This is a genomic window from Methylobacterium sp. HMF5984, assembly GCF_045033435.1.
In the GTDB taxonomy this organism is placed as follows: Bacteria; Pseudomonadota; Alphaproteobacteria; order Rhizobiales; family Beijerinckiaceae; genus Methylobacterium.
Window position 1 is genome coordinate 109,231 of the sequence record NZ_JBJFLN010000001.1, and the last position, 111,463, is coordinate 220,693.

Annotated in this window: 100 protein-coding genes and 2 pseudogenes; 53 read left to right on the top strand and 49 right to left on the bottom strand. The window is 72.9% G+C overall.

Annotation, left to right across the window (positions count from 1 at the left end; all coding sequences use genetic code 11):
* The first annotated feature begins 96 nt into the window (after positions 1-96).
* Complete coding sequence (locus ACFZ8E_RS00555; RefSeq protein WP_405041692.1) at positions 97-747, top strand: TetR/AcrR family transcriptional regulator; 651 nt, start codon at positions 97-99, stop codon at positions 745-747.
* A 34-nt stretch (positions 748-781) separates the two neighbouring features.
* On the opposite strand, the gene ACFZ8E_RS00560 is transcribed toward ACFZ8E_RS00555, so the two are convergent.
* Positions 782-1,036, bottom strand: a complete 255-nt coding sequence (locus tag ACFZ8E_RS00560) for a hypothetical protein (RefSeq protein WP_405041693.1) — start codon at positions 1,034-1,036, stop codon at positions 782-784.
* Positions 1,037-1,188: 152 nt separating this feature from the next.
* Between ACFZ8E_RS00560 and ACFZ8E_RS00565 the strand changes: the two genes are divergently transcribed.
* Complete coding sequence (locus ACFZ8E_RS00565) at positions 1,189-1,380, top strand: hypothetical protein (RefSeq protein ID WP_147729394.1); 192 nt, start codon at positions 1,189-1,191, stop codon at positions 1,378-1,380.
* Positions 1,381-1,489: 109 nt separating this feature from the next.
* On the opposite strand, the gene zwf is transcribed toward ACFZ8E_RS00565, so the two are convergent.
* Both zwf and ACFZ8E_RS00575 read right to left on the bottom strand, forming a co-directional pair.
* On the bottom strand, positions 1,490-3,022 hold the full coding sequence (gene zwf, locus ACFZ8E_RS00570; protein ID WP_405044301.1) for a glucose-6-phosphate dehydrogenase: 1,533 nt from the start codon (positions 3,020-3,022) through the stop codon (positions 1,490-1,492).
* A gap of 121 nt (positions 3,023-3,143) precedes the next feature.
* Positions 3,144-3,401: a hypothetical protein gene (locus tag ACFZ8E_RS00575; protein WP_147844122.1), complete on the bottom strand. Its 258-nt coding sequence runs from the start codon at positions 3,399-3,401 to the stop codon at positions 3,144-3,146.
* Positions 3,402-3,512: 111 nt separating this feature from the next.
* On the opposite strand from ACFZ8E_RS00575, the gene ACFZ8E_RS00580 reads away from it, so the two are divergent.
* Both ACFZ8E_RS00580 and ACFZ8E_RS00585 read left to right on the top strand, forming a co-directional pair.
* Complete coding sequence (locus tag ACFZ8E_RS00580) at positions 3,513-4,289, top strand: ABC transporter ATP-binding protein (RefSeq protein ID WP_147844123.1); 777 nt, start codon at positions 3,513-3,515, stop codon at positions 4,287-4,289.
* 76 nt (positions 4,290-4,365) lie between these two features.
* Positions 4,366-4,875 (top strand): OsmC family protein, encoded by a 510-nt coding sequence (locus ACFZ8E_RS00585; RefSeq protein WP_147729800.1) that lies wholly within the window; start codon positions 4,366-4,368, stop codon positions 4,873-4,875.
* Between the two features lie 77 nt (positions 4,876-4,952).
* Here the strand turns inward: ACFZ8E_RS00585 and ACFZ8E_RS00590 are convergent, their stop codons facing one another.
* From ACFZ8E_RS00590 to ACFZ8E_RS00610, 5 genes are all read right to left on the bottom strand, one after another.
* On the bottom strand, positions 4,953-5,219 hold the full coding sequence (locus tag ACFZ8E_RS00590; RefSeq protein WP_405041694.1) for a hypothetical protein: 267 nt from the start codon (positions 5,217-5,219) through the stop codon (positions 4,953-4,955).
* Positions 5,220-5,591: 372 nt separating this feature from the next.
* Positions 5,592-6,452, bottom strand: coding sequence for a class I SAM-dependent methyltransferase (locus ACFZ8E_RS00595; protein WP_405041695.1), 861 nt, complete (start codon positions 6,450-6,452; stop codon positions 5,592-5,594).
* A gap of 94 nt (positions 6,453-6,546) precedes the next feature.
* Positions 6,547-8,484 carry a putative bifunctional diguanylate cyclase/phosphodiesterase gene (locus ACFZ8E_RS00600; protein ID WP_405044302.1) on the bottom strand — a complete coding sequence of 646 codons (1,938 nt, stop codon included), beginning with the start codon at positions 8,482-8,484 and terminating at the stop codon, positions 6,547-6,549.
* A 199-nt stretch (positions 8,485-8,683) separates the two neighbouring features.
* Positions 8,684-9,979: a DUF5666 domain-containing protein gene (locus ACFZ8E_RS00605; RefSeq protein ID WP_405041696.1), complete on the bottom strand. Its 1,296-nt coding sequence runs from the start codon at positions 9,977-9,979 to the stop codon at positions 8,684-8,686.
* A 160-nt stretch (positions 9,980-10,139) separates the two neighbouring features.
* Complete coding sequence (locus tag ACFZ8E_RS00610) at positions 10,140-11,012, bottom strand: DUF6502 family protein (protein ID WP_147729867.1); 873 nt, start codon at positions 11,010-11,012, stop codon at positions 10,140-10,142.
* A 154-nt stretch (positions 11,013-11,166) separates the two neighbouring features.
* Between ACFZ8E_RS00610 and ACFZ8E_RS00615 the strand changes: the two genes are divergently transcribed.
* From ACFZ8E_RS00615 to ACFZ8E_RS00630, 4 genes are all read left to right on the top strand, one after another.
* Entirely contained in the window at positions 11,167-11,487 is a 321-nt protein-coding gene (locus ACFZ8E_RS00615) for a hypothetical protein (protein WP_244029690.1), read from the top strand.
* Between the two features lie 391 nt (positions 11,488-11,878).
* Positions 11,879-12,574, top strand: coding sequence for an outer membrane protein (locus ACFZ8E_RS00620; protein WP_405041697.1), 696 nt, complete (start codon positions 11,879-11,881; stop codon positions 12,572-12,574).
* Positions 12,575-12,805: 231 nt separating this feature from the next.
* Complete coding sequence (locus ACFZ8E_RS00625; RefSeq protein ID WP_405041698.1) at positions 12,806-13,471, top strand: transglutaminase-like cysteine peptidase; 666 nt, start codon at positions 12,806-12,808, stop codon at positions 13,469-13,471.
* 109 nt (positions 13,472-13,580) lie between these two features.
* Positions 13,581-13,910: a hypothetical protein gene (locus tag ACFZ8E_RS00630; protein WP_405041699.1), complete on the top strand. Its 330-nt coding sequence runs from the start codon at positions 13,581-13,583 to the stop codon at positions 13,908-13,910.
* Between the two features lie 322 nt (positions 13,911-14,232).
* On the opposite strand, the gene ACFZ8E_RS00635 is transcribed toward ACFZ8E_RS00630, so the two are convergent.
* From ACFZ8E_RS00635 to ACFZ8E_RS00650, 4 genes are all read right to left on the bottom strand, one after another.
* A complete protein-coding gene (locus ACFZ8E_RS00635) occupies positions 14,233-14,775 on the bottom strand; it encodes a MucR family transcriptional regulator (RefSeq protein ID WP_147860436.1) in 543 nt (180 codons plus the stop codon).
* A gap of 705 nt (positions 14,776-15,480) precedes the next feature.
* Positions 15,481-16,692, bottom strand: a complete 1,212-nt coding sequence (locus ACFZ8E_RS00640; RefSeq protein ID WP_147729747.1) for an ABC transporter permease — start codon at positions 16,690-16,692, stop codon at positions 15,481-15,483.
* A 277-nt stretch (positions 16,693-16,969) separates the two neighbouring features.
* Positions 16,970-17,422, bottom strand: coding sequence for a DUF4112 domain-containing protein (locus ACFZ8E_RS00645; RefSeq protein ID WP_147729523.1), 453 nt, complete (start codon positions 17,420-17,422; stop codon positions 16,970-16,972).
* A gap of 441 nt (positions 17,423-17,863) precedes the next feature.
* Complete coding sequence (locus ACFZ8E_RS00650; RefSeq protein WP_405041700.1) at positions 17,864-19,018, bottom strand: aminotransferase; 1,155 nt, start codon at positions 19,016-19,018, stop codon at positions 17,864-17,866.
* Between the two features lie 304 nt (positions 19,019-19,322).
* On the opposite strand from ACFZ8E_RS00650, the gene ACFZ8E_RS00655 reads away from it, so the two are divergent.
* From ACFZ8E_RS00655 to ACFZ8E_RS00680, 6 genes are all read left to right on the top strand, one after another.
* Positions 19,323-19,463 carry a hypothetical protein gene (locus tag ACFZ8E_RS00655; RefSeq protein ID WP_243945356.1) on the top strand — a complete coding sequence of 47 codons (141 nt, stop codon included), beginning with the start codon at positions 19,323-19,325 and terminating at the stop codon, positions 19,461-19,463.
* Between the two features lie 277 nt (positions 19,464-19,740).
* Entirely contained in the window at positions 19,741-21,075 is a 1,335-nt protein-coding gene (locus ACFZ8E_RS00660) for an MdtA/MuxA family multidrug efflux RND transporter periplasmic adaptor subunit (RefSeq protein WP_147727822.1), read from the top strand.
* 241 nt (positions 21,076-21,316) lie between these two features.
* Complete coding sequence (locus tag ACFZ8E_RS00665) at positions 21,317-24,463, top strand: MdtB/MuxB family multidrug efflux RND transporter permease subunit (protein WP_405041701.1); 3,147 nt, start codon at positions 21,317-21,319, stop codon at positions 24,461-24,463.
* 253 nt (positions 24,464-24,716) lie between these two features.
* Complete coding sequence (locus ACFZ8E_RS00670) at positions 24,717-28,028, top strand: efflux RND transporter permease subunit (protein WP_405041702.1); 3,312 nt, start codon at positions 24,717-24,719, stop codon at positions 28,026-28,028.
* Complete coding sequence (locus ACFZ8E_RS00675; protein ID WP_405041703.1) at positions 28,025-29,761, top strand: efflux transporter outer membrane subunit; 1,737 nt, start codon at positions 28,025-28,027, stop codon at positions 29,759-29,761. Before ACFZ8E_RS00670 ends, ACFZ8E_RS00675 begins: the two co-directional genes overlap by 4 nt.
* 138 nt (positions 29,762-29,899) lie before the next feature.
* Positions 29,900-30,286: a RidA family protein gene (locus ACFZ8E_RS00680; RefSeq protein ID WP_405041704.1), complete on the top strand. Its 387-nt coding sequence runs from the start codon at positions 29,900-29,902 to the stop codon at positions 30,284-30,286.
* Positions 30,287-30,357: 71 nt separating this feature from the next.
* On the opposite strand, the gene ACFZ8E_RS00685 is transcribed toward ACFZ8E_RS00680, so the two are convergent.
* The 5 genes from ACFZ8E_RS00685 to ACFZ8E_RS00705 all read right to left on the bottom strand — a co-directional run bounded on the left by ACFZ8E_RS00685 (position 30,358) and on the right by ACFZ8E_RS00705 (position 38,891).
* Positions 30,358-32,028, bottom strand: a complete 1,671-nt coding sequence (locus tag ACFZ8E_RS00685) for a methyl-accepting chemotaxis protein (protein ID WP_405041705.1) — start codon at positions 32,026-32,028, stop codon at positions 30,358-30,360.
* A 216-nt stretch (positions 32,029-32,244) separates the two neighbouring features.
* A complete protein-coding gene (gene murJ / locus ACFZ8E_RS00690) occupies positions 32,245-33,774 on the bottom strand; it encodes a murein biosynthesis integral membrane protein MurJ (RefSeq protein WP_405041706.1) in 1,530 nt (509 codons plus the stop codon).
* A gap of 110 nt (positions 33,775-33,884) precedes the next feature.
* Complete coding sequence (locus ACFZ8E_RS00695; protein ID WP_405041707.1) at positions 33,885-36,173, bottom strand: xanthine dehydrogenase family protein molybdopterin-binding subunit; 2,289 nt, start codon at positions 36,171-36,173, stop codon at positions 33,885-33,887.
* Positions 36,174-36,273: 100 nt separating this feature from the next.
* Positions 36,274-37,107: an SDR family oxidoreductase gene (locus tag ACFZ8E_RS00700; protein ID WP_147860451.1), complete on the bottom strand. Its 834-nt coding sequence runs from the start codon at positions 37,105-37,107 to the stop codon at positions 36,274-36,276.
* A gap of 251 nt (positions 37,108-37,358) precedes the next feature.
* Positions 37,359-38,891 (bottom strand): flavin-containing monooxygenase, encoded by a 1,533-nt coding sequence (locus tag ACFZ8E_RS00705; protein WP_405041708.1) that lies wholly within the window; start codon positions 38,889-38,891, stop codon positions 37,359-37,361.
* Positions 38,892-39,104: 213 nt separating this feature from the next.
* On the opposite strand from ACFZ8E_RS00705, the gene ACFZ8E_RS00710 reads away from it, so the two are divergent.
* Positions 39,105-39,800, top strand: coding sequence for a TetR/AcrR family transcriptional regulator (locus ACFZ8E_RS00710; protein WP_147844384.1), 696 nt, complete (start codon positions 39,105-39,107; stop codon positions 39,798-39,800).
* A 12-nt stretch (positions 39,801-39,812) separates the two neighbouring features.
* On the opposite strand, the gene ACFZ8E_RS00715 is transcribed toward ACFZ8E_RS00710, so the two are convergent.
* The 4 genes from ACFZ8E_RS00715 to ACFZ8E_RS00730 all read right to left on the bottom strand — a co-directional run bounded on the left by ACFZ8E_RS00715 (position 39,813) and on the right by ACFZ8E_RS00730 (position 42,591).
* Positions 39,813-40,598 carry an SDR family NAD(P)-dependent oxidoreductase gene (locus ACFZ8E_RS00715; RefSeq protein ID WP_405041709.1) on the bottom strand — a complete coding sequence of 262 codons (786 nt, stop codon included), beginning with the start codon at positions 40,596-40,598 and terminating at the stop codon, positions 39,813-39,815.
* Positions 40,599-41,054: 456 nt separating this feature from the next.
* Entirely contained in the window at positions 41,055-41,198 is a 144-nt protein-coding gene (locus ACFZ8E_RS00720) for a hypothetical protein (RefSeq protein WP_187274983.1), read from the bottom strand.
* A 3-nt stretch (positions 41,199-41,201) separates the two neighbouring features.
* Entirely contained in the window at positions 41,202-41,711 is a 510-nt protein-coding gene (locus tag ACFZ8E_RS00725) for a hypothetical protein (RefSeq protein WP_405041710.1), read from the bottom strand.
* A 280-nt stretch (positions 41,712-41,991) separates the two neighbouring features.
* Complete coding sequence (locus ACFZ8E_RS00730; RefSeq protein ID WP_147729591.1) at positions 41,992-42,591, bottom strand: superoxide dismutase; 600 nt, start codon at positions 42,589-42,591, stop codon at positions 41,992-41,994.
* Between the two features lie 241 nt (positions 42,592-42,832).
* Between ACFZ8E_RS00730 and ACFZ8E_RS00735 the strand changes: the two genes are divergently transcribed.
* Complete coding sequence (locus ACFZ8E_RS00735; protein ID WP_405041711.1) at positions 42,833-43,732, top strand: hypothetical protein; 900 nt, start codon at positions 42,833-42,835, stop codon at positions 43,730-43,732.
* Positions 43,733-43,789: 57 nt separating this feature from the next.
* Here ACFZ8E_RS00735 and ACFZ8E_RS00740 read toward each other — a convergent pair whose 3' ends face one another.
* The 8 genes and pseudogenes from ACFZ8E_RS00740 to ACFZ8E_RS00775 form a co-directional block, all read right to left on the bottom strand.
* On the bottom strand, positions 43,790-45,535 hold the full coding sequence (locus ACFZ8E_RS00740) for an HWE histidine kinase domain-containing protein (RefSeq protein WP_405041712.1): 1,746 nt from the start codon (positions 45,533-45,535) through the stop codon (positions 43,790-43,792).
* Positions 45,536-45,851: 316 nt separating this feature from the next.
* Positions 45,852-46,577 carry a tRNA (guanosine(46)-N(7))-methyltransferase TrmB gene (locus ACFZ8E_RS00745; protein WP_243938424.1) on the bottom strand — a complete coding sequence of 242 codons (726 nt, stop codon included), beginning with the start codon at positions 46,575-46,577 and terminating at the stop codon, positions 45,852-45,854.
* Positions 46,578-46,680: 103 nt separating this feature from the next.
* Positions 46,681-47,859 (bottom strand): methionine adenosyltransferase, encoded by a 1,179-nt coding sequence (gene metK, locus ACFZ8E_RS00750; protein ID WP_147844288.1) that lies wholly within the window; start codon positions 47,857-47,859, stop codon positions 46,681-46,683.
* 182 nt (positions 47,860-48,041) lie between these two features.
* The gene (locus ACFZ8E_RS00755; protein ID WP_147729573.1) at positions 48,042-48,446 is read right to left on the bottom strand and encodes a helix-turn-helix domain-containing protein; all 405 of its coding nucleotides are present in this window, start codon (positions 48,444-48,446) and stop codon (positions 48,042-48,044) included.
* 270 nt (positions 48,447-48,716) lie between these two features.
* Complete coding sequence (locus ACFZ8E_RS00760) at positions 48,717-51,074, bottom strand: Tex family protein (RefSeq protein ID WP_405041713.1); 2,358 nt, start codon at positions 51,072-51,074, stop codon at positions 48,717-48,719.
* Between the two features lie 36 nt (positions 51,075-51,110).
* A complete protein-coding gene (locus ACFZ8E_RS00765; protein ID WP_405044459.1) occupies positions 51,111-51,314 on the bottom strand; it encodes a hypothetical protein in 204 nt (67 codons plus the stop codon).
* Positions 51,315-51,403: 89 nt separating this feature from the next.
* Positions 51,404-51,763: pseudogene (locus ACFZ8E_RS00770) on the bottom strand (chemotaxis protein CheB); the annotation flags it as partial.
* Positions 51,764-51,860: 97 nt separating this feature from the next.
* Positions 51,861-52,424: a TspO/MBR family protein gene (locus ACFZ8E_RS00775; RefSeq protein WP_243938802.1), complete on the bottom strand. Its 564-nt coding sequence runs from the start codon at positions 52,422-52,424 to the stop codon at positions 51,861-51,863.
* Between the two features lie 192 nt (positions 52,425-52,616).
* Here ACFZ8E_RS00775 and ACFZ8E_RS00780 point away from each other — a divergent pair, with 192 nt between their 5' ends.
* The 3 genes from ACFZ8E_RS00780 (at position 52,617) to ACFZ8E_RS00790 (ending at position 55,091) form a co-directional block, all read left to right on the top strand.
* On the top strand, positions 52,617-53,807 hold the full coding sequence (locus ACFZ8E_RS00780) for a trans-sulfuration enzyme family protein (RefSeq protein WP_405041714.1): 1,191 nt from the start codon (positions 52,617-52,619) through the stop codon (positions 53,805-53,807).
* A 106-nt stretch (positions 53,808-53,913) separates the two neighbouring features.
* Positions 53,914-54,408, top strand: coding sequence for a hypothetical protein (locus ACFZ8E_RS00785; protein ID WP_147844330.1), 495 nt, complete (start codon positions 53,914-53,916; stop codon positions 54,406-54,408).
* Positions 54,409-54,416: 8 nt separating this feature from the next.
* Complete coding sequence (locus ACFZ8E_RS00790; protein WP_147844329.1) at positions 54,417-55,091, top strand: haloacid dehalogenase type II; 675 nt, start codon at positions 54,417-54,419, stop codon at positions 55,089-55,091.
* A 303-nt stretch (positions 55,092-55,394) separates the two neighbouring features.
* Here the strand turns inward: ACFZ8E_RS00790 and ACFZ8E_RS00795 are convergent, their stop codons facing one another.
* The 5 genes from ACFZ8E_RS00795 to ACFZ8E_RS00815 form a co-directional block, all read right to left on the bottom strand.
* Positions 55,395-57,152, bottom strand: a complete 1,758-nt coding sequence (locus ACFZ8E_RS00795) for a carbamoyltransferase (RefSeq protein ID WP_405041715.1) — start codon at positions 57,150-57,152, stop codon at positions 55,395-55,397.
* Between the two features lie 44 nt (positions 57,153-57,196).
* Entirely contained in the window at positions 57,197-57,400 is a 204-nt protein-coding gene (locus tag ACFZ8E_RS00800; RefSeq protein WP_147844666.1) for a hypothetical protein, read from the bottom strand.
* Positions 57,401-57,569: 169 nt separating this feature from the next.
* The gene (locus ACFZ8E_RS00805; protein ID WP_147730013.1) at positions 57,570-57,803 is read right to left on the bottom strand and encodes a hypothetical protein; all 234 of its coding nucleotides are present in this window, start codon (positions 57,801-57,803) and stop codon (positions 57,570-57,572) included.
* 644 nt (positions 57,804-58,447) lie between these two features.
* Positions 58,448-59,449: a helix-turn-helix domain-containing protein gene (locus ACFZ8E_RS00810; RefSeq protein WP_405041716.1), complete on the bottom strand. Its 1,002-nt coding sequence runs from the start codon at positions 59,447-59,449 to the stop codon at positions 58,448-58,450.
* 146 nt (positions 59,450-59,595) lie between these two features.
* The gene (locus ACFZ8E_RS00815; protein ID WP_405041717.1) at positions 59,596-60,480 is read right to left on the bottom strand and encodes a TIGR01459 family HAD-type hydrolase; all 885 of its coding nucleotides are present in this window, start codon (positions 60,478-60,480) and stop codon (positions 59,596-59,598) included.
* A 121-nt stretch (positions 60,481-60,601) separates the two neighbouring features.
* Between ACFZ8E_RS00815 and ACFZ8E_RS00820 the strand changes: the two genes are divergently transcribed.
* Together ACFZ8E_RS00820 and ACFZ8E_RS00825 are read left to right on the top strand one after the other, a co-directional pair.
* Positions 60,602-60,859, top strand: a complete 258-nt coding sequence (locus ACFZ8E_RS00820) for a UPF0175 family protein (protein ID WP_147729952.1) — start codon at positions 60,602-60,604, stop codon at positions 60,857-60,859.
* Positions 60,860-61,148: 289 nt separating this feature from the next.
* Positions 61,149-61,313, top strand: a pseudogene (locus tag ACFZ8E_RS00825) (DUF3368 domain-containing protein); the annotation flags it as partial.
* 88 nt (positions 61,314-61,401) lie between these two features.
* On the opposite strand, the gene ACFZ8E_RS00830 reads toward ACFZ8E_RS00825, so the two are convergent.
* On the bottom strand, positions 61,402-62,826 hold the full coding sequence (locus ACFZ8E_RS00830) for an EAL domain-containing protein (protein ID WP_243938842.1): 1,425 nt from the start codon (positions 62,824-62,826) through the stop codon (positions 61,402-61,404).
* 311 nt (positions 62,827-63,137) lie between these two features.
* On the opposite strand from ACFZ8E_RS00830, the gene ACFZ8E_RS00835 reads away from it, so the two are divergent.
* Together ACFZ8E_RS00835 and ACFZ8E_RS00840 are read left to right on the top strand one after the other, a co-directional pair.
* Positions 63,138-63,356, top strand: a complete 219-nt coding sequence (locus tag ACFZ8E_RS00835; RefSeq protein WP_147729049.1) for a heavy-metal-associated domain-containing protein — start codon at positions 63,138-63,140, stop codon at positions 63,354-63,356.
* Between the two features lie 198 nt (positions 63,357-63,554).
* The gene (locus ACFZ8E_RS00840) at positions 63,555-65,228 is read left to right on the top strand and encodes a formate--tetrahydrofolate ligase (RefSeq protein WP_243938792.1); all 1,674 of its coding nucleotides are present in this window, start codon (positions 63,555-63,557) and stop codon (positions 65,226-65,228) included.
* Between the two features lie 123 nt (positions 65,229-65,351).
* On the opposite strand, the gene ACFZ8E_RS00845 is transcribed toward ACFZ8E_RS00840, so the two are convergent.
* Complete coding sequence (locus ACFZ8E_RS00845) at positions 65,352-66,122, bottom strand: restriction endonuclease (protein ID WP_147860280.1); 771 nt, start codon at positions 66,120-66,122, stop codon at positions 65,352-65,354.
* A gap of 299 nt (positions 66,123-66,421) precedes the next feature.
* Complete coding sequence (locus ACFZ8E_RS00850; protein WP_279596385.1) at positions 66,422-66,913, bottom strand: MucR family transcriptional regulator; 492 nt, start codon at positions 66,911-66,913, stop codon at positions 66,422-66,424.
* 666 nt (positions 66,914-67,579) lie between these two features.
* Here ACFZ8E_RS00850 and ACFZ8E_RS00855 point away from each other — a divergent pair.
* Together ACFZ8E_RS00855 and ACFZ8E_RS00860 are read left to right on the top strand one after the other, a co-directional pair.
* Positions 67,580-70,225, top strand: a complete 2,646-nt coding sequence (locus ACFZ8E_RS00855) for a bifunctional acetate--CoA ligase family protein/GNAT family N-acetyltransferase (RefSeq protein WP_405041718.1) — start codon at positions 67,580-67,582, stop codon at positions 70,223-70,225.
* A 189-nt stretch (positions 70,226-70,414) separates the two neighbouring features.
* Positions 70,415-70,600: a helix-turn-helix domain-containing protein gene (locus ACFZ8E_RS00860; RefSeq protein WP_405044303.1), complete on the top strand. Its 186-nt coding sequence runs from the start codon at positions 70,415-70,417 to the stop codon at positions 70,598-70,600.
* A 57-nt stretch (positions 70,601-70,657) separates the two neighbouring features.
* On the opposite strand, the gene ACFZ8E_RS00865 is transcribed toward ACFZ8E_RS00860, so the two are convergent.
* The 4 genes from ACFZ8E_RS00865 to ACFZ8E_RS00880 form a co-directional block, all read right to left on the bottom strand.
* The gene (locus tag ACFZ8E_RS00865) at positions 70,658-71,191 is read right to left on the bottom strand and encodes a Dps family protein (protein WP_147729700.1); all 534 of its coding nucleotides are present in this window, start codon (positions 71,189-71,191) and stop codon (positions 70,658-70,660) included.
* Between the two features lie 182 nt (positions 71,192-71,373).
* Positions 71,374-72,948 carry a murein L,D-transpeptidase gene (locus tag ACFZ8E_RS00870; protein WP_405044304.1) on the bottom strand — a complete coding sequence of 525 codons (1,575 nt, stop codon included), beginning with the start codon at positions 72,946-72,948 and terminating at the stop codon, positions 71,374-71,376.
* A gap of 628 nt (positions 72,949-73,576) precedes the next feature.
* Positions 73,577-75,796 (bottom strand): TonB-dependent siderophore receptor, encoded by a 2,220-nt coding sequence (locus tag ACFZ8E_RS00875; protein WP_405041719.1) that lies wholly within the window; start codon positions 75,794-75,796, stop codon positions 73,577-73,579.
* Positions 75,797-76,149: 353 nt separating this feature from the next.
* Positions 76,150-76,389, bottom strand: coding sequence for a DUF6894 family protein (locus ACFZ8E_RS00880; RefSeq protein ID WP_147728815.1), 240 nt, complete (start codon positions 76,387-76,389; stop codon positions 76,150-76,152).
* Between the two features lie 413 nt (positions 76,390-76,802).
* Between ACFZ8E_RS00880 and ACFZ8E_RS00885 the strand changes: the two genes are divergently transcribed.
* Both ACFZ8E_RS00885 and ACFZ8E_RS00890 read left to right on the top strand, forming a co-directional pair.
* A complete protein-coding gene (locus ACFZ8E_RS00885) occupies positions 76,803-77,882 on the top strand; it encodes an acyltransferase family protein (RefSeq protein WP_405041720.1) in 1,080 nt (359 codons plus the stop codon).
* A 92-nt stretch (positions 77,883-77,974) separates the two neighbouring features.
* Positions 77,975-78,280, top strand: a complete 306-nt coding sequence (locus ACFZ8E_RS00890) for a hypothetical protein (protein ID WP_187275586.1) — start codon at positions 77,975-77,977, stop codon at positions 78,278-78,280.
* A gap of 10 nt (positions 78,281-78,290) precedes the next feature.
* Here ACFZ8E_RS00890 and ACFZ8E_RS00895 read toward each other — a convergent pair whose 3' ends face one another.
* Entirely contained in the window at positions 78,291-78,848 is a 558-nt protein-coding gene (locus tag ACFZ8E_RS00895) for a DUF4337 domain-containing protein (RefSeq protein WP_147729230.1), read from the bottom strand.
* Between the two features lie 159 nt (positions 78,849-79,007).
* On the opposite strand from ACFZ8E_RS00895, the gene ACFZ8E_RS00900 reads away from it, so the two are divergent.
* Positions 79,008-79,592 (top strand): DUF2059 domain-containing protein, encoded by a 585-nt coding sequence (locus ACFZ8E_RS00900; protein ID WP_243989362.1) that lies wholly within the window; start codon positions 79,008-79,010, stop codon positions 79,590-79,592.
* A 27-nt stretch (positions 79,593-79,619) separates the two neighbouring features.
* Here ACFZ8E_RS00900 and hemA read toward each other — a convergent pair whose 3' ends face one another.
* Complete coding sequence (hemA, locus tag ACFZ8E_RS00905; RefSeq protein ID WP_243938781.1) at positions 79,620-80,954, bottom strand: 5-aminolevulinate synthase; 1,335 nt, start codon at positions 80,952-80,954, stop codon at positions 79,620-79,622.
* Between the two features lie 362 nt (positions 80,955-81,316).
* Here hemA and ACFZ8E_RS00910 point away from each other — a divergent pair, with 362 nt between their 5' ends.
* The 3 genes from ACFZ8E_RS00910 (at position 81,317) to ACFZ8E_RS00920 (ending at position 85,563) form a co-directional block, all read left to right on the top strand.
* Positions 81,317-81,541: a hypothetical protein gene (locus ACFZ8E_RS00910; RefSeq protein WP_405041721.1), complete on the top strand. Its 225-nt coding sequence runs from the start codon at positions 81,317-81,319 to the stop codon at positions 81,539-81,541.
* 349 nt (positions 81,542-81,890) lie between these two features.
* Entirely contained in the window at positions 81,891-83,180 is a 1,290-nt protein-coding gene (murA, locus tag ACFZ8E_RS00915; RefSeq protein WP_147843963.1) for a UDP-N-acetylglucosamine 1-carboxyvinyltransferase, read from the top strand.
* 226 nt (positions 83,181-83,406) lie between these two features.
* Positions 83,407-85,563: a methyl-accepting chemotaxis protein gene (locus ACFZ8E_RS00920; RefSeq protein ID WP_405041723.1), complete on the top strand. Its 2,157-nt coding sequence runs from the start codon at positions 83,407-83,409 to the stop codon at positions 85,561-85,563.
* A gap of 240 nt (positions 85,564-85,803) precedes the next feature.
* Here the strand turns inward: ACFZ8E_RS00920 and ACFZ8E_RS00925 are convergent, their stop codons facing one another.
* Positions 85,804-86,127 carry a hypothetical protein gene (locus tag ACFZ8E_RS00925; protein WP_405041724.1) on the bottom strand — a complete coding sequence of 108 codons (324 nt, stop codon included), beginning with the start codon at positions 86,125-86,127 and terminating at the stop codon, positions 85,804-85,806.
* 290 nt (positions 86,128-86,417) lie between these two features.
* Between ACFZ8E_RS00925 and ACFZ8E_RS00930 the strand changes: the two genes are divergently transcribed.
* The 4 genes from ACFZ8E_RS00930 to ACFZ8E_RS00945 are packed head-to-tail and all read left to right on the top strand — an operon-like array spanning position 86,418 to position 89,266.
* The gene (locus tag ACFZ8E_RS00930; protein ID WP_405044305.1) at positions 86,418-86,852 is read left to right on the top strand and encodes a DUF2948 family protein; all 435 of its coding nucleotides are present in this window, start codon (positions 86,418-86,420) and stop codon (positions 86,850-86,852) included.
* A gap of 38 nt (positions 86,853-86,890) precedes the next feature.
* The gene (hisD, locus tag ACFZ8E_RS00935) at positions 86,891-88,186 is read left to right on the top strand and encodes a histidinol dehydrogenase (RefSeq protein WP_405041725.1); all 1,296 of its coding nucleotides are present in this window, start codon (positions 86,891-86,893) and stop codon (positions 88,184-88,186) included.
* A 13-nt stretch (positions 88,187-88,199) separates the two neighbouring features.
* Positions 88,200-88,724 carry a UPF0262 family protein gene (locus ACFZ8E_RS00940; RefSeq protein ID WP_405041726.1) on the top strand — a complete coding sequence of 175 codons (525 nt, stop codon included), beginning with the start codon at positions 88,200-88,202 and terminating at the stop codon, positions 88,722-88,724.
* Between the two features lie 56 nt (positions 88,725-88,780).
* The gene (locus tag ACFZ8E_RS00945; protein ID WP_243946362.1) at positions 88,781-89,266 is read left to right on the top strand and encodes a low molecular weight phosphatase family protein; all 486 of its coding nucleotides are present in this window, start codon (positions 88,781-88,783) and stop codon (positions 89,264-89,266) included.
* Between the two features lie 199 nt (positions 89,267-89,465).
* Here ACFZ8E_RS00945 and ACFZ8E_RS00950 read toward each other — a convergent pair whose 3' ends face one another.
* Positions 89,466-90,329, bottom strand: a complete 864-nt coding sequence (locus ACFZ8E_RS00950; protein ID WP_405041727.1) for a C40 family peptidase — start codon at positions 90,327-90,329, stop codon at positions 89,466-89,468.
* Positions 90,330-90,634: 305 nt separating this feature from the next.
* Between ACFZ8E_RS00950 and ACFZ8E_RS00955 the strand changes: the two genes are divergently transcribed.
* On the top strand, positions 90,635-90,967 hold the full coding sequence (locus ACFZ8E_RS00955) for a hypothetical protein (protein ID WP_405041728.1): 333 nt from the start codon (positions 90,635-90,637) through the stop codon (positions 90,965-90,967).
* Between the two features lie 31 nt (positions 90,968-90,998).
* Here the strand turns inward: ACFZ8E_RS00955 and ACFZ8E_RS00960 are convergent, their stop codons facing one another.
* Complete coding sequence (locus tag ACFZ8E_RS00960; RefSeq protein ID WP_147843314.1) at positions 90,999-91,697, bottom strand: SDR family oxidoreductase; 699 nt, start codon at positions 91,695-91,697, stop codon at positions 90,999-91,001.
* A 294-nt stretch (positions 91,698-91,991) separates the two neighbouring features.
* Positions 91,992-92,705: an MgtC/SapB family protein gene (locus ACFZ8E_RS00965; protein ID WP_147727387.1), complete on the bottom strand. Its 714-nt coding sequence runs from the start codon at positions 92,703-92,705 to the stop codon at positions 91,992-91,994.
* Between the two features lie 229 nt (positions 92,706-92,934).
* Between ACFZ8E_RS00965 and ACFZ8E_RS00970 the strand changes: the two genes are divergently transcribed.
* From ACFZ8E_RS00970 to ACFZ8E_RS01000, 7 genes are all read left to right on the top strand, one after another.
* The gene (locus tag ACFZ8E_RS00970; protein WP_243938762.1) at positions 92,935-93,933 is read left to right on the top strand and encodes a MoxR family ATPase; all 999 of its coding nucleotides are present in this window, start codon (positions 92,935-92,937) and stop codon (positions 93,931-93,933) included.
* A gap of 103 nt (positions 93,934-94,036) precedes the next feature.
* On the top strand, positions 94,037-94,969 hold the full coding sequence (locus ACFZ8E_RS00975; protein ID WP_405041729.1) for a DUF58 domain-containing protein: 933 nt from the start codon (positions 94,037-94,039) through the stop codon (positions 94,967-94,969).
* 153 nt (positions 94,970-95,122) lie between these two features.
* Positions 95,123-95,590 carry a DUF4381 family protein gene (locus tag ACFZ8E_RS00980; protein ID WP_147844791.1) on the top strand — a complete coding sequence of 156 codons (468 nt, stop codon included), beginning with the start codon at positions 95,123-95,125 and terminating at the stop codon, positions 95,588-95,590.
* Positions 95,587-96,606, top strand: coding sequence for a VWA domain-containing protein (locus ACFZ8E_RS00985; RefSeq protein ID WP_405041730.1), 1,020 nt, complete (start codon positions 95,587-95,589; stop codon positions 96,604-96,606). The genes ACFZ8E_RS00980 and ACFZ8E_RS00985 overlap by 4 nt, the downstream gene beginning before the upstream one ends.
* 274 nt (positions 96,607-96,880) lie before the next feature.
* Complete coding sequence (locus ACFZ8E_RS00990; protein WP_405041731.1) at positions 96,881-97,810, top strand: VWA domain-containing protein; 930 nt, start codon at positions 96,881-96,883, stop codon at positions 97,808-97,810.
* Positions 97,810-98,730 (top strand): tetratricopeptide repeat protein, encoded by a 921-nt coding sequence (locus ACFZ8E_RS00995; protein ID WP_243989372.1) that lies wholly within the window; start codon positions 97,810-97,812, stop codon positions 98,728-98,730. Before ACFZ8E_RS00990 ends, ACFZ8E_RS00995 begins: the two co-directional genes overlap by 1 nt.
* A gap of 290 nt (positions 98,731-99,020) precedes the next feature.
* Positions 99,021-100,304 (top strand): hypothetical protein, encoded by a 1,284-nt coding sequence (locus ACFZ8E_RS01000; RefSeq protein ID WP_405041732.1) that lies wholly within the window; start codon positions 99,021-99,023, stop codon positions 100,302-100,304.
* A 20-nt stretch (positions 100,305-100,324) separates the two neighbouring features.
* Here ACFZ8E_RS01000 and ACFZ8E_RS01005 read toward each other — a convergent pair whose 3' ends face one another.
* Positions 100,325-100,534: a hypothetical protein gene (locus tag ACFZ8E_RS01005; protein ID WP_147860227.1), complete on the bottom strand. Its 210-nt coding sequence runs from the start codon at positions 100,532-100,534 to the stop codon at positions 100,325-100,327.
* A gap of 108 nt (positions 100,535-100,642) precedes the next feature.
* Here ACFZ8E_RS01005 and ACFZ8E_RS01010 point away from each other — a divergent pair, with 108 nt between their 5' ends.
* The 6 genes from ACFZ8E_RS01010 to ACFZ8E_RS01035 all read left to right on the top strand — a co-directional run bounded on the left by ACFZ8E_RS01010 (position 100,643) and on the right by ACFZ8E_RS01035 (position 105,155).
* The gene (locus ACFZ8E_RS01010; protein WP_243985733.1) at positions 100,643-100,846 is read left to right on the top strand and encodes a hypothetical protein; all 204 of its coding nucleotides are present in this window, start codon (positions 100,643-100,645) and stop codon (positions 100,844-100,846) included.
* A gap of 32 nt (positions 100,847-100,878) precedes the next feature.
* Positions 100,879-101,127: a hypothetical protein gene (locus ACFZ8E_RS01015; RefSeq protein ID WP_147727629.1), complete on the top strand. Its 249-nt coding sequence runs from the start codon at positions 100,879-100,881 to the stop codon at positions 101,125-101,127.
* A 130-nt stretch (positions 101,128-101,257) separates the two neighbouring features.
* On the top strand, positions 101,258-102,268 hold the full coding sequence (locus ACFZ8E_RS01020; protein ID WP_147727632.1) for a sulfate ABC transporter substrate-binding protein: 1,011 nt from the start codon (positions 101,258-101,260) through the stop codon (positions 102,266-102,268).
* Between the two features lie 125 nt (positions 102,269-102,393).
* Positions 102,394-103,248, top strand: a complete 855-nt coding sequence (gene cysT / locus ACFZ8E_RS01025) for a sulfate ABC transporter permease subunit CysT (protein WP_147727628.1) — start codon at positions 102,394-102,396, stop codon at positions 103,246-103,248.
* Positions 103,241-104,113, top strand: a complete 873-nt coding sequence (cysW, locus tag ACFZ8E_RS01030; protein WP_147727627.1) for a sulfate ABC transporter permease subunit CysW — start codon at positions 103,241-103,243, stop codon at positions 104,111-104,113. The genes cysT and cysW overlap by 8 nt, the downstream gene beginning before the upstream one ends.
* Before the next feature lie 58 nt (positions 104,114-104,171).
* Positions 104,172-105,155 carry a sulfate/molybdate ABC transporter ATP-binding protein gene (locus tag ACFZ8E_RS01035; protein WP_246686631.1) on the top strand — a complete coding sequence of 328 codons (984 nt, stop codon included), beginning with the start codon at positions 104,172-104,174 and terminating at the stop codon, positions 105,153-105,155.
* Between the two features lie 238 nt (positions 105,156-105,393).
* Here ACFZ8E_RS01035 and ACFZ8E_RS01040 read toward each other — a convergent pair whose 3' ends face one another.
* Positions 105,394-106,869, bottom strand: coding sequence for an amino acid permease (locus ACFZ8E_RS01040; protein ID WP_147727626.1), 1,476 nt, complete (start codon positions 106,867-106,869; stop codon positions 105,394-105,396).
* Positions 106,870-107,135: 266 nt separating this feature from the next.
* On the opposite strand from ACFZ8E_RS01040, the gene ACFZ8E_RS01045 reads away from it, so the two are divergent.
* The 4 genes from ACFZ8E_RS01045 (at position 107,136) to ACFZ8E_RS01060 (ending at position 111,360) form a co-directional block, all read left to right on the top strand.
* Positions 107,136-107,936, top strand: coding sequence for an alpha/beta fold hydrolase (locus tag ACFZ8E_RS01045; protein ID WP_405041734.1), 801 nt, complete (start codon positions 107,136-107,138; stop codon positions 107,934-107,936).
* A 4-nt stretch (positions 107,937-107,940) separates the two neighbouring features.
* The gene (locus tag ACFZ8E_RS01050) at positions 107,941-109,938 is read left to right on the top strand and encodes a PAS domain S-box protein (RefSeq protein WP_405041735.1); all 1,998 of its coding nucleotides are present in this window, start codon (positions 107,941-107,943) and stop codon (positions 109,936-109,938) included.
* 94 nt (positions 109,939-110,032) lie between these two features.
* Positions 110,033-111,091 carry a cysteine synthase A gene (locus tag ACFZ8E_RS01055; RefSeq protein WP_243938748.1) on the top strand — a complete coding sequence of 353 codons (1,059 nt, stop codon included), beginning with the start codon at positions 110,033-110,035 and terminating at the stop codon, positions 111,089-111,091.
* A gap of 113 nt (positions 111,092-111,204) precedes the next feature.
* Positions 111,205-111,360 (top strand): DUF3309 domain-containing protein, encoded by a 156-nt coding sequence (locus ACFZ8E_RS01060; RefSeq protein WP_147729453.1) that lies wholly within the window; start codon positions 111,205-111,207, stop codon positions 111,358-111,360.
* The last annotated feature ends 103 nt before the right edge of the window (positions 111,361-111,463 follow it).

A 111,463-nucleotide genomic window follows, 5' to 3' on the forward strand; every position in this document is an offset into this window, starting at 1 on the left:
TTATGAACATCGTTCACATCCGGAACCTCCCACGAACATGAACAGCGTTCAAGTGCGCGATTGCACGTCGTGCAAAATAGGGCCGCGAGGCGGCGCGTGACCGGGCTGGCCGACGGCGGGAAGCCGACGAAGGCGGAGGCTCGCCGGGAAGCGCTTCGCACCACGCTCGTTGCCGCGGCGGAGCGCCGGATCGCGGCGGACGGGCTCGGCGCCCTGCGCGCCCGCGACCTCGCCGCGGATGCCGGCTGCGCGCTCGGCGCGATCTACACCGCGTTCCCGGATCTCGACGCGCTGATCCTCGCGGTGAACCTGCGCACGCTCGGCCTGTTCGAGGCGGCGCTCGGGCCGGAGGCCGACGGGTTCGACGCGGCGGGCGCGGCCGACGAGCTCGTCCGGCTGGGCGAGGCCTATCTCGCCTTCGCGCAAGGCCACGCCAGGCGCTGGCGCGCCCTGTTCCAGCACCAACTCGCCGACGGGCGGCGCCCGCCGGACGGGTACGTCGCCGAGCAGGGCCGCCTGTTCCGCCGGATCGAGGCGCCGTTGCAGGCGCTGCGCCCGGACCTCCCGGCCCTCGAGCGTGTCCTGCTCGCCCGCAGCCTGTTCTCGGCGACGCACGGCATCGTCATGCTCGGCCTCGACGCGCGCCTGATGGTGCTGCCGGTCGCGGTGGTGCGGGCCCAGCTCGATCTGCTGATCCGCGCCATGGCGTCGGGATTGGCGAACGCGGACGGGGCGGCCGCCGCGTGACGCGCTCGGCCGCGCCGACGCTGCGAACCGACGCTCAGGGCGCCTCGGCCTTCGCGATGGCGCGGACCGCCCTCAGCGCGTCCGCCCGGCTCGCGTCGCTCGCAAGCCCGCTCCACAGGCCGAGAAGCTCCCGCAACCCGGCCAGATCGCTCGGCGCGGCGGCCTCGCCGAACAGCGACGCGACCGTGCCGCCGAGCGCTTCGGCGAGACGGCGAAGACTGTCGTTCCCCTCCCCGACATCGTCGCGACCGGGGGTCTTTCCGCGATCCGGGCCGGGCTCAACACACATCGACGGTCGCCTCTTGAATAGCCATGCGACCGCACGCGTCCTCGTATTCTGCATTCAGAACGCTTTTACGGCAATACGCAACCTCTGGTCGTAAGGCGGCGTTGTCGGCTTAAGTCTGAGTTGGCAGATGAGAACATCGCTTTGAAGACAGCATGATGGCGACAGACGAAAGGTTCTCCGCCGGGGCCATGGTCGACGCTTGCCTGCGGCTCTACGAAATCGTCCGCGAGGTCGGAACACCCGAGATGGTCATGACGTGCCGTCTGCTGCTCTATCAAGCCGGATTGCAGATCGCGGACGAGGTCAAGGCCGAGAAGGACGGCGCAAGACGCGACGAACATTGACGGCGTGGGAAAGGCCGGGGCCCGTGCCCGCGATGCGCCCGGCCCGACGGACCTGTCTCGAGGCTCGATCGGTCTTGCTTCAGTCGGTCCTGCCTCAGTCGGTCCTGCCTCAGTCGGTCTTGCCGTCGAGGCCGAGCCAGTGGCGGCCGTCGCGGGTCAGGAGGTCGTCGGCGGCCTTCGGGCCGGGGGTGCCGGCCGCGTAGTCCTCCACCGGGGCGGTCTTCCAGGCCTGCAGCAGCGGCTCGACCGCGGCCCAGCCGGCCTCGATGTTGTCGGCGCGCTGGAACAGCGTCGCGTCGCCGGTCATGCAATCGTAGAGCAGGGTCTCGTAGCCGACGTTGGGCTGGTTCTGGAAGAAGTCGGCGTACTTGAACCCCATCGTCACCCGGCCGATCTGCATCTGCGGCCCGGGCACCTTGACGTTCAGCTCGGTCCCGGCGCCGTGGTCGGGGTCGATGGTGATCCGCATCACGTTGGGGCTGAGCTCGGCCACCGGCGTGTCGGAGAACAGCTGAAACGGCGCCGGCTTGAACAGGATCGCGATCTCGGTGCGGCGCCCGGTCATGCGCTTGCCGGTGCGGACGTAGAACGGCACCCCGGCCCAGCGCCAGTTGTCGATCTCGAGCTTCAGGGCGACGTAGGTCTCGGTGGTTGAATCCTCGGCCACGTGCGGCTCTTCCCGGTAGCCGACGACCGGCTTCCCTTCGAGCGTGCCGGCCGTGTACTGGCCGCGCACGGCGTGGTCGGGCTGGATCGGCTTCACGGCCTGCGCGAGCTTGGCCTTCTCGCCGCGCACGTCCTCGGCCTTGAACGAGTTCGGCGGCTCCATCGCCACCATGCACAGCAGCTGGAACATGTGGTTGGGCACCATGTCCCGCAGCGCGCCGGTGGGCTCGTAGAACCCGCCGCGCTCCTCGACGCCGACGGTCTCGCCGGCGGTGATCTGGATGCTGTCGACGTATTCGCGCCGCCAGACCGGCTCCAGCATGCCGTTGGCGAAGCGCAGAGCCATGATCGACTGCACCGTCTCCTTCCCCAGGAAGTGGTCGATCCGGTAGAACTGGCTCTCGTCGCCCTGCTTCAGGATCCGCGCGTTGAGCGCCTGCGCCGAGGCGAGGTCGGAGCCGAACGGCTTCTCGATCACCACCCGGCGGAAGGCGTCGTCCGCCTGCTTCAGCAGCCCGGCCTGGCCCAGCCCGTCGACCAGGGTGCCGAAGAAGCGCGGCGCCACCGCGAGGTAGAACACCACGTTGCCCGAGACCTTGCCCTTCAGGGCCTCGAAGGTCTTGGCATCCTCGAAGTCGCCCTTGAGGAAGTGGATGCGGTCGCGGATGAAGCCCCAGCTCTTCGGGTCGATCCGGTCGGCGTGGAACTCGGAGCCGGGGTCCTTGCTCAGGGTCTCCATCGAATTGGTGAGCTCGGCGCGCAGGCCCTCGTCGCTGCCGTCGTTGTGGTCGACGCCGAGGATGGCGAAGCCGGGATCGAGCAGGCCGGCGCCGGCGAGGTTGTAGAGCGAAGGCATCAGCAGGCGCTTGGTCAGGTCGCCGGCGGCGCCGAAGATCACCAGCGTGCAGGGCGGCGCCGGCTTGGTGCCGCAGGCGGCCTCGTCCTTGAGGGGCGCGTCATGGCTCGATTCGGGCATCGGCGTCGTCCGGTTCTGCGACGCGATGGTGCGTCGCGGCATTCGATCGCACGTCAACCGGCGACCGCCACGGCCGTTCCCGGCGTGACGCGATCGTGTGGGGGCGGGAAGGGCCGGCTCCTCACCCCCGCCGGCGCAGCACCACGCCCGGCAGCGGGCAGGCGGCGGGGGCGACGGTGAGCACCGCCGCGCCCGGGCACAGGGCGCGGCAGCCCTGCGCCGCCTCGATCTGGTCGCGGCCGCAGGCCGTCGCGGTGCAGAACCGCCCGAGATCCTCGCAGGTCGCGCGGAAGCGGCCGGTGCCCGGCCGCTCGCGCAGGTCGGCGGCGGCGGCCGGGGCCGCGAGGGCGAGGAGCACCGGAAGAACGAGCCTGATCACGGGTCCACCCCATCGCCTCGCGCGGCCGCGCGAGGCGCCGACGTAGCATGGCGGCGCCTCGCGCCCTATGGCATGCACGCGACAGGCGACAAGAGGACCTCGGCGGACACCGTGCTCGACATCCAAGGCCTCTCCAAGACCTATGCCGACGGCACGCAGGCGCTCGCGGGCATCGACCTGTCGGTGGCGGCCGGCGAGATCGTCGCGCTGATCGGCGGCTCGGGCTGCGGCAAGACCACCCTGCTCCGGCTGATCGCCGGCCTCGACCGCGGCAGCGCCGGCACGATCACGCTCGACGGCGAGGCCATCGCCGCGCCGCATCCCGGCGTGGGCCTGGTGTTCCAGGAGCCGCGCCTGCTGCCCTGGCTCACGGTGGCCGACAATGTCGGCTTCGGCCTCGACGGCGTCCGCAGGCCCGAGCGCCGCGCCCGGGTCGCCCACGCGCTGGAGCGGGTCGGGCTGTCCGAGCACGCCGCGCGCTGGCCGCGCGACCTGTCGGGCGGGCAGCAGCAGCGGGTTTCGATCGCCCGCGCCTTCGTGGCGCGCCCGCGGGTGCTGCTCCTCGACGAGCCGTTCTCGGCGCTCGACGCCTTCACCCGCAAGGACCTGCACGGGCACCTGCTCGCGCTCTGGGCCGAGACCCGCCCGACGATCCTCATCGTCACCCACGACGTCGGCGAGGCGGTGGCGCTCGCCGACCGCGCCGTGGTGATGCGGCCGAAGCCCGGCCGCCTCGACGAGACGGTGCGGCTCGGCATCGCCCGCCCGCGCGATCCCGCCTCGCCGCAGAGCGAGGCCTCGACCCGCGCGATCCTGGCGGCCCTGGACCGCTCGCTGCGCCCGGCCGAGGCCCAGGCCGCCGCGGCGCCCGCCGGGAACTGGTGGTAGCGGGCGGCGCCGGTTGAGCCGCGGTGCGGTTCCCGCTAACGGCGACCGATCAAGACCCACGATGGAGGAGACGACGATGGACGCCACCACGCTTCGCGCGCTTCAGGCCCCGCTGAAGGACCAGTACCGCAACACCCCCGACGACGCGGTGATCACCCTGCGGGCCAAGGGCTCGCTCGACGACACGGCGATCGCCTGCAAGGTCGAGACCGGCCGCGCGCTGGCGGTGGCCGGCCTGCACCCGGCGACCGGCGGCTCGGGCGCCGAGCTGTGCTCGGGCGACATGCTGCTCGAGGCGCTGGTCGCCTGCGCCGGCGTGACGCTGAAGGCGGTGGCCACCGCCCTCGAGATCCCGCTGCGCGCCGGCACGGTGAGCGCGGAGGGCGACCTCGACTTCCGCGGGACGCTCGGCGTCGACAAGGCGGCGCCGGTGGGCTTCCGCGCGATCCGGCTCGCCTTCGCCCTCGACACCGATGCGCCCCAGGACAAGCTCGACCAGCTGCTCAAGCTGACCGAGCGCTACTGCGTCGTGTTCCAGACCCTGAACCACAAGCCGGAGCTCGCCGTCACCGCCGCCCGCAGCTGAGGGGAGCGCCCACGAAAAAGGGCGGCGGAGCCGAGGCTCCGCCGCCCGTTCGACCGATCCTGCGATCGGAGCGCGGCTTACCGGGCCAGGCTGCCGGTCCGCGACAGGGCGCGGCCGGTGCGCACCGGGGCCTCGTCGCCGAGGCGCGGGCCGATCGAGCCGGTGGTCAGGGCATCGCCCTCGCGGGCGGAGTCGACCCAGGCCGGCATGCCGAAGAAGCTGCGCGAGTCGGTGCGGTCGACGCGGGGGGCGTCGAAGCCCTGCGAACCGAAGCCCTGGGCGAAGGCGGAGGCCGGGGCGGCGAGCGCGAGGACGAAGGCGAGGGGAGCGAGACGCTTGGTCATGGTCGGTTCCTTGTCGTGATGGACGACCCGGTCTCGCGTCGCTGCGCGCACCCCGTGGCCGTCACTGCCATGACCGGGAGATGGTGCGCTGCAGAACGGTTTCACGTGCGCTTTCGCACGTGCGAGAAAGTAAAATTATAGTTCTATTTCAATGAGATCGTAGAACTATTCCACCGCGTGCGCCGCCAGGGATATCCCGGTGCCGTTGCTCGACAGTCCATTCGAAGCCCCGCGCGCTCCCTCCCCCGCACCCCGTGTGCCCAAGTCGGGCCTGCCCGACTTGGGCACACGGGGTGCGGATCTCGGGCAAGCCCAAGTTCCGTCGGGGGAGGGAAGGGGCGCGTCGCACTTTCGCCGATGAAAAAAAGCGCCTCACCCGGCCGAGACGAGCCAGCACCCGGCCGCGAGCCGCACGGCGCCGTCGTCCGCATGGGGCAGCACCGCCTCGGCGACGGCGGCGAGGGCCGCCCGGCGCAGGGGCGGCTCGGCGTCGCGCAGCAGGCGCGAGACCGGGCCGAGCTCGACCGCGACGGCGGCGGCCGCCTCCGCGGCGGCGCGGGCCGAGCCGTCCACGGCGCGCCCGAGCACGAGGTCGCGCACCACCGGCGCGACCGAGACGGCGCCGAAGCCGGCCTCCGCCAGCATGCGGCGCAGGGCGTCCGCGTCGGCGAAGCGGAACGGCCCGGGGCCGGCGAAGTCCGGCGGGCCCGCATCGGGCACCAGCGGCAGCACGGCCGCGCGGGGCACGGTGACCCACGGGTTGTCGGCCATCGCCTGCCAGCACAGGAAGGTCAGGCTCCCATGCGGCGCCAGCGCCCGGCGGAGGTTGGCGAAGGCGGCGCACGAATCCGAGAAGAACATCACGCCGAAGCGCGAGATCGCCCGCGCGAAGGGCGGCCCCGCGAACGCCTGCGTCTCGGCGTCGGCGACGATCCAGTCGATCGGCGCGGCGCCGGCCGGCACCGGCCGCGCCCGCGCCACCGCGAGCAGCGGCTCCGACAGGTCGGCGGCGACGACCCGGCCGGCCGCGCCCACCGCCTCGGCCGCCATCAGCGCCGTCGCGCCGGAGCCGCAGCCGACGTCGAGCACCCCGTCGCCCGGCCGCAGGTCGGCGGCGGCGAGCAGCGCCTCGGTCAGCGGCGCGAACACCGCATCGAGCACGCCCTGGCTGCGCGCCCAGCGCTGGCCGACCGCGCCGTTCCAGTATTCGGCCTGGGTCATCGTCGCTGTCATGGCCTGCTCCGTCGCTCGGCGATCCGGGCGGCATCTTGCATGCCGGGCGGCCGCCGTCAGCGGGGCGCGGCGACGCCGGCGCGTTTCGCCGGTTTCAGGCCGCGGCCATCCGCGCTCCCGCCTGCGACGCCAGCAGGTCCGCCACGGCCTCGGCCGACATCGGCCGGCCGAGATGGTAGCCCTGGAACAGGGTGCAGCCGAACGCCTGCAGCGTGGCGAGGTCGTCGGCGGTCTCGACGCCCTCGGCGACCACCTCGATGTCGAGCCAGCGCCCGAGCGCGAGCACGGCCTGGACCAGCCCGCACTTGTCGTCCGAGCCGGTCAGCCCGGTGACGAAGCTGCGGTCGATCTTGATGCGGTGGGCCTGGAGCTGGCGCAGGGAGGCGAGGGAGGAGTAGCCGATCCCGAAATCGTCCAGCGTCACGCGGATGCCGGCCTCGGCCAGCGCCGTGAGCTTGGCCTGCACCGCGCCGATGTCGAGGGCGGTCTCCTCGGTGATCTCGATCTCCAGCATCCGCGGCGGCAGGCCGAGGGCGGCGAGACGGCCGAGCACGATCTCGTCGACGGCGATCTGCGCCATCTCGCGGGGCGAGACGTTGAGCGCGACCTGGACCGTCTCCAGCCCGTGCCGGCACAGGGTCGCCACCATCGCGCAGGCCTGCTCGAGGATGGCGCGCAGCAGCGACTCGGTGAGGCCGGCCGTCGCCGCCGCCGCCACGACGTCGGCCGGCGGGATCCAGCCGTGGCGCGGGTGGTTCCAGCGCACCAGCGTCTCCAGGCTCACCAGCGTGCGCCCGTCCCGCCCGAAGATCGGCTGGAAGCACACCGTCACCACGCCCTCGGCGAGCGCCTGCGACAGGTCGCGCTCGCTGTCGCGCCGCGTTTCCATCCGGTCGCGCAGGCATTCGTCGAACAGGCGGGCGCGGTTCCGGCCGGCGCCCTTGGCCGCGTAGAGCGCCTCGTCGGCGCAGCTCAGGCGATGCGTCAGGCTGCCGGCGTCGCCCTGGTGGATGCCGATGCTGATGCCGAGCCGGCCGGCGTCGAGGGATTCGAACGGCTCGGCGACCGCGCCGATCAGGCGGGCGGCGAGCACGTCCTGCGCGATCCCCGCCGGCGCCGGCGCGTAGAGCACGGCGAACTCGTCGCCGCCGAGCCGGGCGGCGAGGCTGCCCGGCGGCAGGGCGGCGGCCATCCTTCGCGCCACCTCGGCCAGGACCCGGTCGCCCATGGTATGGCCGTGGACGTCGTTGACGGATTTGAAGCCGTCGAGGTCGAGCAGCATCAGGCAATGCGCGACGGGCTCGACCGCCGCGTCGTCGCGCAAGGCTGCCTCACCGCGCAAGGCGGCGTCGGCATCCTGCTGGAAGCCGGCGCGGTTCAGGAGGCCGGTGAGGTCGTCGTGGGTCGCCCGCCGCGCCATCTCGAGGGCGAGCGCGCTGGCGCTGGCATGGGCCTCCATGCGCGACTGCGCGAGGGCGCTGGCCTCGTTCTTCAGCCGGCTCGCCTCGCGAAAACCCGCCTCGCACAGGAACGCGCCGCGGATCATCGCGGCGAGGTAGAGCAGCACCGTCGCGGCGAGGCAGATCCGGTCGAAGCCGCCGGCCACGAGCAGGCATCCGGCGAACGAGAGCAGCGGCGGGGTGAAGAAGCCGATCGGCATGCGGGCGAAGGCGGTGCCGTAGGTGACCGCGCCGGCGGTCGTGCCGCAGGTCAACGTCAGGTAGAACACCGTCTGCGCCGCGGTGCAGCCGGCGCACAGCGCCGGAAGGAACGCCCAGACCAGGCCCGACAGCCAGGCCGCCATCCAGACCAGGCGCAGGTGCCGGTCGACCGAGCGGGCGGCGGCCTCCGCCGACAGCGCCGTCCGCGGCGACAGCGCGGCGCAGGGCACGCGGCACAGGGCGAGGCGCAGCAGGTTGGCCGCCGTCGAGGCCGCGAACCAGGTCGCGCCGACGGCACCCTGCCCGGCATGGATCGCCACGATCATGCCGACCAGGCCGAGGGCCATGTTGATCGGGATGGCGGTCGACATGCTCAGGCGCAGGGCCGCGAGCTGATCCCGCCGGATCAGGCGGTCGAGGTCCGACGGGCTCGGTACCGGACGGGGCCGGTCGTTCAAGGGGTCAGGCACGTCGCATCCAACCTGCAGGCGTCCCTTCGACTGACGCCGGAGCGGTGAAGGATCGCTTAAGCACGCGGGCCGCCGAGCGTTGGACGGCGCGCGTGCGACATCAGCGCCGGGGGCCGCCGCCCGGCCCGCCCGGCCCGCCGAACCCGCCGGGGCCGGCCCCCGGCCCGCCGAAGCCGCCGGGACCGCCCGGGCCACCGAGCCCGCCCGCGCCACCGAACCCGCCGGGGCCGCCGTGCCCGCCGCCGAACCCGTTCGGGGCCGTGCGGGTGTCGATGCCGAACCCGCCGCCCGGTCCGTTGCCGCCCGGTGCGCTGCCGCCGAGCCCGCCGCCCGCAGATCCGCCGCCCGGTCCACCGCCCCCCGGCCCGCCGCCGCCGGACCCACGGCCGCCGCGCTCGAAGCGTCCGTCCGGGCCGCCTCCGGGCAGGCCGCGGCCGTCGATCCGGTCCGGCGCGCGCTCGAACAGCGGGTTGCGGCCCGGCGCGGTGCCGCGTTCGTCGAGGCGCAGGGCCTCGACGGTGAGGCGCCCGTCGGCGGCCGGCCGCGTCGTCAGCACGGCGCGGACGCTGCCGCGGCGCGGGATCGCCGCACCGGCCGGCCCGGCGACGTCGAGGCCGGAGCCGAGATTCATCCGGCCGCCGCTGCGGCCGATATAGGCCTCCACCGAGACCCGGCTCAGCCCCGGCGGGAACGGCAGCGCCTCGCTCGCGCGGGCCACCTTGAGCACGCCGCCCGCCGCCTCGCCGGCGACCGCGGCGCGCCGGCCGGCGGGCAGCGCGTCGGCGCCCTCCAGCCGCAGGCGCCCGATCACCGGGCGGCCGTCGCGGTCGCGCCGGACCGGGCCCGCGACGCGGGCGGGGCCCTCGGCCCGGGGCTCGATCAGGCTGGCGACGACGACGCCGTCCGGCCGGCGCAGGCCCGACACCGCGACCCGGTCGCCGACCGCCCAGCGCCCGGCGACGCCGGCCGTGGCGACGCTCTGGCCGAGGACGACGAGGGCGCCCTCGGCCACCCTCTCCACCGGCCCGACCACCTCGCTCGTCACGTCGATCCGCCGGGTCGCGAGGCCGCCCGCCTCGGCATGGGCGACGACGTGGACCACGTGGCCGATCCGCATGTCGGCGGCGCGCGCCGCAACCCCGTCGATGCGCACGCTCACGTCCTCGGGATAGGCGATGCGCAGGTCGTTGACGACGATCGAGCCGAAGCGGCGGATCGTGCCGATCACCCCCGTGCCGCCGATGCCGCGGTCGCCGTCCCCCGGCGTGTCCGTCGGCCGCGCCCCGGTGCCGCCGATGCCCTGGTCGCGCGGCGCCTCCTGCGGCAGCGCGCGCCCCGGAACCAGGGCGGCGCCGGCGAGCAGGCGCAGGACGAGGCGGCGGGTCGGAGCGCTCATGCGCGCGGTCCCGGGGCGCCTGAATGCGAAGGACCTCGCAGGCCACCCTCCCCCGCAGAGGGGGGAGGAAGGGCGCCTCGTCCGAGCCGGTCGCTCGACGACCGAACACCGCCCCGATCCGCGCGCGATCGTGCGACCGACAGGTTTCCGACCGACAGGTTCACGCCCCGGCCTCCGGCGTGGCCGGCGACGCCTCCTCGGCAGGGGGGACGCCCGCGCGCGGCGGCACGGCTTCGGCGTAGACGTAGAGGCCGAAGTTCCAGCGGTGGGGGCCGCCGGGATCGGTGGCGCAGGCGGCGTGGGCCTCGCGGTTGGCCTGGGTCAGCGCCTCCATCGCGATCTCCTTGGCGCGCGCCTCCAGCCGCCGCGCCAGATCCTCCGACAGCCCGTCGTAATGCACCGCGCGCTCGAGGAAGCGCGGCGCCTCGCCGAGGATGTTGGCGACCGAGGCCGCGATGTGGTCGTGGAGGTTGCGCCCGAAATAGTAGAGCTGCGGCTCGCCGCCGCCGCGCGGCACGTAGGCGGCCTCGGCCAGGACGATCCGGTCCTGGCCGTCGAGGGTGGCGAGCCCGCGGTCGAGCCATTCGTCGAGCACGGCGCGGGGCCGCAGGTCGCGGGTCACGCCGGCGACCAGGGCCTCGAAGGAGGGGCCGTCCTCGCCCGCGCGCCGCAGCGCCAGCGGGCGCCCGTCCGGGTCGGTGAAGGCGGGGTCCGCGAGCCACCGGGCGATGATCCGGCTGGTGCGCGAGACCACCGCCGGCACCGCGCTCACCGGCGCCCCGGCCCCGCGCAGGCGCCGCACCTCCTTGCGGTGGATGCCGGTGAGCAGCGAGACCCGGCTGTCGGTCTGCTCCTTGCCCTGCAGCGCGAAGTCGTGCTCGGCGACGTTGACGTAGAGCTCGCGCAGCAGGTTCGTCAGCGCCGGGAAGGTGATGCCGCGCGCCACGAACAGCCGGACCAGCGGGCGCAGCAGGCGCGCCACCGGCGCGTGCAGGGCAGCCCCCTCGGCGGTGTCGTTGACGGTCTCGGACATCGGCGCAGCATGGAGGCGGGCAACGTGGGACACAATCCCACATCGTGCGGCGGCGCACCTCGGCCCACCGATTTCGCGTTGACGTGGGAAATCTGCACACATACGGTTTGGGCGTGGTCAAATTTCCCACGTCAACGCGACCCGGACGAGGCCGATGCCCGAACCGAAACCCGCCCTCGTCTGCCGCCCGATGCCGCCCCTGAACGCGACCCTGCGCCGCGATCGCAGGCCGCCGGGCGGGACCACCCTTTCGCGACTGGGCCGGCTCGCCGCCTGCCTCGTCGCCCTCGCGCTGCCCGCCCTCGGGATCGCCGCCGCGGACACGGTCCACCGCGTCGCGACCCCAGGGGCGCTGCAGGCCGCAGCACCAGGATCCCCCTCCCGGGATGCTGCGGTGATCGACGGCGCCTCCCGGGTCGGCAGCCCGGTCCGGGAGGCGCTCCTCCTCACCCCCGACCGGGATCCGCGCCGATGATCGCCGCCGCCGCCCGAAGGCCGCCCGCCATAGGGACCGACCCGATGCGGACCGACCCGAGACCCCCGTGCGGCGGCGCCCGCGTCCTCGACCTCGCGATCTGCATGATCCTGGCCGTCACCATCGTCGGCCTGCTGCTGCTGGCGCTCTGACCGGCCCGTCGGAGGGCGTCTTCCGCAGCCGCGCCTTCCCCCCGCTGCGGAGGGGCGCGACCTTTCCGGACAACGCGCTCCCCGCTCCCGGCCCGCTTCGCGGCCCCCCCCCGCCGAGGGGGGAGGCACGGGCGGCCCGCCGGATCCCGCTCCGCAAAACCTCCCATCCCAACACGAGAACCCCCATATCGAGATCCATTCCGGCGCTCGTTCGCACCCTGCTGCCCGCCCTCGGCCTGATGGCCGGGCTCGCCTCCGCCGAAGCCGCGGACCTGCCGCGGCGGGCGCCGCCTCCGCCGCCGCCGGTTCCGCCCGCCTTCACCTGGACCGGGTTCTACGCCGGCGTGAACGCCGGCTACGCGTTCCGCGAGTCCGGTAAGGGCTTCACCGACCCGACCTACGGCGCCGTGACCGGCGGGGCGGCGAAGGGCGGCTTCGCCGGCGGCGGCCAGGTCGGCTATAACGACCAGCTCACGCCGGGCTCGGGCTTCGTCGTCGGCGTCGAGGCCGACATCCAGGGCACCGCCTTCGCCAAGGCGGATGCGGCCTATCTCGGCACGGTGCCCTACGCGAGCGTCCGCCCGAGCCTCGACTACTTCGGCACGGTGCGCGGCCGCGTCGGCTACACCTTCGACCGGGTGCTGATCTACGGCACCGGCGGCTTCGCCTACGGCGGCGGGTCGGCCTCGGCGAACGCGGCCGCCTACCCCTACGCCCTGCCGGAGACGACGCGGACCGGCTACGCCGTCGGCGGCGGCATCGAGTACGCCTTCACCGACAGGATCTCGGCCAAGATCGAGGCGCTCTACCTCGACCTCGGCAAGCGCGTCTCGGGCGCGACCTACTACGATGCCGCCACCGCCGCCTATTACGGCCCCGGACGCAGCGATGCCGGCTTCGGCCTGGTCCGCGCCGGCCTGAACTACCGGTTCTGAGACCACGCCGCCGCGCGGCGCGCGATCCGCAAGGGCCTCGTCCGAGCCGGCACCCGCCGGGCCGGGCGAGGCGCCCGCATCCCGCCTGTGGCCCGTCTGCATCGGTCCAGCCGCCCGATCCGCACGCCCGTGTTACGCACAGCATTAACCTTTCGTTAAGGGGGCGATTGCCGTCGGGGCCCGGGCGTGAGAGCTTTCGTTAACGAGAGCTTAACGGGTTGGGCCACGGCGATGCGGTTCGCGATTTCGACGGTTCGGGCGGTGTCGGCGCCCCGCCTGCGCAAGGCCCTCGCCGGCCTCGCGGTGACCGCGGGCCTCGCCTTCGCCGTCGCCCCGGTCGCGGCGCAGACCCTGGCCTCGCTGCCCGCCCCCACCATCGCCGCCGCGCCGGTCGGCGTCGCCAAGCCGATCCTCGCCTGGGTCGCCTTCTGCCAGGGCTACCCGGCCGAGTGCGCGGTCGACCCCGCCGAGCCCGCCCGCATCGCCATGACCCCGGCGATCTGGAACACGATCCAGGCCGTCAACCGCCGGGTCAACAAGACCGTCGCCGCGATCACCGACATGGACCACCTCGGCGTTCCCGACCACTGGGACCTGGCCGAGGACGGCTCGGGCGATTGCGAGGATTTTCAGCTGCTCAAGCGCAGCCTGCTGGCGAAAGCAGGCCTGCCGCGCCGCGCCATGCGGATGACCGTGGTCATCGACGAGAAGGGCGAGGGCCACGCCGTGCTCACCCTGATCACCGACCGCGGCGACCTGGTGCTCGACAACAAGACCAGCCAGATCCTGCCCTGGCACCGCACCGGCTACACCTTCATCAAGCGCGAGAGCCAGGACGCCGTCGCCTGGGTCTCCCTCGGCGGCGTCACCTCCCCGGTCACCACCGCCAACCGCTGAGATCGGCGGCGACGTCCCGAAACGGGATGGCCTCGCAGTCGGGGCGTTGACGAAACCTTCACCGCGTCGGCGCGACGCTCCGGGATCGGAGCCGCCCACCCCGACGCCCATGATGTTCCGTTCCATCCCGCAATCGTTGCTCGCCGCGGGCCTGCTCGTCGCGCTCGCCGCCGTGCTGCCGGCGCGGGCCGGCGAGGCCGGGACGCGCTACGCCTCCTGGCACGGCTGCCTCGACCGGCATTTCGGTCTGCGCGCCGCGATCGGAAGCCGGCTCCTGGCGGCCGACGCGGCGATCGGTGCCTGCCGCGCGCCCGAGCGGGCCTACCTCGCCGCCCTCGCCACCTCGCCGCTGCTCGATGCCGACGACGCCGAGCAGGCCCGCGCCGCCCTGGTCGCGCGGGCGCGGGCCCGGCTGCTCGGGCAGCGCGCCGCGCTCTGACGCCGCCGATCCTTCGAGAGAACGGTCTTCGCAAACGACACCGCACGCCGCGCCGGATCGCGGCGCGCGTGCGGTGTCGGTTCGCTCGCCACGCCGCGCCTTTCCCGCTCACGCGTCCGGCGAATGCCGGCCCGAGCGGCGTGGGCCGGTCGTCGGGCGCTGCAGGGGAGCGGAGGGAAGGGGAGCGGAGGCAGAGGGAGTGGAGGGAGGCGCGATCCGCCCGTCCGGCACGACCTGCCCGACGGCACGCAGGTCTCCGGCGAGACCGGGTCTGCCGATGGGGCTGGGATCGTGCCGGAGCGGGCGCGAGGCCGCCTCGGCCTCAGGCGGCGTCGGCCTTGCGGGACTGGCTGCCCTTCACGGCGGAGGTCGCAGCCTTGCGGCCGCGGCGGGCGGGCGCGGGCGCCGCCTCCTCGACCTCCTCGGGGGCCTCGGCGGGGGTCGAGCGGCCGGGCTGGCCGAGGCCGAGGCTCTTGGCGAGCGCCGAGCGCTGGGCCGAATAGTTCGCCGAGGTGGTGGGGTAGTCGGCCGGCAGGCCGTAGCGGTCGCGGTAGCTGTGCGGGTCGAGGCCGTGCTTGGTCAGGTGGCGCTTCAGCGTCTTGTAGGACTTGCCGTCGATGAAGCTGACCAGCCCGTCGGGGCGGATCGACTTGCGGATCTGCGCGGGGCTGGGCTTCTCGACCGTCTCGGCCGCGACGGGGGTCGTTCCGGAGCCGACGTTGTTCAGCGCCTCGTGAATGCTGGCGATGAGCGTCGGCAGTTCCGTGATCGGCACGGAGTTGTTCGACACGTAGGCCGCGACGACGTCGACGGTCCGCTCGATATACTCGTTGCTGGTCTGTGCCGACGGTGTAGTTTCAGACATACGTCCGTTCCTTGCCTGTTCCTTGATGGGTCCCCACCCGAAGGAATTATGATGTTTGGCAGAGAAAGCAAGGATGTCGGAGCGGTTATCGGTGCTCAACACACGAACAAGTGTGGATCTTGCCTGCCGTGCTTCGGCGCTATCCGTGCAACCGACCCGGCATCCGCAGCAATGCAGTGCTCAGCGCCGCGCGAAATCTCTGCAACTGCGGAGGGCGGGATTCCGCTGTTGCCCGAACCCGTTACAGCGCCCGCGCGCGGGCGGGGCGGGCGGGCCAAATGCTGGACGGATGCGTCTTGCGCGACCGCCGGCCCGGGCGACGGCTTTATGTCCAAACCGGAGGTCTGCGCAATGGTGGATAAAAGTGTCGCACCAAGATCAATGGCCTGGGATATTTTGAATTCACGCGTACCGGTATAGACATACTAAGTATCGCGATGATGTTCTCGCGGCCGGGCGTGGGAACGGATGCCTCGGGCCGGAGGATCCCGCCGCGCCGACGGCGCTCGAACCTCGGGGATCAAGCATCCGAGGGCCGGCCCGGTCCTCGCGCGAGGCATTCGCGGCGCGCGGCCGGCGGGCGCATCTCCGGGACACAGTCGCTTCGCGCGACGCCGGTGCCGACGGACAGTCTTGCGGTTCGGACAGGCTCGCTCGGCGGCAGGGTTCGCTCAGCGGCAGGGTTCGCTCAGCGGAAGGTCTTGCTCAGCGGAAGGTCTTGCGCGGATCGAACGCGTCGCGCACCGCCTCGCCGGCGAAGACCAGCAGGCTCAGCATCGCGGCGATCACCAGGAAGCCGGACAGGCCGAGCCAGGGCGCGGTGAGGTTGTCCTTGCCCTGGGCCAGCAGCTCGCCGAGCGAGGGCGAGCCGGGCGGCAGGCCGAAGCCGAGGAAGTCGAGCGAGGTCAGGGTGGTGATCGAGCCGTTGAGGATGAACGGCAGGAAGGTCAGCGTCGCCACCATGGCGTTGGGCAGCAGGTGCACCGTCATGATGCGGACGTTCGACAGGCCGAGCGCGCGGGCCGCCCGCACGTACTCGAAGTTGCGGGCGCGCAGGAACTCGGCGCGCACCACGCTGACCAGCGCCACCCACGAGAACAGCAGCATGATCCCGAGCAGCACGAAGAAGCCCGGCGCGATGAAGGCCGAGATGATGATGATCAGGTAGAGGGTCGGGATGCCGCCCCAGACCTCGATGAAGCGCTGGAACGACAGGTCGACCCAGCCGCCGAAATAGCCCTGCACCGCGCCGGCGACCACGCCGATCAGCGAGGAGACGGCGGCCAGGATCAGCCCGAACAGCACCGAGATGCGGAAGCCGTAGATCACGCGGGCGAGCACGTCGCGTGTGGTGTTGTCGGTGCCGAGCCAGTGCCAGGGAATGCTGGCGCAGCCCTTCCCCGGCACCGTCTCGGCGGCGTGGCACTGCGCGTCGGTGAGCATCCAGGTCGGCGGCGAGGGCGAGGGCGTCGGCAGCCCGTCGTTGATGGTGTCGTAGGAGAACGGGATCGGCGGCCAGATCGCCCAGCCGTTCTCGGCGATCTCCCTGGCGATCTCGGGGGTGCGGTAGTCGGTCCGCGCCAGGAAGCCGCCGAACTTCTCCTCCGGGTAGTCGATCAGCACCGGGAACAGCCACTCGCCCTTGTAGGAGGCGACGATCGGCCGGTCGTTGGCCAGGATCTCGGCGAACAGGCTGACGACGAACAGCGCCAGGAAGATCAGGAACGAGACGTAGCCGAGCCGGTTGCGGCGGAAGTTCTCGAGCCGGCGCCGGTTGAGCGGCGACAGCCCGCCGCGGCGGGGCGCGAGCGGCCGCGCCTCGGGCAGGCCCTCGCTCGGCCGCAGCACGATCGGCTGCGCCCCGGGCATCGGCGCGGGCACGGCGTCGCCCTCGGGGGGCCGGGCGATCTCGTTCATCGCGGGCTGCTCCGCAAGTGGGGCACGAAGTGGGTCGTAGGGTGCGCGCGATTTCCCTCCCCCCGACGGATCTCGGGCTTGCCCGAGATCCGCATCCCGTGTGCCCCAGTCGGGCAGGCCCGACTGGGGTGCGGGGCAGGGGACCCTGCTGTGCAGGGGGGGAGAGGGGAGCGCCGCATCCGGAGAGGTCGCTCCCCTCTCCCGACCTGCGCTGACGCGAGGCCCGCCCTCCCCCGTAGAGGGGGGAGGGGACGGGAACCGCGTGCCCTGGGAACCCTCAGCCGTCGATCCGCACGGCGGTGCCGTCGATCTCGTTGGGGCGCAGCCCGCCGCTGCGTTCCATCCAGCGGCGCAGCAGGCGGACGTTGCGGCGGTTGGCCTTGAAGGCGGCGTCGAACAGGTCGCCGGCCAGGGGCACGATGCCGATCGCGCCGTCGAAGGCGACGTTCAAGGCCATCCGCGCGATCAGCCAGCGCGGCGCCCCGAGGCGGCGCGCCTCCGCGACGATGTAGGACGAGATCACCATGCCGGCGATGTCGCCGACGATCGGCACGAGGCCGATCACCGCCTCGAGCCCGACCCGCCGGTTGAGGCCGGGGATCAGGAAGGCGGAATCGAGCAGGTGCGCCAGTGCCTCGAGCCGGGCGAGCGTCGCCTCGCGGCTCTGGTCGCCGATGCGCAGCGTCGTGCCCGCACGCCAGCTTTGGGAGAAGGTCTGCGAGGGATCCATCGGCGGAAACCGGTGAGCGAGGGTGGCCATGGCCCGGGATGTGGCGCCGCGGGGCTGCCCCGGCAAGGCGGGGGGCGTCGTCGGCGCTCGGCGGACGGACGCATGGCCCCTGGCGTGATGGCCCCTGGAGCAATGGCCCCTGGAGCAATGGCCCCTGGAGCAAGGCCCCCGGCCACAGGAGCTCCCGCCGCATCGGAACGCGCGCCCGGGACCCGCGCATCCCCTCGCCCCGCCTGCGGGGAGAGGGCCGCGACGACCCCGTCGTCGTCGCGGCGAGGCGGCAGCCGACGGTGAGGGGGCTTCGACCGGCGAGCCTCCCACGGCACCGCCCCCTCACCGCCGCTTCGGCTGCGCTTCCCGGCCGCACGACGGGGTGCGGCCGGGCCTCTCCCCGCGTGCGGGGAGAGGGGATGGGCGTTTCATCCCAAAACCGAAACCCGCTCACGATGCCGCCCGCCGCACGCCCGAGAGCCGGTCCAGCGCCGCGTCCAGCGTCGCGTCGGCCTTGGCGAAGCAGAGCCGCACGAGCGTGCGCACGGCCCGGTCCGGGTAGAACGCGCTCACGGGAATCGCCGCGACGCGATGCTCGCGCACCAGCGCCTCGCAGAAGGCGACGTCGTCGGCGTGGCCGAGATCGGCGATGTCGAGGTTGAGGAACCACGTCGCCTGCGCCGGCAGCACCGTGAAGCCGAGATCGGCGAGGCCGCCGGCGAGCCGGTCGCGCGAGCGGGCGTAGCCGGCGCGCATCCCGGTGAAGTAGGCATCGTCCTTCGCCAGCCCGTAGGCCACCGCCTCCTGCAGGTTCGGCGGCGTGGTGAAGGTGAGGAACTGGTGCGCCTTGGCAAGCGTCCGCATCAGCGCCGCGTCGGCCATCACGAACCCGACCTTCCAGCCGGTGAGCGAGAAGATCTTGCCGGCCGAGCCGATCTTCACCGTGCGCGCCCGCATGCCGGGCAGGCTCATCAGCGGGACGTGGCGGGCGCCGTCGAACACCACATGCTCCCAGACCTCGTCGCACAGCGCGATCGCGTCGTGGCGGCGGCAGAACGCGGCCAGCCGCGCGAGGTCGTCGGCGCCGAGCCGGGTCGCGCTCGGGTTCAGCGGGTCGTTCAGCAGCACCACCTTGGTGCGCGGCGAGAAGGCGGCGGCGAGCGCGGCCTCGTCGAGGCCGAAGGCGGGCGGCGTCAGGGTCACGATCCGCGGCACGCCGCCGGCGCGCAGCACCAGCGGCAGGTAGGCGTCGTACATCGGCGCGAACAGCACGACCTCGTCGCCCGGCTCGATCAGCGCCAGCAGCGCGCCGGCGAGCGCCTCCGTCGCGCCCGAGGTCACCATCACCTCGGTCTCGGGATCGAGGGCGAGCCCCTGGTGCCGGGCGTAATGCGCCGCCACCGCCGCGCGCAGGGACGGCAGCCCCATCATCGGCGGGTACTGGTTCGAGCCCTCGACGAGCGCCCGCGCGCCGCGCTCGCGCATGTCGGCGGGGCCCGGGTCGTCGGGGAACCCCTGCCCGAGATTGATCGCCCCGTGCTCGCGGGCGAGCCGCGACATCGTCTCGAACACCGTGGTCGGGAGGCCGGAGAGGACCGGGTTCATGCGAAGCGGGGGGCGGACATCGGCGGGGTGATACCATGGCGCCGATCCCGCGCGAAACGTGCGGGAGCGCACGCCACCGGCGATTGCTGCCAGGCCTCACGGCTGACGAATGTTGACATTCATCATCCGTGAGATAGCTTTCGGGAACACGGCCGGTGCGGCGCCGGTGGGCGCGGAACTCCGCCCCCTCGTTCCGTTCCTGACCTGGCGCCGGACCGGTCGTCGCGAGGCCCGCCAATTCGTTGGCGGGCCTTTTCGCATTATGGCCTCGTCCGCCTGCCGTCACGGATCGCCGGAGCCCGCCATGTCCCCCCGCCGCGCCCTCGCGCTCGCCTTCGCCGTCGGCGCCCTCGGCCTCGGCCTGCGGCGCGCGGTCCCGGTGGCGCCGGTCGACGAAACCTACCGCGACGTGGTGCGGTACTATCGCGCGCTGGAGCGGCCCTGACGGGCCAGCAACAGCACCGAAACATCGGTGCCGTACTGACGACGCATTGACGGGCGATGGCTGCGGCGCAGGGATGCCGAGCGGGCGCACCCGGACCCGAGCCGCGCCCGGCGCGGGTGCCGCAGGGCACGGTCCGTTCGGATGCCGTACAGGCGGCCGGGGCCAGGGTGTCGGATTCGCTCCCCGGGCCGACGAACGGTCGGCCCGCGGACGAAAACAGCGAGAGGATAGGGCGCGACACGGGCGCGGCGGCGTCCGGAACGTGGTCTAATCAGTCATGAACGAGAGCTCACCCATCCGCACGGACACGGCGCGCGCGTTCCAGCCGGACCCGGTCGCGTCGCCCGGCAAGACGCGCCGGTTCCGCCCCTTCCGCTGGATGCTGCTGCTCCTGGCGCTGCTGGCGGCCGGCGCGGTGGCCCACCGCTGGTACGACGGGCGCACGCAGGTCGCGGGCGGCCCCGGCGAGACCCAGGGCAAAGGCGGCCGCGGCGGCGGCAAGCGCGGCGGCATGGACGTGCCCCAGGCGGTCGGCATCGCGCAGATCGTCACCGGCGACATCCCGGTGGTGCTCCAGGGGCTCGGCACCGTCACGCCGCTGGCCACCGTCACCGTGAAATCGCAGATCAGCGGCTACCTCACCGACATCGGGTTCCGCGAGGGCCAGACCGTGAAGAAGGGCGACTACCTCGCCCAGATCGACGCGCGGCCCTACGAGGCGCTGCTCGCCCAGTACCAGGGCCAGCTCGCCCGCGACCAGGCGCTGCTGCAGAACTCGAAGCTGGACCTGGCCCGCTTCCAGCGCCTCGCCCAGCAGGATTCGATCTCGAAGCAGAACGTCGACACCCAGGGCGCGCTGGTGAAGCAGAACGAGGGCACGGTCGCCTCCGACCAGGCCCTCGTCGACCAGCAGCGGCTGAACATCGCCTACGCGCGCATCATCTCGCCGGTGGAGGGCCGGGTTGGCCTGCGCCAGGTCGACCAGGGCAACTACATCACCGCGGCCTCGACCAACATCGTCGTCGTCACCCAGCTCCATCCGATCTCGGTGGTGTTCACCCTGCCCGAGGACGACGTCTCCCGGGTGATGCGCCGGGTGCGCGCCGGCGCCAAGCTCGCGGTCCGCGCCTACGACCGGGGCGACGCCCACGAGATCGCCACCGGCACCCTCGACACGGTCGACAACCAGATCGACGTCACCACCGGCACGGTGAAGCTGCGCGCCCTGTTCGACAACAAGGACGAGGAGCTGTTCCCGAACCAGTTCGTCAACGCCAAGCTCACCGTCGACACGGTGGCGAACGCGGCGCTGGTCCCCAACGGCGCGATCCTGCAGGGCACGCCCGGCACCTACGTCTACCTGATGGACGGCGACGCGAAGGTCTCAGTCCGCCCGATCAAGACCGGCGAGACCGACGGCACGCGGACGGTGGTGCTCTCCGGCCTCCAGGCCGGCGACCGCGTCGTCACCGACGGCACCGACCGCCTGCGCGACGGCGCCCCGGTGCGGATCACGGAGGGCGTCGACGGCCAGAAGGTCACCCCCGCCGCCGACGCCGGCGGCGCCCAAGAGGCCGGACAGAAGCGCGGCCGCCGGCGGCAGCAGCCGTGAGCGCGGGTTTCCAGGATACGCGCCTCCCTCCCCCCTCTGCGGGGGAGGGTACCCTGCGCAGCAGGGGGGGAGAGGGGAGCGCCGTATCCGAACGAAGGATCGGCCTCGAAGCCGATGCGCGCGACGGCTTCGCCTCACTCGGCATCGTCGCTCCCCTCTCCCGACCCCTGCCGACGCAGGGGCCACCCTCCCCCGCGGAGGGGGGAGGGAAGGGCCGGCGTGAGCTCGGGGGGCCCCCGGCATGAACCCGTCCCGCCTCTTCATCCTGCGCCCGGTCGCGACCACGCTCCTGATGCTGGCGATCCTGATCGTCGGCGGGGTGTCGTACCTGAACCTGCCGGTCTCGGCGCTGCCCTCGGTCGACTACCCGACGATCCAGGTGCAGACGTTCTATCCCGGCGCCAGCCCGGAGGTGATGACCTCGGCCGTGACCGCGCCGCTGGAGCGGCAGTTCGGGCAGCTCGCCAACCTCAACCAGATGACCTCGCAATCCTCGGCCGGCGCCTCGGTCGTGACCTTGCAGTTCAACCTCGACCTGCCGCTCGACATCGCCGAGCAGCAGGTCCAGGCGGCGATCAACGCCGCCGGCAACCTGCTGCCGTCCGACCTGCCGGCGCCGCCGATCTACGCCAAGGTCAACCCGGCCGACGCGCCCGTGATCACGCTCGCGCTCACCTCCAAGACCCTGCCGCTGACGCAGGTGCGGGATCTCGCCGAGACGCGGCTCGCCCAGAAGATCTCCCAGGTGGCCGGCGTCGGCCTCGTCAGCATCTCCGGCGGCCAGCGGCCGGCGGTGCGGGTGCGGTTCAACGCCCGGGCGCTCGCCGCCTACGGGCTGAACATCGACGACCTGCGCACCACGATCACCAACCTCAACGTCAACACGCCGAAGGGCACCATCGACGGCCCGAAGCAGAGCTACGCGATCAACGCCAACGACCAGATCCAGGACCCGAAGGCCTACGACGACGCGATCATCGCCTACAAGAACGGCGCCCCGGTGAAGATGTCGGACGTGGCCGACGTGGTGCAGGGGCCGGAGAACACCAAGCTCGGCGCCTGGGCCGACGAGACGCCGGCGATCATCCTCAACATCCAGCGCCAGCCCGGCGCCAACGTCATCGCCACCGTCGACAAGATCAAGGCGCTGCTGCCGCAGCTCCAGGGCACGCTGCCGGGCGCGATCCAGGTGAGCCTGCTCACCGACCGCACGGTGACGATCCGCGCCTCGGTCGAGGACGTGCAGTTCGAGCTCGGGCTCGCCATCGCGCTCGTCGTGCTGGTGATCTTCCTGTTCCTGCGCAGCGTCTCCGCCACGCTGATCCCGAGCCTGTCGGTGCCGCTGTCGCTGATCGGCGCGCTCTCGGTGATGGACCTCTACGGCTTCTCCCTCGACAACCTGTCGCTGATGGCGCTGACCATCGCCACCGGTTTCGTCGTCGACGACGCGATCGTGGTGATCGAGAACATCGCCCGCCACGTCGAGGACGGCGATTCCCCGCTCGAGGCCGCGCTCAAGGGCAGCCGCGAGATCGGCTTCACCATCATCTCGCTCACCGTCTCGCTGATCGCGGTGCTGATCCCGCTGCTGTTCATGGGCGACGTGGTCGGGCGCCTGTTCCACGAGTTCGCGATCACGCTGGCGGCCACGATCATCATCTCGGCGGTGGTCTCGCTGACGCTGGTGCCGATGCTGTGCGCGCGCCTGCTCAAGCACGTGCCCCAATCTCCCGCGTCCCTTGCCGAGACCCGCCGCCGCGAGGGCGTGCTCGGGCGGATGGGCCGGCGCGCCACCGAGGGCACCATCGCGGCCTACGGCCGGGCGCTGCGGGTGGTGCTCGACCACCAGGGCCTGACGCTGCTGGTCACGCTCGCCACCATCGCGCTCACCGCGACCCTGTTCGTGACGATCCCGAAGGGGTTCTTCCCGGTGCAGGACACCGGCGTGATCCAGGGGATCACGCAGGGCGACCAGACCCTGTCCTACGCCGCGATGGCCGAGCGCCAGCAGCGCATCGCCGCGATCATCCTCAAGGACCCGGACGTCGCCAACCTGTCCTCGTTCATCGGCGTCGACGGCCAGAACGTGACGCTGAACTCAGGCCGGTTCCTGATCAACCTGAAGCCCCAGGCCGAGCGGGCCGAGCGGGCCGGCGCCATCATCCGCCGCATCCAGGCGGCCACCGCCGACGTCGCGGGCCTGCGCCTCTACATGCAGCCGGTGCAGGACCTGACGATCGACACCGCGGTGTCGGCGACGCAGTACCAGGTGATCCTGGAGACGCCGAACCTCGAGGATTTCGAGACCTGGGTGCCGCGCTTCACCGACGCGCTGTCGCGGTCGCCGGTGGTGGCCGACGTCGCCAGCGACCACCAGGGCCAGGGCCTGGCCGCCTACGTCACGATCGACCGGTCGACGGCCGGGCGCTACGGCATCACGCCGGCGACGATCGACAACGCGCTCTACGACGCGTTCGGCCAGCGCATCATCTCGACGATCTTCACCCAGTCGAACCAGTACCGAGTGATCCTCGAGGCCGACCCCGACCTGCACAGGACCATCGCCAGCCTCGACGCGATCTACCTGCCCTCCTCCACCGCATCGAGCGGGCAGGTGCCGCTCTCGGCGGTGGCGCGGATCGACGAGCGCCGGGCGCCGCTGCTGATCTCGCATCTCGGCCAGTTCCCGGCCACCACCGTGTCGTTCAACCTCGCGCCGGGCGCCGCGCTCGGCCAGGCGGTGGACGCGGTGGAGGAGGCGCGGAAAAGCATCGACCTGCCGCCGAGCTTCCGCGTGGTGCCGCAGGGGTCGGTCTTCGCCTTCCAGTCGGCGCTCTCGAACGAGCTGTTCCTGGTGCTGGCGGCGATCGTCACCGTCTACATCGTTCTAGGCGTCCTCTACGAGAGCTTCATCCACCCGATCACCATCTTGTCGACGCTCCCGTCCGCGGGAATCGGCGCGCTGCTCGGATTGATGCTGTTCGGGCTCTCGCTCGACATCATCGCGATCATCGGCATCGTGCTGCTGATCGGCATCGTGAAGAAGAACGCGATCATGATGATCGACTTCGCGCTCCAGGCCGAGCGCGAGGAGGGGATGTCCCCGCGCGACGCGATCTACGAGGCCTGCCTGCTGCGCTTCCGCCCGATCCTGATGACGACCCTGGCCGCGTTGTTCGCCGCGGTCCCGCTGATCGTCGGCACCGGCGTCGGCTCGGAGCTGCGCCAGCCGCTCGGCATCGTCATCGCCGGCGGCCTCATCGTCTCCCAGGTGCTGACGCTGTTCACGACCCCGGTGATCTACCTGTTCTTCGACCGCCTCGAGCGCCGCATCACCGGCCGCCGCGAACCCGAGCCGGACCTGCCTGCAGGCGAGGCGCTGCCGTGAGGAAGATCGCGACCGCGCCTCGCATCCCCTCGCCCCGCCTGCGGGGAGAGGGCCGCGACGACCTCGTCGTCGTCGCGGCGAGGCGGCAGCCGAGTGTGAGGGGGCTTCGGCGGAGGAGCCTCCGCCGTTCGCGCCCCCTCACCCTCGCTGCGGCTTCGCCTGCGCTTCCCGGCAGCACGACGGGGTGCAGCCGGGCCTCTCCCCGCGTTCGGGGAGAGGGGAACAGCGCCGTGACGCCTATGGGCTTTCGCCCATGAACATCTCCGAGCCCTTCATCCGGCGCCCGGTGGCGACGACGCTGCTGACCGTCGGCGTGCTGCTCGCCGGCCTCTTCGCGTTCCTGAAGCTGCCGGTGGCGCCGCTGCCGCAAGTGGATTTTCCGGTCATCCTGGTCCAGGCGCAGATGCCGGGGGCCAGCCCCGAGACCATGGCGGTGACGGTGGCGGCGCCGCTGGAGCGGCGGCTCGGCAGCATCGCCGACGTCAACGAGATGTCCTCGACGAGCTCCACCGGCACCGTGCGGATCGTGCTGCTGTTCGGCCTCAGCCGCGACATCGACGGGGCCGCGCGCGACGTGCAGGCGGCGATCAACGCCGCGCGGGCCGACCTGCCCACCGCGCTGCGCCAGAACCCGACCTACCGCAAGTTCAACCCGGCCGACTCGCCGATCGTCATCCTCGGCATGACCTCGGACACCCTGACCCCCGGCCAGCTCTACGATGCCGGCGCCACGGTGGTGCAGCAGAAGCTGTCGCAGCTGCCCGGCGTCGGCAACGTCGACATCGGCGGCTCGTCGCTGCCGGCGGTGCGCGTCGAGCTCGATCCGACCGCCCTGTTCCACTACGGCATCGGCCTGGAGGGCATCCGCGCGGGGCTGGCGTCGGCCAACGCCAACTCGCCCAAGGGCGCGATCGAGGCGGGCGACCGGCGCTTCCAGCTCTACGCCAACGACCAGGGCCGCAAGGCGGAGGATTACCGCGACCTCGTCGTCGCCTACCGCAACGGCGCGGCGGTGAAGCTCACCGACGTCGGCGAGGTGATCGACTCGGTCGAGGACCGGCGCAACCTCGGCGTGGTCAACGGCAAGCAGGGCGTGCTGCTGTTCGTCTACAAGCAGCCGGGCTCGAACGTCGTCGACACGATCAACGGGGTGAAGGCGGCGCTGCCGCAGATCGTCTCGGCGCTGCCCGGCGGCATCGACGTGAAGCTCACCGGCGACCGCAGCGCGACGATCCGGGCGTCGCTGGCCGCCACCGAGGAGACGCTGCTGATCGCGGTCGGCCTCGTCATCCTCGTGGTGTTCGCGTTCCTGCGCTCGGGGCGCGCCACGCTGATCCCGGCGGTGGCGGTGCCGATCTCGATCGTCGGCACCTTCTCGGTGATGTACCTGCTCGGCTACTCGCTCAACATCCTGTCGCTGATGGCGCTGATCATCGGCACCGGCTTCGTCGTGGACGACGCCATCGTCGTGCTCGAGAACGTCCAGCGCCACATCGAGATGGGCAAGTCCCGCATCGAGGCGGCCCTGGTCGGCGCCCGCGAGGTCGGCTTCACCGTGATCTCGATGAGCCTGTCGCTGATCGCGGTGTTCCTGCCGATCCTGCTGATGGGCGGCCTGATCGGGCGGATCTTCCAGGAATTCGCCGTGACCCTGTCGCTGGCGATCCTGATCTCGCTCGTGCTCTCGCTCACCACCACGCCGATGATGTGCGCGCGCTTCCTGCGCCCCGAGGCGCACGGCGCGGGCAGGCGCCCCAACATCCTGATCCGCGGGCTGGAGGGCGCCTTCACCGGCACGCTGAACGCCTACGAGCGCACCCTGCGCGTCGCGCTCGGGCACCCGCGCCTCGTGCTGCTGGTGCTCGCCGCGACGGTCGGGCTCAACGTCTACCTCTACGTCATCGTGCCGAAGGGCTTCTTCCCCGAGCAGGACACCGGCCAGATGATGGGCGGCATCCAGGCCGACCAGCGCATCTCGTTCCAGTCGATGGAGAAGAAGCTCAAGGAGGCCGCCGCGATCGTGCAGGCCGACCCGGCGGTGGACAGCGTCGTCGGCTTCACCGGCGGGCGCGGCACCAACTCGGCCAACGTCTTCGTCGGGCTCAAGCCGGTGGGCGAGCGCGCCTCGATCGGCGAGGTGTCGAACCGGCTGCGGCCCAAGCTCTCGCAGGTGGCCGGCGCCCGGCTCTACGTCTTCCCGCGCCAGGACCTGCAGATGGGCGGGCGCCAGAGCTTCGCCCAGTACCAGTACACCCTGCAGGGCGACACCGCGGCCGAGCTCTACGCGGCGGCGCCGAAGCTGGTGCAGGCGCTGCAGAAGGACCCGACCTTCGCCGACGTCACCTCCGACCAGCAGGAGGGCGGGCTGGAGAGCCGGCTGGTGATCGATCGCGCCACCGCCTTCCGCTACGGCATCACGCCCGACAAGATCGACAACACCCTCTACGACGCCTTCGGCCAGCGCCAGGTCTCGACGATCTACAACCCGCTCAACCAGTACCACGTCGTGATGGAGATCGCGCCGCGCTACCTGGAGAACCCCGAGACCCTCAAGCAGCTCTACGTCTCGACCTCCGGCGGCAAGGCGCGCGGCTCGGCCACCACCAACGCGGTCGCCGGCACGGTGGCGGCGGCGCCCGCCGGCGCCGTCCCCTCGACCACCGCCGCGGCCGACGCCAGCACCAACGCCGCCGCGGTCGCGTCGGATTCGGCCCGAAACGCGGCCGCCAACGCCATCGCCGCCTCGAAGGGCAGCGCCTCCTCGAGCGCGCCGGTCTCGTCCGCGGTCGAGACCATGGTGCCGCTCTCGGCCTTCACCCGGGTCGAGACCGGCAACGCCCCGGTGCAGGTGAGCCACCAGGGCCTGTTCGTGGCGACCACGATCTCGTTCAACCTAGCTCCGGGCAAGAGCCTGTCGGACGCCACCGTCGCGATCGACAAGGCGATGGCGGAGCTGCGCCTGCCGGCCACCATCCACGGCGAGTATGCGGGCGCGGCCAAGAACTACGTCGCCTCGGCCTCGCGCCAGCCGCTGCTGATCCTGGCCGCGATCCTGGCCGTCTACGCCATCCTCGGGATCCTGTACGAGAGCTTCGTGCACCCGGTCACGATCCTCTCGACGCTGCCGTCGGCGGGCATCGGCGCGCTGCTGGCGCTGCTGGTGACCGGCACCGAGTTCACGATCGTCGCGCTGATCGCGGTGTTCCTGCTGATCGGCATCGTCAAGAAGAACGCCATCATGATGATCGACTTCGCCCTCGACGCGGAGCGGACGCGCGGCGCCAGCCCCCGCGACGCGATCTTCGAGGCCTGCCTCTTGCGCTTCCGGCCGATCATGATGACAACGCTGGCGGCGCTGCTCGGCGCGGCGCCGCTGATCTTCGGCGGCGGCGAGGGCTCCGAGCTCCGCCGCCCGCTCGGCATCGCCATCGCCGGCGGCCTGATCGTGAGCCAGATCCTGACCCTGTACACCACCCCCGTCGTCTACCTCTGCCTCGACCGCCTCCGGCACCGGGTGAACGCCCGCCGCCGCGGCGGCGCAGCGGCCCTGCCGGCGGGGGAATGATGCGGTTTCGATCGATGCAGGACGGGGTCGGCGCACCCCCCTCTCCCCGCGCGCGGGGAGAGGGCCGCGACGACCTCGTCGTCGGCGCGGCGAGGCGGCAGCCGACGGTGAGGGGGCGTATCCGGATGCGCCTCGTCCTGCCCGGCCCCCTCACCTTCGCTTCCGCTCGCCGCATGCACGACGCGGTGCATGCGGCCCTCTCCCCGCGTGCGGGGAGAGGGGATGCGCACCCAGCTTGGCGCCATGTCCTGAGGACGGGCGGTCTCGTCGCCCTCACCACCGCCCTGTCGGCCTGCGTCGTCGGCCCAGACTACGCGCGCCCGTCCGTCGAGACGCCGCTGGCGTTCAAGCAGGGCGGCGCCCGCGAGGATTCGGTCGCCTTCGTCGCGTCGCGGAAGAACTGGCGCCCCGGCCTCCCCAACGACGCGGCCGAGCGCGGCGACTGGTGGCGGGTGTTCAAGGACCCGGCGCTCGACCGGCTGATCCGCCTCGTCGACGTCGACAACCAGAGCCTGCGCCAATCCGTGGCGAACTACCGGCAGGCGCGGGCGATCGTCGAGTCGGCCCAGGCCGCGCTCTACCCGACGGTCATCGGCGCCCCGAGCATCACCCGCTCGCGCACGCTGGGCTCCGAGCGCACCTCCGTGTCGATCCAGGGGCAGGCGAGCTGGGAGCTCGACCTGTTCGGCCGCATCCGCCGGACCATCGAGACCGAGGCGGCCCTGGCCCAGGCCGACGCCGCGACGCTGGCGCTGACGCGCCTGACCATCCAGGCCGAGGTGGCCAACAACTACCTGTCGCTGCGCTACGCCGATTCGCTGGTGCGGGTGCTCAACGCCAACGTCGAGAACTTCAAGCGCACGGTGGCGATCACCGAGAACCAGTACAATGCCGGCGTCGCCGCGCGCTCGGACGTGATCACCGCGCAGACGCAGGTGCAGACCACCCAGGCCTCGGCGATCGCCGCGACCCTCACCCGCGCCCAGTTCGAGAACGCGATCGCCACGCTCGTCGGCCGCCCGCCCTCGGAGCTGTCGCTGCCGGTGGCGCCGCTGGCACTGGTGCCGCCCGCGGTGCCGGTCGGCATCCCCGCCGCCCTGCTCGAGCGCCGCCCGGACGTGGCCCAGGCTGAGCGCACCGTCCAGGCGCAGAGCGAGCAGATCGGCGTCGCGGTGGCCGCGCTCTATCCGACCGTGACGCTCTCGGCCTCGGGCGGGATCTCGGGGCTCACCAGCAACGGCCTGCTCTCGGCCGCCAATCAGGTCTGGGCGGTGTCGGCGGCCGGCAGCGAGGTGCTGTTCGACGGCGGCGCGCGCTCGGCCGCGATCACCGCCGCGCGGGCGGCCTACGACGCGGCGGTGGCGAACTACCGCCAGACCGTGCTCGCCGCCTTCGCCGACGTGGAGAACGGCCTCGTCGGCGTGCGCATCCTCGCCCGCCAGCAGGTGGCGCAGGACGAGGCCGTGACGCTGGCCCGCCGCGCCGTCGAGATCACCCTGAACGAGTACCGCGCCGGCACCCAAAACTTCACCACCGTCGTCACCGCCCAGGCGCTGCAGCTCAACAACGAGGTCGCGGCGCTGCAGGTGCGGCTCGCCCGCTTCACCACCGCCGTCGGCCTGATCCGGGCGCTCGGCGGCGGCTGGGACGCGCGCGCGCTGCCGAGCGATGCCGAGCTGAAGGGCCCGCGCCTGCCGATCGACCTGTCGCCGGCGGTGCACCCGGACGAGTAGCCGGCCGGCACCGGAGCCGGGCGCGGGAAAAAACGGTCGCGGTCCTGCGCCGCGCCCGTTCGGACGGCCCCGCGGCTGCGATGACCGAACCGTCGCGAGGCCAACGCGATTCTGACGGCAGCAAGGAAGGGCGCTTCGATGAGCAGGCAAGCGGTGACGGCGCCCGGCGCCGCGGCGGTCGGCCCCTACGCCCACAGCGTGCGGGCCGACGGGACGGTGTACCTGTCCGGCCAGACGCCCCTCGACGGTGCGACCGGGCGCTTGGTCGCGGGCGGGATCGAGGCGCAGGTGCGCCGATGCTTCGTCAATCTCGGCGCCGTGCTGGCGGCGGCCGGCCTCGGCTTCGAGGACGTGGTGAAGTGCACCGTCTTCCTGACCGACATGGCCGATTTCGCCGCGATGAACCGGGTCTACGCCGAGCACTTCACGGAGCCCTATCCGGCCCGCACCACCATCGGCGTCGCGGCGCTGCCGCTGGCGGCGCGGGTCGAGATCGAGATGGTGGCGCACGCGCCGCGAGCCTGAGATTTTACGCGCCGCGAGCCTGAGGACGCGCCGCGAGCCTGAGAATTTTACGCGCCGCGGGCCTGACGCCGTCAGGCGGCGCGCACCGTGGCGAGGAAGCGGTCGACCTCCGCGCCAAGGTGCCCGAATTGGCGCGACAGCGCGCCGGCCGAGGTCAGGACCTGGGCGGCGGCGGCGCCGGTCTCCTCGGCCGCGCTCGCCACGCCGGCGATGGTGCTCGTCACCGCGCCGGTCCCCGTCGCCGCCTGGCCGACGTTGCGCACGATCTCCCGGGTCGCCGCGCCCTGCTCCTCCACCGCCGCCGCGATCGTCGTCGCCATCGCGTCGATGTCGCGGATGCGGCGGGTGATCGCGGCGATCGCCTCCACCGCCTGGCCGGTCGCGCCCTGGATCTGCGTGACCTGGCCCGCGATCTCCTCCGTCGCCCGGCCGGTCTGGGCGGCGAGCGCCTTGACCTCGGAGGCCACCACCGCGAAGCCGCGGCCGGCCTCGCCGGCGCGCGCCGCCTCGATGGTGGCGTTGAGCGCCAGCAGGTTGGTCTGGCCGGCGATGTCGGCGATCAGGCCGACGACGTCGCCGATCCGCCCGGCCGCCCGGCTGAGGGCGTCGACGAGCCGGACGGTGTCGTCCGCCTGCGCCACGGCGGCCTGGGCGAGGTCGGCCGAGCCGCTGACCTGGCGCCCGATCTCGGCCACCGACGCGCCAAGCTCCTCGGCGGCCGCCGCGACGGTGTTGACGTTCGAGGCCGCCTCCTCGGCCGCCGCCGCCACGGTGGCGGATCGGTCGGCGGTCTCCGTCGCGGTCGCCGTCATCGTCCGGGCGGTGGCCTGCAGCTCGGTCGCGGAGGCGGCGAGCGTGCCGACGATCCCGCCGACCGCTTGCTCGAAGCCGTCGGCCACGGTGCGCATCGCGGCGGCGCGCTGCACCGCGGCGCCGGCCCGCGCCGCCTCGCTCTCCGCTTCGAGGGTGCAGGCGTGGATCAGGTTGTCCTTGAACACCTGGATCGCGGCGGCGATCGCGCCGACCTCGTCGCGGCGCCCCCGGCCGGGCACCGCCACGGTGGCGTCGCCCCCGGCGATCCGCCCCATCGCGGCGATGATGCGGTCGAGCGGCCGGGCGATGCCGCGCATCACGAAGGCGATGCCGCAGAGCGCGCAGAGCAGGGCGCCGGCGCAGACCGCCACCGTGAGCCGCAGGGCGGAGTCGTAGCTGAGGGCGGCGTCGGCGGAGGCGGCGTCGCCGCCCCGGTCGTTCAGGGCGGAATCCGCGTCGAGCACCTTCAAGGCCGCGTCCAACGGCATCCGCGAGCGGTCGAAGGCGGCGACCATGCGTGCCCTGTCGCCGTCCCGCGCGGCGGCGACGAGCTGGCCGCGCAGGTCGAGATAGGCGGCCCACTGCCCCTTGAAGCCGTCCCACAGGGCGGCCTCCTCCGGGCTCGAGATCAGCGGCTCGTAGGACGTCACGGCCTTCGCGATCGCCGCGAGGCGGGTGGCGCCGACCGCGTCGAGCTCCGCCGGCGGCTCGGCCGCCAGGACGTAGCGCGCGTCGACGAGGCGGAGGCGGGCGGTGGCGTATTTCAATTCGCCGAGCCAGCGCACGCTCGGCAGCCAGTTCGTCGCGATCTCGGTCGCGCTGGCGTTGACGGCGCGCAGCTTGGAGGCGGCGAACAGGCCCTGCCCGGCGATGCTGACGGTGAGGATGCCGATGACGCCGATCAGCGCGGCCTTGATGGTCAACCGCATGATGGGACGGTCCTCGGATTGTGCGACTGAGGTCATCCTAGTGCGAAGGACTTAAATGACGCTGAATTCGAAGACGTGCAATTGTTTGTCCTCGTTTCCTGTAAGATCTAAATTCAGGAGTGAAATAGAGAACGATAGCTCAACTGCTGGTGTGCAATCTTCCGGGCTGAAAGACTGCCGCGATCGCGGCCGCCGCGATCGCGGCCGCCGCCCATCTCAGGCGCGTCGCAGGCGCAGCCCGAACAGGTGGAGCAGGCCCGCGAGCAGGGCGCCGTAGATCGCCGCGCCGGCGATCCCGAGGAGCGCCAGCACCGCGATCTCGCGGCCGCGCGGCAGGGCGGGCACGACGGATTCCGCCAGCGGCAGGCCGTAGACCGCCACCAGCGCCAGGCCGGCGCAGGCGAGCGCGACGCCGAGCACCGTGAGGCCGAGCGTGCGCCCCGGCGCGGTCCAGCCGCGGCGCCAGGCGAGGGCGACGAGCAGCGCGAGGTTGACCCACTGGCTGATCGCGGTGGCGAGCGCGAGCCCGGCGACGCCGTAGGGGCCGGTGAGCCAGAGCTTGAGCACGACGTTGACGGCGATGGCGGTGAGCGAGGCCCAGAGCGGCGTCCGCGTGTCCTGCCGGCTGTAGAAGCTCGCCACCGCCGAGCGCACCAGCACCACCGCCGGCAGCGCCAGCCCGTAGGCGGCCAGCACCGAGGCGGCCCGCGCGGCATCCTCGGCCGAGAAGGCGCCGCGCTGGAACAGGGCGGCCATGGTCAGGCCGGGCAGCGTCAGGAAGGCCACCGTGAACGGGGCCGAGAGCGCGAGCGAGAACCCGGCGGCGCGGTTCTGGGCGGCGTGCGCCCCGGCGACGTCGCCGGCCGCGATCCGCCGGCTCATCTCCGGCAGCAGCACCGTGCCGGCGGCGATGGCGATGACGCCGAAGGGCAGCTGGTAGAGCCGGTCGGCGTACCACAGGGCCGAGACCGCGCCGGTCGGCAGCCAGCTCGCGATGATGGTGTCGGCAAACGTCGCGATCTGGAACCCGGCCGCGCCGATCACCGCCGGCCCGAGCACGGTGAAGAACCGGCGCATCGCCGGATCGCGGACGGCCGGCGCGGTGAGCCGCGGCGCGACGCCGGCCCGCCGGCAGGCCCACCACAGCAGCGCGAACTGGAGCACGCCCGAGACCGCGACGCCCCAGGCGGCGGCGTGCGCCGCGTCGGGGAACAGGAAGGCCAGCGCGAACGCCGCCAGCATCGCGAGGTTCAGCAGCACCGGCGCGCCCGCCGCCACGGCGAAGCGGCGCTGCGCGTTGAGCACGCCGGAGAGCAGCGTCACCAGCGTCATGAACAGCAGGTAGGGGAAGGTGATGTGGGTGAGCGCCACCGCGAGGTCGAAGCGCTGCGGATCCTGCGAGAAGCCCGGCGCCAGCGCCCGCACCACCCACGGCATCAGCGGCAGCGCGAGCGCCAGCAGCGCGATCTGCACCGCCAGCATCAGCGTGAAGATCCGGTCGGCGAAGCGCTGCGCCGCGCCGTCCGCGCCGGCCTCCGACAGCCCGGCATAGGCCGGCACGAAGGCGGTGTTGAACGCGCCCTCGCCGAAGATCGCGCGGAAATGGTTCGGCAGGCGGAAGGCGACGACGAAGGCGTCGGCCATCGGCCCGGCCCCCATCACCGCCGCCATCACCACGTCGCGGCCGAAGCCCGTGACCCGCGACACCAGCGTCCAGCCCCCGACGGAGAGGATCGCGCGGATCACCGGTTCGTCCCGAATGCGAGTGCCGTCACGCCGCCCACCGTTGCTGAAGCCCGGCGGAGGCTTACGGTCGCGGCCGCCGGCAACGCAAGCGTGCGGCCGCTAGGGCCCCGTCACGCCAGGGTCTCGCCGCGGATCGGCAGGCGGCGGTGGCGCTGGCCGGTGGCGTGGTAGACCGCGTTGGCGATCGCCGCGTTGACGCCGATGATGCCGAGCTCGCCCAAGCCTTTCAGGCCGAGCGGGTTCACCTTCCGGTCCTCGTCGGGGACGAACAGGACCTCGATCTCGGGCGTGTCGGCCGCGGTGGGGACGAGGTATTCGGCGAGATCCGCGTTGCGGTAGTGGCCGCGGTCGAGCACGGTCTCCTCCAGCAGGGCCGAGCCGAGGCCCCAGATCATGCCGCCGGCGAGCTGGCTGCGGGCGGTCAGCGGGTTGAGGATGCGCCCGGCCGCGAACGCCCCGAGCAGGCGCGAAACCCGGATCTCCCCGGTCTCGGCGTGGACGCGGACCTCGGCGAACTGCGCGCCGAAGGCCCAGGACAGGTGCTCGCCGCCGCTGCTGAGGGTGATGTGGCCGGCCCGCAGCGCGTCGAGTCTCTTCGCGCCGCCGCCCTCGGGGACGAACTCGGCCAGGGTCTCGATCCCGGCGGGGTCGAGCCGGGCGACCGCCTCGTCGAGCGCCACGCCGCCCCCGTCGGCCCGCGCCAGCCGTCGGCCGACGAGGCGCAGGCGCGCGGGGTCGGCGCCGGCCAGCGGCGCGCCGGCGGCGGTGCAGGCGGCGGCCAGCCGCGCGCGCAGCTGCTCGCAGGCGAGCGCCAGGGTGCTGAGCAGGCTCGTCGTGGTCGAGGAGCCGCCCGAGATGCCGGCCGGGGGCAGCGCGGTGTCGCCGAGCCGCACCGTCACCGCCGCGATCGGCACGCCGAGCCCGTCGGCCGCGGCCATCGCCAACAGCGTGGTGATGCCGTTGCCGATCTCGTGGTGCGCGGTCTCGACGGCGACGCGGCCGTCGGGTCGAAGCGCGACGCGCATCGTCGCGGGGGCGATCTTCACCGGCCGCACCGAAGTGGCGCAGCCGAGCCCGACCCGCCAGGCCCCGTCCCGCATCGCGCCGGGGCGGGGGATGCGGCGCGACCAGCCGAAGGCCTCGGCGCCGGCATCGAAGCAGGCCATCAGCGGACGCGACGAGAACGGCTTGCCCGAGACCGGGTCGGTCACCGTGTCGTTGCGCCGGCGCAGCGCGATCGGGTCGAGGCCGAGCGCCCAGGCCATCTCGTCGACCGCGCTCTCTAGGGCGAACAGGTAGGGCACCTCGGGCGGCGCCCGCATCGGGCCGGGCGTGTTGCGGTCGACCCGCACGGCGCGCTCGTCGGTGCGGATGTCGGGGCAGGCGTAGAGGCTCGCCGTCACGTCGGTGCCCTCCATCGCGAAGGCGTCGAAGCGCGAGGTCGTCATCGCCGCCTCGTGCACCAGGGCGGTGAAGCGCCCGGTGCGGTCGGCGCCCAGGCGGAGGTCGTGGCGCGTCTCCGGGCGGTGGTTCGCGATGGTGAAGCCCTGCCGCCGGGTCGGCACCAGCGCGACCGGGCGGCCGAGGTCGCGGGCGGCGAGGGCGACCAGAGCCGTGTGCTGCGACAGCGCGAGCTTCGAGCCGAAATGGCCGCCGATCGGCCCCGACACGACGCGGATGTCGGCCGGGTCCATGCCGAGCTGCGCGGCGAGCCCGTGCTGGAGCGCGCCGACGTAGCGCGAGGGCTCGTGCACGGTGAGCCGGCCGCCGTCCCAGGCGCAGGCGGTGGTGAACAGCTCCATCGGGTTGTGGTGCTGCACCGGCGTCTCGTAGCGCGCCGCGATCCGCATATCGGCCCGGGCGAGCGCGGCGTCGGCATCGCCCCGGCGCGGATCCGCGTGCTCGGGCTTCAGGTCGGCCAGCCGCACGGTCTCGGCGCCGGCCTCGTCGAAGGTGGCCGCGAACGGCGCCTCCGCGTAGGCGACGCGGACGCGGGCGGCGGCCTCCTCGGCCGCGCCCTGCGTCTCGGCGACGACGAGGGCGACGATCTGGCCGGCATAGGCGACCTCGTCCGAGCCGAGCGGCAGGTGCGCGCTGTTGGCGTAGCCGCCGGCCATCAGGTGCTTCACCGGCGCGATCCGCCCGGCGAGGTCGCGATGGGTGAAGATCCGCAGGCAGCCCGGCGTCGCCGCGGCGGCGGCCAGGTCGAAGCCGCGGATGCGCCCGCGCACGATCGTGCTGGTGACGAGCGCGGCGTGGGCGCGCCCCGGCAGGGCGACGTCGGAGGAGAACCGCGCCCGGCCCGTCACCTTGGCCGGGCCGTCGACCCGCACCTGCGGGCGCCCGAGCAGGCCTTCCTCGGCACCGGCCTGGGCCGGGTCGGCGATCGGGTGGTCCATCGGCGCGCTCCACTTCGCTTCGGTCCGGGACCGTTCGGGAAGAGGTGTGCCGCGCGCGCCGGCCGGCAAGGCTTTCGCCGTGGCCCGCGGCGATCCGCGCTCAGGTCGCGGCGCGGTCGCGCGGCAGCAGCTTCTGGATGACGTTCCAGTACGAGACCGGCACGAGGCGCTCGATCAGCGCGATCAGCTTGGCGTCCGAGCCGACGAGCACCCGGCCCTGCCGGCGCTCCACCGCCGCCAGGATGATCTCGGCCGCCCGCTCCGGGGCGAGCTTCAGCATCCTGTTGGCGGCGGCCCGGCCGCGGGCGGCCTCCTCGGCGGTCATGTGCGCGGGCAGGCGGGCGCTGTCGGCGACCGAGGTGGCGACGCCGCCCGGATGCACCACGGTGACGCCGATCGCGGTGCCGGCGAGCTCGTGCCGCAGCGCCTGCGAGAAGCCGCGCACCGCGAACTTGCTCGCGGAATAGGCGGTCTGTCCCGGCGGCGCGATCAGCCCGTAGAGGCTCGACAGGTTGACGATCCGCGCTTCCGGCTGCGCCCGCAGCAGCGGCAGGAAGGCGCGGGTCATCCGCACCACGCCCCAGAAGTTGATCTCGAACAGCCATTCGAAATCGGCCTCCGTCACGTCCTCGAAGGTGCCGCCGAGCGCCACGCCGGCATTGTTGATCAACACGTCGAGGCCGCCATGGGCCGCCTCGACCGCGGCCGGCAGCGCGGCGATGGCGTCGCGGTCGGCGACGTCGAGGGGGTGGCGGCTGATGCGGACCCGGTTCGTCGCGATCAGCCGCTCGGTCTCCTCCAGCCCAGCGACGTTGCGGTCGGCCAGCGCCAGGTTGCAGCCGCGCGCGGCCAGCCCCACCGCCAGCGCACGGCCGATGCCGCTCGCCGCGCCGGTGATCAGGGCCGTGCGGTTCTCGAGGTTCCAGTTCGGCATGGGGGCTCGCTGCATGTTTGGTGGATGAAACGCGCGGTCCACTTCCCCTCCCCCCTCTGCGGGGGAGGGTGGCCCGCGAAGCGGGTCGGGAGAGGGGAGCGCCGCATCCGGCACTGTCGCTCCCCTCTCCCGACCCTCGCGTCAGCCGAGGCCCACCCTCCCCCGCACCCAAGTCGGGCCTGCCCGACTTGGGCACACAGGGTGCGGATCTCGGGCAAGCCCGAGATCCGTCGGGGGGAGGGAAGGGAGGCTCACGCCGCGCGCTTGGCCGTCTCGCGGCGCGAGAACCGCATCGTGCCGTCGTCGAGGCGGCCGAACTTCAGGGCGGCGGTGTCGAGGATGTAGTTCTGGTGCAGCTTCCACGGCTTGGTGTCGGCCTGCTTCGGCAGCAGGTGCGCGGCGCGGGTGACGTAGCCGGAGGTCAGCGGCAGGGTCGGCTCGGTGTTGAGCCGGCCGGTATCCGCCAGGGGCTCGCAGCGCGCGAAGCCGTTGGCGTCCATGTGGTTGATGAGCCGGCAAAGATAGCGCGCGGTCAGCTCGCTCTTCAGGGTCCACGAGGCGTTGGTGTAGCCGATCGTCACCGCGAAGTTCGGCACGCCCGACAGCATCATGCCCTTGTACAGGAACGTGTTCTCCGGCTCGACCGCGCGGCCGTCGACGGAAAGCGTCATCCCGCCGATCATCTTCATCCGGAGGCCCGTGGCGGTGACGACGATGTCGGCCGGCAGCGTCTTGCCGGAGGCGAGCCGGACGCCGTCCTCGGTGAAGCTGGCGATCGTGTCGGTCTCGATCGAGGCGGCGCCGGAGCGGATCGCCTTGAACAGGTCGCCGTCCGGCACGAGGCAGAGGCGCTGGTCCCACGGCTTGTAGCTCGGGGTGAAGTGCTTGGCGACGTCGTAGTCGGGGCCGAGCTGCGCGCGCACGCCGTCGAGGATGCGCTTGGTCATCGCCGCCGGCTTCTTGCGCGCGAACTGGTAGAAGAAGATGCCGAGCGCGACGTTCTTCGCCCGCGTCAGCCGGTGGGCGAGGCCGGCCGGCAGCTTTTCGCGCAGCCAATGCGCGATTCTGTCCCGGCTCGGCAGGGCGACGATGTAGGTCGGCGAGCGCTGCAGCATCGTGACGTGCTGCGCGGTCTTGGCCATCGCCGGCACCAGCGTCACCGCGGTGGCGCCCGAGCCGATCACCACCACGCGCTTGCCGTCCCAGGACAGGTCCTCGGGCCAGGCCTGCGGGTGCACCACCGGCCCGGCGAAGCGCTCGCGCCCGGGAAAGTCCGGGCTGTAGCCGTGGTCGTAGGCGTAGTAGCCGCTGCACACCGACAGGACCGCGCAGGTGTAGCGCACCGGCTCGGCGGCTTCGCCGACCTCGGCGTCGAGGGTCCACAGGGCGGCGGCCGAATCCCAGGCCGCCCGCACCACCCGGGTGCCGAAGCGGATCTTTTGGTCGATGCCCTCGGCCTGCGCGGTCTCGCGGACGTAGCTCAGGATCGAGGCGCCGTCGGCGATCGCCCGGTCGCTGCGCCAGGGGCGGAAGCTGAAGCCGAAGGTGTAGAGGTCGGAATCCGAGCGCAGGCCGGGATAGCGGAACAGGTCCCAGGTGCCGCCGATCGCGTCGCGGCTTTCCAGGATGGCGTAGGTCTTCCGCGGGCACTCGGTCTGCAGGTAGTGCCCCATGACGATGCCGGACAGCCCGGCGCCGACGACCAGCACGTCGAAATGCCGGGCGGCGTCCGCGGCGGAGGCGGGTGCCCGAAGCGGACTCGTGGGGGGCGAGGCGTCGTTCATGGCGTCGGGCTCCGGCGGTTTCGCGCGTCGCCCCGATTTAAGGTGGACACCTTATAGACGTCAACGGGCTACCACCGTAAAATGCATCTGGCGCGAAACGTGATGGTGCCGGACGCGCCCCGCGCTCGGCGGATCGCAGGCCGGATCAGGGTGCGGGTGGATCGATGGGGCGGCCAAGTCGGACGGCGGGCCTGAGGCGATGAGGACGGGGCGATGAGGACGGGCCCTGCGGCGCGCGCGAAGGATCTGCCGAAGGGCGTTGCCGGGGCCGCGGGCAGGAGCGGCGCGACGCGCGTCGCGAAGCCCGGCACGCGCGACCGCGTGCTCGCGGCCTGCCGCGACCTGTTCAACGAGCGCGGGCCGGCCGCCGTCACCACCGCCGAGATCGCCGCCGCGGTCGGCATCAACGAGGGCAATCTCTACTATCACTTCCAGCGCAAGGAGCAGATCCTGGAGGCGCTGTTCTCGGCCTTCGAGCAACGGCTCGAGGCGGTGGCGACGGCCTACGCGACGCAGGCGGGCGAGGCGCGCTACGCCCCCTACCTCGCCGGCTGGTTCACGCTGATGTGGGAGTGGCGCTTCTTCTACCGCGACGGCGGCACGATCTTCCGGCTCGCGCCGGCCCTGCGGCCGCGGCTGAAGACGGTCAGCGATTCCGGCCAGGACCACGTCCGGCAGGCGCTCGCCGGGATGAAGGCGGCGGGCCTGCTCAGGGCCGGCCCGGCGGAGACCGAGCACCTGATCGTCAACGCCTGGATCGTCTCGACCTACTGGATCGACTACCTGCGCTCGCGCCGCGGCCTCGGCGAGGTCCGGCGCGAGCACCTGGATTGGGGCGCGGCCCAGGTGGCGAGCCTGTTCCGGCCCTACCTGACCGAGGCCGGGCTCGCCGCCGCCGCGCTGGCCTGAGCCGCCGGCGGCTCAGGCCGCGCGGTAGCGCTCCGCCGCATGCGGCCGCCCGAGATTGGGCAGCATCGCCTGGCGCCCGGCCTCGTAGGCGCTCCACTGCCCGGCATCGGGCAGCGGCGGGATCGTCACGGTCTCGCGCCGGTCGAAGCCGACGAGGGCGGCGTCCACCAGCTCGCCGACCTCCATGACGTTGTCGAGGGTGTTCACGTCGGCGCCGGAGCGCTCCCAGATCTCGGTGCGGGTGGCGGCCGGCAGCACCGCCTGGACGTGCACCCCCTTGGGCCCGAGCTCGAGATGCAGCCCCTGGCTGAGATAGAGCACGAAGGCCTTGGTCGCCCCGTACACCGACATGCCGAGTTCCGGGGCGAGGCCGACGACCGAGCCGATGTTGATGATCGCGCCGGTGCCGGCCCGGACGAAGCGCGGCGCCGCGGCGTTGGCGAGCCGCGTCAGCGCGGTGACGTTGAGGGCGATGAGGGCGGCGAGCGGACCGGAATTCTGATCGACGAAGGGCCCCAGCACCGCCGCGCCGGCATTGTTGACGAGCACGCCGATGCGCGCGTCCTCACGCAGGCGCGCCTCGACGCGGGCGAGGTCGGCCTCCACAGTCAGGTCGGCCTGGACCACGTCCACGGCGATTCCGGCCTCGCGCCGCAGCCGGTCGGCGAGGGCTTCGAGGCGCTGCCCGTCGCGGGCGACCAGCACGAGGTCGTGGCCGCGCCGCGCGAAGCGGTCGGCATAGGTGGCACCGATCCCGGACGAGGCGCCGGTGACGAGAACTGCGGGCTTGGTGGACATGGCCGATCTCTCCTGCTCGAACATGATGATAATCATGTATAAGTGGACATGATGACCATCATGGTCTGCGTCAAGCGCGGTGATCGGGGCCGGTGTGAGGTGGCGCACAGGGCGCGGTTTTCACCGGATCGGATGCGAGCCGGCGGCTCAGCAAGCCGACGTCATGCGCCGCGACCGAAGCGGAAGCGCCTCTCCCTCCCCCCGACGGATCTCGGGCCTGGCCGAGATCCGTACCCCGTGTGCCCAAATCGGGCGGGCCCGACCTGGGTGCGGGGGAGGGTGGCCCGCGAAGCGGGTCGGGAGAGGGGAGCGCGCTGTCCGGATATGGCGCTCCCCTCACCCGACCCTCGCTGACGCGAGGCTCACCCTCCCCCGCAGAGGGGGGAGGGAAGTTGGGGTGGATTCACCGTCGCCTGGATGGATGAAGGCTGTTGCCCGTCTGAGCCGGGGGGCGGATCAGCGATGCGCAGAGACGGGTTTGCTGGCCGAGCCCTGTTCCGCGCCGCGCGGGCGGAACGCCCGGCTGCCGAGAGCGAAGAAACCCACGGCCCCGCCGATGACGACGCCGACCAGCAGAAGGAGGAGATTCGTGTCGGGCATCGCTCAACTCTCGCTCTGGATGAACCGAATGACGAACTGCCCGGAGGCGGGCAGCGCGGCGCCGAGGAGCATCCACCAGATGGCTTCGCCCTGCGGCCAGTTGTGATCCTTGACGTAGGGTACGATGAAGGCGGCACCTACGATAGCGATCCCCAGCATGTTCGAGAAGCTGCCACAGAGCTTGATGTGCTCATTCCAACGCTTGGCCTCGAGCTTCCTGAGATCGGGCTCGAGTTCGATCCGCCTCCGCCGATGCGAGAAGTACAGTCGCAGAGCCGCGGCCGCAAAACCGGCCAGGGCGCCGAGAAGGGGAAGGGCCAGCCTGGTTCCGGTTCGGTCGGCGATCCAGTTGGCCGAGCCGTCGAGGAGACCTGCGAGGTCGCCGGGCATCGATTTCCCCTCGGAGACCTGCGCCGGGAAACGGGCGCTCCCGACCGGCGGGACAATGTGCGTCGTAGGCGGATGGACGCCGCCGTCGCCAAGCTTGGACGCGGCCCGTTGGTCGACCTGCACCGGCCGTGCGATCGAACGCCACGAAAACGGCCGGTGCTGGACGCCTCGGGGCGGGACGACGCCTGTCAGGGGTGGCTTCCCTCCCCCGCGCCCAAGTCGGGCCTGCCCGACTTGGGCACACGGGGTTGCGGATCTCGGGCAAGCCCGAGATCCGTCGGGGGGAGGGAAGAGGCGGTGGCGTGATCGTCCAAGAGATGGGTGAAGGCCGTCGCCGATCCGGGACGTGGCGCCGCGAGGTGCGACGCCCGGCCCGCCAAGCGGCGACCTCCGCCACGCCGCCTCAGGCGGTGGCTTCGCCGTACAGCGTCTCGACGTGTTCCCAGTTCACGAGGTTCTCCAGGAACGCCTTGAGGTAGTCGGGGCGGCGGTTGCGGTAGTCGATGTAGTAGGAGTGCTCCCACACGTCGACGCCGAGGATCGGCTTGGCGCCGTGCACCAGCGGGTTCTCGCCGTTCGGGGTCTTCATGATGGCGAGCTTGCCGTCCTTGACCGCGAGCCAGGCCCAGCCCGAGCCGAACTGGCCGATGCCGGCCTGGATGAAGTCCGCCTTGAACTTCTCCGCGCCGCCGAGATCCTCGTCGATCTTCTTGGCGAGGCTGCCCGGGATCGCGCCGCCGCCGTTGGGCTTCATCCACTGCCAGAAGTGCAGGTGGTTGAAGTGCTGGCCGGCATTGTTGAACAGCGGCTGGTTGTTGCCGTAGCTCGCCGTGACGATCTCCTCGACGCTCTTGCCCTCGAGACCGGTGCCCTCGAGCAGCTTGTTGCCGGTGTCGACGTAGGCCTTGTGGTGCTTGTCGTGGTGGAACTCGAGGGTTTCCTTCGACATGTACGGGGCCAGCGCGTCGTAGGCGTAGGGCAGTTCCGGCAGGGTGAAGGTCATCAGATTCTCCGTCTTGTCGAGGTCTTCTGGACGGGCGTGCGGAGTCGCGCCGCGCGCCGCGCTCGACGGGGTAACGACCGGAAGGTAAGTCGGTGCCCCCGCCGCGGCAACGCCGGAACCGGCACGAAGCCCGTGGAAACCGCCACGCCGCGGGGCCGACTCCGGGTCGCCGGCGTTTTGCAAAACGCCGGCAAGGTCTTACTACGATCCTGGCGTATCCGGCCCCGACTTCGAGAGTTCCATGATCATTGCGCTGTTCGCGCTCAGTGCCGCGATGGTGATCGGCGGCGTCGTCGCCGTGATCCAGGGGTTCCCCTTCGTCCGCCTGGAGAGCGGGCTCTCCATGGTGATCGCGGGCGCGACCGTCGCCTCGGCCGGGGCGGTGCTCTCCGGCCTCGCGGTGGTGGCGATGGGCCTGCGCCGGGTCGCCCACGCCTTCGACGCCCGCCGCATCGTCGACGCCGTCAGCACGATGCAGGACGGGGTCCGCCTGCCCCCGGCGGCCCCCGCGCCGGCGTCCCTCGCGGTCCCGGCCGCGCCCGCGCCGACCGACCCGGCGCCGGCCCGCCCGATGCTGCCCAACGTGCTGGTGCCGGCCGCCGGCGCCGGCCTGCTCGGCGGCCAGAGCCGGACAGATCCGGTCTTCACGGAGGGCTACGCCGAGCCGTCGATCCCCGAGCCTTCGATGCCGGAGCCGGCCGAGGCCCATGCCGAGCCGGCGGTCCCGCACCCCGCGGCGCCCGAGCCGGAGCCCGCCGCCCCGATGCCGGCCGAGGCGCAGGCCGAGCCGGAGCTGCCGCTCCCCGGCCTCACGCCGCCGGAGCCGGAGCCGGCCGCGCACGTCCCGCCGCCCCCGCCTCCGCCCGCCCCAGAGCCGGAGGACGACCTGTTCGCCCCGACCGAGCCGCCGGCCCTGCGCCGGAGCCTCGATGCCGAGCCCGCGCGGGAGGCCCCCGAGCCCGAGCCGGACACCCGCGAGGTCGTCGGCCGCTACGCCTCGGGCGGCAACACCTACGTGATGTACGCCGACGGCGCGATCGAGGCGGACACGCCGCAGGGCCGCTTCACCTTCGCCTCCCTCGACGAGCTGAAGGCCTTCGTCGAGGGCGGCGGCGAAGCCGGCAGCCGCGGCGCCGCCTGAAGGCGTTTCGCGCGCTCTCCCTCCCCCGCAGAGGGGGAAGGGGCACGTGCCCGTGCGTCAGCCCGGCGGGTCGAGGCTGGCGTTCCGCACCGGAAGCGGGGCCAGCATCGTGAGGGCGAAGCCGCCGGGGGCGTAGAGGGTCTCGACCTCGGCCTGCACCTGCGTCGTCAGCACCCGCTGCAGAAGACGCGAGCCGAAGCCCTGGCGGCGGGGCGGCTCCACCGCCGGGCCGCCGCTCTCGCGCCAGGCGAAGCGCAGCATCCCGGCCGGGCCGCCCGGCAGGACCGCCCAGGCGACCGAGATCCGCCCGCGCCGGTTGGAGAGTGCGCCGTACTTGGCGGCGTTGGTGGTGAGCTCGTGGATCGCCATGCCGATCGGCACCGCGATCTCGGAGGGCAGCGCCGTGTCCGGCCCGTCGAGCACGATGCGGCCGTCGAGGGCCCCGTCCGCATCGGCGGCCTCGCCCTCGCCCGCCTGCGCCTCGGCGTAGGGGCGCAGCTCGCTCAGCAGCAGCGTGCGCAGGTCCGCCGTCTGCCAGGTCGCCTCGGTGAGCACCGAATGGGTGTGGGCGAGCGATTTGATGCGGCCGACGAAGGCTTCGTAGAAGCTCTCGATGCTGGACGCCGTCCGCGCGGTCGAGCCGACGATCGCCTGCACCGTCGCCAGGGTGTTCTTCACCCGGTGGTGCAGCTCGCGGATCAGCAGCGCCTGCCGCTCCTCGGCCAGGCGCTGGTCGGTGACGTCGGCGACGAGGCCGATCAGCCGCCGCGGCAGCCGGTTCGGGGCGTCGCGCTCGAAGCGGCCGGCGAGGTCGATGGTGCGCCACGCGCCGTCGCTGCGGCGGCGGATGCGGCCCGTGGTGTGCAGGATCGCGTCGTCGCGCAGCGCCTGCGAGATCGCCAGCCGCACCGCGGCGCGATCGTCCGGGTGCAGCGTATCGCGGAGGAACTCGGTCTTGCCGATGGTGCCGTCCTCGGGCGTGTGCCCGAAGATCTCGAACATCCGCTCGTTCTCCCAGATCGCGTGGTCCTCGAGCATGTGCCACTCGAAGATCCCGAGCCGGGCGACCGTGGTCGCGACCCGCAGGCGCTGGTCGCGGGCGGCGAGCCCGTCGCGGGCCTCGACCCGCGTGGTCACGTCCTGCACCACGCCGACCATGCCGGTGCGGCGCCCGTCTTCGGCGTGGACCGGGCGGCCGCGCACGTCGACGATGATCTCGCGCCCGTCCGCCTCCCGCGTCAGGCGGGTCTCGAAGCGGTAGGCGCCGTCGCGCGCCATCGCGTCCCGGACCACGGCCTGGATCCGGTCGGGCTCGCCCGCGGAGAGGCCGGCGCGCAGGATGTCCCAGGTCGCGGAGGAGCCGGGGGGATGGCCGAGGATCTGCGCGGCGCGGCGCGACAGCACGAGGCGGCCGGTGCTCCGCTCCCAGCGCCACTCGCCGAGGCCCGCCGCGGCGAGGTCCTGGCGGTTCTCCTCGGAGCGGGCTGCCTCGTCGGCATCCACCGCCTCGACGACGAGGACGGTCCCGCCGGCGCCGGAGCGGCGCACCCGCACCTCGACCGAGCCGCCGTCGGCATGGAGCCAGGGATGGATGCCGTCGGCGATCCGGCCGCCGCCGACGAGGTCGGCGGCCGGCCGCCCCGCAAGCGCGCCGGGTGGGTGGCCGAGCAGGGCGCAGAGCGCGGGGTTAGCGTCGCGCAGGCGCGCGCCGTCCTGCGACAGCACGGCCAGCCCGATGGCGGCCTCCTCGAAGGCCGCGCGCCGCGGGTCGTCCGCCGGGCCGTGATCGTCCCTGTCGGTCACACCGTCCCCTCGAACGCGCGGTCGCGCCGTCTCGAAAAGCGTCGCCCCGACGGAGGCACCGAGCGGGCGCCCGACAGGAGCGCGCCCAAGATGGGGCCGGGGCCGAAGCGGGGCAAGTCGCCCGGCGGCGCCTGCGGCTTCGACAACAGCTTAGTTGACCCCGTCGCCCCGGCCGATCCTCGAAGAAAGCCGCCGAACGCCGCCCGAGGCCGCCGCGAGGATCGTGCGGGTCGCCTGCTCCGGGCCACCGGCGCTTTCCTCCGGCACACGGTGGCCGGCCCCGCGACCTCACGCATCGTCGCCTGCGGACGGGGCCTCAGCCCGGCGCGACGCGCGCGAACTCGAGGTAGGTCGGGCGGCGCCCGGCCGCGATCGCCTTCGCCTCGTAGCGGGTGCCGGGCCAGCCGGGATAGGGCTGCGTCCAGTCGGCGGCCGTGCGCGCCGTCCAGCGCAGGTGCGGGCAGCGGGCGGTGCGGACCAGGGTCCAGCCGACGTAGTCGTCGATGTCGCTGGCGAAGCGGAACAGGCCGCCGGGCCGCAGCACCCGGGCGATCTCGGCGAGCGACTCGTCCGAGACGAAGCGGCGCTTGCGCTGGCGCCGCTTCGGCCAGGGATCGGGGTAGAGCAGGTAGACCCGCGCGAGGCTGGCATCCGGCAGGGCGGCGAGCAGCGGCGACACGTCCTCGTCGCGGATGCGGACGTTGCGCAAGGCCCGCTCGTCGACGGCGCGCAGCAGCTTGGCGACGCCGTTGACGAAGGGCTCGGCGCCGATGATGCCGATCTCGGGATGGGCCGCCGCCTGCGCCGCCAGGTGCTCGCCGCCGCCGAAGCCGATCTCGAGCCAGACCTCCGACGGGCCTCGGGCGAGGCCGGGAAACAGCGTCGCCGGGTCGAGGGGGCGGCCGTCGGCGGGCGGGGCGACGCGCAGGCGCGGCAGCAAGTCCGACAGGCGCTGCTCCTGCAGCCCGCGCAGGCGCTTGCCCTTGCGTCGGCCGAAGAAGGCCCGCTCGGAGGCGTCGGCCGGGGGGCTGGTGTCGGTCACGGGGAAACTCGTTGGGAGGCTCACGCCTCGATCGGCGACCGGATCGGGCGCAGGCCCCCTCTCCCGTTCGGGAGAGGGGGCCGCCGGCGCGGGGTCGAAACCCTTACGCCAGGGCCGACCTCAGCTTGTCGGCGAGGTCGGTGCGCTCCCAGGAGAAGCCGCCGTCGGCGTCCGGGGCGCGGCCGAAATGGCCGTAGGCCGAGGTGCGGGCGTAGATCGGCTTGTTGAGGCCGAGCGCCAGGCGGATGCCGCGGGGCGAGAGGTCGAGGGCGTCCATCAGCACGCCTTCGAGCTTGGCCTCGTCGACCTTGCCGGTGCCGTGCAGGTCGACGTAGATCGACAGCGGCTTGGCCACGCCGATGGCGTAGGCGAGCTGGATCGTGGCGCGCGAGGCGAGGCCGGCGGCGACGACGTTCTTGGCGAGGTAGCGCGCGGCATAGGCCGCCGAGCGGTCGACCTTGGTCGGGTCCTTGCCCGAGAAGGCGCCGCCGCCGTGGGGCGCCGCGCCGCCGTAGGTGTCGACGATGATCTTGCGGCCGGTGAGGCCGGCATCGCCGTCGGGGCCGCCGATGACGAACTTGCCGGTCGGGTTCACGTGCCAGACCGTGCCCTCGTTGATCCAGCCCTCGGGCAAGGCTGCGCGGATGTAGGGCTCGACGATGGCGCGCACGTCGGCCGAATCGAGCGACTCGTCCAGATGCTGGGTCGAGAGCACGATCTGCGTCGCCTCGACCGGGCGGCCGTTGGCGTAGCGCACCGTGACCTGGCTCTTGGCGTCGGGGCCGAGCTTGGCCGCGTCGCCCTGCTTGGCCTTGCGGGCGTCGGCGAGGTCCTTGAGGATCTTGTGGGCGTAGAAGATCGGGGCCGGCATCAGCTCCGGGGTCTCGTCGGCGGCGTAGCCGAACATGATGCCCTGGTCGCCCGCGCCCTCGTCCTTGTTGCCGGCCGCGTCCACGCCCTGGGCGATGTCGGCCGACTGGGCGTGCAGGTAGATCTGCACGTCGTTGTTCTTCCAGTGGAACCCGGACTGCTCGTAGCCGATGTCCTTCACCGCCTCGCGGGACAGCGCCTCGAGGTCCTTGAAGGTCACCGAATCGGGGCCGCGGACCTCGCCGGCGATCACGACGCGGTTGGTCGTGGTCAGCGTCTCGACGCCGAGGCGGGCTTCCGGCATCGCGGCGATGTAGGCATCGACCACGGTGTCGGAGATCCGGTCGCTCACCTTGTCGGGGTGGCCCTCGGAGACGGATTCGCTGGTGAACAGGAAGTCCGAACGCGGCATCGTGAGAGCACCCCGGTTGACGGGTGCGCCTTCCTGATCGCGGCGCTTGACCCGGTTGTGAGGGCCGGAGTTCTGGCACCGGCTCCCGGCAGGGTCAAGGTGGAATGCCGAACGGATCCGTTATACCGTACGAAGTGGACGGCCAATCGGTCCGAAGGTGCTACCACAGGGACGCGGTGGCCTCAGCCGCTCAACTTGCGCTCGAGGGCCTGGACCGCGGCGGCGAGGTCGCGCCGCGTGTCGGCCGAGCAGTTCTCGGAGACGTGGCGGGCGACCATCTCGGCCACGCCCTGCCAGCCGGCGTCGAGCGGGCGCTGCGGCGTGTCGCCGAAACCCTCGACGGCGTGGTCCTCGTCCCGGGGCATCCCGTTGAAGAAGTGGTCCAGCGGCACGCCGGTCATGCGCGAGAAGATGTCGAGATGGATCGCGCTGATGCGGTTGGTGCCCTTCTCGTACTTCTGCAGCTGCGCCGCGGACATGCCGAAGCTCTGGGCGACGCGGCGCTGGGTCAACGACGCCTTGCGCCGTTGTTCCGCGATGCGTTGCCCGACATAAACGTCCCGTTGATCCGTCTTCTGGCCTGCCATCACTCGTCTCGCGTGCGCGCCCCCAAGGACGCGGAATCGTCGACCATCCGCGACCTCGCCCTGCGCAAGCTTAGCTGCCGGCGCACGGCTTGTCACCCTCATAACCCGTTGGCTCTCCAGCGGTATCCGCCTGCATGGATGCCGCCGCGATCGCACCGCCGGCCAAGCTCGGCCGTTCTCCGATCCGCTCTACGAGAATTCCGTTGCCGCGGCAACGGTTTCGCGGGGCCGGCGTCCCGCGGGCCTCCCATCCCGTGCGGGCCTCCCATCTCAGGAACGTCCGCGTCCCTGCGCGGTCGCCGCCCGGCGCAACGCGTCGGCGAGGGCCCCCCCCGATTCCGGCGCCGGCGCGGCGGCGGATCGCGGCGCGGGCCCGCGCGTCGACGCCGCGCGCTCCTGGCGTACCTGGTCTTGGCGCCCCTGCTCGCGGCGCGCCGGCCGCTCACCGTCCTCCGCGCGCATGCTCAGGGCGATGCGCTTGCGCGCCGGGTCGACCTCGACGACGCGGACCTGCACCACGTCGCCGGGCTTCACCACCTCGCGCGGGTCCTTCACGAAGCGGTCGGCGAGCACCGAGATGTGCACCAGCCCGTCCTGATGCACCCCGACGTCGACGAAGGCGCCGAACGCGGCCACGTTGGTGACGACGCCCTCGAGCCGCATGCCGGGCTTCAGGTCCGCGATCGTCTCGACGCCGTCCTGGAAGGTCGCGGTGCGGAAGGCCGGGCGCGGGTCGCGGCCAGGCTTCTCGAGCTCGGCGATGATGTCGCCGATCGTCGGCAGGCCGAAGGTGGCGTCGACGAATGCCCGCGGGTTCAGCGCCCTGAGCACGCCCCCATTGCCGATCAGGGCGCCGATCGGCTGGCCGGTGGCGGCCAGGATCTTCTTCACCACCGGATAGGCCTCCGGGTGCACGCCCGAGGCGTCGAGCGGATCGCTGCCGCCGCGAATCCGCAGGAAGCCGGCGGCGAGCTCGTAGGCCTTCGGCCCGAGGCCGGCGACCTTCCTCAGCGCGGCGCGCGAGCGGAACGGGCCGTTGGCGTCGCGGTGCACGACGATGTTGGCCGCCACCCGCTCGCTCAGCCCCGAGACGCGGGCGAGCAGCGGCGCGGAGGCCACGTTGACGTCGACGCCGACGCCGTTGACGCAATCCTCCACCACCGCGTCGAGCGAGCGCGACAGCTTCCCCTCGGCAAGATCGTGCTGGTACTGCCCGACGCCGATCGCCCGCGGCTCGATCTTCACCAGCTCGGCCAGCGGGTCCTGCAGCCGCCGCGCGATCGAGACCGCGCCGCGCAGGGTCACGTCGAGGCCCGGCAGCTCGGCCGAGGCGTAGGCCGAGGCCGAGTAGACCGAGGCGCCGGCCTCCGAGACCATCACCTTGGTCAGCGTCAGCTCCGGGTGCTTGCCCAGCAGCTCGGCGGCCAGCCTGTCGGTCTCGCGCGAGGCGGTGCCGTTGCCGATGGCGATCAGCTCGACCCGATGCGCGCGGCACAGCTTGGCCAGCGTCGCCAGGGCGCCGTTCCAGTCGCGCCGCGGCTCGTGCGGGAAGATCGCGTCGGTGGCCACGACCTTGCCGGTGGCGTCGACCACCGCGACCTTCACGCCGCTGCGGAAGCCCGGATCGAGCCCGAGCGTCGGCCGCGCGCCGGCGGGCGCGGCCAGCAGCAGGTCGCGCAAGTTGCCGGCGAAGACCGAGATCGCGCCGGCCTCCGCCACCGCCCAGAGCCGGGCCCGCAGGTCCGTGTCGATCGCCGGCTTCAGCTTGGTCCGCCAAGTCTTGCGCACCGTCTCGGCGAGGAAGCGGTCGCCCGGCCGTCCGCGCTCGGCGATCCCGAAGGCCTCGGCGATGCCGAAGGTCTGGGCGATCCGCGCCTCCTGCCAGGCCGGCCGGCCGGGCGGCGGCGTCTCGGCGTCGGTGAGGTCGAGATCGAGCACCTCCTCCTTCTCGCCGCGGAACAGCGCCAGGATCCGGTGCGAGGGCAGGCGGGCGAGCGGCTCCTCGAACGAAAAGTAGTCGGCAAACTTCTGTCCGGCCTCGGCCTTGCCCTTGCGCACCGAGGCGCGCATCCGCCCGCGCCGCCAGGTCTCCTCGCGCAGGCCGCCGACCAGCTCGGCATCCTCGCCGAAGCGCTCGATCAGGATCGCGCGGGCGCCCTCCAGGGTCGCCTCAACGTCGGGGAAGCCGTCCTTGCCCGAGAAGCTCTTCGCCGCCTGCTCGGGGGCCTGGTCCGGCCGCGCCAGCAGCACCTCGGCGAGCGGCCCGAGCCCGGCCTCGCGGGCGATCTGCGCCTTGGTGCGGCGCTTGACCTTGAACGGCGCGTAGAGGTCCTCGAGCCGCGCCTTGGTCTCGGCCGCCGCGATCTTCCGGGCGAGGTCCGCATCGAGCTTGCCGAGGGCCCGGATCGCGTCCTGCACGGCGGCGCGGCGCTCCTCGAGGTCGCGCAGGTAGCCGAGGCGCTCCTCCAGGGTACGCAGCTGCGCGTCGTCCAGCGCCCCGGTCGCCTCCTTGCGGTAGCGGGCGACGAACGGCACCGTCGCGCCGCCGTCGAGGAGGTCGACCGCCGCCCTCACCTGCGCCTCGGCGACGCCGAGCTCGGTGGCGATGCGCTGCGTGATGCCGATCATCCGGTCGCGTCCTGCAGATGGCGTGGGGCGCGGTGTCTAACCCGGATGGGGGAGGGGGGCCAGAGCGGGCGGGGCCGGCACGCGGGCCGGCTCCGCCTGCGGCGCCGCCTCCCCCGCGATCCCCGGAGGATCGTCCGCAGCGATCGTCCTCGGGCTGCCGATCGTGGCGATCGGGCCGTCGTGGGCGATCGCGCTCTCGGGCATGCCGTGGCGGGGCGGCGGCTCGGGCGTGAGCACCATGGTGAGCCCGCCGGCGCGATGGATCGCGGCGAGCCCCGGGCGCCGCCGTCGAGGGAGCCGGACAGCACCACGCCGATCATCCGCCCGCGGCCGTGCCGGGCCACGGAATGGAAGAGCAGGTCGACCGTGCGGTTGCCGTGCAGCCGCATCGGGTCGGCGACGATCTCGCCGAAGCTGCGGTCGGCCAGGATCGGGTGCCGGGCCGGCTCGCCGATGTCGATGCGGCCCGGCCCGAAGCGTTCGCCCGCGTCCGCGATCAGGACCGGGTGCGGGCAGGCCTGCGCCAGGATCGCGCGGAGGTGGCTCGGCCGGTCCCAGGGGCGGAGCAGCACGAGGAGGACGGCCCGGAGCGGCGCCGGGAGGGCGACGAGGAGCGCCCGGATGTCGCGAAGGCCCTCGGCCCCGGAGGCGCCGACGCCGACGAACCGGGGCCGGTCACCGGCGGGCATGGGCGCACGGCAGCATCGGGCCGGGCCGGCGCGCCACGCCGGACGGCGAGGATTTTTTGGCCCCACGGTCCAGGGCGTGGGGTGCCGGCGCGCCGCGTCAGTTCAGCCGCCAGATCGCCGCGTTGAGCAGGGACGCGAAGGCGACCCAGGCGGCGTAGGGCAGCAGCAGGGCCGCCGCGATCCGGTCGATCCGCCAGCTCAGGCGGATCGTCCACAGGATCATCACGAGGAGGGCCACCACCACCACCAGGCCGGCACCCAGCGCGTGGCGGGCGAAGAACACCGGCGTCCAGGCGGCGTTGAGCGCGAGCTGCACGCCGAAGGCGGCGATCGCCAGCCACCAGCCCCGGCGCGACGGGCCGGTGGCCGGGCGGGCGCCGAGCAGGCGCCAAGCTGAGACGACCATCAGCACGTCGAGGATCGTCCAGGCGATCGGGAAGGCCGCGTTCGGCGGGTTGAAGGCGGGCTTGGCGAGGCCGGCGTACCACCCGTCGATCTCGGGGGCCGTCGACAGCCCGCCGATGAGCGAGGTCGCCCCCACCGGCAGGATCGCGGCGGGCAGGCGCAGCCACCAGGGAAGGGCCGGGCGGATCGGAACCCGCGTCGGCGAGGCTTGCGTGGACGAGGCTTGCGTGGACGCGGCGCGGCTGGCGGTCTGCATGGACGAAACCCGACGGGGACCTCGGAGGCGGCCCCGGCCCGGATCGTGGCAGCCGCGGCGTTCGGAGGCTATAGGAAACCCGCGCGTCTTCCTCCCCTCGTGCGGGGAAGGGACGATGAAGGGAAGGGACGCGGCGCGAGCCGCATCCGGACCGTCGAACGATTCTCCCGCCACGCAACATCGGACGCGGCCATGACCTCACGCAACCCGACGGACGACGCCGACCCTCGCGCCGCCGGATGGTCGAAGCGGACGCTCGCCGCCCAGGCGATGGGGCATGTCGAGCCGGTGACCCGCGCGGTGGTGGCGCCGCTGCACGTCTCCACCACCTTCATCCGCGACCCCGACAACGGCTATTCCTCCGGCTTCTCCTACGCGCGGCCCGACAACGCGACGGTGCGGGAGGCGGAAGCCGTGCTGGCGATGCTGGAGGAGGCGCCGGCCGCGATGCTGTTCGGCTCCGGCATGGCGGCGGCGACGGCGGTGTTCGGCGCGCTGGAGCCCGGCGACCACGTGGTCGCGCCGGCGGTGATGTACTGGGCCCTCAAGCGCTGGCTGCGCGAGGAGGCGCCGCGGCGCCGGCTCGACCTCGATTTCGTGGCGATGGACGACCTCGACGCCCTGCGCGCCGCGATGCGGCCGGGCCGGACCAAGCTCGTCTGGATCGAGACGCCCGGCAACCCGCTCTGGACGGTCACCGACATCGCCGCCGCGGCCGAGATCGCGCATGGGGCCGGGGCGCGGCTGGCGGTCGACTCCACCGTCGCCTCGCCGTTCCACACCCGGCCGCTGCGGCTCGGCGCCGACCTCGTCATGCATTCCGGCACCAAGATCCTGAACGGCCATTCCGACGTGATCGCCGGCGTGCTCGCCACCGCCGCCCGCGACGCCGCCTGGACCCGGATCGGCGCGATCCGCGCGAGCGGCGGCGCGATCCTCGGGCCGTTCGAGGCCTACCTCTTGATGCGGAGCCTGCGCACCTTCCCCCTGCGCGCCGCCGCGCAATCGGCCGGCGCCCTCGACCTCGCGGGCCGCCTCGCCCGGCACGCCCACGTCGCCCGGGTGCTCTATCCGGGGCTCCCCGAGGATCCGGGCCACGCGGTCGCCACGCGGCAGATGGACCAGGGGTTCGGGGCGATGCTGTCGATCCGGGTGGCCGGGGGCGAGGCCGCGGCGATCGCCACCGCCGCGCGCGTGCGCCTGTGGAAGCGCGCGACCTCGCTCGGCGGCGTCGAGAGCCTGATCGAGCACCGCGCCTCGGTCGAGGGACCGGGCACGCCGTGCCCGCCCGACCTGCTGCGCCTCTCGACCGGGCTCGAGGACCCCGACGACCTGTTCGCCGACCTCGACGCGGCGCTCCGGGCCGCCCACGCGGGCCCCTAAGCGCGGCGGGCTCGGATTCCTGTCCCGCGGGCGGGACCCTCCGGCGTGCCGCGCGTTGTGCCTCACAGCTTCCGAGCATCCCACGCCGAGAGACGACGAGCGGACCATGACGACACGCATCCTTGCCGGCGCCGCGCTCACCGGGGCCCTGGCGCTCGCCCTCCTCGCCGCACCGGCGGCCTCCACCGCCGCGCGGGCCGACACGGTCCCGAACCTCGACATCAAGAAGACCTGCCAGTCGGCGAGCCGGGCCAACGTCAGCGTCAGCGACAACGCCAACATCGAGGGCTGCCTGCGCTCCGAGCGGGACGCGAAGAAGGAGGCCGAGCGCCGCTGGGGCGACTACACGCCCTCGGCCAAGCGCCAGTGCGAGGACCAGTACAAGGCCGGCGGCTACCCGTCCTACGTCGAGATGGTGACCTGCCTCGAGCTCGCCAGCGGCACGGTGCCGACCCAGCCGAATTCCGGCGGCACCGCCACCGGCGGTCCCGGCGCGCCGGGCGGCAAGGCGGCCCCGCAGGAAGCGGGAAGCCAGAACCTCACGCGCGAGCCGGCCGCGAGCCAGCGCACCAACCCGATCGAGGTGCTCGAGAAGAAGTAGCGCCCGCGATGTCGGAAAGACCGCTTCTCGCCGGCCGCCGCGCCGTGGTGTTCGACGCCTACGGCACCCTGTTCGACGTGCATTCGGCGGTGCAGCGCCATGCCGACGCGGTCGGGCCGGCGGCGGCGCGGCTGTCGGAGCTGTGGCGGGTGAAGCAGCTCGAATACAGCTGGACCCTGTCGCTGATCGGTTGCACCGCCCCGTTCTGGCAGCTCACCGAGCGGGCCCTGGACTTCGCCCTGGCGAGCCACCCGGACGTCGACGCGGGCCTGCGCGACCGGCTGCTCGACGCCTATCGCGACCTCGACGCCTACGGGGAGGTGCCGGGCGTGCTGGAGCGCCTGCGCGCGCGCGGCCTGTCCACCGCCATCCTCTCCAACGGCGACGACGCCATGCTCGGCCGCTCGGTCGCCTCGGCCGGCCTCGCGTCCCGCCTCGACGCGGTGCTCTCGGCCGACGCGGCCGGCGTGTTCAAGACCCATCCGCGCGCCTACGCCGTGGCGCTCGACGCCCTCGGCGTGCCCGCCGAGGCGGTGCTGTTCTGCTCCTCGAACCGCTGGGACATCGCCGGCGCCACCGCCTTCGGCTTCGCCTGCGCCTGGATCAACCGCACGGGGAAGCCGGACGAGTACGCCGACCTCGCGCCGGTGGCGGTGCTGTCGGATCTAGCCGGCTTGTTCTGAGGCGGGGCGTCGGCTCCCCCATCTCACCTGGATCGCATGGGGTGCGGGTTCCCCTCTCCCCGCACGCGGGGAGAGGCCCGGCCGCACCTCGTCGTGCAGCCGGGAAGCGCAGGCGAAGCCGAAGCGGCGGTGAGGGGAAGGCACCGGACGAGGCTCCGCCGTCGAAGCCCCCTCACCGTCGGCTGCCGCCTCGCCGCGCCGACGACAGGGTCGTCGCGGCCCTCTCCCCGCGTGCGGGGCGAGGGGATGCGCGCGGGGCGCACCGCCATGGTCCTGTAAGGCTCCCGCGCGTCGACCGACCCCTCACTTCACCACGATCCAGTCCTCCACCACCAGGGCGTCGAGGCCGGTGGTGGTGAACATCAGGATCGCGTCCTCCGCCGTGTGGAGGATCGGCTTGCCCATCACGTTGAAGCTGGTGTTGAGCAGGATCGGCACGCCGGTGATCTCGGCGAAGGCGGCGATCAGCGCGGCGTAGGCCGGGTTGCGCGCCGGCGTCACGCTCTGGAGCCGGCCGGTGCCGTCGGCGTGCACCACCGCCGGGACCTGGTCGCGCTTGGATTCGCGCCAGACCAGGGTGCGCTCCATGTACGGGCTGTCGGCGTAGGCCTCGAACCAGTCGGGGCCGGCCTCGGCCAGGATCGAGGGGGCGAAGGGCCGGAAGGCCTCGCGGTACTTCACCTTAGCGTTGAGCGCGTCCTTCGCGCCCGCCGGCCGCGGGTCGGCGAGGATCGAGCGGTTGCCGAGCGAGCGCGGGCCGAACTCGGCCCGGCCCTGGACCCAGCCGACGAGGCCGCCGGCCGCGAGGATCCGCGCCGCCTCCCGGGTCGCCGCCGCATGGCCGACCTTGCGCGCGCGCGGCTCCCACTCGGCCAGCCGCTCCATCGGCGCGGTCGAGACGCGCGAGCCGAGATAGGGGGTGAGCGGGCGCGCCTCCGGCGCCGGCCCGGTCCAGCCCGGGTTGTCGGCGGCGTAGGCGAGCCAGGCCGCGCCGACGGCGTTGCCGTCGTCGCCCGGCGCGGACGGCACGTGCAGGCGGGAAAAGCTCGAGCGCTCGAGCACCCGCCCGTTGTAGGAGGAGTTGAGGCCGCAGCCGCCGGCGATCACCAGGTTCTCGTGCGGGCTGAGCGCCCAGGCCTCGGCGACGAGGATGTCCATCAACTCCGAAAACACCTCCTGGCCGCTCCTGGCGAGATCGGCCCAGCCGGCCTCGCCGAGATCGGCCGGGCGGCGGCTCAGGATCGTCGCGACCACGTCGCGCACGGTGGCGTCGTCGGTGAACTTCAGGCGGCCGCCCTCCGCCGTGTACAGGCGGCGCAGCTGCGCGACGAGCGCGGGATCGGAGCGGCCGTAGGGCGCGAGCCCCATGATCTTCCATTCCTCGCCCTTGAGCTGGTCGAAGCCGGCGAGGTCCGTGACGAGTCCGTAGAGGAAGCCGACCGAGCCGCGGCCGCGGTGGCGCCGCACCTCGGCGATGCGACCCGCCTCCATCCGGTAGAGCGCGGCTGCGCCGGTCTCGCCCATGCCGTCGACGATCACCGCGGTCGCGTCCGAGAACGGGCTGCCCCACAGGGCGTAGGCGGCGTGGGTGAGGTGGTGGGGGAAGCGGTCCTGCCGCACGATCCGCGCGCGCGCCGCGCCGCCGCGGCCCCGCGTCTCCTGGTCGAGGGCCAGCAGCGTGCCGTAGCCGGCGCGCGCCTGGGCGATCGCCATCTCGGCCACGAAGATGCGCTCGGCGCGCTCGGGCACGAACGAGCGGTTGAGTACCGGCGCGTGCCGGCCCAGGGCCTCGAGGGTGAAGGCGCCGGCGCGCCCCTGCCCCTCGAGGAACTCGGTGAATTGCTGGCCCCAGGTCGAGGCGACGACGAGCTCGGAGCCTTCCGGCACGAGCTCGGCGAGCAGCCCGACCATGCGGGTGGCCGGGTCCGGCTCGCAGTTCGGGGCGCGCTTGTATTGCAGGAAGCGCTCGGCGCCCTCGGCGAACAGGACCGTGCCGTCGGGCCCGATCAGCGCGAGCGCCGGGTCGTGGAAGGTGGTGGCGAGGCCGAGATAATACCGCATCGCGGATCGGGTTAGCGCCGCGGCGCCGACCCGGCAACCTCCCGTCAGGCGCGCTGCGCCCGCTCCAGCCGGCGGGCGAGGCGGGTCGCGCCGTAGACCTCGCCGAGGCGCCGGCGGGCGGCGTGGACGGGAGGCGCCTCGCGCTCGGCATGGGCGGCGGCGATCACCCGCAGCGTCGCGGCGACGGAGCGCTCCAGGCGCTGCTCGTCGTGGGCCTTCACGGCGCGGGCCGGCACGGATTCGGTCATCGGGATGCCCCCTCGTGGTCCCGCCCTCGTCCGGACGGCGACCGTCGGCGACAGCATCCGGGGCGGGCTGGGCCGCAAGATGGCAGCTTGGCCGTAACCTGGCCGCTTGGCCCCGAGTCGGCCGCTCGATCATAAGGTGGCGGCTTGGCCGCGGGAGCCGCCGCCGGCCTCAGGGCGCGGCGGAGGCCTCCTGCGCCCGCACGACCTCGCGGGCGGTGTCGAGCACGATCCGGCGGTCCGCGTCGCTGCGGATCGCGTCCCACAGCGTCAGCAGCTCCCGGGTTTCCTGGGCCGGGCAGCCGCCCTCCCGGGTGCTCACCAGCTCCTCGACGGTGCAGCCCAGGGCCGTGGCGATGCGCTTCAGCGTCTGAGCGGTGCGCTCCGACGGCAGGAGTTCTGTCATGCGTCGATCTCGATCGGGCATCGGCATCACGCGGCCCGGCGTGCGTGGGACGGCGCGGAAGGCCGGCATGCGGCAGGCCGGGTCGGGCGCCGGCCCGCGCCCGGGCGACCCGGCCGGTGCGCGGGTTGCATCGTGCGCCGGCCGCGGGGGGCCATGGCGGCGCCTGCGGTCGGACCGGGCGTCGTCACGGCCGCATCGCGATCCGCCGGCGGACGAGCCGGGATCGTCTTGCGGGTGCAGGCATCGTTGTTCGCAAGATCCAGCATGCGGGTTCCCGTGCGACGCGCTCGAGGTGCGTAGGATAATCGATCTATGAGTTACAGTATATTTTGAATAAATACCTTACAAAGACCGTTCGCTATATATTCGGCAGCTCCGATCCGGCGACGATGCAGGATTTGGACCTGCCCTCGAGACCGCCGATCGATGAGAGACCGGATATCGAATCCAAAATGGGATCGAAGTTGCACTCACATACGTTGGTATCCGATTTTAAACTATAAGTGTCAAATTCGCGCGATATTTATACTGTCTTGCGCTATATTGATAGCCAGCCCGGATAGGGCCCCGGCGCTCGGCCGGCAGGCCTCCGCATCCGGGCCCGCGGCCGAAGCGCCGCGGGCCCCTCACCGCCCGGGGCGCATTCAGCGCGGCCGGCCGGCGTCGCGCCGCGTCTCGGACGGCGCGCAGCCGTACAGCCGCCGGTAGCGCTGCCCGAAATCGCTCATGTGGACGAACCCCCACCGCGCCGCGACCTCGGCGATCGAGAGCGTCGCGCCGCCGCGCGCGGTCAGGTCGTGGTGGACCTTCCGCAGGCGGCGATCGATGATGAACTGCACCGGCGTCTGCCCGATCGCCTGCCGGAACCTGTCCTGCAGCGAGCGGACGCTGATCCCGGCCGCGGCCGCGATGTCGGCCAGCGTCAGCGGGTCGGACAGGTGCGCCTCGATGTAGTCGAGGGCGGCGCGGATGCGCCGGAGCGGCACGTCCTGGCTCTCCTGCGGCGCCGGCATGTCCCGCTTCGGCCAGACCGAGAGCAGCTGGTAGCTCAGGATCTCCTGGATCAACGGGATGATCAGGTTCCCGCGCCGGCTCGGTCCGTGGCTGTGCGCATGGATCTGCCGCAGGGTGCAGAACAGCATCTGCACGCCGGGGGTCGTCATCGCGGCGATCGGCGCGAGCGGCGCGAAGCCGCGGTCGCCGCCGCCCGTCAGCGCCGCGTCGGCGGCCGTCAGGGCCGCGACCGGGATCGTCCCGCCGATGGCGCCGAACCTGCTCGAGGCCTGGACCTCGCGCAGGTCCTCGAAGCCGACCAGCGTGGCGTGGGAGGGCAGGCCGATGGCCTCGCCGGCCCGGTAGCGGTAGGCGATGCTGCCGCTCGTGACGAAGCGGATGGTGACGAGGTCGGCGTCGAATTTCGGCTTGGTGACGAATCCGCTCGCCGAGGCGGTCTCCCACAGGCTGAAGGTCTCGCTCTGGCTGCCGGCGATGCGGATGTCGGGCGCCGCCGAGCGCAGGATGTCGAAGTTGACGGCGATGCCGCCGCGATCGTTGAACAGCTGGAGCTGCCGCAGCGAGCCGATGCGCGCGACGATGCGGTCCTGGGAGCGCCAGGCCGCCGGATCGCGCTGGGCGAGACCGCTCATCCGAGGGGCCTGACCGATCGGGGCGGCGTGGAAGCGGGGCGGCGCATCGTCGGGCAACTCGAAGTGGGGATCGGCTGTGCCGCCGGGGCGATCGACCGCCCCAAAACCGCGCACCGCCGTGCGCGGGCCGTGTTGCGGCCGGCGGGCTACCAGGCGAGCCGCTCGATCACCGCGTCGGGCTGCACCGGCTGGCGCGCGAGCCAGGCGGCGACGTCGCCGAGGGTGTGGTGGGCGGCCGAGACGCCGAGCTCCTCGGCGTGGATGCCGCGGGCGACGAGCAGGCTGGCGATGCCGAACCCGCGCGCGCCGGCGATGTCGGTGCGGATCGCGTCGCCCACCGCCAGGACGCGGGCGGGATCGGGCGCGGCGCCCGCGTCGAGGCCGGCGGCGAGCGCGAGCGCGGCCTCGTAGACCGGCCGGTGCGGCTTGCCGGCATAGGTCACCGCGCCGCCGATCGCGGCATAGGCCTCGGCCAGCAGGCCGGCGCAGGGGATGAGCAGGCCGTTGCGCTCGACCACGAGGTCGGGGTTGGCGCAGATCATCGGCACGTCGCGGGCCCTCAGCGCGGCCAGCGTCGCCCGGTAATCCTCGGCCGTCTCGGTGGCGTCGTCGAACAGGCCGGTGTTGACTACGAGATCGCAGGCGTCGGCCGGCACCAGCGTGAGGTCGAGCCCCTCGAAGATCGGGCCGTCGCGCTCCGGGCCGAGATGGTGGATCCGCGCGCCCGGCCGCCGGGCGATCAGCCCGCGGGTGAGGTCGCCCGAGGTCAGGATCGCGTCGTAGGCGGCGCGCGGCACGCCGTAGCCGTCGAGGATGCGCTGCACGCCGGCCCAGGGGCGGGGCGCGTTCGAGACCAGCACCACCCGGCGCGGGCGCGGGCCGGGCCGCTCGCGGAAGGCGATCAGCGCCGCGCCGGCGGCGGTGTGGGCGCGGGTGCCGTCGTGCAGCACGCCCCAGACGTCGCACAGGATCAGGTCGTAGGCATCCGCGATGCCGGACAGGCCGGGCAGCGTCGGGATCGGATCGGGCATCGGCGGTCTCGGGCGGATCTGTCGGGGAAGGCGCCGGCCGGGTTAGGCGCGCCGGCCGGGGTTGGCAATCGCGCGGGGCTTTGCGGGATCGGGCGACCCGGCGTAGCCTCGCGGCGGGAACGTGACGGTCCCGATTCCCGACGACCTCGCCCGCCGCCTCGCCGCGGATGGCGGCGACCTCGCGCGCCGCGCGCTGGAGGCCTTCGCGGTCGAGGAGTTTCGTGCCGGGCGGCTGACGCCCCCCGAGTTGCGCACGCTGCTCGGGTTCGGCACCCGTGCGGCGCTCGACGCCTTCCTCAAGGCCCGCAACGTCTTCGTCGACTACGACCTCACCGACCTGGACGACGACCGCCGCGATCTCGACCGCCTCGGCCTGTGATCCGTTGCGTGCCGTCGCCGATGCCGGGCCGATCCATTATCTCGTGCTGATCGACCTTATCGCGGTGCTGCCGACGCTGCTGGCCGGGGTCGCGATCCCCGACACGGTATGCCGGGAGTTGCGCCATCCCGAAGCTCCCGCGGCCGTGCGACGCTGGATGTCGGCGCCGCCGGCCTGGCCCGCGGTCGAGCCCGATCCGGTCGGGTCGGACCCGTCGCTCGGGCCACTGGATGCCGGGGAATGGGAAGCCATCCGGCTGGCGACGGCGCTCGGGGCGGACCTGATCCTCATGGATGGCCGTGCCGGCGTCGCCGCCGCCCGGGCCAGGGGGGTCGCCGTCACGGGCACGCTCGGCATCGTCGACCTCGCCGTGCGGCGCGGCCTCCTCGATGTGCTCGACGCCGTCTCACGGCTCCGGGCGACCAATTTCCGCTGCCGCCCGGCGCTGTTCGAGGCCCTGCTCGCCCGGCATCCTCGCCCCTGGCACGGCTTCCCCCCGATCTGCCATCCCGAAGGGACCCTCCGGATCGGGTACGACCCCTCTAGCTCGCCCGGCGCAGGAAGGCCCGGAACGGGCGGCGCTCCGGCGTCGGCTCGGGCGGGTCGTCCGGGGTCGGGGGGGCGGAGGGGACCGGCGGGGCCTGCGCGGCGAGCACGTCGGCCCGCACCGGGCGCGGCGGGGCGAAGACCGGCCCCTGCGCGAACGGCACGTCGAGGTCGATCAGGTCGGGCACGTCGGATTCGGCCGCGACGTCGGTCGCGACCAGGCGGATGCCGGCCCGCGCGAGCGCGGTGACGAGGTCCTCGATCGCGATGTCCGACAGGCTGCGCCGGGCCGGGCCGGGACGCAGCAGCAGGCCGGCGGGGACCTTGACCTGGCCGACGCCGTAGCCCGCCAGCGCCGCGGCGTCGAAGCGCAGGTCCGCCGGCCGGTCGAGGGTGAAGCCGACCCGGCCCTTGAGCGCGGCGACGGCGCCGGCCTGCTCGGCGTCGAGGTTGCGCCAGCTCGCCTGCGGCAGGGCGACGACGAGTCGGCCGGCCAGGGCCGGCTCGGCCGCGACCAGCCGCGCGATCCCGCGCAGGAACCCGGGCTCGTAGAGCGAGAGCGGCGACAGGCCGTAGGCCACCGCCGCCTCGCTGCCGCGGCCGACGAGGTGGCGGGCGATGGTGGCGACCCGCTGCAGCATGCGCCGGTCGAGCTCGGTCGAGCGGCCGTGCCGCTCCAGCACCGGCAGGAACGCCTCCGGCGTCAGCACCGCGCCGGCGAGCCTCAGGCGGGCCAGGGCCTCGTAGGACGCGACCTTGCGCTGCGGCAGCGTCACCAGCGGCTGGAGGTGGACCTCGAGGCCGTCGCCGTCGAAGGCCGCGATCACCGCCTCGTCCTCGGTCGAGCCCCGGGCGGCCGCGTCCGCCCGGGGCAGGGCGCGCGGCGGGAAGAGGCGCGGCACCGGCATCGGCGCCCGCTCGGGCTCCGGCGCCGCGGGCGGCACGTAGGCCGGCGGCTGAACCGAGGCGGGCGGCGGCGCGTAGGCGGGGGCCGGCGCGTAGGCGGGGGCCGATGCGAAGGTTGGGGCCGGCGGCGGTTCCGGGGCGGGCGCCGGCTTCGAGGCGGCCAGGTCGGCGGCCTGCTGCTTCAGCCGCGCGACCTCGCCGTCCTGCGTGCCGACCACGGCCGCGAGGTCGCGCACGATGCCGCTGAGCAGGCCGATCTCGACGGTCAGCTCCTCGACGTCGCGGGGCAGCCCGGCCTGCGCCGGATCGGCCCGGCCGGCCGCCTCGGCCTTGAGCAGGCGCTTCGACAGGGTGTCGAGCTCGGCCGAGAGCTTGTCGCAGCGTGCCTTCAGCCCGCTCGCACGGGCATGGGCCGCGAGCGCGCCGAACGCGGCGAGCCCCCCGAGCGCGAGCGCGCCGACCGTGGGCATCAGGGCGGCGAGCGGCGCGAGCGCAACGAGGCCGAGCAGACCCATCGACCACAGGCCCGCATGCCGGCCGATCCTCCGGGCTGTGGGTCGGTTCGCCACGGGTGCCTTCTTGCCTGGATTCGGGGGGGAGCCCGGGCCTGCCTGATCGGGGCCGCGGAGCCCTTTTGTCGCCGAGGGCCCGCGGAGCCGCAAGCGCGCAGGTGAGCCGGCGCGGCGGTTTTCCGCGAGTGTGACATCCGGAAGTTTTTTCGCCCGCTTGCGGCTTCGCGCGCCCAATCCTCGCCCTGCTCCGCCCTTGCCGCGCCCGGCCCGGCGCCCGAGATCGGTGGCAGGCGATCGATCGACGGAGCGACGGCATGGACGCGCAGGGCGAACTTCTGATGCGGGTCGAGGGCATGACCTGCGGCGGGTGCGAGGCGTCGGTGCGCCGCATCGTCCAGCGGATCGATCCGGCGGCGGAGGTCGCGGTCGACCGGGCGCACGAGCGCGTCGCGATCCGGACCTCGGCCCAGAGCCTCGTGCTGGCCGAGGCGCTGACCAAGGCCGGCTACACCGCCACCGCGATGACCGGCTGAAGGCGCGCCAAATCGAATTTGTCGGCGCAGCGAATAATTTCGACGCGCTTTTCGACCGGAGCTGACGCAAAATGTCGGAATCGGCCGGGCGTTGCGCTTGGTCTTGCGCCCGTCGCACGGCACAACGCCGGCTTGAACGGACGCCGCGGACAAAACCGGACGCCACACGACGCCCTCGTGCCAAAGGTTGAGGAAACCATGCCCTCCGACATCGAGATCGCCCGCGCGGCGACGTTGCAGCCGATCGCGCAGGTCGCCGAGAAGCTCGGCATCCCCGACGACGCCCTGCACAATTACGGCAAGCACATCGCCAAGCTCGATCACGGCTTCATCGGCGGGCTCGAGGGCAAGCCCGAGGGCAAGCTGATCCTCGTCACCGCGATCTCGCCGACGCCGGCGGGCGAGGGCAAGACCACGACGACGGTCGGCCTCGGCGACGCGCTGAACCGCATCGGCCGGAAGACCATGATCTGCCTGCGCGAGCCCTCGCTCGGGCCCTGCTTCGGCATGAAGGGCGGCGCGGCCGGCGGCGGCAAGGCCCAGGTCGTGCCGATGGAGCAGATCAACCTGCACTTCACCGGCGACTTCCACGCCATCACCTCGGCGCACGCGCTCGCCGCGGCGCTGATCGACAACCACGTCTACTGGGCCAACGAGCTCAACATCGACGTGCGCCGCATCCACTGGCGCCGGGTCGTCGACATGAACGACCGGGCGCTGCGCGCGATCACCCAGTCGCTCGGCGGCGTCGCCAACGGGTTTCCGCGGGAAGACGGCTTCGACATCACCGTGGCCTCCGAGGTCATGGCGGTGTTCTGCCTCGCCAAGGACCTCGCCGACCTCGAGGAGCGCCTCGGCCGCATCGTCGTCGCCGAGACCCGCGACCGCAAGCTCGTGACCCTGAAGGACATCAAGGCCACCGGCGCGATGACGGTGCTGCTGAAGGACGCGCTGCAGCCGAACCTGGTGCAGACGCTGGAGGGCAACCCGGCGCTGATCCACGGCGGCCCCTTCGCCAACATCGCCCACGGCTGCAACTCGGTGATCGCCACCCGCGCCGGCCTCAGGCTCGCCGACTACACCGTGACGGAAGCCGGCTTCGGCGCCGACCTCGGCGCGGAGAAGTTCCTGGACATCAAGTGCCGGCAGGCCGGCCTGTCGCCGTCCGCGGTGGTCATCGTCGCCACGGTGCGGGCGCTGAAGATGCACGGCGGGGTCAACAAGAAGGACCTCGGGGCCGAGAACGTCGACGCCCTCGAGAAGGGGTTCGCCAACCTGGCGCGCCACGTCGCCAACGTGCGCGGCTTCGGCCTGCCGGTGGTGGTGGCGGTCAACCACTTCCACGCCGACACCGATGCCGAGCACGCCAAGCTGCGCGACCTCTGTCGCGAACGCCTCGACGTCGAGGCGATCACCTGCAAGCACTGGGCGGAGGGCGGCGCCGGCGCCGAGGCCCTGGCCCATGCGGTGGTGGCGCTCTCCCAGGGCGCGCCGAAGCCGATCGCCTACACCTACGAGGCCGAGGCCAAGCTGTCGGACAAGGTCAAGGCGATCGCGACCAAGCTCTACGGCGCCGCCGACATCCAGATCGAGTCCAAGGCGGCGGGCAAGCTCGCCACCTTCGAGAAGGACGGCTACGGCCACCTGCCGGTCTGCATGGCCAAGACCCAATACTCGTTCTCGACCGACCCGACCCTGATCGGCGCCCCCGAGGGCCACGTGGTCGCGGTGCGCGACGTGCGCCTCTCGGCCGGGGCCGGCTTCGTCGTGGTGATCTGCGGAGAGATCATGACCATGCCGGGCCTGCCGCGGGTGCCGGCCGCCGACACGATCCGCCTCGACGCGAACGGCCAGATCGACGGGCTGTTCTAGGGGCGCACGCGCCGCGTCTTTCCCTCCCCCGCACCCAAGTCGGGCCTGCCCGACTTGGGCACACGGGGTGCGGACCTCGGGCAAGCCCGAGATCCGTCGGGGGAGGGAAGAGGAGAAGAGCCGTCAGCCCCGCGCGGCCAGGACGGTCCGCATCGGGCGCAGGTCGTCGAGATCGTCGTGGTGCAGCAGCAGCACGTCGGTGGCGGCGGCGAGCTTGCGGGCGGCGGGGGTGAAGCCGGCATTCGTAACCACGGCGGCCATGTCGCCGGACCAGTAGCGGGCGGCGGCGGCCGCCTCCTGCACCGCGGCGTTGCCGACCGGGCGGCCGTAGCGCTTGCACTGCACGACGAGGCGGGTGCGGCCCTGCTCGGCGACGATGTCGGCGCCCTGGTCGCCGCTCGCCGGGGTCGGGTGCGTGCGCCAGCCGGCGCGCTCGAGCCGCGCGGCGCAGAACCGCTCGTAGGGCACGCCCTCCTCGGGCGCCGCGTCGTCCTCGGGCAGGTCCACCGCCTCGGCCACCGCCTCGACGATGGACAGGATCGTGTCCGCCCGCGCCGCGCACAGGTCCGCGAAGCCGCGCGCGGTCAGGTCCGGCACCACGGTGCGCGCGACGAAGTAGTCGCGCTCGCGCAGCCAGCCGTCGACGATGCGGTTGCCGTAGGCGTCGACGAAGCTTTCCTGCCGGCGGCGCAGGGCGAGCGTCCGGGCGTGGCGGCGGGCGAGCTTGCGCACCCGGGCGCGGAAGCGCCGGGGCCGCCCGAGATGGCGCAGCAGGACGAGGCCGAGCGCCGCGCCCGAGAGCAGGAGGCCGCCGCGCCCGTACCGGAGCGACAGGCCGCCGCCGACCACCGCGATCCAGAACAGGCGGGCGACGAGGCTGGGCTGGCCGGGCATGAACGACGCCTCACGCGGCCGGCCCCACCGGCCGGCTCCTCGCCGACAGCCATCGCACCCGGCGATGCCCGATCCCTGAATCGGCCCGGCGAGCGCCGCGGAAAGCTGTGGATTTCCCGAGGGCGGGCGCCCGCGAGTGGATCGCGTCGCGCTGTCCGGCTCCCCCTCCCGGAGGAGAGGGCCGGGGCGAGGGGCATGACCCACCCGGACGGGTCGTGCCCCGCAACCCGCCCGTCTCCCATGGGGGACGGGACGCGGGTTCTGCCGGGCCCGACCGGGCGATCGGAAGGACCCGGCGATCAGCCCTCGGCGGCGCTGCGGCCTCGGCTGCGGCGCGGGGCCGGAGCGACGGCCGCCTCGGGCGCGGCCTTGCCGCGGGTCTTGCGACGCTGCTGGCCGAGGCCCATCGTCTTGGCGAGCTCGGAGCGGGCGGCGGCGTAGTTCGGCGCGACCATCGGGTAGTCGGCCGCCAAGTTCCACTTGGTGCGATACGCGTCGGGGGTCATGTCGTAGCGCGTGCGCAGGTGGCGCTTCAGCGACTTGAACTTCTTCCCGTCCTCCAGGCAGATGATGAAGTCCGGCGTGACCGAGCGCTTGATCGAGACCGCGGGCGTCGGCGGCTCGACCTTCTCGGCGGCGGCGCCGTTCCCCAGCTGGGCCAGCGTCGTGTGCACCGAGACGATGAGCCCGTTCAATTCCGGGACCGGAACGGAATTCTTGCTCACGAAGGCCGACACGATCTCTGCCGCCAGAGCGATGTAATCCGGTTCCATGCCGTTGTCGTTCATCATCGATCGTTCCCCGGTCCGACTTCCCTCGACACGTCCGACGTCAACGCAGCCCAAGGGTTGGGAAATTTTCAGCTGACGCCAGCTTGTTCAGGCAAGGCGGCTATGATGTCTAACATCTCAACGCAATGCGCAAGGTCTGTTTCCGTTCGATTAAACTTGATGGAAAGGCTTCCAACACAAAAAAACGAGTGTAGCGCCGCACCCGGAGTCCAGTCCGACCCCCTGCGGCGCTGGTGTCCAATGGCGGAGCCGGTCGTCGAGACGGCCGGAGCCTTCGCGGATTCGGTATTAGTCGCCTGCTTTTCCGTCCCGGCGCGCCAATACCCTCTTTCGATTCCGGCCTCGGGCTTGAAAACTTCGTTGTGTCCGCAACGAGATCGCGAGCGATCCTGCGCGGGCGGCGGCGGAGCGGCCAGGGCCTGCCGGTGCTCCCGAGCCGCCGGTCCGCGCGGCCGCACCCGCGCGACCGGTCGTGCCGCCGCGCGCGCCGACATGAGGACTTGCCCTGGCGCGGGTTGCTCTGTTGAAGAGGCGGGCGCACCGGACGATCGGCCCGCCCCCGTCGATTCGCGACCGGGCGGGCAGACGAGAAGGATCGCATGATGCCGATGGACCGGCCGTGACCGCCTTCCGCCGGGCGGCCGGCCCCCCGCTCGGAGGCCCCGCGTGAGCACCTACCGCTTCGAGGCCCTGCTCACCCCGCGCTCGGTCGCCGTGGTCGGCGCCGGCGCCCGCGCCGGCTCGCTCGGGCGCGCGGTGTTCGACAAGATCCGCGCGGGCGGCTTTCCCGGGCCGGTCCACCCGGTCCACCCGCAGGATGCCGAGGCCGACGGCGTGCCCTGCGTGGCGCGGATCGCCGACCTGCCGGCGGTGCCCGACCTCGCCGTGGTGGCGAGCCCGCCCGAGAGCATCCCCGGGATCGTCGCGGAGGCCGGGCGGGCGGGCGTGCGCGCCGCGATCCTGCTCACCGCCGGCCTCGGCACCGAGCCGGACGATCCCGGCCCGCGCGCGGCGCGGATCGCGCGGGAGCACGGCCTGCGCCTGCTCGGGCCCGACAGCGCCGGCCTCGCGGTGCCGGGCCACCGGCTCGACGCCAGCCTGCTCGCCCGCGCGCCGCGGGCGGGCGACCTCGCCCTGGTCTCGCAATCGGGCACGGTCGCCGGGGCGATCGTCGAGTGGGGCGCCCGGCACGGGGCCGGGTTCTCGGCGGTGATGGCGCTCGGCAGCGCCTGCGACGTCGACATCGCCGACTGCCTCGACCACTTCGCCAACTGCCTGCGCACCCGGGCGATCCTGCTGTGCCTCGACGGGGTGTCGGACGCCCGCCGCTTCATGTCCGCCGCCCGCGCCGCCGCGCGCACCAAGCCGGTGGTGATCCTGCGCGCCGGCCGCCATGCCCGCGACGGGCGGAACCCCGAGACCCATACCGGCGCCCTGGCCCGGCCCGACGCAGTCTACGCCGCCGCGTTCCGCCGGGCGGGCCTGCTGGCGGTCGAGGATCTCGACGCGATGTTCTCGGCCGCCGAGACCCTGTCGCACCAGCGCCCGTTCGCGGGCAAGCGCCTCGCGATCCTCACCAACGGCCGCGGCATCGGCCTGCTCGCCGCCGACCGGCTCGCCGACCGCGGCGGCGTCCCGGCGGACGGGCCGGTGGTCGATCTCGGCATCACCGCCGACGGGCCGGCCTACGCCGCCGCCCTCGCGCCGATGCTGGCCGACCATGCCGGCGACGCGGTGCTGACCGTCCACGTCCCCACCGCCCGCTCGGACGCGGCCGCGGTGGCGCAGGCCGTCGCCGACACGGTGACGCGGGCGCGGCGCGGGCAGGCGCGCAAGAAGCCGGTCTTCGCGGTGTCCCACGGCGAGGCGGCCGCGGCGATCCTGGCCGGCGCCGGCATCCCCCACTTCGCCACCGATTCCGAGGCGATCGAGGGCTTCCTGCACCTGGTGCGCTACCGCGAGGCGCAGGACGACCTGATGCGCACGCCGGATTCGCTGCCGCGCGACTTCTCGCCCGACACCGCGGCCGCCGAGGCGATCGTCGCCGCCGCCCTGCGGCAGGGGGCGGCGTGGCTCGATCCGGTCGCGGTCGCCGGCCTGCTTGCGGCCTACGGCATCGAGACCGTGCCGCTGACGCTCGCCCCCGACATCGACGCGGCGGCGGCGGCCGCCTGGACGATCATCGCCGCCGGCGGCACGGTGGCGCTGAAGGTCGTCTCGCCCGACGTGGTGCACAAGTCCGACATCGGCGGCGTCCACCTCGACCTCACCAGCGAGCAGGACGTCCGCGACGCCGCGCGGAAGATTTTGGTGCGCGCCCGGCGCGAGCGGCCCGATGCCCGGGTCACGGGGTTCGCCGTGCAGCCGATGGTGCGCAAGGGCCAGCGCCGCGAGCTGATCGCGGGACTCGCCGAGGATCCGGTCTTCGGGCCCGTGGTGGTGTTCGGCCGCGGCGGCACGGCGGTGGAGGTGATCGACGACCGGGCCCTCGGCCTGCCGCCCCTCGACCTCGCGCTCGCCGACGACCTCATCGGCCGCACCCGCGTCGCCCGGCGGCTCGCCGCCTATCGCGACGTGCCGGCGGTCGACCGCGGCGCGATCGCGCTGACGCTGGTGAAGCTCGCCCAGCTCGCCGCCGACCTGCCGGACGTGCGCGAGCTCGACATCAACCCGCTGCTCGCCGACGCCGACGGCGTCGTCGCCCTCGACGCCCGGGTGCGCCTGCGCGCCAGCCCGCGCCGGGCCGGCGGCCATCCGCGCTTCGCGATCCGGCCCTATCCCGCCGAATGGGTGCGGGCGCTGACGCTGAAGGGCCGGGCGATCGCCGTGCGCCCGGTGCGGCCCGAGGACGAGCCGCTGTTCCGGGCCTTCTTCGCCACGATCGACCCGGAGGACGTGCGGCTGCGCTTCTTCGCCCCGGTGCGCGACTTCAGCCACGCCTTCCTCGCCCGCCTGACCCAGCTCGACTACGCCCGCGCCATCGCCTTCGTCGCCCTCGACGAGACCGAGGCGGGCGCCGGCGAGGGGGCGAAGCGCATGCTCGGGGCGGTGCGCCTGCACGCCAACGCCGACGGCACCAGCGGCGAGTACGCGATCCTCGTCCGCTCCGAGGCCCGCGGCACCGGCCTCGCGCTCGCCCTGATGCGGCTCATGCTCGACTGGGCGCGCTCGGAAGGCATCGGCACCGTCGAGGGCACGGTGCTCGCCGAGAACCGCGCGATGCTCGCCGTGTGCCGCCGCCTCGGCTTCGCGCAGAGCCGCGACCCGGACGACGTCGGGGTGGTGAAGGTGCGGCTGGGGTTGCGGGGGTGAGGGGAGACGGCCCTGACTCGCACATCGGCTCGGACATCGCTGACGGACCTCCTCGCGTCGCCGCCGGATATCGACCGCGCGCGCATCCTGGCGACGACGGAAGCGGAGATCCGCGCGCAGGCCGTCGCCGACGGCGACGACCCCGATACGGAGGCCGAGGGCTACCGGCTGGTTCCGCCTCCCCACGACCTGCGGCGGACCCTGGGCCTGACGCAGGCCGCTTTCGCCGCCCTGCTCCGGTTTCCGATCAGGACGGTGCGGAACTGGGAACAGGGCCGCACGCCGCCCGATCCCGCGGCGCGCACGCTGCTGACCCTGGTGGCCGCAGATCCCGCCCATGCGCTGCGCATGCTCGGGACGCCGCGGGCGCCATGAAAAAAGCCCCGCCTCCTCATCGGAAGCGGGGCCGCATCTCGCGTCACGCGTAAGAGATCAGTGGCCGCCCTCGGTGGCGTTGCGGGTCGACTCGTAGAGGAACCAGGTGCGTTCCTCGGACTGGTCGATCCACTCCTCGAGCAGCGAGGTGGTCGAGACGTCGTTGGCCTCGTCGGTGACCTCGTGCAGCTCGCGCATGTTGGCGGTGAGCGTCTTGTTGTCGTCGCGCAGCTCGCGCAGCATGTCGAGCGGCGAGACGTACTCCGCGTCGTTGTCGGCGACGCGGGTCAGCGACTTCGCCTGGCCCAGCGACTTCAGCGCGGTGCCGCCGATCTTGCGGGCGCGCTCGGCCACGTCGTCGATGATCGCGAAGATCTGCTCGCCCTGCTCGTCGAGCAGCAGGTGGTAGTCGCGGAAGTTCGGGCCGCTCATGTGCCAGTGGAAGTTCTTGGTCTTGATGTAGAGGGCGAACAGGTCCGAGGTCAGGACCGCGAGGCCCTCGGCGATCTTCTTGGTGTCGGCCGGGTCGAGGTCGGTCGGGGTGTTGAGGCGATCGCTCTCGATGCGGGTGATGGGCTTGGCCTTCGCCATGGTGGTCGCTCCGTTTGGGTCTGTCGGGGGCGGACGCCGGGCGGCCGCCGCGACGGCCCCGGCATCCCTCACCCGGCAGAATGAGCGGTGGCGGCGATTGTTCCAGGGCCGGCCCGCGGCGCGGGGCAGGGGTGCCGCCGGTGCACAGGCTGGAACCATTCCAGGCGGCGGCACGGGTCCGCTCAGTTCGGGATCGCGCCCGGCGGCCGCGGGGCCGGCCCGTCGCCGAACTGCGTCGCCTGCGGCCGCGGCGCCGGCCGCGCGGGCGCGGGCACGGCAGCCCGGGGCGCGACCGCCGGCTTGAGGTCGGCGGCCACCGGCGGGCGCTGGTCGGGCTTGGCCGGGCGGATCGTGGCGCGCGGCGCGATCGCGCCGGTGGCGGCCGGCTCGGTCGCCGCCGAGGGCACCGGCCCGCCCGGCGTATCCAACCCGTAGATGTCGTCGCGGAAATGGACGCGGCCGTCCGGCGTGGCGTAGCCGGTGAGGTAGACGAAGGTGACGGGGACGGGCTTGACCAGCTTGAGGTCGCGGCGCTCGCCGTCGGCGATGCCGGTCTCGATCTCGATCGGGCCCCAGGCCGAGCCCGGCCCGTTCGGCCCCTCGACGCCCTGGAGCAGCCAGCCGACCAGCTCCTTGACCCCGCCGACGCGGACGCAGCCGTGGCTGTGGAAGCGGACGTTGCGCGAAAACAGCGATTTCGAGGGCGTGTCGTGCATGTAGACCGCGAAGCGGTTCGGCATGTCGATCCGCACCTGGCCGAGCGAGTTGTCGAAGCCGGAATCCTGGCGCAGCGTGTAGGCGACCGCCTTCTCGGTGTTCCAGTTCACCGCCGTCGGGTCGACCTCGACGCCGCCGGGGCCGAGGATGCGGATGTGGTTCTTGGCGAGATAGCCCGGCTCCTTGCGCATCCGCGGGATGATCTCGTTCTTCACCACCGAGACCGGCACCGTCCAGGTCGGGTTGAAGTTGATGTCGGTGATCCGGGTCTCGACGCTGGGGGTCGCCTTGTCGGGCTTGCCGACCACGGCGACGTAGCGGCGCGCGACCTGGCCGTTCTCCACCGCCTCGACGGTGGCCGCCGGGATGTTGACGACGACGTAGCGCTCGCCGAACGGGAACTTCGAGCCCATCAGCCGCGCCGCCGAGGCCGCGAGCTGGCGCTGGCGGACGGAGGCCGGCACGTTGAGCGCGGCGATCGTCAGCCGGCCGATCAGCCCGGATTCCGGCAGGCCGTGGCGGGCCTGGAACGCCGTCACCGCCGCGACCAGCGGCGGATCGAGCCGGTCGCTCGGGGGCGCGTCGGCGGGCAGGTCGCCGGTGAGCGTGAGGTGGTGGCGCAGCGCCGGGATCGCCGGGTTCGACGCGCCCGGCTTGAACACCGTGCTCTCGGGCACCGGCGCCCAGCCGCCGGCATCGGCGAAGGCCTGGTACAGGTCGGCCGCGCGCAGGGTGTCGGTGAAGGTCTTCTGCGTCAGCGTCGGGCGCGGGTCGGCCGAGACGGTGGCGTAGACCAGCTCCGGCTCGGGCTTGCGCTTCCCCGCCTCGCGGGACGCCGCCTCCGGGGCGGCGGCCGCGAGCGGTGCCGACGCCGGCACGCCCTGCGGTGCGGATGGCGGCACGGCGGGCAGGGCGGGCGCGGGCTGCGCCGGGGCGGGCATCGCGGCGGGCGGCGGCGCGCCTTGCGCGGCCGCGGCGCTCAGCGCGGCGGCGAGCGCCAGCGGCGACAGGCCCGCGCGCAGGAAGGCGGCAGAGAACATCACGCAACCCCGATCTCGGTCCCGCGACCGGGCGGTTCCGAGCCGGATCATGCCGGCCCGATGGTTACCGATCCCTTGTGGCCGCCCGAGGGTTCGGCCCCCATCGGCTTGGCTGCGCGAGGGTCACGTTCGATGCGTTTCAGATCCGCGGAAGATCTGCCGACCGCCCGTATGGTCGGCGCCCGATGCGACCCTCTCTCCACCGCTCATACGTTCCATCGTTCGCGGCATCGAAGCGTGCCGATCGGCCATGACGGGCAGAAGTCGCTCGACAGGAGCGAGATCGAGGCTGTCGCCGTCCCAAGCGAGCACTTCGTCCTGGCGACCGAGGTCCTAGCGACCGAGGTCCTGGCGCCCGAGGTCCTGGCGACCGGGAAGGATCAGGCCGCCACGGTTGCGGACATACGGCCGATGCCGACGCGACCGCGACGGTTTCAGGCCGAGACGCTGCGCGCTTCGGGAGTCGAGCGAGGCAAAGGGGGCGTGGTGGCTCGGGGTCAGGCCGATCTCGGGCGCGTCACGGCCTCGCCCACACGTCGTTTCGAGTGCAGGCCACCATGCGGACTTCGGTCGTCGTGTCGGCGCTGCGCGCGGCGTCTCGATCCCCGACCGCCGGAGGCGAGCCTTCTCACCACCGATAGATCAGGCTGCCGATGACCGTTGCCGGCTGATTGAAGTTGCAGAAACCGAACGAACAGGTCGTGTAGTTTCGGTTGAAGATGTTGTAGCCGTTGATCTGCGCGCGGAAGCCTTTGTACTTCGGGTCGAGCGCGGCGAAGTCGTAGGCAACGAGGGCGTCGTAGAGCGTCACGGCGGTATTGCGCACGGTGTTCTGATCATCCGCGTAGCTTGAGCCGATGTAGCGGATGCCGCCGCCGATCTGCAGCCCGCGCAAGGCCGAGGCGGGCGGGAAGGCATAAGTCAGGAACGACGCGTAGGTGTCGCTGGGGATGCCGGAGACGCGGTTCCCGTTGAGGGACTCGCCGGCAAACGAGGTCGAGTTCACGAACCGGATGTCGACATGCGTGTAGGCGATGGTCAGGTTCGTGCCCGGCGCGAGGTTGGCGGTCGCCTCGGCCTCGAAGCCCTTCGAGCGTACGGCACCGCCAGCGGTCTGGAACGCGATGTTGCTCGCGTCGGGGATCAGGATGCTCGACTGGTTGATGTCGAAGCCGGCAAACGCCGTCTGGATGTTGGTCCCGGGAATCAGGTACTTCACCCCCGCCTCGATCTGGTCGCCCGTGGTCGGCTTGAACGCCTGTCCGTTTCGGTCCTGGCCGACCTGCGGGGTGAAGGTCGTGGCATAGCTCGCGTACGGAACCAGCCCTGGCGCCAGAACGTAGCCCAGGCCGACCCGGCCGGTGAAGGCGCTGTTGTCCTGGCGCGAGACCGCGCTGTCGGGCGTGGCGTAGTTGTCCTGGAAGACCCAATCGTGGCGCCCGTTCACGGTCAGGATGAAGTCGCCGAACTTGGCCTGATCCTGCAGGTAGACGCCGACCTGATCCTGGGTCTGGCGCGAGGCGGACCCAAGAGGCGGCGTCGCGATGAACTGCTGGCCGTAGTTCCGGGGGGTGAGGTTCAGGTCCGGGGCGAGGCCGAAGCCGAAGCGCGCGCTCAGGCTGTACCGGGCGTAGTCGACGCCGCCGACCACGGTGTGAGCGACCGGGCCGGTGGCGAAGCGCGCCTCCAGCTGGTTGTCCAGCGTCTGCTGCACCAGGCCCTCGCGGATATAGCCGGTGTCGCGGGTGCCGATCGTGCGCGCGTCGTTGACGTTGTTGATATCGACGTACTTCGCGCTGAGGAACAGCCCGTAATGCCGGAAGTTCTGGCGGAAAACCAGGTCCGGCGTGAAGAAATGCTCGAAGGCGTAACCGACCCGATACTGGGTCTGGTCGAGGCCGATGAAGCGCGGATCACCCTGGTAGAAGTTGGATACCCGGAAGCCCGGGTCGTTGTAGAAGAACGTCGCCGCCGGCGTGTTGGTGACCTGGAACTCGCTCAGGAACGTGAACGTCGTGTCGGCCGACGGCTTCCAGGTGAAGGCGGGCGCGATGTTGAGCTGGTCGTCGTTCGTGCCGAGGCCGATGAAGGTGCCGGCCTCGCGGCGTACGCCGGTGAGGCGGTAGGCCATGGTGCCGTCCGAACCCTCGACCGGGCCGCCGACGTCGAAATTGCCCTGGAAGCGTCCGAAGCTGCCGGCTTGGAACTGCACCTCGCCGAACGGCACGAAGACGGGGCGCTTGCTCGTGATATCGAGGATGCCGCCGGGCGATCCGAGGCCGTAGAGGCCGGAGGCCGGGCCGCGGAGGATGGTCAGCGCCTCGGCGCCGTAGGGCTCGCTTTTGGGAAAGGCGAAGCCGCTGCCGATCACGCGCAGGCCGTCACGATAGATGCCCTGGTTGGTGAGCACGTCGAAGCCGCGGATGAAGATCTGATCGAAGCGCGGGTCGAAGCCCGACCGGGCGGAAATGGCGCCCGGGACGTAGTTGACCGCGTCGGTGAACGTCTGGACGTTGCGGTCGTTCAGCTGCTCTCGGGTGACCACCGAGACCGATTGCGGGGCCTCGATCAGCGGGGTGTTGGTTTTGGTGGCGGCCGTGGCGACGCGCGCGGTGTAGCCGGTGATCCCGGAGGGGCCGCCACCGCCGCCGCTGGTGGCGGCCGTGCCGCCGTCGCCGGCGCTGACGTTGAGACCGCCGGAGCCGGCCGATGCCGGCGCGGCGTTGCCGGGTCCCACCGCCTCGACCGAGATCTCGTTGAGCTGAACGGTGCCATCTTGTGCCACCACGGGACCGGCGAGGATTGTGGTGGTGAGAAGGACGGGGAGGAGCGAGGAGCGGTGGGACATGGATCACGCTGGCGCGCGCTCGGACGAGCGCAGTACCCGTGTGATCGTCCTTCACGGATCCGCGAGCAAGCCAAAAACGTGTTATAGATCACACACTTAAAACAGTTCAAATCTGAAAATATTCTAAATTCAAAGTGGGCGAATGCCCCTCGTCGAGGCCGAGGCGCAGGGCATCCGAGAGGGTTCGGGCCGTGAGCGACCTGCCCCGCGCCCGCCGGCGCGAGCCGAGCGAGCGGGGCACGAAATCGAATGTCGGCTTTCAAGCGCCAAGCCGACTTCCGTTCATCGCCCTTCGCGGCCTTTCACAGGGTCAAGCTGCGCGCGCAGGCCTTTGGTCGGCGCAGGCGCCGCGGTCAGCGCAGGAGCCAGGTGCCGACGAAGGCGAGGGCGGCCGAGTAGACGGCGTATCCGTCCTCGTCCGTCACGACCACGGTGATGGTCTGGCGCTCGCCCTCGGCCGGGCTCTCGTCGACGGCGATGGCGGGCAGCAGGCGCTTGGCCTGGAGCGCGGCGGCCTGCACGTCCTCGCACAAGGTGCCCACGTCGTCGCGCTGGTGGAAGCCGTCGTGGATGTCGAAGAAGTAGCGGGGCACAGGCTGTCCACGCGTGGAAGGCGGGAGCGCATCCGTCTCTCAGGCGCGGAGCGCCGAATACTGGGGCCGCGATGGCAGAATCGTATACATCCCGACTGGGACGGCAACCGCGCGAGTGTCGCATGCGGCGGCGGCGCACGAACCGGCCGATGTATTGGCCCGATCCCCGTGCGGACGGTGCGATAGCCTCGCGGAGATTCGCGCGCCTCGTCCCTCCTTTCCCGACCCTGGCGTGAGCCGAGGCCCACCCTTCCCCCACGAAAGGGGAGGGACGATGCGGCGCCCGCCTCCGGCGCCGGCGCGGATGGCGCGGACGGAAAATTTCCGGTTTCCTGCTTGTCCTGTCCGGCGATCGTCGAAAGATCCGCGAGGAGCCTGCCATCCCGAGCCCCACCGCCCCGGTCCCGCCCGCGATGCCCTACCTGCCGCAGCTCGACGGGGTTCGGGCGCTGGCGATCGCCATCGTCTACGTCGCCCATTGCGGGCTGAGCCACGTCGTGCCCGGCGGCTTCGGCGTCACGGTGTTCTTCTTCCTGTCGGGCTACCTGATCACCACGCTGCTGCGGATCGAGCGGGGGCGGACCGGGACGGTCTCGCTGCCGGCGTTCTACCTGCGCCGAAGCTTGCGCATCCTGCCGCCGATGTACCTGGCGCTGGCGTTGTCCGGCCTGCTCCACGGGCTCGGGCTGCTCGACTGGATGCCGGTCGACGCGGCGGCGGTGCTCGGGCAGGCGACGTTCCTGACGAACTATCCCGACCTTCTCGGCACCGAGCGGGTGCTGCCGGTGCCGCTGTGGAGCCTCGCCATCGAGGAGCACTTCTACCTGCTGTTCCCGCTGGCCTACCTCGCGTGGCTCGGGCGCCTGTCGCCGCGGCGGGCGGCCGTGGCGTGCCTGGCGCTGTGCGGCGCGGTGCTGGCGATCCGCGGCCTCAACGTGTGGCGGCTCGCCGACTACAGCCTGAACTACTCCTGGACCCACACCCGCATCGACGCGATCCTGTTCGGCTGCTGCCTCGGCCTGTGGAACAACCCGGTGATCCCGGCCGACCGCGCCTGGCGGCCGAAACCCTGGCACGTGGCGGCGGCGGGCGCCGTGATCCTCGCCACCCTCGCGGTGCGCGACCCCGCCTTCCGCGAGACCCTGCGCTACACCCTGCAGAGCGCGGCGCTGCTCGTGCCGTTCTCGGCGGCGCTTCAGGGGCGCGGATGGGTCGTGCGGGCCCTGGGCTCCGCGCCGATGCGCCGGCTCGGGCTGTACTCCTACAGCTTCTACCTGGTGCACCCGACGGTGATCGCGCTGCTGCTGCATCTGCGGCCGGGCTCGGGCCCGCTCGTGCTGATCGCCGCCGGCCTGGTGCCGACGCTCGCCCTCTGCGCGCTGATGCAGGTCGCGGTGGAGCGCCCCTGCGCCCGGCTGCGCCGGCGCCTGCTCGCCCCGTCCGGCCGGCCGCCGGAGCCGAGCCTCGCCGACCCCGCGCGCCGGGCGGCCTGAACCGCGCGGCGGCCCGCGGCGTTCCTCCGGCACACCGAAGGAGACCGCCCGTGCGCCGCCCGATCGCAACCCGCCCGCCGATCGCCGCTCTCCTGCTTCTCGCCGTCCCCCTGCTGCTCGCCGCAGGCCTGCTGGCCGCCGCCGGCCCGGCCCAGGCGCAGCGCGTCGACACCACGACGCTCACCTGCGCGCAGGCCCGCGGCGCCGTCGCCCGCGCCGGCGGCATCGTGCTCGGCACCGGCGGCCCGACCTACGACCGCTTCGTCCGCGACCGCAGCTTCTGCGCGGCGACGGAGGTGACGCGATCCGCCTACGCGCCGACGCGCACCGACCCGAGCTGCTTCGTCGGCTACCGGTGCATCGAGCCGGGGTTCGACGACTGGTTCGGCGACCGGTGAGGCCGTCCCCTCAGTGGAGGAACGGCAGGGCGTGCGGCGCGAGGTAGCCGAAGCCGAGCAGCACCGCGCCGGCCGCGCCGAGCAGGCCGCCGGCGAAGACCAGGGCGACGATGCCGGTGATCACCTCGGCCGAGGCCAGCACGATGCCGATCTGGAAGGCGGCCGAGGCCAGCTCGTAATGGTGGTAGCGCAGCAGCGAGAGGTCGCGGTTGTTCTGCGCGGTCTTCGCCTTCTCGGCGAGTTCCTTGCGCCCCTCGCCGGTGGCGGGCTCGGAATCCCAGCGCGCCATCGTCTTCGCCCACTCGGCGCGCTTGGCCGCGATCGCGTCCTGGTTCGGCCCCGGCGGCACCAGGGCCACCGCCTCGTCGGCGGTCTTGAGCACCGTGGCGCGGATGGTGCGCGCCTGGAAGAACGCCCACTGGTTGGCCGCCTCGACGTTGGCGCCGATCGCGTCGGTCTGCGCCGCCTTGCCCAGCGTCTCGCTGAAGGCGAGGAACAGCGCCAGCACCGAGATCAGCAGCGCGACGCGCTTGTTCGACGTCCCGCCCGCTCCGTGACCACCCGACATCCGCTCAACGCTCCCCGTTCGATTCGTGCGGGCGCAGTCACAGCGCATCCGGCGCGCGGATGCAACGCGGCCGAGCTTTTAGGCCGATCCGCCGGCACCGCCTATGCTTCGGCGCGGCCCGATTCGCGGCCGGCGGTTTTCGTCTCCGGAGGACGCGTGATGCGCATCGCCAGCCTCACCTTCATGGCCCTCGCCCTCGGGCTGGCGGGACCCGCCCGCGCCCAGGCGCCGCAGAAGGCGGTTCCCCAAGTCGCTCCCCAAGTCCCTTCCCAAGTCCCTTCCCAGGTCACGCCTCAAGTCACCCTCGATCCGGCCCGCCTGGCGGCGGCAAAGGCGGTGGTCGCCCGCGCCCAGGGCGATCGCGACACCACGCTCCAGGCGATGACCGCGCCGATGACGGCGATGGTCCAGCAGATGGGGCTCAAGCAGCCCGATCGGGCCAAGGTCATGGTGCAGGAGGTGATCATGCCGATCCTCTCCGAGCATTACGACGAGCTGCTCAACCTGCAGGCGATCTCGTTCGCGGCCGTGCTGTCGAAGGCGGACCTGGAGGCCATCGCCGCGTTCTACGACACGCCGGCCGGCCGCAACATGGCCAAGGCGCAGCCGCAGTTGGCCCAGGCGCAGCTGACGGGCATGCAGCACTGGATCGGCAGCCTGGCCGGCGAGATGCAGGCGAAGCTCGCCGCGACCGCCGAGGCGCACGGCTGGGTGCCGGGCGGGAACAAGCCGAAGCCGAACTGAGCCTCCGGCTCTTCCGGCGGCGCCCGCCTACTCCGCCGCCTGCGCGAACACCGTGCCGGCGCGCGGCAGGTCGAGGGTGTCCCAGGTCTCGACCAGCGCCGCCGTCAGGGTGGCGATGCGGGCGGCGTCGTGGAACGGCGAGGGGGTGATGCGCAGGCGCTCGGTGCCGCGCGGCACCGTCGGGTAGTTGATCGGCTGGATGTAGATCGCGTGGCGCTCGAGCAGGTGGTCGGCGGCCGCCTTGCACAGCTCGGCGTCGCCCACCATCACCGGCACGATGTGCGTCTCGGTGGCGAGCACCGGCAGGCCGGCCTCCTCCAGCGCGCGCTTGGTCGCGGCGGCCTGGCGCTGGTGCGCCTCGCGCTCGGCCGTCGAGCGCTTGAGGTAGCGCACCGAGGCGCGCGCGGCGGCGGCGATCGCCGGCGGGATCGCCGTGGTGAAGATGAAGCCGGGGGCGAAGCTCCGCACCGCGTCGCAGAGCGCGGCCGAGCCGGTGATGTAGCCGCCGACGCAGCCGAACCCCTTGGCCAGCGTGCCCTCGATCACGTCGACCCGGTGCATCACGCCCTCGCGCTCGGCCATGCCGCCGCCGCGCGGCCCGTAGAGGCCGACCGCGTGGACCTCGTCGAGGTAGGTCATCGCGCCGTACCGCTCGGCGAGGTCGCAGATCGCGCCGATCGGCGCCACGTCGCCGTCCATCGAGTAGACGCTCTCGAAGGCGATCAGCACGTTGCGGCCGGCCGCCTCGACCAGCAGCGCTTCCAGGTGCGCGAGGTCGTTGTGGCGGAAGATCCGCTTCTCGCAGCCCGCGTGGCGCACGCCTTCGATCATCGAGTTGTGGTTGAACGCGTCCGACAGGATCAGGCAGTCCGGGATCAGCTTGGCGATGGTGGAGATGCCGGCCTGGTTCGAGACGTAGCCCGAGGTGAAGACCAGGCCCGCCTCCTTGCCGTGCAGGTCGGCGAGCTCGCGCTCGAGGTCGACCAGCGGCGAGTTGTTGCCGGCGATGTTGCGGGTGCCGCCGGCGCCGACGCCGCAGCGCTTGGCCGTGTCGGTGAGCGCGGAGACCACCTCCGGGTGCTGGCCCATGCCGAGGTAGTCGTTCGAGCACCACACGGTGATCTCCGAGGTCGCCCCGTCCGGCCGGCGCCAGTTCGCGATCGGGAAGCGGCCCGCGATGCGCTCGATGTCGGCGAACACCCGGTAGCGGCGCTCGCCGTGCAGGCGCTCCAGCGCGCCGCGGAAATGCGCCTCGTAATCCACCCGCCGCGCCGCGATCTGGCCCTGCACGGAGCCCGAGCCGCGTTCGGAACCGTGCGCGTGCGTGGGGGCCGGTGTGGAGGCGGGCCGGGTCTCGGGCATGGATGTCCTTGGGGGCTGGCCGGGCGTCGGATGCGCCGAGGCGCGGGATCGTCGTCGGCCGGGCCTGTTCGGGATGCGGGGAGGCGCGGCCGAGGACCGGTACGGTCCGGCGCGCCCGATCGCGCATCGGGTGGAGAGGAATCCGGCGGCGTCGCGTGGCGCCGTCGGACCGGAAGATACAGCCGGATCTGGAATCGGTTCAAGGTGACGGGGCGTCATCCCTGCCTTGCAGGCCGACGGGGGGCCGCCGCCGGCATTCGAGCGACCCTTTGAACGCCGCCGGGGCCATCGCCCCGACGGATGGATTGTGAGGTGCCGGCGGACGATCTAGGAGTCGAAGGCGACGATGGGTCGCGTGACGCATGACGACGAAGAACGACGAGGCCCGGGCCGCCCGCCTCAAGGCGGCCCTGCGCGAGAACCTGCGGCGGCGCAAGCGCCAGGTCCGCGGCCGGGGCGAGCCGGCGGCGGGGCAAGAGGCGGCGGGGCAAGAGGCGGCGCAGGAGGAGGGGCAGGTCGCGGCGGAGGACGCCGCCGAGCCGCCGGACGACCGCGACCCGGCCCCGTCGGACGCGCCGTCGTCGTAGGCGGCACGCGAGGCATCGGCGCTGCGTCCGCAGCCCGAGCCCGTCGAGCCGCCTCTTGCACGACGCGGGACGCGTTTCGCCGGGCTCGTCAAGGGGCCTGCGTCCCGTCGCCGGGCCGGGTCCTTCCCGGATCGTCCGGGGCGAAGCGGAAGGGGCGGCGCGGATCGGCGCCGCGATGCTCCCGCCTCCGAGGCCGGCCTGCGAACCGAGCAAAGACCCGGCGCGCCGGCGCGGTCCCCTTTCGGACAAAACTCGCCTATAGGCTGCGCTCGAGCATGGGCGGCGAGCGCCCGAGGGGCAGGGCCGGCGGCGCGCGGGACGAAGCGCGGCGCGTGAGGATCACGAGACCATGGACCGCATCCACATCACCGGCGGCGTGCCGCTCAACGGCACGATCCCGATCTCGGGGGCGAAGAACGCCGCCCTGCCGCTGATGATCGCGAGCCTGCTCACCGGCGACACGCTGGAGCTCGCCAACGTGCCGCGGCTCGCCGACATCGCCGCGCTGACGCGGATCCTCGGCAACCACGGCGTCGACCACATGGTGGTCGGCAAGCGCCCGGGGCAGACCACCGAGACCGGCCAGACCATCCGGCTCACCGCCTCCAACGTCATCGACACCACGGCGCCCTACGAGCTGGTCTCGACCATGCGGGCGAGCTTCTGGGTGGTCGCGCCGCTGCTGGCGCGCTTCGGCGAAGCCAAGGTCTCGCTCCCCGGCGGCTGCGCCATCGGCACCCGGCCGGTCGACCTCCTGATCATGGCGCTGGAGAGGCTCGGCGCGCAGATCGAGATCGATGCCGGCTACGTCGTCGCCAAGACCAAGAACGGCCTGCGCGGCGCCGAGATCGACTTCCCGAAGGTCACCGTCGGCGGCACCCACGTGGCGCTGATGGCGGCCTCCCTCGCCTACGGCACCACGGTGATCTCCAACGCCGCCCGCGAGCCGGAGGTGGTGGATCTCGCCGACTGCCTCACCAAGATGGGCGCCCGCATCCAGGGCGCCGGCACCCCGCGCATCGTGATCGAGGGCGTCGCCCGCATGAACGGCGCCCGCCACGAGGTGCTGCCCGACCGGATCGAGACCGGCACCTACGCCATGGCGGTGGCGATGACCGGCGGCGACGTAGTCTTGGAGAACACCCGCGCCGACCTGCTGCATTCGGCCCTCGACATCCTCTCCACCACCGGCGCCGAGATCACCCAGGTTCCCGGCGGCATCCGGGTGCGGCGCAACGGGGCGGGAATCGCGGCGGTCGACGTGACCACCGACCCGTTCCCGGGCTTCCCCACCGACCTGCAGGCGCAGTTCATGGCGCTGATGACCCTGGCCAACGGCCAGTCGCAGATCCGCGAGACCATCTTCGAGAACCGCTTCATGCACGTGCAGGAGCTGGCGCGCCTGGGCGCCCGGATCCGCCTCGAGGGCGACCTCGCCATCGTCGAGGGCGTCGACCGCCTCAAGGGCGCGCCCGTGATGGCGACCGACCTGCGCGCCTCGGTGTCGCTGGTGATCGCGGGGCTGGCGGCCGAGGGCGAGACCCAGATCAACCGGGTCTACCACCTCGACCGCGGCTTCGAGGCGCTGGAGGCCAAGCTCGCCCGCTGCGGCGCGCGGATCGAGCGCGTGCGGGCCTGAATCGCCCGCCGTATCGAGCGCCCGCCCGCCTGCATTCGGGCGGCGCGGGCCGGGCCCGGGCAGTCGAGCGCGGGCGGATGCGGCTGCGAAGACCGCCGATAATCCCAATCGATACGGTTTTATAGGATCGTCGTCTTGTCTCGTGCGGCTCGCACGAGCAGGGAATCTTAACGCGCGCCCGCCTAAGGACCGGCTCAAGCTCTCCGAGCATTTTCGAGACGGATCGATGTCGGCATTCTCACGTCTCGAGGCGCGCCTGCCCGCCATGACCATCGGGCTCGCGCTCCTCAGCGCCACGGCGATGGGCGGCTTCAGCTGGCACCAGGCCCGCGCCGGGCTGATGGAGGCGGCGCGCGAGCGGCTGCAGCTCGCCGCCGACGCGCGGCGCGACGGGGTCGAGCTGGTCGCCGACCGGATGCAGGCCGACTTCCTCACGGTGGCGGCGCACCCGCAGGTGGTGTCGAACGTCGCCGACCTGATCGAGACCCTCGACCCGTCCAAGCCCGACTATGCCGGCCTCCTCGCCGCCTTCCGGGCGCCGGAGACGGCGGCGGCGCGCATCGCGCTCGACGGCACGGCGACCAACACGATGTACGGGCGCCGGCACGCGAAGGTGCAGGAGGTCGCCCGCAAGCTGCTGGCGCAGGCGGGCTACGCCGACCTGATGGTGCTCGATGAGGGCGGGCGCATCGTCTACACCACCACCAAGGGCGAGGATTTCGCGCGGCCGGTCTCCGATCCGGCGCTGCGGGGAACCGGGCTGGCGCGGCTGTTCGAGCGCCTGAAGGCCGCCGACCCCGAGGCCGCCCTGTTCGAGGATTTCGCGGCCTATCCGGTCGATGCCGGGCCCTCCGCCTTCATCGGCCGCGCGGTGACGAAGCGCGCCAACGTCGCCATGGGCACGGCGCAGGCGGCCGAGCGCATCGGCTACGTCGTGATGCGGGTCGGGCCGGCCCTGTTCGACCCCACCCTGTCGAAGCGCACCGGCCTCGGCGAGACCGGGCAGACGCTCTCGGCCGGCGCCGACGGCCTGCTGCGCACCCGGCCCCCGCTGAACCCGGACGCCGAGGCCGGCAGCCCCCTCGATGCGCTCGGGATCGCCCCGGCCCGCCTCGCGGAGGGGCGGCCGTTCGACTTTTCGGGCGCGGACGGCCGGCACCTGGCGGCGTCCTCGGTCGTGTCGGTTCTCGGCGCGCCCTGGACGGTGATCGCCGAGCAGAGCCTCGACGAGGCGATCGGCGCCGTCTCGACCCTGTCGCGGACGCTGGCGCTGGTCGGGCTCGGGGTGCTGGCCGGCACCGCCATCCTCGGCCTGCTGCTGGCCCGGTCGATCGCGCGGCCCCTCGGCGCGCTCACCGCCGCGCTCAAGGCCCTGGCCGCCCGGCAGGCGCTGGAGCAGGTGCCCGGCAGCGGCCGGCGCGACGAGATCGGCGACATCGCCCGGGCGGTGGTAACGATCCGCGACGTCTCCCTCGAGGAAGCCGCGCAGCAATTGAAGACCACCGAGGCGGCGCGCCTGCGCGAGGCGCAGGCGCGCCGCGCCCTCCTCGGCGACCTCGCCGAGCGCTTCGAGCGGTCGGTCGGCGGCATCGTCGCGCGGGTCGCCGGCTCGGTGGCCGGCCTGCAGGTCGCCTCGGGCGGCATGCGCGACGCGGTCGCGGGCACCTCGCAGCGGTCGAGCAGCGTCGCGAGCACCGCCCACGAGACCGCCCGCAACGTCAACACCGTCGCCGCGGCGGCCGAGGAGCTCGGGGCCACGGTCCAGGAGATCGGGCGGCAGGTCGAGCAGGCGGCGGAGATGTCGGACGGCGCGGTGCGCGAGGCGGCCCGCACGCAGGCCGCCATGGATGCGCTGGCCGCGGCCGCGACCCGGATCGGCGACGTCGTCGGCCTGGTCTCGACCATCGCCGGGCAGACCAACCTGCTGGCCCTGAACGCCACGATCGAGGCGGCGCGGGCGGGCGAGGCCGGCCGCGGCTTCGCGGTGGTGGCGGCCGAGGTCAAGGACCTCGCCGCGCAGACCGCGCGGGCGACGGAGGAGATCGGCCAGCAGATCGCCTCGATCCAGGCCGCCGCGGGGGAGGCCTCGGGGGCGATCCACGCGATCACCGGGCGGATCGACGCGATGAACCAGGTGGCGACCAGCATCGCCGCCGCGGTGGAGGAGCAGGGCGTCACGACCCAGGAGATCGTGCGCAACATGGGCCAGGCCTCGGCCGGCACCGGCGCCATGACGGCGGACATCGCCGCCGTCGCCCGCGCGGCGGACGCCGCCGGCACCGAGGTCGCGGCGGTGCTGCTGGCCTCCGACGAGCTCGCCGACCAGTCGGCGCGGCTGCGCGCCGAGATCGGCACCTTCCTGGCGGGCGTCCGCGCCGCCTGAGCGAAGCGGGCCGCCTTTCAGGACTCGGGCCGGCTCCCCCTCGCCGGGGCGCGCCGATCGGCGGCCGGGGGAGGGGACGCTCCGTCGCCCGCCCGCACCCGCATCCGTCGCGGCGTCAGCCTGGTGGGCGCGCCTCGGGACGAAGTCGCGGGGGGAATCCCGATCGACGGGCGTCCGAAACGAGAAGGGCCGCCCGGCCCGGATGGCTGGACGGCCCCTCGCCGATGGGAAGCCTTCCGATCAGCGGCCGATGGCGCCGCGCTTGAACCCGAAGCCCGGGACTTCGCAGCCGCAGGACGAGTTGAACGGCGCCGGGCGGGTGACGCAGTTGCCGCGGGCGGTGACGCAGATGCTGCCGCCGCGGCCGCCGCGGAAGTCGTCGCGGCGACGGTCGTAGCGGTCCTCGTCGTAGTCGCGGCGGCGCGGGCGATCGTCGTCGTAGCCGCGGTCGAACCGGCGCGGGCCGCCGTAATCGTAGTACTGGGCGCTCGCCACGGTCGCGCCGAGGGTCGTCCCGAGGGTCAGGGCGGCGATGGCCGCGAGGGTGAGGCGCTTCATGGTCATAAGGTGTGTCCGTCTCCGGTCCGAGGTCGACGTGGGGTCGACCGGGTGTCTACGCGGGGCTGCCTGAACGTCGGCTGAGGCCGGCGCAACGGCTGTCCGCCCGGCGGCCCCGACGCTCAACGCGGCAGACTGCGCATCGGCCGCCACAATCGTCCGGTATAGTGCACGGCCGCCGCCCCGTCCGCCCTCGGCCTGCGACGACGGCCTGCGGTTGCCGGAACCGGCCGGCCTCGCTACTGACGCGGGCGAAAATGTTTCCCGTGAAACCTCCCCCGGAGCGGCCCCCCGACATGGAGCTCCTCAAGCTCGCGGCCCTCGACGCCGAGGACCTCACCGTCATCTCCGCCCACCTTCAGGATGCGGTGCTGAACGTGGCCGACCTCACCTTCCTCGCCGCCGAGCACCGCTTCGTGCTGGCGCTGCGCCGGTTCGACTGGCAGGCGCCGGAGACGCCGCGGCGGCGGCTCGCCGGCCTGCATTTCGAGCGCGTGCTCGGGGTCCGCACCCGCGGCCTGACGCCGGGGGATGCCAGCTTGAGCCTGCTCGCGATCACCTTCGAGGAGACCGAGGCGCCGTCCGGCATCGTCACGCTGCTGTTCTCCGGCCAGGCCGCGATCCGCCTCGACGTCGAGTGCATCGAGGCGCGGATGCAGGATCTCGGGCCGGTCTGGGAGGCCGACAGCCGCCCGGGCCACGCGGCGCCCGCCTCCGGCCCGTCGGCCTGAGCCGTCGCGTCCCACGCCCTCACCAGAAGAAGTGCCCGATGATCCGCCTCGATAGCAGCGACCCGACCTTCGCGGACGACTTCGCCCGGCTGCTCACGGTCAAGCGCGAGATCTCGGAGGACGTCGACGAGACCGTGCGCGCCATCATCGCCGGCGTGGTGCAGGGCGGCGACGCGGCGCTGGTCGACTACACCCGAACATTCGACCGGCTCGGCGACGGCTTCGGCGCGTCCGCCCTGCGTGTCACCGCGGACGAGATCGCGGCGGCGCTCGAAGCCTGCCCGGCCGAGGCGCTGGAGGCGCTGCGCTTCGCCGCCGCCCGGATCGAGGCGTTCCACGCCGAGCAGGTCCCGGGCGACCGCCGGACCACCGACGCCCTCGGCGTCACCTCGGGCTGGCGCTGGACCGCGCTCGAATCGGTCGGGCTCTACGTGCCCGGCGGCACGGCGAGCTACCCGTCCTCGGTGCTGATGAACGCGATTCCCGCCCGCGTCGCCGGGGTGCCGCGGATCGTGATGGTGGTGCCGATGCCCGACGGGCAGTCGAACCCGCTGGTGCTCGCCGCCGCGCATCTGTCGGGCGTCCACGAGGTCTATCGCGTCGGCGGGGCGCAGGCGGTGGCGGCGCTGGCCTACGGCACCGAGACGATCGCGCCGGTGGCCAAGATCGTCGGGCCCGGCAACGCCTACGTCGCGGCGGCCAAGCGCCGGGTGTTCGGCCAGGTCGGCATCGACATGATCGCCGGCCCCTCCGAGGTGCTGATCCTGGCCGACGGCCACGCCAACCCGGACTGGATCGCCGCCGACCTGCTGGCCCAGGCCGAGCACGACATCGCCGCCCAGTCGATCCTGATCACCAACAGCGCCGCGCTGGCCGAGGCCACGGAATCCGCCGTCGAGCGCGCGCTCGCCACCCTGCCGCGCCAGGAGATCGCGCGGGCGAGCTGGCGCGACTACGGCGCGATCGTCCGGGTCCGCAGCTTCGACGAGGCGGTGCCGCTGGTCGACCGCCTGGCGCCGGAGCACCTGGAGATCGAGACGCAGGACGCCGAGGCGCTCTCGCGAAAAATCCGCAACGCCGGGGCGATCTTCCTCGGCTCGCACACGCCCGAGGCGATCGGCGACTACGTCGGTGGCCCCAACCACGTCCTGCCGACCGCGCGCTCGGCGCGGTTCTCGTCCGGCCTCGGGGTGCTCGACTTCATGAAGCGCACCACGATCCTGGCCTGCACGCCGGAGAGCTTGCGGGCGCTCGGCCCCGCGGCGATAACGCTGGGCCGGTCGGAGGGCCTCGAGGGGCACGCCCGCTCCGTCGCGATCCGGCTGAACCTTTGAAGGCACGCGCACGATGTCGGAGGTCAAGGCGGGGGAGACGGGGGTCGAGAAGTGGGTCGAGCCGGCCGGGAAGGGCACGGATCGCCTGATCGGGGTCACGCTCGACGAGGACTCGATCGGCCGCGGCAACCCCGACCAGGAGCACGAGCGCGCGATCGCGATCTTCGACATCCTCGAGGACAACCACTTCGCGATCCCGGGCCGCACCGGGCCCTACGCGCTCAACCTCGGGCTCGTCGAGAACAAGCTCTCCTTCGCGATCCTGTCCCCGACGGGCGACCCGGTGATGACCCACCTGCTGTCGCTGACCCCGTTCCGCCGGGTGATCCGCGACTACGAGATGATCTGCGAGAGCTACTACAACGCCATTCGCACCGCCTCCCCGACGCAGATCGAGGCGATCGACATGGGCCGGCGCGGCCTGCACAACGAGGCGTCCGAGACCCTGAGGGAGCGCCTGGCCGGCAAGGTCGACCTCGACCACGACACCGCCCGGCGGCTGTTCACCCTGGTCTTCGCCTTGCACTGGAAGGGCTGAGGTGGGCCTGCGCCGCCGACGCCCACACCGGCACAGACGCTGAGAGCCCCCGCGCGATGGACGTCCTCGTCCCGCCTCCGCCCGGCGACCTCGTCGTGCCGCGCAAGCGCCGGGTCCAGTCGGTGCTGTTCATGTGCAACTTCAACGCCGTGCGCTCGCCCGCGGCGGAGGTGATCGCGCGCCACTACTTCGGCAAGTCGATCTACGTGCAGTCGGCCGGCGTGCGCTCGGGCGAGCCGGTCGACCCGTTCATGGTCGCGGCGCTGGACGAGATCGGCATCGACGCCAGGAAGCACCGGCCCCGCACCATCGAGGAGCTCGACGAGTGGGAGGGGCTGAACTTCGACCTGATCGTGACGCTGGCCCCCGAAGCGCACCACAAGGCGCTGGCGATGACCCACACCCTGGCGGCCGACGTCGAGTACTGGCAGACGGCGGACCCGACCATCCTCCAGGACGCCTCCCGCGAGCAGCGCATGGACGCCTACCGCGACGTCCGCGACGGGCTGACCTACCGGATCAAGATGCGGCTGAAGGGGTAGGGGACGCGGCGCGGGAGGCTCCGCGGTCGATCTGGCGCTTCCCCGCCGCGCGAACCGATCGCAGCGCATCCCGCGCGAAGGTCTGCCGCACTCACCTGTTTTGCCGGCAAAGCGCGGGTCCCCTCTCCCGTTTGGGAGAGGGGACCCGTTCGGCGCGAGGTGGTCGACACGATCGGTGTGCGGCGGGGAAGTCGCGCCCTCACGCCTCCAGCCGGCGCATCCCGGTGATCGCGCCGTAGCTGTTGGCGGCGATCCGTTCCGCCGCCCGACGCAGGGGCTCGACCGCCACCGCCATGTGATGGCCGTTGGCGTGGATCAGGGTGTCGGCGTCGAGCATCAGGCCGGTATGGCCGCGCCAGTCGACGAAGTCGCCGCGGCGCAGGCCGTCGAAGCCGATCGGCAGGGCGCGGCCGACGGCGCCGGCCTGCTGGTCGGCGTCGCGCGGACAGGGCAGGCCGGCGAGATCGAGGCAGAGCTGGACCAGGCCCGAGCAGTCAAGCCCGAGGCTGGTGCGCCCGCCCCACAGGTAGGGCGTCCCGACCAGCCGCTCGGCGGTGGCCGCGTAGTCCGGCACCGTGCGGTCGAGGGGCGCGCAGTGGGCGGCGAAGACGAAGGCGTCGCCGACCCGGACGAAGTCGCCGGCCGTGTCTGCGACCGCGATCCGCGCCCCGAGCCCGAGATGGCCGAGCGCCGGGCGCTTCATGTCGGGGGCGGGGTAGAGGAAGCTGCGCAGGGCCGTCACCCGGTGGGTCGGGGCCGGGTCGGCCGGGCCGAGGCTCGCCGCCGGCAGGTAGCCGACATAGCCGTCGCGCACGAGCTGGACCCAGGCGAACCCGTCGCCGACCTCGTACACGGCGACCGCGTCGCCCATCACCGCCTCGGTCTCGAGCCCGGCCTCCGGTCGCGGCATCCGGCGAAGCGGGGCGGCCGGGACCACGACCCGGCGCGGCTCGCCGGCGACGAAGCGCGCCGCCTCGACCGCGCCGCGCAGGCGGATGTCGGCGAGGTCCGGCCGAGCCGGCGTGGTGCGCGGATCGTGGATCGCGGTCGGCGGGCTCGTCATCACGGCTCGGGGCTGCGGCTGTCTCGGAATCTGCGGGCGTCTCGGGGCTCATGATCGCGGGCCGCGGTGACCGAACCACGCCACGGGACGCGTCTCCTCCCGCGCCATTTCGACGCATCGTCGTGCTGCTTGAGACGGCAACTGCATCATGAATGCGCCAGCGCGCCCGCAGGATCGCGGCGCACCTCTGCCTGCCTCTTCGGCACGCCGGGGCATGCATGGCAGACGGCGACGGCCTCGTTTTGATGCGGTGCACAATCGGCGCGAATCGGGTACGGTGGGCCATGACGAGCGCGAGCCCTGCCGTGAAGAAGTCGAAGAAGAGCTTTGCCGACCTGCCGCCGATCCGGGTCCGCCGCGAGCCGCCGACGATCGTCGAGGCGGTGACCGCCGCGCAGGACCTGTCCGACGACCTCGAGCAGCAGATCGAGATCGCGGCCGGGCTGATCGGCCTGCCCGCCGAGGAGGTCCGCCCGCACGTCGTCGCGGCGCTGCGGGCCAAGCCCGAGCGCGTGCCGGAGCGGATCATCGCCCAGGCCGGCCCGAGCCGGGCGCCGCGCACCGTCATCGTCGAGCGCCGCACCCGCCCGCCGGTGATCGTCGAGCGCCGCGGCCGCCCGCTCGATCCGCGGCGCTGACGGCGCCCGCGGACCGCCTTCGGGTCCCGCGCTACCAGGCGAGCGTCTCGCCGCGGTAGTCGAGATAGGCCGTGCCGGGCCGGCCGAGCCGGGCCTCGATCACGTCGGCCATGCCGGCGACGCTGGTCGCCACGTCGATGTCGGCCCCGTCGCCGCCCATCTCGGTCCGCACCCAGCCCGGATGCATCAGCACCACGCTCAGGTTCTCCGCCGCGTGGCGGATCGCGAAGCTGCGGACCAGGGTGTTCAGCGCCGCCTTGCTGGCGCGGTAGTTTTCCCAGCCGCCGGAGGTGTTGAGCCCGACGCTGCCGAGGATCGAGCTCATGAACACCAGGCTGCCGCCGGGCGCGAGCCGATCGCGGAAGGCTTCGGCGAAGCGGACCGGGCTGATCGCGTTGGTGAGGTAGACCTGCGCCGCGACCGGCCGCGGCACCGCGTGCAGCGGATCGTGCGCCTGCGTCGCCACGCCGGCCACCACGAACACCAGGTCGAATGTTCGGGACGCCAGCCGGTCGTGCAGGGCCGAGACCGCTTGGTCGTCGTCGATGTCGGCGGTCTCGATCGTCAGCGCCTCGGATTCGAGGGCGGCCAGGCCCGGCGAGGCCTTGCGCTGGGTCGCGGTGACGCGCCAGCCGCGCCCCAGGAAGGTCTCGACGAGCCCGAGCCCGAGGCCGCGCGAGGCCCCGACGATCAGCGCGTTCCTGGCCGACGGATGTTCGAGTTCTGCCATGGAATGTCTCCTGCGAGGCCGGGTTCGGGATTTCTTGGGAGGAAGGTGGCTTCATCGCGCGATGCGGAAAGCGCCGTTGGGGATCGCCCGGTGTGCCGCCGCACGTTCGGTACCTCCACCCTCGGACGCAGCTTCGACACGCCCCCCTTCCCTCCCCCGACGATCTCGGGCTTGCCCGCGATCCGCACGCTGTGTGCCCAAGTCGGGCAGGCCCGACTTGGGTGCGGGGGAGGGGAAGGCGACGTGGGCGCCTTGCGCGCGAAACGTACGGGTTCGGCGCCTTGCCCCGTTCCCTCAATCCCCCGTCTGCACCGCCCAGGTGGCGTGGCGGATGCCCGGTTGCGCCTGCAGGGCGGCGACCACCGCGTCGAGCTCCTTGGCCGCCACCGCGCTGGCGATGAGGGTCGCGACCACGTCCACCGCCGCGTCGCCGCGCTCCTCGACCTCGACGCCGCCGACCGGGTAGCCCGCCGCTTCCAGCCGCTCGACCAGCATGTCCTGGGCGGGGCCCGCGGTGCCGGGGGCGGTGGTGACCTGGACCTCGTAGGTCGCCTCCGTCGCGCTCTCGTCGATCGGCGCGCGGTTGATCGCGTTGACGAGCGGGCGCAGCAGGGTGTTGCAGGCCAGGACCGCGACCGCCACGAACAAAGCCTCCAGCGGCAGGTCGGCGCCGGCGAAGGCGCCGACTGCGGCCGAGCACCACAGGGTCGCAGCCGTGTTGAGGCCGCGCACGTTCATGCCCTCCTTCATGATCACGCCGGCGCCGAGGAAGCCGATGCCGGAGATCACGTAGGCGACGGTGCGGGTCGCGCCCTCGGCCCCGGTCAGCCGCATGCCGAGATCGACGAAGGCGGCCGCCCCCACCGCCACCAGCACTGCCGTGCGCAGGCCGGCGGTGCGCTGGCGGTACTGCCGCTCGGCGCCGATCAGGGTGCCGAGCACAAAGGCCACGATCAGGCTGATCGCCGAATTGACCGGCTCGGGGAGGGGCGTGGGCAGAAGGACCATCCGGTCTCCTAGACGGGCGCGCATGACGGTTCCGTGACGGGAGCCGGTCCCAACCCGAGGTCGCAGCGGGATTGACGGGTGCCCCGGGCAGCGGGCACACCGGCTCGACTATGGATCGATCAAGAATCCAAGTGCGGCGGGTTCAGCCCGCCGGGTTCGACGAGGAGACGTGCAGGATGAAGGCTTCCTTCCAGCCGGCCCGGCCGTGTCGCGCAGGGTCCGTGCGCGCATGAGCGGCGCTGCGCTTGCCGAGCGTCCGGCTGCCGCCGCCGATCCGTTGCGGGCCCGCATCCTCGAGCTCCGCGCCGGCCTGGAGCACGGCCTGATCGGCTGCGAGGGCCTGGTCGAGCGCCTGATGATCGGGCTGCTCACCGGCGGCCACCTGCTGATCGAGGGGGCGCCGGGGCTGGCCAAGACCCGCGCCGTCAAGCGCCTCGCCGACGGGCTCGACGGCTCCTTCGCCCGCATCCAGTGCACGCCCGACCTGATGCCCGCCGACCTCACCGGCACCACCGTGTGGCGCCAGGATGCCGGCACCTTCGAGTTCCTGCCCGGCCCGCTGTTCCACTCGCTGATCCTCGTCGACGAGGTCAACCGCGCGCCGCCGAAGGTGCAGTCGGCCCTGCTCGAGGCGATGGCGGAAGGCCAGATCACCGTCTCCGGCGCGACCCATCCGCTCGCCGACCCGTTCATGGTGGTGGCGACCCAGAACCCGATCGAGCATGCCGGCACCTTCCCGCTGCCCGAGGCGCAGCTCGACCGCTTCCTGCTCCACGTCGTGGTCGGGATGCCGGACGAGGCCTCCGAGCGGAAGATCCTCGACCTCGTCGAGGGCGAGCTCAACCATCACGGCGAGGCGATGCCGGTGAAGCTCTCGGTCGCCGAGGTGCTGGCCGCGCGCGAGGCCGCGCTGAAGACCTACGTCTCGCCGGCGCTGAAGGATTATCTCGTGCGCATCGTCGCCGCGACCCGCACCGATTCCGCGGCGCCGGACCTGCGCGCCGCGATCGAGCATCCGGCCTCGCCGCGCGGCACGCTGGCGCTGATGGTCGCCGGCAAGGCGCGGGCCTACCTCCACGGCCGCGACCACGTCGTCCCCGAGGACGTGGCGGACCTCGCCGCCGACGCGCTCTCCCACCGCATCGGCCTGACCTGGCGCGCGGCCGCGGAAGGGCTCACCACCCGCGGCATCGTCGGCGGATTGGTCCAGCGGGTGCGGGCGCTCTGAGGGTGGTCCCGGCAACCGCGAGAAGGCCCCGCGCGACCACGCCCTGCGCGGGCCCCCTCTCCCATGGGGAGAGGCGGCCGCGCCGCGCTGGCCGGATTCCGGCATGACCGCCACCGCCGCCCCCGAGACGAACCCGGCCTTCCACCTTTCCGGCGAGGCGCTGATGGGCCTGCGCCACCTCGCGCGCCGCGGCGTCACGCCGGCGACGCGGACGCTGGCGGGCCTGCCCGGCGGCATCGTCACCAAGCGCCGCGGGCGCGGCTCGGAGCCCGACGACGTGCGGCTGTGGTCGGAGGGCGACGACCGCCGCCACATCGACCGCAACGCCACCGCGCGCACCGGCATCCTGCACGTGCGCACCCACCACGACGAGCGCGACCGCGCGGTGGTGCTGCTCGCCGATTTCCGCCCCTCGATGCTGTTCGGTACCCGCCGGGCGCTGCGCTCGGTGGCGGCGGCCGAGGCGCTGGCGCTGCTCGGCTGGCGCGTCGTCGGCGACGGCGGCCGCGTCGGCCTCGTGGTCGCGGGCGCGGACGAGCCGACGGCTTTGCGCCCGGCCGGCGGCGAGCGCGCGATGACGGCCGTCACCGGCGCGCTCGCGTCGGCCCACGCCCGCGCCCTCGCGCAACCCGCCGCCGCCGACCCGCCGCTCGACGCGCTGCTGACGCTGGCCCGCAGCCTGCTGCCGTCCGGCGGCCACCTCGTCCTCGCTTCGGCGCTCGACAGCCCCGGCCCCGACTTCGACCGCCTGCTGACGCTGCTCGCCGAGAGCCTGTCGATCCGCCTGATCCTGGTGAGCGACGCCTTCGAGCGGTCCCGGCCGCCGGGCTTCTACCCCTTCGCCCTGCCCGACGGCCGCCGCGGCACTGTCCAGTCCGCACGCCAGGCCGCCCGCGAGCCGGCGCCCGCGCGCCTCGCCGCCGACGAGCGCCTGGCCGACTACGCCCGCCGCGGCATCGCGGGCCTGCGCCTCGACGTCGAGGCCGGCCCGGAGGCCTACGCCCCGCTGATGGAGCGGCTCGATGCGGTGTTGTGAAGCCGCCGCCGTTTCCCTCCCCCCCTGCTCCGCAGGGTACCCTCCCCCGCACCCAAGTCGGGCCCGCCCGACTTGGGCACACGAGGCGCGGATCTCGGGCTTGCCCGAGATCCGTCGGGGGGAGGGGGTGCGTATGCCCGCAGGCGGAAAACGATGACCCCCGCCGACGCTCCTCCCACCCTCGAGGCCCTGCGCGGGCTGCACCTGCCGAACCAGGCGGCGGGGGCGATCTCCGGCGAGGTCGTGGTCGCGATCCTGGCGGGCTTCGCCGCCGCGCTGCTCGTCGGTCTGGTGCGCTATCTCCGGGTCCGCGCCCGCGCCACGGTCCGCCGCGCGGCGTTGCGCGATCTCGCCGCCGCGCGAAACCTCGACCCGGAGGCCCGGCTCGTGGCGCAGGCCCGGCTGCTGCGCCGCGTCGCCCGCACCGTGCAGGGCGAGGATGCGGCGAGCGCGCAAGGGACGGCCTGGGCGCACAGGCTCGACGGGCTGTTCGCCACCACCTTCTTCACCGAAGGCGCCGGGCGCGTCCTCGCCGAGGGGCTCTATCGCCGCAGCGACCGGCCGGACCCGGCCGTCCTCGATGCCGAGCTCGGGCGCCTGATCGGGCGGATGCGCGGATGAGCCTGCTCCCGGCCTGGGTCACGGCGCTCGGTTCCGCGTTCGATTGGGCGGCACCGCTGGCGCTGCTGCTGCTGCCGCTGCCGCTGCTGGTCCAGCGCTTCGTCCCGGCCGAGGCCGCGGGCGGCAGCGGTGCGCTCCGCGTGCCGGCCTCGCTGGTGGCGCGCGCCGAGGCCGGCGCCGACGTCGCCGCCCGCGGCCGGCGCCGGACCTGGCTGATCTGGACCTTGTGGGCGGCCCTCGTCGTCGCGCTCGCCGGGCCCCGCCTCGTCCTGCCGGCCACCGCCCTGCCGGCCTCGGGCCGCGAGATCATGCTGGCGATGGACCTGTCCGGCTCGATGGAGCGGCGCGACTTCTCGCTCGACGGCGAGACCGTGAACCGCCTCGTCGCGGTCAAGCGCGTGGGCGCCGACTTCATCCGCCGCCGCGCCGGCGACCGCATCGGCCTGGTGATCTTCGCCGACCAGGCCTTCGTCGCGGCCGGGCTCACCTTCGACACGGCGAGCGTGGCGCGGGCCCTGGAGGAGGCGACGATCGGCCTCGTCGGCCGCTCCACCGGCATCGGCGACGGCCTCGGGCTTGCGCTGCGCCGGCTCGATCCGAAGGATTCCGGCATCGACGGTCAGCCGGTCGCGTCCTCGAAGGCGGTGATCCTGCTCTCCGACGGCGCCAACAACGCCGGCCAGACCACGCCGCGGGACGTGGCGGCTTTGGCAAAGGACCTCGGCATCAAGGTCTACACCATCGCCCTCGGCCCCCGCGACATGGCCGACGCCGACGGCGAGCAGGACGTGGTCGACACCGAGACGCTGCGCGAGATGGCCGAGATCACCGGCGGCAAGGCGTTCCGGGTGCGGACCACCGACGACCTCGTCGCGGTGGCCGACGCCATCGACACCCTGGAGGGCGGCCGCGCCAAGGCCCCCCCGGTGCCCCTGCGCCGCGACCTCTGGCCCTGGCCGGCGGCGCTCGCCTTCGCCTGCGCCGGGCTGCTCCTGGCTTCTCGGAGGCGGGGATGATGCCAGCGCGCGGGCTCGTGCCCGCCTTGCCGCCGACCGTTTCGCGCATCCCCTCTCCCCGCACGCGGGGAGAGGGCCGCGACGACCCCGTCGTCGTCGCGGCGAGGCGGCAGCCGACGGTGAGGGGGCTTCGACCGGCGAGCCTCCCAGGGCACCGTCCCCTCACCGCCGCCTCGGCTTCGCCTCCGCTTCCCGGCCGCACGACGAGGTGCGGCCGGGCCTCTCCCCGCGTGCGGGGAGAGGGGGGCCCTCCCCACTGCCGGGGCATCCCGCGATGACCGTCCTCGACGCCTACGCGCTGCTGCGGCCGTGGTGGCTGCTGGCGATTCCCCTGGTCGCCGTGCTGGCCTTCCGCGCCGCCGCCCGCGCCGCGCCCCTCGGCGACTGGGCGCGGGCGGTCGATCCGGCGCTGATGGCGCTGATGGTCCGGCGCGGGGCGGTGCTCGGCGGGCGGCGGCAGGCGAACCTCGCGGCCGCGCTCGCCGCCGGCTTCGTGGCGCTGGCGCTCACCGGCCCCGCGGTCGAGCGCAAGGACGCGACGACCTTCCGCAACCTCGACGCGACGGTCATCGTCGCCGACCTGTCGCGCTCGGTCGCCGAGGGCGGCGGGCTGAAGGACCTGCGCCAGATCGCGCAGGGCGTGGCCGAGGCCGCCGGCACCCGCGCGGTGGCGCTGGTGGTCTATGCCGGCGACGCCTACGTCGCGACCGGGCCGACCACCGACCGCGACAGCTTCGGCACCACCCTGTTCGCGCTCGATGCTGACACGGTGCCCGACCGCGGCAGCCACCCCGAGCGCGGGCTGGCGCTGGCCCGCCGCACCCTGGAGGAGGCCGGCGCGCTCGCCGCCGACGTGGTGCTGATCACCGACGGCGACGGCATCGGCGACGCGGCCCTGCGCGAGGCCGAGGCGATGCGGGCCAAGGGCTGGCGGCTCCAGGGGGTGTTCGTGCCGGCGCAGAAGACCCTGCCGCCCGGCGCGCCGAAGACCGACCGGGCCGCCCTCGACCGGCTCGCCGCCGCCGGCGGCGGGGTCGCGGCCGACCTATCGACACCCGCCCCGGTGCTCGACGCGGTCGGCGCCGGCACCGCGCAGCACCTGGCGGCGGGCGGCTACGCCGTGCTCGCCTTCGCCGATCTCGGGCGCTGGCTTCTGCTGCTCGCGCTGGGGCCGGCGCTGATCCTGTTCCGGAGGAGCGCGTGATGGCCGCCTTCGCGCTCGGCCGCCGGCCGCTCTCCCCCGCCGTCTCGGCCGCGCTCTCGCGCGGCTGGCGGCGCTGGGCCCGGACCTTCGGGCTCGCCGCGGCCGGGGCCGGCATCCTCGCGCTGATGCTGGTCTCGCAGCCGCGCACCGGCCTCGGCCGCCTGCTGATCGGGGTCGGACTGCCCTCGGCGGCGCTCGCGGTGCTCGACGATCCGGCCTGGCGCGGGCCGGCCCTGTACGAGGCCGGCCGCTACGACGAGGCGGCGGCCGTGTTCCGCAACGGCGGCCGGCGCAACGCCTACAACCTCGGCAACGCGCTCGCCCGGACGGGCGACTATGCCGGCGCGATCGAGGCCTACGACGCGGCGCTGCAGTTCAACCCGCGCGACGCCGACGCGCAGGCCAACCGCTCGCTGATCGCCCAGCTCGTCGCCGAGGCGATCGACCGCAAGGGCGGCGGCACCGCCAACGGCTCGGCGCAGTACGGCGCCCGCTACAACAACACCGCCAACCAGGAGAAGGACAACACCCTCCAGGCTAATTCCAGCGGCGAGGGCCTGGCGGGCAACAAGGAGGCGAGCTCCTCGGCCTCGATCCCCGGCAACAGCAAGGTCGCGCGCCGCGGCCAGGCCGAGCAGCAGACCGTGGAATCGGGCCGCGGCGAGGCCCGGGGCTCGGCCGGCGACGCCGCCGGGCGCGGCCGCACCGGCGGCGGTTCGGCGATGGTGGCCGAGGCCCCCGAGAAGGAGGTGCGCCGCGTCACCAAGAGCTTCGAGGCGCACGAGATCCGCCCCGACCGCCTCTGGCTCCAGACCCTGCCGGACGACCCCGGCCGCTACCTCAAGCTCCGCCTCAAGGCCGAGCAGGCCCGCCGCATCGAAGCCGGCACCAGCATGCCCGCCGGGAGCAACCCATGGTGAGGTTTTGGACTGCGCCGCGCCGCGTCCCTCACGAGCAGACACTTTCGGGTTCATGGCCTTCGCAAACGCGGTTCTCAGGCCCACCCCGTCATCCCGGGGCGCCGGAGGCGAGCCCGGGATCCAGAACCGCAGGGCGTTGGTCGTCATGCGCCGTCGGCGGCTCTGGATCCCGGGCTCTGCTGCGCAGCCCCGGGATGACGGGGTGGCGCGGATCCAAGCGCGATCGATACGGCTCCGATGCGAGGCATGAACACCGTGGCCCGCAAAGGGGGGAGGAAAGGGCAGGTCGCATGCGATGGACCGTCCTGTTCGCCGCCCTCCTCCTGGCCCAGCCCGCCCGCGCCGAGGTCGAGCCGGGCGACCTCACCCTCACGGTCACGCCCGAATTGAACGGCAACGCCGCGCCGTTCGTGCGCGAGATGGTGCTGCTGCGCATCCACGGGGTCTACAAGCAGCAGATCCTGCTCGAGGAGGTGATCCAGCCGACGCTGGCCAACTTCAGCTGGAGCCAGCTCGGCCGCGACCGCTGGAGCAGGACCAAGCTGAAGGACGGCCAGAGCGCCATCGCCTTCGACCGGGTGATCGCGGTGTTCCCGCACCATGCCGGCGACTTCACGATCGAGCCGTTCGACCACCGCCTGACGATCAACGACGACGGCCAGCGCCGGGTGATCGACGTGCGCTCCGGCCCGGTCGCGCTGCCGGTGGCGACCTGGTCCAAGGAGGGCGGCGGCCCGGACGCCAAGGAGCCGTGGTGGCTGCCGGCCAAGGACGTAACGATCACCGATTCCTGGTCGCCCGACCCGGAGACGGTGAAGCTCGGCGACACCACCCGGCGCATCGTGACGGTGGAGGCGCAGGGCATGGTCGCCGAGGGGCTGCCGCCGCGCCCGGTGATGCGCACCCGCGGCATCCTCACCTTCGCCGGCCCGGTCACCCGCGAGACCCTGATCACCCCCGCCGGCCCGGTGGCGCGCGCCACCTACCAGTGGGACGTGAAGGCCGGCGTGCCTGAGATCATCCCCCTCGACGCGATCGTCATCCCCTGGTTCGACACGGTGTCGCGCACGATGCGCGAGGCCGAGATCCCCGCCCGCCAGATCGGCGGCGGCCTGCCCGACCGGGAAGGCGACCTCGCCCCCCCGCTCGCCACCGCGCCGTGGGTCGCGGCCGCCGCCGGGCTCGCCGCCTTCGGCCTCGGGCTGGCGCTGATCGGGTTCGGGACGGGCGCCGGGCGCCTGCGGCTGCCGCGCGGCGCCCGGGCGGCCCTGCGCCGCGCGGCGGCCGCGAACGACGCCGCCGCCTTCCGCGCCGCGACGCTCTCGGCCGAGCCCGACCTCGCCCGGGCCTGGCGCGCCGACCCCGATACCACCGCCGGCCTCGCGGGCCTCGACCGCGCGCTCTACGCGCCGGGCGGTGCCGCGGCGCCGGACCTCCGGGCGCTCGCCCGCCGGCTGTCGCGCCCCGTCCGCCTGCGGGGCGCGGGCCCGGTCGCGGCCGACCGGCTCCATCCGCTCGACGGCCCCTTGAACGGCCCCTTGAACGGCCCCCTCGATCGCCCGCTCGGCCGCTGACGCCCGGCGCCGGGCCCTCCTCAGTCGACCGCGATGGCGACGAGGGAGAACAGCCCGGCGAGCAGCAGGTTGGCGACGAGCACGAGGGCGATGACGGTCATGGACATCTTGTCGGTTGGGGCGGCCGGTCCGGCGCGCCGCCGTCCATAGCCCGGGCGCCCGGGCCCTGTCCGCGGGGCCGCCGGCGAAGCGCGAAAAGTCCCGCCGGCGATGCAGGCCGGCCACGTCACCGCGGAGCCGCAGGCAAGCGCCGACGGCGCGTCGGAACGTGCACGCCTTGCGTGTGCAACGCTTTCCCCACACCATCCTTAACGATCGGTTCGCGAACGGGGTGCGGCATGACGATGACAGCGATCGGCGGGGCCCTGACGGCGGCGTCCGGCTTCTTCGGCCTCGGCGGCCGCCTGCGCGCCGACGCGCCCGCGGCCCGCCCGGCGGCCGACGACGCCTTCGCCCCGCAGGCCGACGGCCCCGCCCCCGGCGATCCCTGGTTCGAGGCCGTGGCCGAAGCGCTGGCCGAGGCGGGATACCTCGACAGCTAGGGCGTCCGCGGCCTCGCGGTTCCTCCGCGTCCATGCATGCCTGGACGGGATCGCGGCTGCGCCGTCGCCTGTCCGTCATCGCCTCGCAGGCGCGGCACCGTTCGGCCCGAGACGCTAAAACGTTCGTTCTAAGAAACGGGCCGGTCACCGCAAATATCTTCTTCGGATGGGACGGTTCGGAGAAGATCCGGTTTTTCGCGTGTGAAATACCAGCGGGCTCGGCAAGCGATGGCGCATCGAAGCGCCGTGTTCCGGTCGTGCAGCGCCGCTCGACCAGTTGACAACGTTCTGTAAAAAGAACGAAAACCCGGTCTCTTCGTAGGGGATACGGGCCGAGGCCGGCGCGCATCCCGCGGTGATGACCGGAGGATCGGCGTGAGCGAGCGGCACGGAACACGGCGGACGGGGCGGATCGGGCGGCGGGCGGCCTTGGCGGGGCTGTGCCTGGCCGGCGGCCTGCTCACGGTGGTCGGCGCGCACGCCGAGACGGCCCTGCTCAACGTCTCGTACGATCCGACGCGCGAGCTCTACCGCGACATCAACGCGGCCTTCGCCGAGGACTGGAAGGCCAGGACCGGGGAGACCGTGACGGTGCGCGCCTCGCATGGCGGCTCGGGCTCGCAGGCCCGCACGGTGATCGACGGGGTCGACGCCGACGTGGTGACGCTGGGCATCCCCTCCGACATCGACGCGATCGCCAAGCTCACCAAGCGCATCCCCGAGGATTGGCGCGGCAAGCAGCCGAATGCCGGCCTGCCCTACACCTCGACGGTGGTGTTCCTCGTGCGCAAGGGCAACCCGAAGGGCGTCAAGGACTGGGGCGACCTCGCCAAGCCCGACATCAAGGTCATCACCCCGAACCCCAAGACCTCGGCCGGCGGGCGCTGGAACTTCCTCGCCGCCTGGGGCTACGCCTACAACCAGGACAAGGACGCGGCCAAGGCCGACGCCTTCGTCGGCACCGTCTACAAGAACGTGCCGGTGCTCGACACCGGCGCCCGCGGCTCCACCGTCACCTTCGCCCAGCGGGGCCTGGGCGACGTGCTGCCGACCTGGGAGAACGAGGCCTACCTCGTGCTCCAGGAGTTCGGCGCCGACAAGTTCGACATCGTCGTGCCGCCGACCTCGATCTACGCCGAGCCGCCGGTGGCGCTGGTCGACGCCAACGTCGACCGCAAGGGCACCCGCAAGCAGGCCGAGGCCTACCTGGCCTTCCTCTACACCGACAAGGCGCAGGCGATCTTCGCCAAGCACCATTACCGCCCCTTCAAGCCCGCCGCGGCGGCCGAGGCCGACCTCAAGCAGCTGCCGGACATCAAGCTGTTCAAGATCGAGGATCTCCAGGGCAACTGGGACGAGATCCAGAAGCGGAACTTCGACACCGGCGGCCTGTTCGACCAGCTGAGCCGCCAGGGGCGGTAGCGCCGACCGACCCCCTCTCCCTATCCGGGCAGCCGATCCCGGGCAGGCCCGAGGTCGCCGGGAGAAGGGACCCGCGATCGGGCCAGCCGCGTCGACCGATCCGAACGTTTCTCGAGAGACTTCCCATGGTCGCCCCACCCCGCCCGAAGCGGCGCTTCCGACAAGCCAGCGTGATCCCCGGCTTCGGGCTCACCTTCGGCTACACGCTGACCTGCCTCGGGCTGGTGGTGCTGCTGCCGCTGGCCGCCCTCGTCGCCAAGGCCTCGGGCCTCGGCCTCTCGGGGATCTGGTACGTCGCCACCGACCCGCGCGTGGCCAGCGCCCTCAGGATCAGCTTCGGCGTGTCGCTGCTCGCCGCGCTCACCGCCTCGGTGTTCGGCTTCCTCGTCGCCTGGGTGCTGACCCGCTACCGCTTCCCGGGCCGCAAGCTCGTCGACGCCGTGGTCGACCTGCCCTTCGCCCTGCCGACCGCGGTGGCGGGCATCGCGCTGGCCTCGCTCTATGCCCCGAACGGCCTCGTCGGCGCGCAGCTGGCGCGGCTCGGCATCCAGGCGGCCTACACACCGGTCGGCATCTTCATCGCCATGGTGTTCATCGGCCTGCCGTTCGCCGTGCGCACCGTGCAGCCGCTGATCGCCGAGATCGACAAGGAGGTCGAGGAGGCCTCCGCGACGCTGGGCGCCACCCGGTGGACGACGCTGATCAAGGTGGTGCTGCCGCCGCTGATCCCGGCGGTGCTCACCGGCTTCGCGCTGGCCTTCGCCCGCGGCGTCGGCGAGTACGGCTCGATCATCTTCATCGCCGGCAACCTGCCCTACGTCTCCGAGATCGCGCCGCTGCTGATCGTCATCAAGCTCTCGGAGTTCGATTACGGGGGCGCGGCCGCCATCGCCACGATCATGCTCGGGATCTCGTTCCTGACCCTGCTGGCGATCAACCTGATCCAGGCCTGGAGCCGCCGGAGGTTCGGTTATGTCTGATCTGAGCCTGACGGCCGCGCCGGCGCAGGAGGAGGCCGCCAGCGAGGGCCGCCTCGTGCGCGGGCTGCTGATCGGCACCGCGGTGGTGTTCCTGGCGCTGTTCCTGGTGCTGCCGCTGTTCACGGTGTTCGCCCAGGCGCTCTCCCGCGGCGTGGGCGCCTATCTCGAGGCCTTCTCCGAGCCCGACGCCTGGACCGCGATCCGCCTGACGCTGACGGTGGCGGCGATCGCCGTGCCGTTCAACCTCGTCTTCGGGGTCGCGGCCGCCTGGGCCATCGCCAAGTTCGAGTTTCCCGGCAAGAGCCTGCTGATCACGCTGATCGACCTGCCGTTCTCGGTCTCGCCGGTGGTCTCGGGGCTGATCTACGTGCTGCTGTTCGGGAGCCGCGGCCTGTTCGGCGGCTGGCTGCAGGACCACGGCATCCAGATCCTGTTCGCGCTGCCCGGCATCGTGCTGGCGACGGTGTTCGTCACCTTCCCGTTCGTCGCCCGCGAGCTGATCCCGCTGATGCAGGAGCAGGGCAACGCCGAGGAGGAGGCGGCGCTGACGCTCGGCGCCACCGGCCTCCACACCTTCCGCACGGTGACGCTCCCCAACATCCGCTGGGGCCTGCTCTACAGCGTGCTTCTCTGCAACGCCCGCGCCATGGGCGAGTTCGGCGCGGTCTCGGTGGTGTCCGGGCATATCCGCGGCCTGACCAACACCATCCCGCTCCACGTGGAGATCCTCTACAATGAGTACAATTTCGTCGCCGCCTTCGCCGTCGCTTCGCTCCTTGCCGGACTCGCCCTTGTCACCCTCGCCCTCAAATCCCTCCTCGAATGGCGCTACGGGGCGGAGCTCGGGTCGCGGGCACGGCATTAACGCGAACTCGACCGCGATCCGCGTCGAGGGCCTGTCGAAGACCTTCGACACGGCCGCCGTGCTGCACGACTTCAACCTCGACGTGCGCGCGGGCGAGCTGCTCGGCCTGCTCGGCCCCTCGGGCTCGGGCAAGACGACGCTGCTGCGCATCATCGCCGGGCTCGACACGCCGGACCGCGGCCGCATCCTGTTTGGCGGCGACGACGCCACCTTCCTGCCGGTGCAGCAGCGCGCGGTCGGGTTCGTGTTCCAGCACTACGCGCTGTTCAAGCACATGAGCGTGGCCGACAACATCGCCTACGGGCTGAACGCGCGAAAGCGCGCGGAGCGGCCGCCGGCGCAGGAGATCAAGCGCCGCGTCGGCGAGCTGCTCGACCTGATCCGGCTGTCGGGCTTCGCCGACCGCTATCCCTCGCAGCTCTCGGGCGGCCAGCGCCAGCGCATCGCGCTCGCCCGCGCGCTCGCCGTCGAGCCGCGCGTCCTACTCCTCGACGAGCCGTTCGGCGCGCTCGACGCGCAGGTCCGCAAGGACCTGCGCCGCTGGCTGCGCGAGATCCACGACCGCACCGGCCAGACCACGATCTTCGTCACCCACGACCAGGACGAGGCGCTGGAGCTCTCCGACCGCGTCGCCGTGCTCGACAAGGGGCGGCTCGAGCAGGTCGGCACCCCGGACGAGGTCCAGGAGAACCCGGCCTCGGCCACCGTGCTGCGCTTCCTCGGCGACGCCATCGAGGTCGAGGCGATCGCCGAGGGCGGCCGGGTCCGCGTCGACGGCAAGCCGACCCCGGTCGCCGCGCCCGCCGGCCTCATCGGCCCGGTGAAGCTGTTCGTGCGGCCCTGGCAGCTCCAGCTGGTGGAGCCCGCCACCGCCCACCTCACCGGCACCGTCCGCTCGTCCTACCGCAGCCAGGGCCGCCAGCGCATCGAGGTCGGCCGCCCCGACGGCGGCCTGCTGATCGTCGAGGATTCCGACGGCGAGCGCTACGCCGCCGGCCGCGAGGTCGGCCTGCGGATCAACGGGGGGTACGTGTTCGGGTAAGCTTCCTCTACGAGGGTACCAGGCTCACGCATCTCTGCCTGACGGTACCGGACGGCTCGTCGGAAGCGGCGCCTGGCCCCTGTCGCGAACAAGCGATCGAATTCCCGCCTCGTTGCCCGCGCTTGCGCCTCCGACGATCCGTGCACGGCGGCGATCGGTCGGCAGATCGATGCGATCTTAGCGCACCGCTTGCCCCGAGGCGTCTGACATCGCGCGATCGGAGCGGCACGGCCGCCCCTCACGCCGTGGTCCCGTCCCGGCGGCGGAGCACCGAATGCTTGCGGCTGTAGAAGAAGTAGATCGCGAAGCCGATCGCCATCCACACGACGAGCCGCAGCCAGGTGTCGAGGGGCAGGCCGGCCATCAGGAACAGGCAGGACAGGATGCCGAGGATCGGCACCGTCGGCACGCCCGGCACGCGGAACGGCCGGTACATCTCCTTGTCCGAGCGGCGCAGGTAGATCACCGAGCCGCAGACCAGGATGAAGGCGGCGAGCGTGCCGATGCTGACCATCTCGCCGAGGATCCCGATCGGCACCAGCGCCGCCACGATCGCCACCGCCGCGCCGATCAGGATCTGGCTGCGATAGGGCGTCTGGTAGGTCGGGTGCACGTGAGCGAACAGGCGCGGCAGCAGCCCGTCGTTGGCCATGGTGTAGAAGATCCGGCTCTGGCCGTAGAGCAGCACCAGGATCACGGTGGTCAGCCCGGTGAGCGCCCCGAGCTTGATCAGCGCCGAGAACCAGGCGATGCCGATCACGTCGACGCCCTTGGCGATCGGGTCGGGGACGTTGAGGTCCTTGTAGGGGACCACGCCGGTGAGCACCGCGGCGACCAGCACGTAGAGCACCGTGCAGATCGCGAGCGAGCCGAGGATGCCGATCGGCATGTCGCGCTGGGGCGATTTCGCCTCCTGCGCGGCGGTGGAGACCGCGTCGAAGCCGATGAAGGCGAAGAACACCACGCCCGCGCCGCGCAGCACGCCGCTCCACCCGAAATGGCCGAAGCTGCCGTCGTTGTCGGGAATGAACGGGGTCCAGTTGGCTTGCTTGATGTAGCCGTAGCCGAGCACGATGAAGGCCAGCACCACGGTGAGCTTCACCGCCACCATGACGTTGTTGAGCCGGGCCGATTCCTTGGTGCCGCGCACCAGCATCAGCGTGAGCAGCCCGACGATCAGCACCGCCGGCAGGTTCATCAGCGCGGTGGCGTCCGACCCGTCCGCGAGCTTCACCGCGGTGCCGGGCGCGGCGGTGAAGCGGGGCGGGATGACGAGCCCGACATCCTTGAGCAGGCTGACGACGTAGCCGGACCAGCCCACCGCCACGGTGGCCGCGCCCATGGCGTATTCGAGGATCAGGTCCCAGCCGATGATCCAGGCGAAGAACTCGCCCAGCGTCGCGTAGGTGTAGGTGTAGCTCGATCCCGCCACGGGGATGAGCGCGGCCATCTCGGCGTAGCACAGGCCGACGAAGGCGCAGGCGATGCCGCCGGCGACGAAGGACAGCATGATCCCCGGCCCGGCATATTGCGCGGCCGCCGTGCCGGTGAGCACGAAGATGCCCGCGCCGATCACCGCGCCGATGCCCATCGCGATGATCGAGAACAGGCCGAGCGATTTCGAGAGCTGATGCCCGTCGCTCTCGCCCCCGGCGAGGATGTCTTCGACGGTCTTGCGCCCCGTCAGGCCGGAGGGTTGATCCGTGTCAGCCATGGTCGCTCCGATCCGCGCGGCGGCATCCGGCACCATGTCGGGCGGCTCTCGGGGATGCCAGCCGGCGACGCGACTGATCCCCCGGTTTCGCTCGGCCCCCGGTGACGTTCGGCCCGCCCCCGCACGGCAAGGAGCGTGCCGTCCCGGCGGCGCCTCGGCCGGGCTGTCGAGTTCGTGAGCCCGCCGGCCGGGTTTTACCGGTATCCGGGCCCCGCGCACGGCACGGCGATGCGTGCTAGACCGGTTTTCGGCGGGGGAACGCGGGTTTGTCGGTCGTACAACGGCACAACACGAAGATCGCCGGGGCCGGCGAGACCGCGATGGTCTTCGCCCACGGCTTCGGCTGCGATCAGAACATGTGGCGCTTCGTGGCGCCCGCCTTCGAGGATCGCTACCGGACGGTGCTGTTCGACCATGTCGGCGCCGGCGGCTCGGACCTGTCGGCCTACGACCCGGCGCGGTACGCCACGCTCGACGGCTACGCCGACGACGTGGTCGCGCTCGCCCACGCCCTCGGCGTGCGGCGCGGCGTCTTCGTCGGCCACTCGGTCAGCGCCATGGTCGGCATCCTCGCCGCGAAGGCGGCGCCCGAGCTGTTCGACACCCTCGTCCTGGTCTGCCCCTCGCCGCGCTACGTCGACGACGCGGAGGACGGCTACGTCGGCGGCTTCACCGCGGCGCAGGTGGAGGAACTGCTCAACTTCCTCGACAGCAACCACATGGGCTGGTCCCAGGCGATGGCCCCGACGATCATGGGCAACGCCGACCGCCCCGAGCTCGGCGCGGAATTGACCAACAGCTTCTGCCGCACCGATCCGGACATCGCCAAGCGCTTCGCCCGGACCACGTTCCTGTCCGACAACCGCGCCGACCTCGAGAACGTCGCCGCCCGCTGCCTGGTGATCCAGTGCGCGGAGGACGTGATCGCCCCCCGGGAGGTCGGCGAGTACGTCCACCGCAACCTGCCGGGCAGCGCGCTCGTCCTGCTCGACGCGACCGGGCATTGCCCGAACCTCAGCGCGCCCGAGGCGACGGTCGCGGCGATCGAGGCGTTCCTCCGAGGGTGATGACGTGGACGAGGCGACGCCCACCTCCGGGGTGCAGGAGGCCGACGACCTCGCCGACCTGTTCGAGAACGCGCCCTGCGGCTACGCCTCGGCCCTGCCGAGCGGGCGCCTGTCGAAGGTCAACCGGACGCTGGCGACCTGGACCGGATACCCGGCCGGCCACCTCGTCGGGCGCCGCTTCCTCGACCTGCTGACCATCGCCGGCAAGATCTACTACGAGACCCATTTCGCGCCGCTGCTGCGGATGCAGGGCTTCTTCAACGAGGTCGCCCTCGACCTCGTGCGCGCGGACGGCCAGACGCTGCCGGTGCTGGTCAACGCGGTGGTCCGCCGGGACGAGGCGGGCGAGATCCGCTTCATCCGGATCACCGTGTTCAACGCCTCCGAGCGCCGGCGCTACGAGCGCGACCTGCTCGCGGCGCGGCGCGCCGCCGACGAGGCCACCGCCGCGCTGCGGGACCTCAACCTCACCCTGGAGACGCGGGTCGCCGAGCGGACGGCCCAGCGCGACCGGGCCTGGCGGCTGTCGCAGGAATTGCTGATCGTGGCGCTGCCGGACGGCACCCTGGAGAGCGTCAACCCGACCTGGACCGAGCTGCTGGGCTGGCGCGACGACGAGCTGATCGGCCGGTCGTTTGCCGCCTACATCCACCCGGACGACCTCGCCGCGACCCTGGCGGCCTTCGCCGCCATCCTGGAGCGGCCGCTCACGGTTCCGTACGAGTACCGCTTCCGCCACAAGGACGGCTCGTACCGGTCGTTCGCCTGGACCGCCGCGTTCGAGGACGGCCGCGTCTACGCCTCGGGGCGCGACACCACGCTCGAGCGGGAGCAGGCCGACGCCCTGCGCCAGTCGCAGAAGATGGAGGCGGTGGGCCAGCTCACCGGCGGCCTCGCGCACGACTTCAACAACCTGCTCGCGGGCATCGCCGGGTCGCTGGAGATGATGCAGACCCGGATGCGGCAGGGCCGGGTCGAGGACGTCGCGCGCTACATGGCCGCCGCCCAGGGCGCCGCGCGCCGCGCCGCGGCCCTGACCCACCGGCTGCTGGCCTTCTCGCGCCGGCAGACCCTCGATCCCCGGCCCACCGACGTGAACCGCCTCGTGGCGGGGATGCACGAGCTGATCCAGCGCACCGTCGGCCCGGGCATCCCGGTCGAGGTCGCCGCCGGCGCGCGGCTGTGGACCGCCCTGGTGGACGCGTCCCAGCTCGAGAACGCGCTGCTGAACCTGTGCATCAACGCCCGCGACGCGATGCCGGACGGCGGCCGCATCACGGTCGAGACCACCAACGCGCGGTTCGACGCGCGCGCCGCCCGCCAGCACGACATGCCGGAGGGGCAATACCTCGCGCTGTGCGTGGCCGACACCGGCACCGGCATGCCGCCGGAGGTGGTCGCCCGGGTGTTCGAGCCGTTCTTCACGACGAAGCCGATGGGGGCGGGCACCGGCCTCGGGCTCTCGATGATCTACGGCTTCGCCAAGCAGTCGGGCGGGGAGGTGCGGGTCCGCTCTGAGGTCGGGGCCGGCACCCGCGTGAGCCTCTTCCTGCCCCGCCACCACGGCGACGCCGAGGTCGAGGACAAGGTGGCGGCCGGCCCGGCGCGGCCGCGCTCCGGGCAGGGCGAGACGGTGCTGGTGGTCGACGACGAGCCGACGGTGCGGATGCTGCTCGCCGACATCCTGGAGGATCTCGGCTACACCGCGATCGAGGCGAGCGACAGCGCCGCTGGCCTCAAGCTGCTGCAATCGGACGTGCGCATCGACCTGCTGGTGACCGATGTCGGCCTGCCGGGCGGGATGAACGGGCGCCAGATGGCCGATGCCGGCCGCGCCCGCCGGCCCGACTTGAAGGTGCTGTTCATCACCGGCTACGCCGAGAACGCCGCGCTCGGCGAAGGCCACATGGCCCCCGGCATGGCGGTGGTGACCAAGCCGTTCTCCGTCGACGCCATGGCCGAGCGCGTCCGCGCGATGATCGAGGCGCCGCGCCCGGCCTGATCGCCGGGGCGCCGCCCCCGGCTTCCGATGGGCCGCCTTCTGATCTATCGCGGAGGGCGGCGCCCCGGGAGGCGCGCGATGCGGAGGCACCGGCATGGGCGTGGCGACGGATCCGGAGCGGGGCACCCGCCCCGACGTGCTGGCGGCGATCGGCGGCACGCCGCTGATCCGGCTGCGCCGGGCGTCGGAGGAGACCGGCTGCACCATCCTCGGCAAGGCCGAGTTCCTCAATCCCGGCCTCTCGGTGAAGGACCGGGCGGCGCGCGCGATCGTCGAGGACGCCGAGGCGCGCGGGCTGATCCGGCCGGGCGGCACCATCGTCGAGGGCACGGCGGGCAACACCGGGATCGGGCTGGCGCTGGTGGCCTCCGTGCGCGGCTACCGCACGGTGATCGTCATCCCGGTCACCCAGTCGGAGGAGAAGAAGCAGACCCTGCGGCTCGCCGGCGCCCGCCTCGTCGAGGTGCCGGCGGTGCCGTACGCCAACCCGAACAACTACGTCCACGTGGCGCGCCGCCTCGCCGAGCGGCTCGCGGCCACCGAGCCCGCCGGCGCGTTCTTCGCCGACCAGTTCGACAACGTCGCCAACCGCGGCGCGCACGAGCGGCACACCGGCCCCGAGATCTGGGACCAGACCGGCGGCACCCTCGACGGCTTCGTCTGCGCCGCCGGCACCGGGGGCACGCTCGCCGGGACGGCGCTCGCCCTGCGGGCGCGCAACCCCGAGGTCGCGATCGCGCTCGCCGACCCCGAGGGCTCGGCGCTCTACGCGCACTACACCGCCGGGACGCTCAAGGCCGAGGGCTCGTCGATCACCGAGGGCATCGGCCAGGGGCGGATCACCCGGAACCTCGAGGGCTTCGCGCCCGACCACGCCTTCCGCATCCCCGACGCGGAGGCGCTCGACATCGTGTTCGGGCTGATGCGGGAGGAGGGGCTGTCGCTCGGCGGCTCGTCCGGCATCAACGTCGCCGGCGCGATCCGGCTGGCGCGGGTGCTCGGCCCCGGCCACACCATCGCGACGATCCTCTGCGACGGGGCGGCGCGCTATGCCTCGAAACTGTTCAACCCCGCCTTCCTGCGCGAGCGCGGCCTGCCGACGCCGGACTGGCTGGACGAAGCCGGCGCGCCGCTGCCGGACTGGCACGCTTGAGCCGGCAAAACCGTCCGTCACGTTTGCGTGCGAATTATTTGAACGGAACGGATTGTCGCGGCGTTTGAACGGTCAAGCTCACGACCCGTGCGCTCCCGCGGAGACTTTCTTCCATGTCGCTCGTCACCATTCTGCTCATCATCCTGATCATTCTCGCCTTCGGTGGTGGCGGCTTCCTCGGCGGCGGCGCCTATCGCGGCCCGGGCTTCGGCCTCGGCGGCATCCTGATCATCGTCCTGATCGTGCTGCTGGTCACCGGCCGGCTCTGACGCCGGACGCGGGGGGCCGGTTCCGCGATCCGCGATCGGGGACCGGCTCCCGACGCCCCCTTCGCGATCTGCGGATCGCGGAGGGGGCTCTGTTTTCCGTGAG

Excerpts from the sequence above, each read along its gene's own strand:
- ACFZ8E_RS00685 (WP_405041705.1), bottom strand. The coding sequence starts at position 32,028 with ATGCGGTTGACCATCAAGGCCGCGCTGATCGGCGTCATCGGCATCCTC.
- ACFZ8E_RS00795 (WP_405041715.1), bottom strand. The coding sequence starts at position 57,152 with ATGCGGTATTATCTCGGCCTCGCCACCACCTTCCACGACCCGGCGCTC.
- ACFZ8E_RS00635 (WP_147860436.1), bottom strand. The coding sequence starts at position 14,775 with ATGTCTGAAACTACACCGTCGGCACAGACCAGCAACGAGTATATCGAG.
- ACFZ8E_RS00650 (WP_405041700.1), bottom strand. The coding sequence starts at position 19,018 with ATGAACCCGGTCCTCTCCGGCCTCCCGACCACGGTGTTCGAGACGATG.
- ACFZ8E_RS00925 (WP_405041724.1), bottom strand. The coding sequence starts at position 86,127 with ATGACCATGAAGCGCCTCACCCTCGCGGCCATCGCCGCCCTGACCCTC.
- ACFZ8E_RS00830 (WP_243938842.1), bottom strand. The coding sequence starts at position 62,826 with ATGGGTCTGCTCGGCCTCGTTGCGCTCGCGCCGCTCGCCGCCCTGATG.
- ACFZ8E_RS00670 (WP_405041702.1), top strand. The coding sequence starts at position 24,717 with ATGAACATCTCCGAGCCCTTCATCCGGCGCCCGGTGGCGACGACGCTG.
- ACFZ8E_RS00850 (WP_279596385.1), bottom strand. The coding sequence starts at position 66,913 with ATGATGAACGACAACGGCATGGAACCGGATTACATCGCTCTGGCGGCA.
- ACFZ8E_RS00980 (WP_147844791.1), top strand. The coding sequence starts at position 95,123 with ATGACCCCCGCCGACGCTCCTCCCACCCTCGAGGCCCTGCGCGGGCTG.
- ACFZ8E_RS00730 (WP_147729591.1), bottom strand. The coding sequence starts at position 42,591 with ATGACCTTCACCCTGCCGGAACTGCCCTACGCCTACGACGCGCTGGCC.
- ACFZ8E_RS00800 (WP_147844666.1), bottom strand. The coding sequence starts at position 57,400 with ATGACCGAATCCGTGCCGGCCCGCGCCGTGAAGGCCCACGACGAGCAG.
- ACFZ8E_RS00765 (WP_405044459.1), bottom strand. The coding sequence starts at position 51,314 with ATGGTGCTCACGCCCGAGCCGCCGCCCCGCCACGGCATGCCCGAGAGC.
- ACFZ8E_RS00985 (WP_405041730.1), top strand. The coding sequence starts at position 95,587 with ATGAGCCTGCTCCCGGCCTGGGTCACGGCGCTCGGTTCCGCGTTCGAT.
- ACFZ8E_RS00710 (WP_147844384.1), top strand. The coding sequence starts at position 39,105 with ATGAGGACGGGCCCTGCGGCGCGCGCGAAGGATCTGCCGAAGGGCGTT.
- ACFZ8E_RS00665 (WP_405041701.1), top strand. The coding sequence starts at position 21,317 with ATGAACCCGTCCCGCCTCTTCATCCTGCGCCCGGTCGCGACCACGCTC.
- ACFZ8E_RS01000 (WP_405041732.1), top strand. The coding sequence starts at position 99,021 with ATGCGATGGACCGTCCTGTTCGCCGCCCTCCTCCTGGCCCAGCCCGCC.
- ACFZ8E_RS01010 (WP_243985733.1), top strand. The coding sequence starts at position 100,643 with ATGACGATGACAGCGATCGGCGGGGCCCTGACGGCGGCGTCCGGCTTC.
- ACFZ8E_RS01040 (WP_147727626.1), bottom strand. The coding sequence starts at position 106,869 with ATGGCTGACACGGATCAACCCTCCGGCCTGACGGGGCGCAAGACCGTC.
- ACFZ8E_RS00780 (WP_405041714.1), top strand. The coding sequence starts at position 52,617 with ATGACCTCACGCAACCCGACGGACGACGCCGACCCTCGCGCCGCCGGA.
- ACFZ8E_RS00585 (WP_147729800.1), top strand. The coding sequence starts at position 4,366 with ATGGACGCCACCACGCTTCGCGCGCTTCAGGCCCCGCTGAAGGACCAG.
- hisD (WP_405041725.1), top strand. The coding sequence starts at position 86,891 with ATGATCCGCCTCGATAGCAGCGACCCGACCTTCGCGGACGACTTCGCC.
- ACFZ8E_RS00675 (WP_405041703.1), top strand. The coding sequence starts at position 28,025 with ATGATGCGGTTTCGATCGATGCAGGACGGGGTCGGCGCACCCCCCTCT.
- ACFZ8E_RS00810 (WP_405041716.1), bottom strand. The coding sequence starts at position 59,449 with ATGAGCGGTCTCGCCCAGCGCGATCCGGCGGCCTGGCGCTCCCAGGAC.
- ACFZ8E_RS00835 (WP_147729049.1), top strand. The coding sequence starts at position 63,138 with ATGGACGCGCAGGGCGAACTTCTGATGCGGGTCGAGGGCATGACCTGC.
- ACFZ8E_RS00920 (WP_405041723.1), top strand. The coding sequence starts at position 83,407 with ATGTCGGCATTCTCACGTCTCGAGGCGCGCCTGCCCGCCATGACCATC.
- ACFZ8E_RS01060 (WP_147729453.1), top strand. The coding sequence starts at position 111,205 with ATGTCGCTCGTCACCATTCTGCTCATCATCCTGATCATTCTCGCCTTC.
- ACFZ8E_RS00995 (WP_243989372.1), top strand. The coding sequence starts at position 97,810 with ATGGCCGCCTTCGCGCTCGGCCGCCGGCCGCTCTCCCCCGCCGTCTCG.
- ACFZ8E_RS00700 (WP_147860451.1), bottom strand. The coding sequence starts at position 37,107 with ATGCCGAACTGGAACCTCGAGAACCGCACGGCCCTGATCACCGGCGCG.
- zwf (WP_405044301.1), bottom strand. The coding sequence starts at position 3,022 with ATGCCCGAATCGAGCCATGACGCGCCCCTCAAGGACGAGGCCGCCTGC.
- ACFZ8E_RS01055 (WP_243938748.1), top strand. The coding sequence starts at position 110,033 with ATGGGCGTGGCGACGGATCCGGAGCGGGGCACCCGCCCCGACGTGCTG.
- ACFZ8E_RS00560 (WP_405041693.1), bottom strand. The coding sequence starts at position 1,036 with ATGTGTGTTGAGCCCGGCCCGGATCGCGGAAAGACCCCCGGTCGCGAC.
- ACFZ8E_RS00645 (WP_147729523.1), bottom strand. The coding sequence starts at position 17,422 with ATGGATCCCTCGCAGACCTTCTCCCAAAGCTGGCGTGCGGGCACGACG.
- ACFZ8E_RS00885 (WP_405041720.1), top strand. The coding sequence starts at position 76,803 with ATGCCCTACCTGCCGCAGCTCGACGGGGTTCGGGCGCTGGCGATCGCC.
- ACFZ8E_RS00695 (WP_405041707.1), bottom strand. The coding sequence starts at position 36,173 with ATGGACCACCCGATCGCCGACCCGGCCCAGGCCGGTGCCGAGGAAGGC.
- ACFZ8E_RS00815 (WP_405041717.1), bottom strand. The coding sequence starts at position 60,480 with ATGCCCGATCCGATCCCGACGCTGCCCGGCCTGTCCGGCATCGCGGAT.
- ACFZ8E_RS00655 (WP_243945356.1), top strand. The coding sequence starts at position 19,323 with ATGTCCCCCCGCCGCGCCCTCGCGCTCGCCTTCGCCGTCGGCGCCCTC.
- ACFZ8E_RS00720 (WP_187274983.1), bottom strand. The coding sequence starts at position 41,198 with ATGCCCGACACGAATCTCCTCCTTCTGCTGGTCGGCGTCGTCATCGGC.
- ACFZ8E_RS00960 (WP_147843314.1), bottom strand. The coding sequence starts at position 91,697 with ATGGCAGAACTCGAACATCCGTCGGCCAGGAACGCGCTGATCGTCGGG.
- ACFZ8E_RS00705 (WP_405041708.1), bottom strand. The coding sequence starts at position 38,891 with ATGAACGACGCCTCGCCCCCCACGAGTCCGCTTCGGGCACCCGCCTCC.
- ACFZ8E_RS00600 (WP_405044302.1), bottom strand. The coding sequence starts at position 8,484 with ATGTCGACCGCCATCCCGATCAACATGGCCCTCGGCCTGGTCGGCATG.
- ACFZ8E_RS00805 (WP_147730013.1), bottom strand. The coding sequence starts at position 57,803 with ATGACAGAACTCCTGCCGTCGGAGCGCACCGCTCAGACGCTGAAGCGC.
- ACFZ8E_RS00900 (WP_243989362.1), top strand. The coding sequence starts at position 79,008 with ATGCGCATCGCCAGCCTCACCTTCATGGCCCTCGCCCTCGGGCTGGCG.
- ACFZ8E_RS00640 (WP_147729747.1), bottom strand. The coding sequence starts at position 16,692 with ATGAACGAGATCGCCCGGCCCCCCGAGGGCGACGCCGTGCCCGCGCCG.
- ACFZ8E_RS00775 (WP_243938802.1), bottom strand. The coding sequence starts at position 52,424 with ATGCAGACCGCCAGCCGCGCCGCGTCCACGCAAGCCTCGTCCACGCAA.
- ACFZ8E_RS00895 (WP_147729230.1), bottom strand. The coding sequence starts at position 78,848 with ATGTCGGGTGGTCACGGAGCGGGCGGGACGTCGAACAAGCGCGTCGCG.
- ACFZ8E_RS00990 (WP_405041731.1), top strand. The coding sequence starts at position 96,881 with ATGACCGTCCTCGACGCCTACGCGCTGCTGCGGCCGTGGTGGCTGCTG.
- ACFZ8E_RS00945 (WP_243946362.1), top strand. The coding sequence starts at position 88,781 with ATGGACGTCCTCGTCCCGCCTCCGCCCGGCGACCTCGTCGTGCCGCGC.
- ACFZ8E_RS00840 (WP_243938792.1), top strand. The coding sequence starts at position 63,555 with ATGCCCTCCGACATCGAGATCGCCCGCGCGGCGACGTTGCAGCCGATC.
- ACFZ8E_RS00630 (WP_405041699.1), top strand. The coding sequence starts at position 13,581 with ATGATGTTCCGTTCCATCCCGCAATCGTTGCTCGCCGCGGGCCTGCTC.
- ACFZ8E_RS00965 (WP_147727387.1), bottom strand. The coding sequence starts at position 92,705 with ATGGTCCTTCTGCCCACGCCCCTCCCCGAGCCGGTCAATTCGGCGATC.
- ACFZ8E_RS00605 (WP_405041696.1), bottom strand. The coding sequence starts at position 9,979 with ATGAGCGCTCCGACCCGCCGCCTCGTCCTGCGCCTGCTCGCCGGCGCC.
- ACFZ8E_RS00940 (WP_405041726.1), top strand. The coding sequence starts at position 88,200 with ATGTCGGAGGTCAAGGCGGGGGAGACGGGGGTCGAGAAGTGGGTCGAG.
- ACFZ8E_RS00875 (WP_405041719.1), bottom strand. The coding sequence starts at position 75,796 with ATGTCCCACCGCTCCTCGCTCCTCCCCGTCCTTCTCACCACCACAATC.
- ACFZ8E_RS00615 (WP_244029690.1), top strand. The coding sequence starts at position 11,167 with ATGCCCGAACCGAAACCCGCCCTCGTCTGCCGCCCGATGCCGCCCCTG.
- ACFZ8E_RS00660 (WP_147727822.1), top strand. The coding sequence starts at position 19,741 with ATGAACGAGAGCTCACCCATCCGCACGGACACGGCGCGCGCGTTCCAG.
- murA (WP_147843963.1), top strand. The coding sequence starts at position 81,891 with ATGGACCGCATCCACATCACCGGCGGCGTGCCGCTCAACGGCACGATC.
- ACFZ8E_RS00715 (WP_405041709.1), bottom strand. The coding sequence starts at position 40,598 with ATGTCCACCAAGCCCGCAGTTCTCGTCACCGGCGCCTCGTCCGGGATC.
- ACFZ8E_RS00755 (WP_147729573.1), bottom strand. The coding sequence starts at position 48,446 with ATGGCAGGCCAGAAGACGGATCAACGGGACGTTTATGTCGGGCAACGC.
- hemA (WP_243938781.1), bottom strand. The coding sequence starts at position 80,954 with ATGCCCGAGACCCGGCCCGCCTCCACACCGGCCCCCACGCACGCGCAC.
- ACFZ8E_RS00790 (WP_147844329.1), top strand. The coding sequence starts at position 54,417 with ATGTCGGAAAGACCGCTTCTCGCCGGCCGCCGCGCCGTGGTGTTCGAC.
- ACFZ8E_RS00680 (WP_405041704.1), top strand. The coding sequence starts at position 29,900 with ATGAGCAGGCAAGCGGTGACGGCGCCCGGCGCCGCGGCGGTCGGCCCC.
- ACFZ8E_RS00930 (WP_405044305.1), top strand. The coding sequence starts at position 86,418 with ATGGAGCTCCTCAAGCTCGCGGCCCTCGACGCCGAGGACCTCACCGTC.
- ACFZ8E_RS00620 (WP_405041697.1), top strand. The coding sequence starts at position 11,879 with ATGGCCGGGCTCGCCTCCGCCGAAGCCGCGGACCTGCCGCGGCGGGCG.
- ACFZ8E_RS00625 (WP_405041698.1), top strand. The coding sequence starts at position 12,806 with ATGCGGTTCGCGATTTCGACGGTTCGGGCGGTGTCGGCGCCCCGCCTG.
- ACFZ8E_RS00610 (WP_147729867.1), bottom strand. The coding sequence starts at position 11,012 with ATGTCCGAGACCGTCAACGACACCGCCGAGGGGGCTGCCCTGCACGCG.
- ACFZ8E_RS00760 (WP_405041713.1), bottom strand. The coding sequence starts at position 51,074 with ATGATCGGCATCACGCAGCGCATCGCCACCGAGCTCGGCGTCGCCGAG.
- ACFZ8E_RS00565 (WP_147729394.1), top strand. The coding sequence starts at position 1,189 with ATGATGGCGACAGACGAAAGGTTCTCCGCCGGGGCCATGGTCGACGCT.
- ACFZ8E_RS00845 (WP_147860280.1), bottom strand. The coding sequence starts at position 66,122 with ATGCCCGGCCAGCCCAGCCTCGTCGCCCGCCTGTTCTGGATCGCGGTG.
- ACFZ8E_RS00975 (WP_405041729.1), top strand. The coding sequence starts at position 94,037 with ATGACCGCCACCGCCGCCCCCGAGACGAACCCGGCCTTCCACCTTTCC.
- ACFZ8E_RS00970 (WP_243938762.1), top strand. The coding sequence starts at position 92,935 with ATGAGCGGCGCTGCGCTTGCCGAGCGTCCGGCTGCCGCCGCCGATCCG.
- metK (WP_147844288.1), bottom strand. The coding sequence starts at position 47,859 with ATGCCGCGTTCGGACTTCCTGTTCACCAGCGAATCCGTCTCCGAGGGC.
- ACFZ8E_RS00910 (WP_405041721.1), top strand. The coding sequence starts at position 81,317 with ATGACGACGAAGAACGACGAGGCCCGGGCCGCCCGCCTCAAGGCGGCC.
- ACFZ8E_RS00950 (WP_405041727.1), bottom strand. The coding sequence starts at position 90,329 with ATGACGAGCCCGCCGACCGCGATCCACGATCCGCGCACCACGCCGGCT.
- ACFZ8E_RS00865 (WP_147729700.1), bottom strand. The coding sequence starts at position 71,191 with ATGGCGAAGGCCAAGCCCATCACCCGCATCGAGAGCGATCGCCTCAAC.
- cysT (WP_147727628.1), top strand. The coding sequence starts at position 102,394 with ATGGTCGCCCCACCCCGCCCGAAGCGGCGCTTCCGACAAGCCAGCGTG.
- ACFZ8E_RS01015 (WP_147727629.1), top strand. The coding sequence starts at position 100,879 with ATGCATGCCTGGACGGGATCGCGGCTGCGCCGTCGCCTGTCCGTCATC.
- ACFZ8E_RS00785 (WP_147844330.1), top strand. The coding sequence starts at position 53,914 with ATGACGACACGCATCCTTGCCGGCGCCGCGCTCACCGGGGCCCTGGCG.
- cysW (WP_147727627.1), top strand. The coding sequence starts at position 103,241 with ATGTCTGATCTGAGCCTGACGGCCGCGCCGGCGCAGGAGGAGGCCGCC.
- ACFZ8E_RS00590 (WP_405041694.1), bottom strand. The coding sequence starts at position 5,219 with ATGACCAAGCGTCTCGCTCCCCTCGCCTTCGTCCTCGCGCTCGCCGCC.
- ACFZ8E_RS00595 (WP_405041695.1), bottom strand. The coding sequence starts at position 6,452 with ATGACAGCGACGATGACCCAGGCCGAATACTGGAACGGCGCGGTCGGC.
- ACFZ8E_RS00870 (WP_405044304.1), bottom strand. The coding sequence starts at position 72,948 with ATGTTCTCTGCCGCCTTCCTGCGCGCGGGCCTGTCGCCGCTGGCGCTC.
- ACFZ8E_RS00735 (WP_405041711.1), top strand. The coding sequence starts at position 42,833 with ATGATCATTGCGCTGTTCGCGCTCAGTGCCGCGATGGTGATCGGCGGC.